Below are 114598 nucleotides of genomic sequence, written 5' to 3'. Positions count from 1 at the left end.
CGGAGCACGGCAGGGCGCAGGGACGCGGCTCGAGTCAGTCGTCCTCCACGCCGGCCGCGAGGGCCGCCCAGACGCCGCCGAGGCACGTGGTCACGGCGCCGATGACGACGACGATCTGTCCGTAGCCGACATCCATGCGGTTCCAGGCGTCCTCCGCCTCGATCCGTCCGCGCAGGGTGACGAGGTCGTGGACGGTGGTCGCCGCGACGGACAGCGCCGCGAGGGCACCGAGGACTCCCGGCCACGCCGGCGCGTGGACGACGAGGAACGTCACCCCGGCCGCCACGGCGACGAGCGCGAGAACGATCATCACCACCGCGGACGAGCTCTCGTCCGTCCCGTGGTGGATGAGGTCCGGCTGCAGCCCGCGCTCCATCGTGACCCACGGGAAGAAGAAGCCGACCACCGAGAGGACACCACCGCCCAGCAGCATCCACCCGTGGATCGGCAGCTCGTCGAGCCGGCGCCGGCGGACGCGGCGGCGCGGCGGGACCTCGACCGGCGGCGCCGAGAACTGGATCTGCGGCGCGCGCGGGACGTCCGCGGGACCGGTCCCATAGGTGCCGTGCAACCCGTAGCGCGGCGGGCGGCCGGCCTTCGAGCGACGCCTGGTGCCGCTGTGGCCCCAGTCCTTCCGCCCGCTCATCGGTCGCGCCGCGCGCCGCTCCGGGTCAGGCGTTCGTCTTCTTGACGAGCGCGATGATGCCGCCGACGAGCCCGACGACGCCGCCCGCGACGACCGCGTACAGCCCGAACCCGATGTCGATGAACTCCTGGGCGCCCTGCGCCTCGATCTCGTCGTTGACGTCGACGAGGTCGTAGAGGCCGATCCCGGCGACAGCCAGGGCGAGGACGAGCCCGACGATCGCCATCCATGCGGCGCCCTTCCGGATCCCGATGAGGACACCGCCGACCGCGGCGAGGACCGCCATCGGGAGGATGAGGAGACCGTCGTTGCCGTCCTCCATGCCGTTGATGCTGTCCGACTGCCCGAACACCGAGACCTCGAGCCAGGGCAGGAAGCAACCGATGGCGGCGATCACGGAGCCGATGACGAGGATCCAGCCGCCGACCGGCAGCGGGACGCGCCTGCCGACGGGCGCCCCGAAGCCCTGCGGGGAGCCGTAGGCCTGGGCGCCCTGGAAGCCCTGCTGGCCGGGCGCGCCGTACGGGGACTGACCGCCGTAGCCCGGCTGCGCCCCGTACCCCGGCTGCGAGCCGTAGCCGCCCTGCGCGCCGTACGGGTCCTGACCTCCGTAGGGGGACGGCGCGCCGTAACCCTGCTGCTCGCCCCATCCGCTCTGGCCGTAGGCGGGTGCCCCGCCCTGTTGGGGCTGGTTCCAGCCCTGACCCCCGTACTGCTGATCACTCATCGCGAGACCTCCGCTCCGTCGGTACGTGGCGCTCCGACGCATCGGCGTCGGGAGCGGGCCGCGTCCGGCGCAGCCACTCGGGCGAGCGTATCCGTCGCTCGTTCCGACGGCGCCCGCCCGGGTGGGGACCTCAGACGGTCGAGCGGGTCCGCCACCTGCGTACCGCTCGGACGACGCTCTCGATGACGCCGGCGCCGCGCCGGTCGTGCGGCTGCTCGTTGAACGGGGTGACCGGCTGGTTGTGCGCGCCGCGGGTGCGGTTGGCGAACGCCTTCCCGCGGGGGGCGAACGTGTGGTCGGACTGCGGGGTGTTCCAGCTCTCGCCGGACCAGTGCCCACCTGACCTCTGCGTCTCGGACATCTCCTCACCTCCGGACCGCCGCGCGCGGCCGACCACCACCGTGTGGTCCACGCGTCGCACGCGTGCGATTCGCCCGATCCTACCGCGCGGCGGCGCGGAACCGAAGGCCTCGCGCGGCATGTCGGGGCGAGCGTCACGCACCCCGGGGCGCGCCGTTCGCGGTCGAGCCGGAGGCCGAGGTCGTCAGGCCGAGGCTGGAAGGGGCAGCGCCGTCAGGCCTGGGCGCGCGGGGCGCGAGCCCGGCGCGGCTGGTCCACCTGGACGCCGGACGCCTTGAGGTCGGCGCGGAGGTTCTTCGGGAGGGAGAAGAGCACGTCCTCCGTGGCGGTCCGCACCTCCTCGACGGCGAGGAACCCGAGCTCCTGCAGCCGCAGCACCACGTTCCGCACGAGGATCTCCGGCACGGACGCCCCGGACGTCACGCCCACCGAGGTCGCGCCGTCGAACCAGGCCGGGTCGATCTCGTCGGCGGTGTCCACGCGGTAGGAGGAGCCGGCCCCGGCGTCGAGGGCGACCTCGACGAGGCGGACCGAGTTCGAGGAGTTCGCCGACCCGACGACGATGACCACGTCGGACTCCGGCGCCAGCTTCTTCACCGCGACCTGGCGGTTCTGCGTGGCGTAGCAGATGTCGTCGCTCGGCGGGTCCTGCAGCGCGGGGAACCGCTCGCGGAGCTTGTTCACGGTCTCCATCGTCTCGTCGACGCTCAGCGTGGTCTGGGAGAGCCAGATGACGCGCTCGGGGTCGCGGACCTCGACCTGGTCGACCTCGTGGGGGCCGTTGACGACCTGGATGTGCTCGGGCGCCTCGCCCTGGGTGCCCTCGACCTCCTCGTGGCCGTCGTGGCCGATGAGGAGGATGTCGAAGTCGTCGTTCGCGAACCGGACGGCCTCCTTGTGCACCTTGGTCACGAGCGGGCAGGTGGCATCGATCGTCGCGAGGTTGCGGGCCGCGGCCTGGGCGTGCACGGCCGGGGAGACGCCGTGCGCGGAGAACACGACGCGGGCGCCCTCGGGGACCTCGTCGGTCTCGGCGACGAAGATCGCGCCGCGGCGGGACAGGGTCTCGACGACGAACTTGTTGTGGACGATCTCCTTGCGCACGTACACCGGGGCGCCGTAGAGCTCGAGGGCCTTCTCGACGGCGTCGACGGCCCGGTCGACACCGGCGCAGTAGCCGCGGGGCGTGGCCAGGAGGATGCGCTTCCCCTCGGGCGAGTCGAAGGACTCGACCTGCTGCGGGAACGCCGACGCGCCGGCCAGGGACTGGATCGTGTCGGTGGAGGTCACGCCTCCAGGATAGGCGGCCGGTGCAAGCCCCGGCCGGGAGGAGGCTGGCCTCACACGGGGCCGGGTGGGGCCGTCAGCGGCCGAGGACCGCTCCCCGGGCGCGGCCGATCCCCCACACGAGGTACCCGCAGGCGAGCCACCCGCCGAGCAGGAACGCGACCGTCGAGACGAAGTCGGACGCCCCGGGATCGACGAACGGGTAGATCGCGTATCCCCAGCGGTCCGACTGCCACATGTAGAGCGCGAGGTAGGCGAACATCGGCAGCACCCACAGGACGGGCCAGTAGCCGGGGACCCGGTCCTGGTTGCGGCCCACCACGAGCCAGTCGAGGACCATCGCCACCGGCAGCACGAGGTGCACGACGAGCGAGAGCCGCTCGTCGAGGGCGCCCTCGAGGAGCGTGATGAACACGACCGAGGTCATCACCGAGTACGTCGTCACCATGCCCCGGAACCAGCCGTGCCGCCCCTCGAGCCGGTTCCGCGCGGGTCCGGGCCCCAGCACCCGCAGCACGGACAGCACCATGACGAGGGCGACGAGGATCGTGTTGACGGTGGTGAAGAACGTCAGCTGCGCGCCCACGCCTTCCCAGCCACCGGCCTCGTAGACGGGCACGAGCGTCTCGTACAGCGCCCAGATCGCGAGCGCCGCGACGGCGAGTCGCCAGAGCACCGAGAGCGTGACGACCGCCCCGTTCGCCGGCGGCAGACCGTTCCGGGTGCCCGCCGGCCGCGGGCCCGGGTAGGGAGCGGCCCCCGACGGCGGACGGCCCGGCGCGTAGGGAGCCCCGGGACCGTAGGGCGCGCCCTGGGCGCCAGGACCGGGACCACCCGGCCCGTACCCCGGGCCACCGGGTCCCGAGGGGCCGAACCCCGGCCCACCCGGGGGCGGGCCGGCCTGCCATCCCGGGCCGCCCTGTCCGCCGGGGCCCCAGCCCGTCGGGGCCGGCTCGGACAGGGCCGGGATCTCGGCGGTGGACACCTGCGCCCCGGGGTCCTGCGGGGTCGCGGCGGAGTCGAACGCACCACGTCCTGGAGTCGGGGCGGATCCGTCCGTGGGCACCCGGTAGGCCCCCTCCCCCTGGGCCTGCGTGGGCGGCAGGTCGCCGGTCGCCTGCGCGTCGACCGGCGCCAGCGGGGCGGTCGCGTCGGCCCCTGGCGCTCCGCCCGCACCGGACCGGCCTGCCGTGACGCCACCGGGACCACCCGGCGCGCCGTTCGTCGTCGTCGGACCGGCCGGTCCCGCCCCCGCCCCCGCCTGCCGCTCGGCCAGCGGTCGCCTCGACGCGCGCACCTGGGCGGCCATCGAGCCGGGGACGGCGACGGTCGGGTCGATCTCGTCGTCGTGGGGGTGAGTCATCGCGGGTCCTCGTCCGTCGTCGTGCAGGTGGTCCGACGTCGAGCGTAGGCAGGTCCGACCGAACCGGCAGCGCGCGGGGCGGACAGAGCGCCCCTGTCGGGCCGCGGTGCGACGATGGGCACATGGCAGACAACCTCCTCGCGCCCGACCCCGTCCGACTCCCCGAGGACGGCCCCGACGCCCCGGCCCGAGCCGCGCTCGACGCCGGCACCGACGCCCGCGAGGTCGCCGCCGCGCACCCCGCCTCGTCCCTCGCCTGGGCGACCCTGTCCCGCGCCGCGCTCGCGGACGACCCGGTCGCCGCCTACGCGTTCGCCCGGACCGGCTACCACCGCGGGCTCGACGCGCTGCGCAAGGGCGGGTGGCGCGGCCAGGGCCCGGTGCCCGCGTCGCACGTGCCGAACCACGGAGTCGTCCTCGCGGTCCTCGCCCTGCGCGAGGCGGCCCGCGCGATCGGCGAGACCCCCGAGGTCGAGCGGCTCTCCGCGCTCGCGGACGACTTCGACCCGGACGCCGAGGCGATCCTCGCCCGCGCGTGAGCGCCGAGAACGCCGGTGAGCGGGCGCCGCTGCCCGCCACCGCCGCCGCCACCACGCCCGAGGCGCCGTGGCCGGTCCGGCTGCTCTCGCAGAAGATCGCCGAGTACGTCGACCGCATGTCGGCGCTCTGGGTCGAGGGGCAGCTCGTCGAGGTCAACCGCCGGCCCGGCGCACGCACGGCGTTCCTCACGATGCGGGACACCGACGCCGAGATGTCGCTGCGGATCTCCATCGCGGCCCGCGCGCTGCCGGACGAGGTCGCGCCCGGCGCCCACGTGGTCGCGCACGCGAAGCCGAGCTTCTGGACGAAGAACGGCAGCTTCAACCTGTGGGCCGACGACCTGCGGGCGGTCGGCGTGGGCGGGCTGCTCGCCCGCATCGAGGCGCTGCGCAAGGTCCTCGCCGCCGAGGGCGTGTTCGACGACTCGCGCAAGCGTCCGCTGCCGTTCCTCCCCCGCGTCGTCGGGCTCGTCTGCGGACGCAACGCCAAGGCGAAGGACGACGTCCTGACGAACGCGCGGCTGCGGTGGCCGGCGGTCCGGTTCGAGGTCCGCGAGGTCGCCGTCCAGGGCGTCGACACGGTCCCTCAGGTCAGCGCCGCGCTCGCCGAGCTCGATGCCATGGACGAGGTCGACGTCCTCGTGGTGGCCCGGGGCGGCGGGTCCGTCGAGGACCTCTTCCCCTTCTCCAACGAGGCGCTCGTCCGCGCGGTCGCCGCGTGCCGCACGCCGGTCGTCTCCGCCATCGGCCACGAGGGCGACTCGCCGCTGCTCGACCTCGTGGCGGACGTGCGGGCCTCGACACCGACGGACGCCGCCCGGCGCGTGGTGCCCGACTTCGCCCGCGAGAGCGCCGGGGTGAACGACGCCCGCACGCGGGTGCGACGCGCCGTCCTCGCCCGCCTCGACCGCGCGGTCGCCGAGGTCGCGGCGCTGCGTGCCCGGCCGGTGCTCGCCCGCCCGGAGTCGATGCTCGAGGGGCCCACCGCCGAGGTCGCCGCGCTGCGGCACCGCGCCCGCGCCTCCCTCGACGGGCGGCTCTCCGCGGCGTCCGCCGAGCTCGCCCGGGCCCACGGGGGCCTGCTCGCACTCTCACCGGCGGCCACGCTCGCGCGCGGGTACGCCGTGCTGCGGCGGCGCGACGGCCAGGTGGTGCGGGACCAGGCCGAGGTGGCCACCGGCGACCGGCTCGAGGCGATCCTCCACGCGGGCCGCCTCGGGGTCGAGGTCGTCGCCACCCGCGAGGTGTAGTTGACTGACGGCGTGAACGTGAGGATGCAGCACCCCGACTCCCTCGACCCGCAGCGCCGGGCCCGGACCGCCTCCGACCCCGGCTCCCCCGCCGAAGAGACCCGCGGTGACGCCGCGGATGCGGGAGCGGGGGCGTCCGACGCGTCGGCATCCGGCGACGCGCCCGACCCCGCCGAGGGGGTCGCCGACCTGTCCTACGAGCAGGCACGCGACGAGCTCGTCGGTGTGGTCCGTCGCCTCGAGTCCGGTGAGCTCCCGCTGGAGGAGGCCCTCGCGCTGTGGCAGCGCGGCGAGGCCCTCGCGGACCGCTGCCAGTCCTGGCTCGACGGCGCCCGCCGGGCACTGGACGAGGCGCGCAGCGAGGCCGAGCCCTCGGGCGAGGAGGACGGCGCCGCCGGGTCGGGGGCGACCGCGTGAGCGCCGGACCCACGCCCGCCGAGGCGTGGGCGCGCCTGCGCGAGGGCAACCACCGGTTCGTCGCCGACACGATGGAGCACCCCGACCAGTCCGCCGCCCGGCGGACGCAGGTCTCGGTCGACCAGAAGCCGTTCGCCGTCGTGCTCGGGTGCTCGGACTCCCGGGTCGCCGCCGAGCTGGTGTTCGACCAGGGGCTCGGCGACCTGTTCGTCGTGCGCACGGCGGGCCACGTCCTCGACACGACCGTCATCGGGTCGATCGAGTACGGGATCGACATCCTCGGGATCCCCCTCGTGGTGGTCCTCGGGCACGACTCGTGCGGCGCCGTCGGGGCCGCCGTGCAGGCGCTGTCGACCGGCCGGATGCCCACGGGCTTCGTCCGCACGATCGTCGACCGCGTCATCCCCTCGCTCGTCACGCGTGCCGTCCTGCCCGGTGAGGACGACACCGACGCCGGTCGGGAAGCGACGCCGGCCGAGGACGTGGCTCTCACGCTCCCGCCGACCGACCAGCTGCGTCGCCAGCACGTCCGCGCGACCGTCGAGATGCTCGTCGACTACTCGGCCCACGTGCGCCGGGCCGTCGAGGCCGGCGAGACCGCCGTCGTCGGCGTGGAGTACACGCTGGCCGAGGGGACGGCGCTGCTCGTCGACGCCGTCGGGGACGTCGGGGAGACGCCGCTGACGGCGCCCGCCCCCACCCCCTGACCGTCGAGACTGCGGTTCGTCGTCGTCGGACGCAGGTCGCCCCGGCCCCTGAGCGGGACCGGGGCGACGTGCGCGGTTCCGGCTCTCAGACCTCGTAGGTCTCCAGCAGGTCGGTGACCAGGGCGGACACGGCCGACCGCTCGGAGCGCGTGAGCGTGACGTGGGCGAAGAGCTCGCGGCCCTTGAGCGCCTCGACCACCGAGGCGACGCCGTCGTGACGGCCGACCCGGAGGTTGTCGCGCTGCGCGACGTCGTGGGTGAGGACGACCCGCGAGTTCTGACCGATCCGGGACAGGACCGTCAGCAGCACGTTCCGCTCGAGGGACTGGGCCTCGTCGACGATGACGAACGCGTCGTGCAGCGAGCGCCCGCGGATGTGGGTGAGCGGCAGGACCTCGAGGAGGTTGCGGCCCATCACCTCCTCGACCACCTGCGAGTCGACGACGGCGCCGAGCGTGTCGAAGACCGCGTCCGCCCACGGGTTCATCTTCTCGGCCTCGGTGCCGGGCAGGTAGCCGAGCTCCTGGCCGCCCACGGCGTACAGCGGGCGGAACACGAGGATCCGCTTGTGCTCGCGCCGCTCGAGGACCGCCTCGAGGCCCGCGCACAGGGCGAGCGCCGACTTGCCGGTGCCCGCCCGGCCGCCGAGGGAGACGATCCCGACGTCGGGGTTGACGAGGTGGTCGATCGCCACGCGCTGCTCGGCGGAGCGCCCCCGCATCCCGAAGATCTCGCGGTCGCCGCGCACGAGCGTCAGGCGCCCGCCCGCGGAGGTCCGTGCGAGGGCCGAGCCGCGCGGCGAGTGAAGGACGATCCCGGTGTTGACGGGCTGGTCGGGCAGGTCCCCGGGGGTGGCGAGGTCCCCGACCTCGAGCGACTCGTCGCTCCACAGCTGGGCCATCTCGGACTCGGTGACGTCCGCCGTCGCCATGCCCGTGTAACCCGTGTCGACGACCTGGCCGGCGCGGTACTCCTCGGCGTCGAGCCCGACCGCCGAGGCCTTGACGCGCATCGGCAGGTCCTTGGTCACGACCGTCACCGCATTGCCCTCGGCCGCGAGGTTCGCCGCGACGGCGAGGATCCGGGTGTCGTTGTCCCCGAGGCGCAGCCCCGAGGGGAGGACCTGGTCGCTGGAGTGGTTGAGCTCGACCCGCAGCGTGCCGCCGTCCGTGCCGACGGGCACCGGCCGGTCGAGGTGACCGTGCTTGACGCGCAGGCTGTCGAGCAGGCGCAGCGCGGCGCGGGCGAAGTAGCCCAGCTCGCTGTGGTGCCGCTTGGCCTCGAGCTCGGTGACCACGACGACCGGCAGGACGACGTCGTGCTCCGCGAACTTCGTCATCGCCCGCGGGTCGGAGAGCAGCACCGAGGTGTCGAGGACGTAGGTGCGCAGCGCGGTGCCCTGCGGCTCCGGGACGCCGAGCTCGGCGGCGACCTCGCTCCCCGTGGTGGTGACGGGCTCGGACGCGGTGTGCTGGGCGGCAGTGGTGCTCACGTCGTGCTCCCTCCGGCGCTGGTGCGCGGGTCAGGACCCTCGGCCCGGCACTCGACGCGCCGGCCTCGGACTCGGGGCGGGCGGACGGCCCACGGGGGCCGGCCGGCCCCCGTCACGCGCAACGTGTGCGCCATGGGCGACCTCCCGGAGGACGGCGAGCGTGCCGTCCGTCGGTATCGAAACTACGCCGCGCCCGACAGCGTGGGCGTGAGGCTCGCGGGCGCGGCGAGCAGGTTCGTCAACTGTTCACGTGACCGACACGCGGGTGTCACGGAGATCACCGTCCGACGACGACGAACGGCGCGCGGTCAGCGGCCGAGGCGGCGTTCCCGGTGGGAGAAGTCGCGCAGCGCCCGCAGGAGGTCGACGCGGCGGAAGTCGGGCCAGTAGGCCTCGCAGAAGTACAGCTCGGAGTGCACGGACTGCCACAGGAGGAACCCGCCGAGCCGCTGCTCGCCCGAGGTGCGGATGAGCAGGTCCGGGTCGGGCTGGCCGGAGGTGTAGAGGTGGCCGTCGATGTCCGCGACCGTCAGCGAGTCGGCGACCTCCTCGAGCGACCGCCCCTCGGCTGCGCGCTCGCGCAGGAGCGCCCGCACGGCGTCCGCGATCTCCTCGCGCCCCCCGTAGCCGACGGCGATGTTGACGACCAGGGCGTCACCGGTCGGCGAGGCGGCGGCGCGCAGCCGGTCGGCGATGTCGGGCGGCAGCAGGTCGAGCGAGCCCACGAGCCGGACGTTCCACCGGGCGGTCGCGGCGATCGATGCGACCGAGCCCACGATGATCTCGAGCAGGTCGGCGATCTCGTCCGGGTCGCGGCGCAGGTTGTCCGTGGACAGCATCCACAGCGTGACGACCTCGACGCCGACCTCCTCGCACCACGCGAGCAGCTCGTGGACCTTGTCGGCCCCGCGTCGGTGACCGTCCGCGGTCTGCGCACCGACCGAGCGCGCCCACCGCCGGTTGCCGTCGAGCATGACCCCGACGTGCTTCGGCATCCGCGTCCGGTCGATCTCGGCCAGCAGGCGCCGCTCGTACAGCGAGTACAGCACGTCGCTCGAGCGCACCGTCCACCTCCGTCCGATCGTCGCCGGGTGCGACCATCCCCGCAGCGTAGCGACCATGGCCGGGGCGTCCGCGCACCGCCCGGCCTGGATCGTCGTCGAGCATCGGGGGCGGCGTACCGCGCGAACCTACACAGGTGTAGGTTGTTGGTCATGAACGCCGCTCCCGGGACGCCCGCGCCCGTCGCCCCGGACGACCACGTCGAGCCGGGTGCCCCGGCCGACGCCGCGCACACCGGGACCCCGGCCGACGCCGCGGGTACCGCGCTCCCCGGGGCGCACTCCGTCGCCCCCGGGGCCCACGAGGCCAAGCCGCTCGCCCGCGGCTGGATCCACCTCGTCACGGCGCCGATCGCGCTCGTCGTCGGCCTGGCCCTGGTGGTCACCGCACCGACGCTCACCGCCCGCGTGACGTGCGCGGTCTTCGCGCTCACCGCGGTCCAGCTGTTCGCCACCTCGGCGATCTACCACCGCGGGACGTGGCGGCCACGCCTGGCCACCCTGCTGCGGCGCCTCGACCACACGAACATCTTCCTGCTCATCGCGGGCACGTACACGCCGCTCGCCGCCATCCTCCTCCCGCCACGGACGGCCACGATCCTGCTCTCCGTGGTCTGGAGCGGCGCGCTGCTCGGCACGCTCAGCCGCATGTTCTGGCTCTCGGCCCCGCGGTGGGTCTACACGCCGGTCTACGTGGCGCTCGGCTGGGTGGCCGTGTGGTTCATGCCCGACTTCTGGCACACGGGCGGCCCCGCGGTCGTCTGGCTCCTCGCCGCCGGCGGGCTGGCGTACACGCTCGGCGCCGTGGCCTACGCGCTCAAGCGTCCGAACCCCGCACCGCGGGTCTTCGGCTTCCACGAGATCTTCCACGTCGGCACGGTGCTGGGGTGGGGCTGCCACGCCGGCGCCGTCGCGGTCGCCTGCCTCGCGGCGGCCTGACAGCCCCGGTCCCCCGGCTCCTCGGCGGGCCGGCCCCGTCTGGGCCCCGGCCCGATCGGTCGCGTCCGGACCCCGCCCGACGGCGCACCCCACCTGGGCGTCCGCGTCGCAGTCCTACTAGGGTCGAGGCCCCACCGCGACAAGGAGCTGACCGTGGCCGACGACCTCACCTGGACCGCCTCGCCCGCCGACCTGCTGAGGCCGGGGCCCGACTTCGACCTCGCCACGTTCGACCGCGGGGGCACCCCGGGGTTCGACGGCGACAAGGACGACGGCAAGGCCCTGACCGCCGAGCGCGGCCTGCTGCTCTCCGAGCTGCAGGAGCGGCTGTTCGCCGAGGGACGGTCGGGCGGCGAGCGCTCCGTCCTGCTGGTGCTCCAGGGGCTCGACACCGCGGGCAAGGGCGGGATCGTCCGGCACGTCATGGGCATGGTCGACCCCCAGGGCATCGACCTGCACTCGTTCGGCGTCCCCACCGAGGAGGAGAAGAGGCACAACTACCTGTGGCGCATCCGCCGGGCCCTCCCGCGGCCGGGACGCATCGGGGTCTTCGACCGGTCGCACTACGAGGACGTGCTCGTGGCCCGGGTCGACGAGCTCGTCGAGGAGGAGGTCTGGCGCAAGCGCTACGCCGAGATCAACCGGTTCGAGCGCACGGTCGCCTCGCGGGGCACGACGATCGTCAAGGTCGCACTCATGGTCTCCAAGCAGGAGCAGGGGCTGCGACTGCTCGAGCGCCTCGACCGGCCGGACAAGCACTGGAAGTTCAACCCGAACGACGTCACCACCCGAAAGAAGTGGGACGACTACCAGGAGGCCTACGCGGACGTCTTCGCGCGGACGAACACCGACGTCGCACCGTGGCACGTCATCCCCGCGGACAAGAAGTGGTACGCGCGGCTCGCGGTGACGGAGCTCGTCACCCAGGCGCTCATCGACATGAACCCGCGCTGGCCCCGGCCCCGCTGGCGGGTGGCGACGCAGACGGCCGCCCTCCTGCGGACGATGGATCCCGACAACGTCCCCACCGACGAGGAGCGCGAGGAGACGGTCGAGGAGACCCTCGCCGACGAGCGCGAGTTCGCCGAGGCCCTCGCCGAGGTCGCCGCCTCGTCGGCCGACCCGCAGGACGCCGCCGACGAGCAGGACGCGAAGGACACGAAGAAGGACGACAAGAAGGACAAGGACAAGGACAAGAAGAGCAAGAAGGACAAGAAGAAGGACGACGACGACAAGCCGTCCGAGAAGAAGAAGGACAAGAAGAAGGACGGCAAGAAAAAGAAGAAGAAGGACGACTGAGGCGCCTCCGCCGCGCTCTCGGCAGAAACCGCGCCGGTTGCCGTTCCCTCACCCGCACTCTCGACCACGAGCACGCCCCCTGCCGTTCCCTCACCCGCACTCTCGACCACGAGGACGGGGACGGGGACGACGACGCCGGGCGATTTGTGACGGACCCCACCGGATTCCGCGTCCCGATCGTGTGACCTCCGCCTGTCTCTGCCGCGACGAGCCGGTTTGACCTACCCACCACCTCCCGGACGGGGGACCATGGGTCCAGGTGCTCGACCGACGCACCGCCGCCCCCCTTGGAGGACACCGTGTTCGCTGCCGACATCCCGCCCGCCGACCTCGTGGTCGACCAGTCCGAGATCGTGATCGTCGAGCACTCCGGTGCCGCCCGCTCCGCCGGTGACGACGGCGTGACCGTCCTCGTCGAGCCGGAGACCGACCCCGCCGCCCTCCCGCTCGAGGGCGCGGACAGCGACGCGACGGCGAGCCCCGACTCGGGCAAGGGCAAGCCCGGCAAGATCATCTGGCGCCCCTACCCCTGATCGGCCCGGCAGCCGGCGGGGGCGACGACGCCCCCGCCGGAACGCCACCCGCGCGCCCGGCGACGACCCGTTACTCGGCCTCCGTCGACCGCGGAGCGTCCTGCTCGGCCTCAGTCACCCCCGCGCCGCCGTCCGCCTCGGACCGCTCCTTGGCCTCCTGAGCCGCACGCACCCGCGCGTTCTGGTCGACCCGGCGCATCTGCCTCACGACGAGGAACCCGAGCGCCACGACCACGGCCGCGAGCGCGAAGAACGCGAAGAACCCCTCGATCCCCGGCGAGACGTCCCACGGCTGCAGCTCGCCGGTCGGTGTCTCGGCCCCCGCCGACCACGGGCCCGCGAGCCCGCCGGCCACGACCGCCCCGGGCGTCACCGCGCGGTCCGGTCGGACCCGTGCCCGGTGCCCATGGCGTCGGAGTCGGTTCCCGCCCCCGCGAGGTCGGCCCCGAGGACCGTGACCGGCGACCCGTCGGCGAGCCCCTCGGGCACCACGCCGGCGAACAGGTCGTCCTCCACCGCGTCGGAGACCGGGACGCGGGAGAGCACGAGCTCGAACTCCTCGACCGGCCACACCTGCGCCTCGAGGTCGCGCGGGACCGAGAAGAAGAACCCGTCGGGGTCGATCTGGGTGGCGTGCGCGCGCAGCGCGGCATCGCGTGCCGCGAAGTGCTCGGCCACGTGCACGGCGGCCGTCGCGGGACGACGCTCCACCCCGGCGTCCTCGTCCCGCCTCTCCCGGCGCTCGATCCACTCGGCGAACGGGGACTCCGCGCCACGCTCGAGCAGAGCCTCGTGGACGGCGCGGATGCGGCCCCCGGAGAAGGAGACGTCGTAGTAGACCTTCTGCACCGCCCACGCGGGGCCGGCCTCGGGGAACTGCTCGGGGTCCGCGGCGGCGTCGAACGCGAGCATCGAGATCTCGTGCACGCGCACGTGGTCGGGGTGCGGGTACCCGCCGTTCTCGTCGTAGGTGGTCATCACGTGCGGACGGAACTCGCGGATCTGCGCCACGAGTGCGCCGACGACCACCTCGTCGGGCTCGAGCGCGAAGCACCCCTCGGGGAGCGGCGGCAGCGGGTCGCCCTCGGGGAGCCCGGAGTCGACGAACCCGAGCCACGCGTGCTCGATGCCGAGGGCCTCCGCGGACGCCGCCATCTCCTTCCTGCGCAGCTCGACCATGTTGGCCTCGACCTCGGGGTCGCCCTGCAGTCGAGGGTTGAGCACCGAGCCCCGCTCGCCGCCGGTCGCGGTGACGACCCGCACCCGGTGCCCGTCCGCCGCATACCGCGCCATCGTCGCCGCGCCCTTGCTGGCCTCGTCGTCGGGGTGGGCGTGCACTGCCATCAGCCGGAGCGTGCGGGTCGTCACGGTGGTACTCCTCGTCAGGTTCGGACCGCGGCGCGCGGCTCGGACGGCGGGGGCGCCGTCGGGGACAATGGTCCAACACCCGGGCCTCGGCACGCGAACGGCCCCCGGGTGGTGGACCCACGGAGGAAGCGTAGGCATGACGAGCGGCACGACGGCGAACGGGACCGACGAGGGCCCGGGCGCGGGCCCCGGGCCCGCCTCCGCGGACCCGCAGCCAGGAGCTGCGGCAGGCCCGGGCATCGACCCCGACCTCGTGCGCCGGCGCTACGGCCGCGGCCGCCCGACCGGCAACCGCCGCGCGCAGTGGCTGGTCCCCCTGCTCGGTGCGTTCGTGCTCGTCGCCGGCGCCACAGTCCTCGCCTGGCAGATGTCGAGGGAGCCGTCGGTCTCGGTCGAGCACGTGGGGTACACGGTCGAGGGGCCGGACGAGGTCGAGGTGCGGTTCGTCGTCGTCGCCGACCCGGGCACGGAGGTCGTGTGCACGCTGCGCGCGGTCAACCGCGACTTCACCGAGGTCGGGGTCCGCGAGGTACGCCTCGGCCCCGTGACCGAGCGGCGGACGGCGGCCGTCGAACCGGTCCTCACCTCCGAGCGCGCGGCGTCCGGGCACGCCGAGTCCTGCCGGGTCGCCTGACGTCCGAGAGCGGCCCGAACCCTTCCGAATCGGCGTCATGGTGCTAGGATGGCCGTTTCATGCACCGCCCGGACCCGCCTGGGGCCCGGGCGGTTTCCGTCCGCCGCCGGGCGGCGGACACCATCACTCGACGTAAGGAGCCGTGATGTCCCAGCAGACCGGGACCACCTGGCTGACCCAGGATGCCTACGACCGTCTCACCGCCGAGCTCGAGGAGCTGTCGGGGCCCGGTCGTCAGGAGATCGCCGAGCGGATCGAGCAGGCCCGCTCGGAAGGTGACCTCAAGGAGAACGGCGGCTACCACGCGGCGCGCGAGGAGCAGGGCAAGCAGGAGGCCCGCATCCAGCAGCTGACCGCGCTCCTGCGCGTCGCCCAGGTCGGCGAGCCCCCCGCGGACGACGGCGTCGTCGAGCCCGGGATGGTCATCACCGCCTCGATCGCCGGCAAGAAGCGCACGTTCCTGCTCGGTTCGCGCGAGGCCGCCGAGGGCCTCGACATCGAGGTCTTCTCGGAGTCCTCCCCGCTCGGCCAGGCCGTCCTCGGCCGCAGCGCCGGCGAGTCGACCTCCTACGAGGCACCCAACGGCGCGACCATCACGGTCGAGCTCGAGACGGTCAAGCCCTTCACGGTCTGACGCTGACGGGCCTCAGGTCCGCGACGCCCGAGGGCCCCGCTCGCCGATGCGCGAGCGGGGCCCTCGCGCGTCGGAGGCCCGGGCGTCACGGAGAGTCGTCGAGGACCCGGATCCCGTCCGCCGTGAGCGCCGCGCGGACCTCGTCGCCGTGCTCGGGCCCCTTGGTCTCGATCTCGACCGCGATCTCGACCTCGTCGACCGCGAGGCCGCCGGCGGTGCGCGAGTGCTCGACCGAGGCGACGTTGGCACCGAGCTCGCCGAGCCGGGCGAGCACGCCGGCCAGGGAGCCGGGGGCGTCGCTCACCCGCACGCGCAAGGACAGGAACCGGCCGGCCGAGGCGAGGCCGTGCCGGACCACGCGCAGCAGCAGCAGCGGGTCGACGTTGCCGCCGGAGAGCACCACCACCGTCGGACCGTCGGCGAAGTCGCCCGGGGAGGCGGAGACCGCCGCGAGCCCCGCCGCACCGGAGGGCTCGACCACGAGCTTGGCGCGCTCGACGAGGTGGAGGAGCGCCTGCGAGAGCTGCTCCTCCCCCACCGTCCGCACGTCGTCGACGAGCGCGCGCACGATCTCGAAGGGCACGGTGCCGGGCGTCCCGACGGCGATGCCGTCCGCCATCGTGCGCACCTCGTCCAGCGGCACGGGCCGCCCCTGCGCGAGGGAGGCTGGCCACGCCGCCGCGGACGCCGCCTGCACCCCGACCACCCGCACCCCGGGCCGGACCGCGTGGGCCGCTGCGGCGATCCCGGCGAGCAGCCCGCCGCCGCCCGTGGGGACGACGATCGTCGCGACGTCGGGGACCTGCTCGAGGATCTCGAGTCCCACGCTCGCGGCGCCCGCCACGATGTCGGCGTGGTCGTAGGGGTGGATGAGCGTGCGTCCCGAGGCCGCGCAGTCCGCCTCCGCCTCGGCGAGGCAGTCCATGAGGTGACGCCCGGTGAGGACAACCTCGGCCCCGTACCCGCGGGTGGCCGCGACCTTGGGCAGCGCCGCGTCGTCCGGCATGTAGATCCGGGCCGGGACGCCGAGCTCGCGCGCGGCGAGCGCCACGCCCTGGGCGTGGTTGCCGGCCGAGGCGGCGATGACGCCGTGCGCGCGCTCCTCGTCCGAGAGCCGGCCGAGTCGGACCGCGGCCCCCCGGATCTTGAACGAGCCCGTGCGCTGGAGGTGCTCGGCCTTGAGCCACAGCGGCGCCCCGGTGCGCTCGGCCATCGAGCGGAAGGACAGCACGGGCGTCTCGTGCGCGACCGGTCGGACGATCTCGCGCGCCGCGTCGAGCTCGGCGCGGGTGGGCAGGTGGTCTCCGGTCGGCGTGGTCACGTCAGCGTGCTCCCCCGGGTCGGTCGGACGGGTCACGCCCCACGGTAGGGGCGTCGGGGCGGGCCACGTGCTCCTCGGCGAAGACGTCCGCGAAGGGCTCCTCGTCGGGCTCGTCCGCCGTCGGGGCGTACTCGAGGACCGTCGGCGGCGGACCCCCGGTGCGGTGCAGGTCCTTGGCGAGGTGCGGCTGCGGGTCGCGTCCCGCGAGGTAGAGGCCGACCGAGTTGACGACCGCGACGACCGGGACCGCGAACAGCGCCCCGACCAGGCCGGCCACGGCGGTGCCGCCGGCCACCGCGAGCAGCACGGCGATCGGGTGCAGCTGGACGGCGCGCGACTGGATCATCGGCTGCAGCACGTGGCTCTCGATGAACTGGACGAACAGCACGGCCCCGAGCATGGCGAGCGCGATGTAGATGCCCGAGTCGACGACCGCGACGAGCACGGCGACCGTGCCGGAGATCAGCGCACCGATGATGGGGATGAAGGCGCCGAGGAACACGAGGATGGCGATCGGCAGGGCGAGCGGGACGCCGAGGAGCGCCGCGGCCAGGCCGATCCCGACGGCGTCGACGAAGGCCACGACGATCTGCCCGCGCGTGTAGCCGCTGACCGTGTACCAGGCCCGGATCCCGGCCTCGTGGATCGTGGGTCGGGCACGCGCCGGCGTCAGCCGCACGACCCAGCCCCACAGGGAGCGGCCGTCGGACAGGAAGAAGAACGTGCAGAAGATGGCGATGAAGAAGCCGGCAAAGATCTCGGCGACCGAGGACGTCACGGTGAGGACGCCGGTGGCCAGGGTCTCCGAGTTCTGCGAGATCGCCTGGGTGCCCTGCTCCATCGCCGTGTCGATGTCCGCCTGGTCGAGCCCGAGCGGACCGGTGCCGAGCCACGAGACGAGCTGGTCGATCCCCAGCAGCGCCTGGTCGGCGAGCCGCTGGAAGCCGGACGCGATCGACTGCCCCGCGAGGACGAGGAGCCCGGCGACGACCGCGACGAGCACGACGAGCGAGGCGAGCGCCGCGATCGCCCGGGGGAAGCGCGCGCGCCGGCGGAGGAAGCTCGCGAGCGGGGCGAGCAGGACGGACAGCAGCATCGCGACCATGAGCGAGACGACGATGGTGCGCAGCTGGACGAGCAGCCAGCCGATGATCGCGGCGGCCAGCGTGATGACGACGATCCGCCACGACCACGAGGCGATCGCCCGCATCGTCCACGGCACCGTGCGGTCGGGGGCGGCGCGCAGCTCGTCGTCCGCGCCGGCCGCCCCGGCGTCGACGTCGCCCGGCACGAGGCCCGCCCCCGTCCGGCTGAGCAGCCGCCCCTCCTCCGCCCGGAGCGACTCCCCCGGTCGGGCCGTCTCCCCCGGCCCGTCGTCGGGCTCCCTGCGCGCCGGACGCGCCGCGGCGGCGACCGCCGCGGTGGCCCGGCGCGTGGTCGATCCCAGCGCGGAACGGATGGAGCGTCGGAGGCGGGCCATGGCGTCCTTCGGGGTCGACGGGCGGTCTCCCAGCGTAGTTCGGGAACAGGCGGACGGCCGAGTACGTTGACGGGAGCAGACGCGAGGCGCGGGCCGTGCGTGATCGCGCCCGGGATGCCGCCGGCGCCGCGCGCAGTGCCACCGCGCACCGTCCCACCGCGCCCCCGGGCGCCCGACGAAGGGAGCAGCCCATGAGCCTGTTCGCCCGCCCCGTCCGCCCCACCTCGGCCGAGACCGCGCTGCCGGGCCGGTCCACGCCCGCGTACGCCCCGCCGGAGCGCAACATCGTCCTCGACGCCCCGCTGCTCGGCCCGTGGCCCGAGGGCACCCAGGAGCTCTACGTCGGCATGGGCTGCTTCTGGGGTGTCGAGCGGATCTTCTGGCGCATCCCCGGTGTGGTCGGCACTGCCGCCGGCTACACGGGCGGCTACACGCCCCACCCCACGTACGAGGAGGTGTGCACCGCCATGACCGGGCACGCCGAGGCAGTCCTCGTGGCCTACGACCCCGCGGTCGTCACCCCGGACGAGCTCTTCAAGGCGTTCTGGGAGAACCACGACCCGACGACGAAGGACCGTCAGGGCAACGACGTCGGCTCGCAGTACCGCTCGGCGATCTGGTGGACCACCGAGGAGCAGCGCGACGCCGCCGAGCGCACGCGCGCCACGTTCCAGGCCGCGATCGACGAGGTCGGCGGCGGCGCCATCACCACCGAGATCGACGCGTTCGGCGACCAGCCGTTCTACGCCGCCGAGGACTACCACCAGCAGTACCTGGAGAAGAACCCGCGCGGCTACTGCAACCACGGCCCCAACGGGCTGACCTGCCACGTGGCCTGACGAAGGCCCGGCGACGACCGCGGCCGCCCACCTGCCGGCGGGCGGCCGCTGCGCGTCGGGGAGGGCTCCGGCCCGTCAGATCCCGTCGACGATCGCGTTGAGGGTCGCGGACGGGCGCATGACCGCGGAGGCCTTGGCGTCGTCGGGCCGGTAGTAGCCGCCGATGTCGGCGGGGCTGCCCTGGACGGCGATGAGCTCGGCGTCGATGGCCTCGATCTGCTCGCCCAGCTGCGCGGCCACGGGGCGGAAGCGCTCGGCGAGCGCGGCGTCCTCGGTCTGCGCGGCGAGCTCGGCCGCCCAGTAGGTGGCGAGCCACGCGTGGGAGCCGCGGTTGTCGATCTGGCCAAGGCGACGGGCCGGCGAGCGGCCCTCGGTCAGCAGCTTCTCCGTGGCGCGGTCGAGCGCGTCGCCGAGCACCCGGGCGCCGGCGTTGCCGTCGACGTCCGCGAGGTGCCGCAGCGACTCGGCGAGCGCGAGGAACTCACCCAGGGAGTCCCAGCGCAGGTAGTTCTCGCCGACGAGCTGCTGGACGTGCTTCGGGGCGGAGCCGCCGGCGCCGGTCTCGAACAGGCCGCCGCCGTTCATCAGGGGCACGACCGACAGCATCTTCGCGCTCGTGCCGAGCTCGAGGATCGGGAAGAGGTCGGTGTTGTAGTCGCGCAGGACGTTGCCGGTCACGGAGATCGTGTCCTCGCCGCGGCGGATGCGCTCGACCGAGTACCGGGTGGCCGAGACCGGGTCCATGATCTCGATCGTCAGGCCCTCGGTGTCGTGGTCCTTCAGGTAGGTGCGGACCAGCTCGATGAGATTGCGGTCGTGGGCGCGGGCCTCGTCGAGCCAGAACACGGCGGGGACGCCGGTCGCGCGGGCGCGGGTGACGGCCAGCCTGACCCAGTCCCGGATCGGGGCGTCCTTGGTCTGGCAGGCGCGCCAGATGTCGCCGGCCTCGACGTCGTGGGACATGTGGACGGTGCCGCTGGAGTCGACGACCTCGACCGTCCCGGGCGCGGAGATCTCGAAGGTCTTGTCGTGGCTGCCGTACTCCTCGGCCTTCTGGGCCATGAGGCCGACGTTGGGGACGGTGCCCATCGTGGCCGGGTCGAACGCGCCGTTGGCGCGGCAGTCCTCGATGACGGCCTGGTAGACGCCGGCGTAGGAGGAGTCGGGGATGACCGCGAGGGTGTCGTGCTCCTCGCCGTCCGGGCCCCACATGTGGCCGGACGTGCGGATCATCGCGGGCATCGAGGCGTCGACGATGACGTCGGACGGCACGTGGAGGTTGGTGATCCCCTTGTCGGAGTCGACCATGGCGAGCTCGGGGCCGGCGGCGATCGCAGCGTCGAGCGCGGAGCGGATCTCGGCCCCGTTCGGGAGGGCGTCGACGCCGGCGAGGATCGCGCCGAGGCCGTCGTTGGCACTGAGTCCGGCGGCCGCGAGGTCGTCGCCGAAGCGGTCGAACACGTCGGCGAAGAAGGCGCGGACCACGTGGCCGAACACGATCGGGTCGGAGACCTTCATCATCGTGGCCTTGAGGTGGACCGAGAAGAGGACGCCGTCGGCCGTGGCGCGCGCGACCTGCTCGGCGAGGAACAGGTCGAGCGCCGCGGCGGACATGAACGAGGAGTCGACGACCTCGCCGGCCTGGACCGGGACGCGCTCCTTGAGGACGGTCGCAGTTCCGTCGGCGGCCACGTGCCGGATCTGCCACACGTCCTCGGCGGGCGCGACGACGGACTGCTCGTTGTGCCGGAAGTCGCCGGCGCCCATCGTGGCGACGTTCGTGCGCGAGTCGGCGGACCACTCGCCCATGCGGTGCGGGTGCGCCTTCGCGTAGTTCTTCACGGCGACGGGCGCGCGGCGGTCGGAGTTGCCCTCGCGGAGCACCGGGTTGACGGCCGAGCCCTTGACGGCGTCGTAGCGGGCGCGGACGTCGGCGGCCTCGGGCGTGTCCGCGTTCTCCGGGTAGTCGGGGAGGTCGACGCCCTGCTCGCGCAGCTCGGCGATCGCGGCGCGCAGCTGCGGCAGGGAGGCCGAGATGTTGGGCAGCTTGATGATGTTGGCCTCGGGCCGGCGCGCCAGCTCGCCGAGCTCGGCGAGGGAGTCGGAGACGACCTGGTCGGCAGGGAGCCGGTCGCTGAAGGCGGCGAGGATGCGGCCGGCGAGCGAGATGTCCCGGGACTCGACCTCGATGCCCGCGGCGCCCGCGTAGGCCTCGACGATCGGCTTGAAGGAGTAGGTCGCCAGCCGGGGCGCCTCGTCGGTGAGCGTGAAGATGATCGTGGACATCGTCGTGCAGCCTCTTCCTCGGGGGCCGGGGATGGTTCGACGTCGAGATTATCCGATCGAGGAGCCCGACGACGCCGTGGCGGGGCCACGGACCGCCTCGCTCAGCGGGTGCCCAGGTGGCGGGCGAGGTACCGGCCGGTGAGCCCGGCGGGGTCGGCGGCGACCTCGTCCGGGGTGCCGGTGGCGACGATCCGCCCGCCGTCCTCTCCCCCGCCGGGCCCCAGGTCGACGACGTGGTCGGCGTTGGCGATCACGTCGAGGTCGTGCTCGATGACGACGACGGTCGCCCCGCGGTCGAGGAGCCGCTGGAGGACGTCGAGAAGCACGCGGACGTCGAGCGGGTGGAGGCCGACGCTCGGCTCGTCGAGGACGAACAGGGTGCCCTCCTGGCGGCGGGTGAGCTCGGCGGAGAGCTTGAGCCGTTGTGCCTCCCCGCCGGACAGCGCCGGGGTGTCCTCGCCGAGGGTGAGGTAGCCGAGCCCGAGGTCGACGAGGGTGCGCAGCCGGCGCGCGACCGGGCGGACGTCACCGACGACGTCGAGGGCCTGGGCGGCCGTCAGCCCCAGCAGCTCGGGCAGGGAGATCGTGCCGCCGCCGGGCACGGGGCGGCGGACCTCGTCGGCGTCGGGGGCGAACCGGGTGCCGCGGCAGTCCGGGCAGGGGACGTCGACGTCGGGCAGGAACTGGACGTCGAGCGTGACCTGGCCGGTGCCGTCGCACCGCGGGCAGCGCAGGGACCCGGTGTTGTGGGAGAGGTCGGCGGCGGTGAGCCCCCGGTCCGCGGCGTCGGGCTCCTGCGCGAACGTGCGGCGCAGCTCGTCCATCACGCCGGAGTAGGTGGCGACGGTCGAGCGGACGTTGATCCCGATCGGGGTGGCGTCGACGAGCTGGACGCGCTCGATGCCCGCCGGGTCGAGGTCGCGCACGTGCGACGGGAGCCGCTCGCCGGCGGCGGCCGCGGCGAGCGCGGGGACGAGGCCCTCGAGGACGAGGGTCGTCTTGCCCGAGCCGGACGGCCCGGTGACGGCGGTGAGCCGGCCGCGCGGGACGTCGACGGTCAGCGGGTGGACGGTGTGGATCGCGTCGGTGGCGAGGTGGACGGCGCCGTGGGCGAACACGTCCCCCGCGGCTGCGCGCTCGCGCACGACGACGGGTTCGCTGCCGTCGAGGAAGCCGCCGAGGCGGGACGCCGGGTGCGCGACGACGTCGGCGACGCTTCCTGAGACGACGACGCGGCCGCCGTCGGGGCCGGAGCCCGGGCCGATCTCGACGAGGTGGTCCGTCTCCCGGAGCACCGCCACGTCGTGGTCGACGACGACGACCGAGTTCCCGTCCGCGAGAAGGTCGCGGACGACACCGAGCAGCCCGTCGACGTTCGCCGGGTGCAGCCCGATCGACGGCTCGTCGAGGACGTAGAGCACGCCGGTCGTCCGGTTGCGCACCGCGCGGGCGAGCTGGGCGCGCTGCCGCTCGCCGGTCGAGAGCGTCGAGCCGGCGCGGTCGAGGGAGAGGTAGCCGAGGCCGAGGTCGATGAGCCGGGAACCCATCCGGTCCAGCGTCTCGGCGAGGCCGTCCGCCATCGGGCGCATCTCCGCCGGGAGGTCGGCGCCGACGGTCCGCGCCCACGCGAGGACGTCGTCGAGCGTGCGCGCGGTGACGTCGGCGAGGCTGCTCCCGCCGATGCGGGGCGCGTGGGCCGCGTCCGAGAGGCGGGTCCCGCCGCACGCGCGGAACTCCCCCTCGGAGAGGAACTTCGACACCCGGGCCAGGCGCTTCTCGTCGCCGGCCCGGTCGAGCTCCTTGGTCACCGTGAGGCGCGCGTTGCGGAAGGTGAAGTCGAGCTCGTGCAGGCCGTTGCGGGTGGAGACCGTGATGTGGCGCTTCTCCTCGGGGCCGGACAGGACGATCGCCCGTTCGTCGTCGGTGAGGTCGCGGTAGGGGACGTCGGTGCGCACGCCCATCTCGCGCACGATGTCCGGCTGGACGTTGAAGTTGAAGGTCCGCCACGGCACGACGGCGCCCTCGTCGATCGTCAGCGACGGGTCGGGCACGAGGGTGTCGTCGTCGACGTCCCGGACGACGCCGGTGCCGGAGCAGGTGGGGCACGCGCCGGCCGCGTTGAAGGCGAGGTCCTCGGCGCCCGGCGGGTCGAACACCTCGCCGCACTCCGGGCACGTGAGGGGGACCTCGGCGGCGACGTCGAGGGTCGGCGGGTGGGTGTGGCCGTTCGGGCAGCGGTGCGCGGCGAGGCGGGAGAACATCAGGCGCAGCACGCTGAGCAGCTCGGTCGTCGTCCCGAACGTCGACCGGATGCCCGGGACGCCGGGGCGCTGACGCAGGGCGAGGGCCGCGGGCACGTGCTCGACGGAGTCGACCGCCGCCCGCGGCGCCTGGGCGAGCCGGCGGCGGGTGAAGGTGGACAGCGCTTCGAGGTACCGGCGCGACCCCTCGGCGTAGAGCACGCCCATCGCGAGCGAGGACTTGCCCGAGCCGGAGACGCCGGCGATGCCGACGAGGCGGCGCAGCGGCAGGTCGACGTCGATGCCGCGCAGGTTGTGGACGGCGGCGCCGAGGACGCGGATCGTCGTCGGCTGGTCGTCGGGATCCGTCACCCCCCGATCGTGCCAGCCACGCCCGGAGTCCGTGGACCGCGACGGCGGTCGCCCGCCCGCGAGGCGCGGACGACGGCGCCCGGCCGGTCCGCTCCGGCCGGCCGGGCGCCGTCGTCGGGCATGCCGCGGGTCAGCCGGCGACGACGGGGTGGTGGACCTCCGTCACCTGCTCGTCCTCGGGGGTGCTCGAGGGGTCGGAGTAGTAGGTGTTGAAGACCTTGCCCACGAGTCCGTCCGCCGCGGGCTCGGCGAAGGTGAGGCCGTCGGTGGTCACGCGGTCGCCGATGAGGGCGTGCGCGTCGCTGATCTGGTCGTACGGGCCCACGACGCGCGCGACCACGACCTCCTGGGCGGGCACGTCGACGACCTCCAGCGGGGCCTCGGCGGTGGTGCCCGGTGCCACGGGGAGGTAGACCGACTCGTCCGGGTCCCGCTCGACGTACGTCGGGTCGTGCTCGAACACGCCGCCCGGCCCGGTCGGCCGGATCCCCTGGCGTTCGAGCTCGGGCATCATCCGCCCCCACAGCTGCCCCTCGTCCGAGTACGTGGGGATGGTGCCGCGCAGAGCCACCACCGTCATGGGTACCGTGGTCCGTCGGTCGATCTCGATGCTCATGTCCTGTCCTCTCACCTGGTCGATCATGCGGTCGATGGCCCTCACCCGAGCGGCGGCGTCGCGGCGCTCCTGCTCGACGACGACGCGCTGCGCGCGCAGGGCGTCGGCGAGGGCGGGGGTGCCGCGGGCGGCGAGCAGGGCCGGCATGGCCGCGACGGAGAACCCGACGTCGCGCAGGCGCCGCACGTCGGCGGCGTCGGCGAGCTGCTCGGGCGCGTACCAGCGGCGGCCGCCGTCGTCGATGTGGTCCGGCACGAGCACGCCGTGCTGGTGATAGTGCCGGAGCATGCGGACGCTGAGGCGGCAGCGCTGGGAGAACTGCCCGATGGCGAGGGGTCGGTCGTCGGCCATGCGCACGAGTCTGGCCCCTGCCACGGTGTGAGGAGCAAGCCCCTGCACCGACGGCGCGAGGTCCGCACGTCGCGGCGTCGACGCGCCTCTCACAGGGTGGAGAGCGCTCCCCCGCTCCGACGGGTCCGCGGGGTCGGCGTCCTCCTACCGTGTCGGCATGGAGTCCTTCCTCGAGACCCTTGCCCCCCGTCTCCGGGCCGTTCTGGCCCAGGTCTTCCGCGAGCTGTTCGCCGGCCGCGACCCGGGGACCGTGCCGGCGGCGGCGGTCGTGCACTCCGCGGGTCGCTCGTGGGTCCCCGCGCTGGCCCCGGCGGACGCGGGCGGTGCGGTCGGCCCGGCTGCGGACACCTCGACGACCGGGTCCGACGACGGGGCACGGGCCCGGTGGTGGGCCCCGGGTTGGCCCACGACCGAGGTCGCGGCGTCGGCCGGGCTCCGCGCGCTCGAGATCGAGATCGGGCACTGGGCGGGCACGCACGTCTCCGAGGCCGAGCGCGAGGAGTGGGAGTTCCAGCTGTTCGCCGCCCTCGGTTCCGCCCTGGGCTCTCCCGAGGTGCGCGCCGAGCTGGGCCCCGAGCCCGTCCTCCTCGTGGCCGACCGCGGCGCGAACCCGCACCTGAGCGTCGTCAGCCTCCAGCTCCTCAACGAGAACCACCCGCACCCCGAGCGCGTGGCCGAGGCGAAGGCGTTCTGGGCCAGCGACCCGGAGCCGCTGCCGGAGGAGGCCACGCAGGCGCCGAGCGACGCGGAGCCGGACCCGGCAGCCACCACGGGGGACAGCGCCGCGGCAGGCGTCGCTGCAGGCGCAGCGGGTACCGGCGCCACCGCTGCGGACGGCAGCGAGCTGGGGCGGACCGGCGAGGACGCGGGAGCCCAGGCGAGCACGCCCTCGCTGGTCGACCAGGACGTCGTCGTCATGCACCAGGTGACGTCGTTCCTGTCCAACGACTTCGACATCCTCGACGAGCACGACCGGGCGGTCGGCCGCGTCCTCACCACCGGCTCGGGCTTCTGGGGAGGCAGCCGCACGTTCGAGGTGGCCGACGCCGACGGCACCGTCCTCATGCACGTGGAGGACACGCGCGACTGGGGCCGGGACCGGTACGTCCTCACGGACGGCGCCGGTTCCGCGCTGGCACACGTCGTCCAGCGCAGCGCATTCTTCGCGACCAAGGTCGAGATCGAGGTGACCGACGGCGGGCTGCTCGAGCTGCACGGCAGCTTCTGGGACTTCGACTTCGAGGTCGTCGACGGCGGCACGCGCGTCGCCCGCGTGTCCCGGTCGTCGGCCGGCTTCCTCTCGGGCAAGGATCGCTACGTGGTCGAGCTCGAGGACCGGGCCGGCCCGCGGGAGCGCCTGGCGGTCATCGGGGCGACGATCGCGCTCGACCTCATCCGGGGCAAGAGGAACTGACGACCGGCAGGCGGCACGGGTCCGTCCGCGAGCGCCGCGGGTCTGCCGCACGCATCACAGCCGCGCCCTCACCCGGCGGGGCTAGCGTGGATGGGTGCTCGACATCCTGGCGGGGACGCCGCTGCTGACGGTCTTCCTCGTCGTCGCACTCGGCACCGCCCTCGGCGCGATCCCCTTCGGCCCGCTCCGGTTCGGGGCGGCCGGGGCGCTGTTCGTCGGGCTGGCGCTCGGCGCGCTCGACCCACGGCTCGGCGAGGGGCTCGCGCTCGCGCAGTCCATCGGGCTCACCCTGTTCGTCTACACGATCGGCGTCGCCGCCGGCCCGTCGTTCTTCCGCGACCTCCGGCGCCAGGCGCCACTCATGGGTGGCGCCACCGTCCTCGTCGTCGTGTTCGGGCTGCTCGCCGTGGTGGCCGGGACCGCGCTCGACCTCGGGCCCGGCATCACCGGCGGGCTCTTCTCGGGCTCCCTGACGGCCACGCCGGCGATGGCCGCCGCGAGCGACGCGCTCGGCGGATCGACGGACCCGGCCGTCGGCTACGCGATCAGCTACCCGATCGCGGTCGTCGTCACGCTCCTCGTCCTCTCCCGCGTGGCCCGCACCGACCTCCCGGCGCGCCGCGACCCGGCTCCCCTGTCCGCGGCCGGCCTGCTCACGCTGACCGTCGACGTCACCCGTCCCCGGCCGATCGCCGACATCCCCGGCATCGCCTTCCTCCCCGGCGAACCGGCGGGCGTGCGCGTCTCCTACCTCCTGCGGGACGGCGCGGTCACGGTCGCCGACCCCGACGACGCCCTGCGCACCGGGGACCGCGTCCTCCTCGTCGGCGTGCCCGACGCCGTCCGCACCGCCGCGGACGCGCTCGGGACCGCCGCACCCATCGATCTCGCGGACGACCACTCCGTGGTGACCTACCGGCGGTTCGTCCTGTCCGACCATGCGGTCGCCGGGGCCACGGTGGCCGACCTGAGGATCCCCGCGCGGTTCGGTGGCGTCATCACCCGCGTGCGCCGCGGGGACCGCGACCTCCTCGCCCAGCACGACATGACGCTCCAGCTCGGCGACCGCATCCGCGTCGTGTTCCCCCGCGAGCGGCTCGGTGACCTGCGCCGCATGTTCGGCGACTCCGAGCGCCGCGTCACCGAGGTCGACTTCCTCCCGTTCGGCCTGGGCATCGCGATCGGTGTCGCCGTCGGCCTCGTCGCGATCCCGCTCGGCGGCGGCGCGAGCCTCGCGCTCGGCAGCGCGGCGGGGCCCCTCGTCGTCGGGCTCGTGCTCGGCAGGCTCGGGCGCACCGGGCCGCTCGTGTGGACGATGCCGCTGGCCGCCAACCTGACGATCCGGCAGTTCGGGCTCATGTTCTTCCTCGCCACCGTCGGCCTCGCGAGCGGGCAGGCGTTCGGCTCGACCGCGTTCACCGCCACCGGGCTCGCCGTGGCGCTCTCATCGGTCGTCCTCCTGCTCGTCGTCCTCGCGCTGTTCGCGCTGCTCGGCCGTCTCGCCGGCCTGTCCACGGCGCGTACGGCCGGCGCCATGGCCGGCTTCATCGGTCAGCCGGTGCTGCTCGGGCACGTGACGTCCATCGTCGACGACGACCGGGCCGAGTCCGGCTACTCCGCCCTGTTCGCCCTCGCCGTGGTCGTCAAGATCGTCGTGGTGCAGGGCGTCGTCGCGCTGTGATCCCTGGCGGGCTCGGCGCTGCGGACCGGGGCGACGCCCGGCTCACCGGAGGACCGTGAGCGGTCCCTCCTCCGGCGTCGGGACCTCGAGATGGTCGTAGTACCGCTCGGCGAGGGCCGGGTCGAGGGCGAAGTCGTCCGCATGCGCCGCCGCCCGGGCACGGAGGCGGGCGAGGCAGACGTCCTTCGGCGTGCCCAGGTAGATCGTCTCGGGCACGATCCCGGTCGCGCTCAGGAGCGCCCGGTAGTCGTCCCGCATCGCGCGTGACCAGAAGGAGAGGTCGACGACCACGTCGCGACCCGCGCGGACGAGATCGAGCAGCCGGGCCCTGAGCTCGTCCTCGATCTCGTCCCGCACACGCGGGTCGAGCGGCATCGTCCGCTCGCCTCGCGCCCATGCCTCGACGTCGATCGAGAGCCGCACCATCCCGCCCGCCTCCAGCTCGCGGGCAACGGTCGACTTGCCGGAACCGGCGGGGCCGCACATGAGGACGACGCGAGGCATGGCGCGCAGGCTACGGACCTCCGGGCCCTCGCGGCACGGGGATTCCGGTGGCGCAGCGCCCGGGCCGCGCGGGAGGCTGGCCGCGTGCCCGACCCGATCTTCGACGACGCCCGCCTTGCCCCGATCTACGACCCGTTCGACCCCGACCGCTCCGACCTCGACGCCTACGTCGACCTCGTCGCCGAGGCGGGCGCGGCCCGGGTGCTCGACCTGGGCTGCGGGACGGGGACGCTCGCGATCCGCCTCGCCGCGGCCGGGACCGAGGTCGTCGGCATCGACCCCGCCGCCGCCTCCGTGGACGTGGCCCGCGGAAAGCCCGGGGCCGACGCCGTGCGCTGGGTGGTCGGCACCGCCGCGGACGCACCGGCCGGGTGGGCGGACCTCGCGGTGATGACGGCGAACGTCGCCCAGGTCTTCCTCACCGACGAGGACTGGTCGGCGACGCTGCGGCACCTGCGGCGCTCGCTCGCGCCGGGCGGCCTGCTCGCGTTCGAGACGCGCCGCCCGGAGGCCCGGGCGTGGGAGGACTGGGGACGGCGGTACGCGCCCGAGACGATCGACGTGCCCGGCACCGGCGAGGTCACCCAGGAGTACACGCTCCTCGCCGTCGACCTGCCGCTGGTGAGCTTCCGGTTCACCCACACCTTCCACTCCGACGGCGCGGTCGTCGTCTCCGACTCGACACTGCGGTTCCGCGACCGGGCCGAGGTGACGGCGGACCTGCTCGCGGCCGGGTTCGCCGTGGAGGAGGTGCGGGATGCGCCGGACCGCCCGGGCCGCGAGCACGTGTTCCTCGCGCGGCGCCGGCCGTGGACGGTCCGCCCGGCGGGCGCCGACGACGAGACCCACCTGTGGCGCGGCCTCGCCCGTGCAACGGCCTGGCGGGGCGGCGAGGAGCGCCCGGTCGAGGTACTGCGGGCCGACGGCGACGTGGCGCGCTACGTCGAGGGCTGGACGCCGGACCAGGGCGGCGTCGTCGCGGTCGGTGGCGACGGCGAGGTGCTCGGCGTCGCCTGGCTCCGCCTCCTGCCCGCCGACGGGCCCGGGTACGGGTTCGTCGCCGAGGACGTCCCGGAGCTGTCGATCGGGGTGGCGCCGTCCGCGCGGGGCGCCGGCGTCGGCTCAGCGCTGCTCGCCGTGCTGCTCGAGCGGGCCCGCCGGGACGGCCGACGCGCGGTGAGCCTGAGCGTCGAGCGGGACAACGTGGGCGCCCGGCGGCTCTACGACCGCGCCGGCTTCGTGCGGGTCGGCGCGGTCGGCGGCGCGGACACCCTGCTGTGCGAGCTGTGAGCGCCCCGTGAGCGCGCGGTACGCGGTGGTGGTCCGCACCGGTCTCGACGCGGATCGGGCCCTCGCGCGGGTGCTCGACCCGGCGCTGCACGCCGAGGTCGTGCCGCTGACGACGCTGCGTGGCCGCGCTCGGCGTGGACCGCTGCTGCGGGGCGAGAGGTTCACCATGCGCACCGCACTCGGACCGCTGTACATGGACGACCACATGGTCGTCGACCGGTTGCGCACCGACGAGGCGGTCGGCGCCGGTGCAGGGGCGGAACGTCCGGGAGGCTCGGTCGCGTCGACCGGGGGGCCGACGCGCGACCGGGGAGGCTCGGGCGGCGCCGTGCGGTTCGTCAAGACCGGGCGCGTGCTGCGCGGCGTCGTCCTCGCCCGGGTCGCGCCGGCCGCCGGCGGCGCCGTCGTGCGGTGGGACGCGGAGCTCGCCGTGGCCGGGGTGCCGCGCGTGCTGGACCCGGCCCTCGCCGTCGTCGCGCGTCTTGCCTACGGAGCCGCGCTGCGCCGCATCCTTCGCCCCGGGGCGGCGCCTGTCACCAGCCGGTCAGAACGAGGACAGCAGGTCCGCCGGCAGGACCGGTGACAGCGCGGTCCACGCCCACCACGTGCACAGCGCCGCGACGAGCACGAACGTCCCGGTCCACAGCCAGGACGGCACGCGGGTGAGGTCGGCCAGCTGGGCGGGGTCGTCGCCGCGCCGGCCGGTCGTCGCCACCACGGCGATGTGCCGCCACGCGCCGAGCAGGAGGAACACGCCGGCCGCGAGCGTGAGGATCGCCGCGCCGTCGGGGCCGCCGAACCACCAGACGCCGCCGACGACGGCCGCCGCCCCGAGCACCGCGGCCACGGTGTGCAGCGAACGGGAGAAGGCGAGCGAGACGAGGAGGACGAGCAGGGCAGCGAGCAGCGCGATCCCCGCCCAGCCCCGCAGGCCGACGTTGACGAGGGCGGCGCCGAGCAACGCCGGCGCGGGGTAGCCCGCCCAGGTGGTGGCGACCCGGCCGAACCCGCGCCGCGGGCCCACGGTGACGGCGTGGCCCGACATGTCCGAGCTGACGACGAAGCCGGTGAACCGGCGCCCCACGAGGATCCCGACCCCGGCGTGCCCGAGCTCGTGGGCGATCGTCACGGCCGGACGGACGAGACGCCACAGCACCGGCACGAGGACGACGGCGAGCGCCGCGCCGAGCGCGACGAGCGCCCACGTGCCCACCTCGGGGGTATCGGTGGGCCGGGTGCGCTCCCACACGGCCGGCCAGATCTGATCGACGTCCACGGCCCCATCGTCGCAAGGACGAGGGGGCCGTGGAGGTCGGGTCCCGGGGTCGGGCTACCTGCCGCTGCCGCGCAGCCGGGCGACGAGCGCGAGGCCGCCGACGATCCCGGCGAGCGCCCGCAGCGCGGAGGCGACGACGGTGCCCCACGGGAGGTCGTCGTAGACCACGAGGTCGTTGGGCACGATCGTCACGACGCCGAGGTAGGTGCCCCACGCCGCGAGCGCGCCGGTCCCGGCGAACGCGAGCACGACGGCGACGCGCCGGGCGCCGTCGGTCCGCAGCGCCCACAGCGCGCCGGCGGCGACGCTCCCGATCCCGAGGTCGATGACCCGCTGGACCAGACCGGCGTCAGTGACGAGGAGGTGGACGACGCTCGCGCCCAGCACGGCGGTCGCGGCGGTCGCGAGCCACGCGCGGGCGCCGCCGGTGACGGGCGGGAGCGTGCGCCGGCCCCACCGCGTCCAGGTGTAGACGGCGAACGCGCCGAGGAGGCCGATGCCGAGGCCCGCGAACCCGGCGTAGACCATGCCGAACACCCAGCCCTCGATCGGCGGGAGCTCCGTGGTCGGCTCGGGCGGGTCGACGATCCCCGCCACGAGCAGGACCGGCATGGAGACGAGGATCTGCCCGAGCAGGCCGGCACCGATCCACAGCGGCGGGAGCGTGAGCCACGCGGGCGCCCGGATCCCCCTGCGCGTGATGAGCACGACGGCGAGGACGAGGGCGACGACGTCGAGCCCGGCGGTCGCGACGTTGAGGGCGATCATGCCGGGGCTGTCCCCGAACCCCGCCTCGGCGAGCCCGATGTCGGACCCGGCGAGCCAGGCGACCTTGAGGGCGAGGTACGGCAGCGTCATGAGGATGGCGAACGCCGCGAGGCCGCGCCGGACCGGGCCGACCGGCGGGAGCTCGTCGGTCGGCCGCCGGTCGGTCGGGTCGCCGGTGGTCGGGGCGCCGGTGGTCGGGGCGCGGTCGGGCGGGAGCCCGCCGGGTGGGAGCCCGCCGGGTGGGCGGTCGGGAGTCAGCACGGCGGGGCGCGGGCGGGTCTCGTCGTCGTGCGTGGTCGTGGTGGGTGTGTCGGTGGTGTGCATGCCCCGACGCTCCCGCCGGCCGCCTGCCCGTCACCACCCCCTGCCGGGTGGACGCGCTCCCTCGCGCGAGGGATCCCGGGCGCAGCGCGTGCTGCCACGATGGGCGGGTGGCCGGCCGCTGGATCCGAGGGCTGCTTCACCTCCTGGTGGGCGGCGCGTGCGGTGCGCTCGTCGCGTGGCTCGGGTACGGCTTCACGGTGACGATCGTGTCCACCGACGGTCCGGCGCAGGTCGCCGTCGCCGCGCTGGTCGCGGTATCGGCGGCCGTCGTCGTGACCCTGCTGCTGGCTCCGCCGGTCCGGGCCGCCGAGGTCGCGCTCGCCCGCGCGCTGCTCGCGACCGACCTGCCCGAGCCGCTCGACACGACCTCCCTCGAGGCACGCGGGCGGGGGTTGCTGTGGGCCGGCGTCGTCCTGCTCCTCGGCAGCGTCTCGCTCGGCACGATCCTGTGGGCGGTCCCGCAGGGCGTGGTCCTCGTCGTCGCCGCGTTCGCCCCGGTCACGCGCGAGACGGCGGTGCCGTTCCAGATCGCCGACGCGCACCCGGTCGTGCTCGTCGGGCTCGGTGTGGCACTCCTGGCCGGCGGGATCGCGCTGCAGCCGCTCCTCGTCCGGCTGCTCGAGCGGCTCGCCCCGCGCGTGCTCGGGCCGACGCCCGCCGACCGGCTCGCGCACGCCGACGCCGAGCGGACGCGCCTGCGGGCGGCGAACGCACTCGCCCGGGAGCTGCACGACTCGATCGGGCACTCGCTCACGGCGATCGGCGTCCAGGCCGAGGCCGGCGCGCGCGTGGCCGCGCGGGACCCGGAGCTGGCCCGCGAGTCGCTCGGCCGGATCACCGGGCTCGCGCAGCGCGCGGTCGCCGAGCTCGACGACGTGCTGGGCATGCTCCGGCAGGGGGACGAGGCAGGGCGGACGGCGACGCAACCCGAGCGGAACGGCCTGCCCGACGTGCTCGCGCTCCTCGGGGACCTCGCCCCGGGCGGGACGGAAGGGGTCGAGGTCGGCGTACGCCCCGGCGAGGTCGACGACGAGACGGCGGCCGTCGCCTACCGCGTGGTCCAGGAGGCGCTGACCAACGCGCAGCGCCACGGGGTGGACGGTCCGACGGGGAGCGTCTCGGTGACGGACGGCCTGCTTCAGATCGTCATCGCGAACCGGATGCGGGTGGAGGACCACCCGGGGCAGGGTCGCCCGGAGCAGAGCCGGCGGAGCCGGGGGCGGCGGAGCCCGGGACGTCACGGACTGCTCGGCATGCGCGAACGGGTCGAGGCGCTGGGCGGCTCGCTCGTCGTCGGCCTCGCGCCCCCCTCCGGGGGCGAGCCGATCTGGCAGGTCCGTGCGACGCTCCCGGCGCGGGTGGAGGAGGAGCCATGACGGCGGTGCTGGTCGTCGACGACGACGCGATGGTGCGGTCAGGGTTCGCGGCGATCCTCGCCGCCGAGGGGTTCGACGTCGTCGGGGAGGCCGAGGACGGGGCGGGGGCCGTCGAGGCCACGCGGCGACTCTCGCCGGACGTCGTCGTCATGGACGTGCGGATGCCGGGGATCGACGGGATCGAGGCCACCCGGCGGCTGCTGCGGCTCACCGACCCGCCGCGCATCCTCGTGGTCACCACCTTCGAGCACGACAGCTACGTCCTCGACGCGCTCGAGTCCGGCGCCCACGGGTTCCTGCTCAAGCGGGCGGGCGCCGACCAGCTCGTCCACGCCGTGCGCACGGTGGCGGCGGCCGAGGGGCTGCTGTTCCCGGCGTCGATCCGCGAGCTCGTGCGCGCGACGTCTCCGCCGGGACCCGCCCTCCCCGCGCTCTCGGCACGTGAGGAGGACGTCCTGAGGCTGCTCGCCCGGGGGCACAACAACGCGGAGATCGGGGCCGAGCTGTTCCTCGGCGTCGAGACCGTGAAGACGCACGTCGCGTCGCTGCTCGCCAAGCTCGGGGTGCGGGATCGGACGCAGGCGGTGGTGCGGGCGTTCACCTCGGGGTTCGTCGACCAGGGATGACGGGGTCAGGCAGGTCGTCGTCGGGCATGTCGTCGTCGGGCATGTCGTCGTCGGGCAGGCTGCCCCGACCGGGACCGACGCGGCTCCTGCCGACGGGCCCGCCTCCCGTAGCGTGGTCGCACCGGCCGCCCTGCGCGGCACCCCAGACGAAAGGATGTTCATGTCCGAGCAGCTGCCCACCGCCACCGGCTCCTTCGGCGAGAGCCCCACGCTCACGTTCCCGACCCCGACCGCGCCCGAGGGCCTCCAGGTCGAGGTCCTCTCCCCCGGCGACGGCGAGGTCGTCGAGGCCGGCGACACGATCGTCGTCAACTACCACGGGCAGGTGTGGGGCGGCGGCGTGTTCGACAGCTCCTACCCGCGCGGCGAGACGATCTCGTTCCCCATCGGCATGGGCGTCGTCATCGGCGGCTGGGACGAGGGGCTGCCGGGCAAGACCGTCGGCTCCCGGGTCCTGCTCTCGATCCCGCCGGAGCACGGCTACGGCGAGCGCGGCGTCCCGCAGGCCGGCATCGGCGGCGGGGACACGCTCGTGTTCGTCATCGACATCGTGGGCGTCGAGCGGCACTGATCCCGGGCGGCACTCATCTCGGTCGGCACTGATCCCGGGCGGCACTCATCTCGGTCGGCGCCGTCCGCGGGTGGTGCTCGATCGGGTGGCGGCGTCGTCGTCGGATGTGAAGCGCATTCTCGGCACCGCTGAGCCGCACGCTCGACCAGCAGGGACGCGCGCACGTTCGTCGAGATTGCGGTTGGGGCCCCAACCGCAATCTCGACGACGACGAACCGCAATCTCGACGTCCACCAACCGCAATCTCGACGACGACGAACCGCAATCTCGACGAACGGACGAACGACGGCGGCCGGTCACCGTGGGGTGACCGGCCGCCGTCGTCAGCGGGTGCCTCGGATCAGTCGTTGCCGCGCAGGATCGCGAGGATGCGCAGGATCTCGACGTAGAGCCAGATGAGCGTGACCGCGAGGCCGAACGCCGCCGCCCACGCGTACTTGCGGGGCAGGCCGGCGTTGACCCCGCGCTCGATCCCGTCGAAGTCGTGCAGGAGGCTGAACACCGCGAGGAGCACGGCGAACGCGCCGACGAGGATCCCGAGCGGGATGCCCATGATCTCGACGCCGGAGCGCATGCCCCACGGGTCGTCGGAGAAGCCGAAGATCATCATGCCGAAGTTGACGAGCGAGAACAGCCCGTAGCCCAGCATGCCGATGAGCATGAAGCGCGTGAGCTTCGGCGTCACGCGCACGGCGCGCGACGTGTACAGCAGGAGGGTCACGGTGGCGACGGCGAAGGTCGCGAGGACCGCCTGGATGACGATGCCCGGGAACTGGCCCTCGAGGACCATCGAGAACGCCCCGAGGAACAGGCCCTCGAGCGCGGCGTAGGCGAGGATCAGCGCCGGGCTGGGGCTGCGCCGGACCGCGTTGACGATCCCGAGGACGAGACCGCCGATGGCGCCGACGATCATCGGGAGGAACGCGTTCTCGATCGGGGTGAGGAACGCGGTCGCGAGGCCGACGAGGATGACGGTGCCGAGGACGAGGCCGGACTTGACGATGACGTCGTCGAAGGTGAGGCGGCCCGTGTCGGCCGGCGCGGCGGCCGCGCCCGAGTACTGCTGCTCGAACCCGCCCATCGGCATCGAGCCGGGCTGGGTCTGCTGGCCGAAGCCGGCCTGGCCCTGCTGCGCGTAGCCGGGCTGGCCGTAGCCCTGCGGGGCGGTGGCGGTCGATGCGGCCGCGCGGCTGCGCTGCCTCGGATCGTCGGAGAACACGCTCCGGTTGAAGTATGGGTTGCTCAAGGGATCCTCCTACCCGCTGAGGCACGGGGGGCGTGATGGGTGTCGCGACCGACGACGTCCGCCGACGGCGTGTCTCCACCCCAGACTATCCGGTGATCCGCCGGACGACAGGTCCCGTGCGGGGCGTTCACCCCAGGGCGTAGAGGAATATCCACCCACGGGGCACGACCGCCACGTACTAGGTTGGCCTGCGTACCGCGTCCGCGCCGGGCGCGGTGGACCACACCCGCCGGGGAGCGACACATGATCGAGGCCCAGGGCCTGACGAAACGCTACGGACCGACACTCGCCGTCGACCGGGTGGACTTTCAGATCCACCCCGGCACGGTGACCGGCTTCCTCGGGCCCAACGGCTCGGGCAAGTCGACGACGATGCGCATGATCATGGGCCTCGACCGCCCCACGGCCGGGTCCGTGACGATCGACGGCAAGCGGTACCAGGACCTGCGGGCGCCGCTGCACGAGGTCGGCGCGCTCCTCGAGGCCAAGGCCGTCCATCCCGGCCGCAGCGCCCGCTCCCACCTGCGAGGCCTGGCCGCCACGCACGGGATCGGCCGGCGGCGCGTCGACGAGGTCATCGAGCTCACCGGTATCAGCAAGGTCGCCAAGAAGCGGGTCGGCGGCTTCTCGCTCGGCATGGGGCAGCGGCTCGGGATCGCCGCCGCCATGCTCGGCGACCCCAAGGTGCTCATCCTCGACGAGCCGGTCAACGGCCTGGACCCCGAGGGCGTCCAGTGGGTCCGCACGCTCGTGCGCCGCCTCGCCGACGAGGGCCGGACCGTCTTCATCTCCTCCCACCTCATGAGCGAGATGAGCATGACCGCCGACCAGCTGCTCGTCATCGGCAAGGGGCGCATCATCACCGGCGGCCCGGTCAAGGACGTCATCGACGCCTCGGTGCGTCCCGTCGTCGTCGTCCGCACCCCGCACGTCGACCAGCTCCTCGCCGCGCTCCCGCCGCAGGCCGTCGCCCGGCGGGCCGAGGACGGGTCGCTCGAGGTCGAGGACCTCTCCGCCCCCGAGATCGGCGCCGCCGCCCACCACGCCGGTGTCGAGCTCCACGAGCTCAGCCCGCGCAGCGCGAGCCTCGAGCAGGCCTTCATGACCCTCACGCACGACTCGGTCGAGTACCGCGCCGGCAACGACTCAGGCAGCGAGGTCACCCGATGAGCACCGCAGTCGCACCGCCCGCCGCCCGCGGCCGCGTCACCTGGCTCGGCACCCTGCGGTCCGAGTTCATCAAGTTCTTCTCGCTGCGTTCGACCTGGTGGGTGCTCGGGATCGGCGTCCTGCTCTACGTGGCGTTCCAGTGGGCCACCGTCTGGGGCATCACCGACTCGGTCGACCAGTCGGGCTTCCCCGGCCTCGGCGACATCAACGGCGTCTACCTCCTCGTCCTCGTGGCCGGCATGCTCGCCACCACCTCGGCGATACTCGGGGTGCTGACGATGACGTCGGAGTACTCGACGGGGATGATCCGCGCGACCCTAGCGGCCCAGCCGAGCCGGATCGTGGTCCTGCTCGCCAAGACCGTCCTCATCGTCATCGCGATCGCCGTGCAGACGCTCGTCGCCTTCCTCGCGACCTGGGCGGTGGGCAACCCCTACCTCAGCGACGTCATGGACTCCGTCAGCCTCACGGACGGCGACACGTGGCGCGTGGTCGGCCTGTTCGTCCTCTACACCGTGACGTGCGGGGTGCTCGGCGTCGGCTTCGGCGCGATCTTCCGCTCGACGGCGGCCGGCATCTCCGCCGTGCTCGTCCTGCTCATGCTCGTCCCGATCATCCTCGAGTTCCTCCCCTGGGAGTGGGTCTCGACGGTCCGCGACCTCCTGCCCTCCAACGTGGCGGCGGACTACCTCGCCCCGGAGACCGGCATGCTCGGGATGGAGAAGGCCTACTCCGACACGGTCGGCGCGCTCGTGTCGACCGCGTGGGCGGCCGTCCCGCTCGCCGTCGGCGGGGTCCTCATGGTCCGCCGCGACGCCTGACGGCACTACCGGTGGCGGTCGAGGAGGTCACGGCGCCCGGGGAGCGGCCAGGCTCCCCGGGGGCGACCTCCGCGCACCCGCGGCCAGACGGGGACGGCGCCTCGCGTTCCGGGGCCAGGACGGGGGCTGCCGGGAGGGGGACGGCCGGGACGGGAACGGCCGACGACGACGCCCTCGGGGCGGAGGGGTGGGCCGACCGGGGGACCGACCCGCTCCTGACCGGGGCACTCGGCCGACTCCTCGCCCGCTACCCGGGCGCCCTCGACCTCGTCCTCGCCACGGCGTACGTGGTCGTCATGCTGGGGCTCGCGATCGTCGGCGCCCTCAGCCGGTACACGCCGGTCGCGGTCGTGGGCATCGCCGAGACCCTCGCGCTCGGGGCCGTCATCCTCCTGCGGCGTCGCGCCCCGCTCGTCCTCCTGGGCGTCGCCCTCACGGTGCCCGTCCTCGCCCGCATCGCCGACTCCGGGCTCGAGCCCGACCCTCCGGTCGTCACCATCTGGTCCTACGACCCGACGACACCGTTGCCGGTGTTCGACATCCTCGTCACCCCGCGGATCTCCCCTGTCGAGATCGTCGCCGTCGCCGTGCTCGTCCTCACCATCGCCCTCGAGCGGCCCGGGCGCACGACGGTCGTCGCCTCGGTGTCCGCCGTCGTCGTCGCCGTCTGCGCGTACCTCGTCTTCGGCGGCGAGGGGACGCGCATGCTCGACGGCGCCGAGGCCGCCGGTGTCATCGCGGTGGCCGCGCTCGTCGGCTCGAACCTGCGCGAGCGACGCCGCCGGGTCGCCCAGCTCGGCGACCGCGCACGGCGCCTCGCACTCGAGCGGGACCAGCGCGAGCAGCTCGCGGTGAGCTCCGAGCGCACCCGGATCGCCCGCGAGATGCACGACGTGCTCGCCCACTCCCTGTCCGTCATGGTCACCCTCGCCGACGGCGCCGTGCGCATCATGGACCGCGACCCCGCCCGCGCCCGCTCCGCGCTCGAGCGACTCGCCGGCACGGGGCGCGAGGCGCTCGGCGACACACGCCGGATGGTGGGGATGCTGCGGGACGACACGCGCGCTGCCCCCGTCGTCGGGGCCGGTTCCCGCCTTCCCGGCGTGAGCGCGCCCCTCGCGCCGCAGCCGGTGGTCGGCGAGCTCGACTCCCTCGTCGAGTCCTTCCGCGGCGCCGGGCTGCCCGTCTCCCTCGAGGTCACCGGCCTGCCGCTGCCGGACGACACGACGCTCAGCCTCACCGTCTACCGGATCGTCCAGGAGTGCCTGACGAACGTGCTGCGGTACGCCCCGGGCTCCCCCGCCATCACGGTGACGATCGCGCGCACCGCGGGCCAGGTGACGATCACCGTGGAGAACGTCGCCGGGGGCGAGCCCACGGTGCCGGGCGGATCGGGGCGGGGTCTCATCGGCATCCGCGAGCGGGTGGCCGTGTTCGACGGCAGCGTGACCGCCGGCCCGACGGATACTGGGTGGCGGGTGGAGGCGCGCCTGCGAGTGGGCGCCGGGACGATGGAGGCACGGACATGACCGACCGGCACGAGTCGAGCGACCAGGGCGTGATCACCGTGCTCCTCGCGGACGACCAGGCGCTCCTGCGGATGGGCTTCCGCATGGTCCTCGACGCGGAGGACGACATCGAGGTGGTCGGCGAGGCCGGGGACGGCCGCACCGCGGTCGCCCAGGCCGCCGCGCTGCGCCCCGACGTCATCCTCATGGACGTGCGCATGCCCGAGCTCAACGGCATCGACGCGACGACCCGCATCGTGCGCTCCCACCCGGGCGCGCGGATCCTCATCCTCACGACCTTCGACTTCGACGAGTACGCGTTCGCCGGCCTGCGCGCCGGTGCCTCCGGCTTCCTGCTCAAGGACACGCCGCCCGCCGACCTCGTCGAGGCCATTCGGCGCGTGGCGAGCGGCGACGCCGTCATCACGCCGCGCATCACCCGCCGGATGCTCGACATGTTCGGCCCTCGACTGCCCGCGACGGGACGGGAGCAGACCCCCGCCGAGCGCGACCCGCGGATCGGCAGCCTCACGTCGCGGGAGCTCGAGGTCTTCACCCTCGTGGCCCAGGGGCTCTCGAACGCCGAGATCGCCGGGGAGCTCGTCGTCTCCGAGACCACGGTCAAGACGCACGTGGGGGCCGTGCTGGGCAAGCTCGCGCTGCGCGACCGCGTCCAGGCAGTGGTGCTCGCCTACGAGACGGGCGTGGTGCAGCCGGCCTGAGTGGCGGCGGGCGGTGCGGACGTCATCCGGGCCTGACTGGTGTGGCCGGCCCGAGTGGCGCGGGCGGTGCGAGCGTCATCCGGGCCTCACTGGTGTGGCCGGCCCGAGTGGCGCGGGCGGTGCGAGTCGCGGCTGAGCTCCGCACCTCCGCCGACTGCTCGGCACCCCACCGAGGGGTTGAAGAGTTGCCGAGGAGTCGGATCGCCGCCGAAGAGTCGGTCAACGCACCGAAACGACAGGCGGCGGAGGTCCACTCGACACGTCCACCGACTCCTCGACACATTCACCCGCTGTTCGACACGCCCACCGACTGTTCGACACGTCCGCTGCGCAAGCGGTCGGCCCGCCGAGGGGTTGAAGAGCCGCCGAGGATTCGGATCACCGCCGAACAGTCGGTCAACGCACCGAAACGACAGGCGGCGGGGGTCCACTCGACACGTCCACCGACTGTTCGACACGTCCGCTGAGCAAGCGGTCGGCCCGCCGAGGGGCAGTAGAGATGCCGAGGAGTCGGATCACCACCGAAGAGTCGGTCAACGCACCGAAACGACAGGCGGCGGGGGTCCACTCGACACGCCCACCGACTCATCGGCACGCCCACCGACTGTTCGACACGCCCACCGACTGTTCGACACGTCCACCGACTGTTCGACGCCCCCTCGGCGCCGCGGGTCCCGATCGCCGGACCACCCGGCAGCCACCGCAGCCCACAGGCGCCCCCCGGCCCCCGCTGTCCACAGGGCCAGCGCGGTACCACCGCCCGGCCGGCGCCCGTCGACCAGTCTCGAGCTCATGACGAACGCCGCACGGGTCCCACGGCCGCCGACGCCCCGGCTGCTCCTCGGCGACCGCCGCCGCTGCTCGGACCCGTTGGCCGGCGACCCCGCGCACGAGACCGTCAGGGTCCGGCGCGGCGCCGTCGCCGTGGTGCGGCGTGACCTCTCCGGTCCCGCTCGACGGCGGGAGGTCTACCGGGCGAGGTGCGTCGCGGTGCAACGACAGGCCCGGTCGAGGCGTGCCCTGACTCTCGAGTCGGCGGCGGCGCTCCACGGGCTGCACCTGTGGGGCTTCCCGACGAGCGTGCCCGTTCTCTACCCGGCGCGCGGGAGTGCGGTGTCTGCCGCGGACGTCGAGATTCACAGATTCTCGGTCCGGCCCGACGACGTCGAGTCCATCGACGGCATCCTCGTCACGACGCTCGAACGCACGGCGATCGACCTGGCTCGTCTGCGCGACCCGGAGTCCGCGATCCTTCCCCTCGACCACGTGTTCGCGAAGCTCTGCCGCGCCGATCGACGGGAACGGGAGCGGGTCGACCGGGACGCGGCCCAGCTCCGCGCGCGTCTGATCGATCGGCTCCGGACGGAGTTCCGCGGCGCTCGCGGCGTCCGTCGCGCCATCCAGCTGATCGGCTGGGCCTCACCGTGGTCGGAGTCGGCGTGGGAGTCCCGGCTCCGCTGGATCGTGCTCACCTGGGGCGTGCGGGACGCGGTTCAGCAGTGCCGGATCGAGACCGAGCACCACCGCTGGTGGGTCGACCTCGCGATCCGGTTCGGGACCTCCGACGACGGGCGTCCGCTCTGGCTCGTCGTCGAGTTCGACGGGCGGACCAAGTACGGCACCGATCCCACGACCACGTCGGACGCGTTGTTGAAGGAGCGCCGACGGTACCACGATCTCGAGCGGGCCGGGCACAAGGTTCTCCACCTCACCGCCGCGGAGGCCACCGATCCGGCCGTCGCCGTCCGCCGGATTCTCGATCGCCTGCCGGACGGCACCCACCTGGCCCTCGACCCCGTCGTCGAGCTCATGAACCCTGCGCCGAAGCCCAGCCGGCAGGCCAGGTAGGCGCGACCCGCACAGCAGGCGCGACCGGCCCGGCAGGCGCGGCCCGCACTGCAGGCGCGACCGGCCAAGCAAGCGCGGCCCGCACAGCAGGCGCGACCGGCCCGGCAGTCGCGACCGGCCCGGCGGGCGAGGTCGGCCCGGCAGTCGCGACCGGTCCGGCGGCGGACACGGCTGAGTCGGCAGGCGCCGCGCCGCGTCCTCATGTGCCCCCAGCGGGACTCGAACCCGCACTGGGCCGGGTTTAAGCCGGCTGCCTCTGCCGATTGGGCTATGGGGGCGCCCGCTCTCGCGAGGCAAGGGTCCATCGTGCCGTACCCGGGCACGATCCGAACCGACGACGACGCCGTCACCACCGCCGACACCACCGGCACCATCACGGCAACACCCTGAAACCGCGCGGGAGTCCACCGAGGCGTGGATACACTGCCGCCGATGCCAGTCACCGTCGACCTCGTGCCCGACGCCGCCGTCGCCGCGTCGGTCTGCACGCTGCCCGTGCACGTGGGCACCAACGGTCAGGTGTCATCCTGGGGCGCACCGCTGGCGGGATTCCCGCCGACCCGATGAGTGCGGCCGGCCCATCCGCGCGAGCGAGACCGTGCGGGTGCGGCCAGTGACAGACCAGTCCCCCATCACCTCCTAGGCGGCACCGTTGCTCACCCTTGCACTTCTGGCCACGCTCCTCGCGTGCGTGGCCGCGATCCCGCTCGGGCGCGTCCTCGGACGCGGCGCCGGCCTCCCACTGGCCCTGCCACTGCTGATCGGCGCAGGGCTGCTGGTCACGGCCTACGACGGGGTCGACGAGCCGGTCGACGAGGTGTGGTCGTGGATGCCCACGCTGGGCGTCGACCTGGCGCTGAGGCTGGATGGCCTCGCCCTGGTGTTCGCCCTGCTCGTGCTCGTCATCGGCGGCGCGATCCTCGTCTACGCCAGCCGGTATCTCGGCCGCGGGACGCAGTCGCGGTTCTACCTCCTCATGACGCTCTTCGCCGCGGCGATGACGCTCCTCGTGCTCTCCGACGACCTCGTCGTCATGTTCGTCGCATGGGAGATCACGACCCTGTGCTCGTTCTTCCTCATCTCACGGTCCGGCCCCCACGCCCACGAGCCCGCGGTCCGCACCCTCCTCGTCACCGTCGCCGGGGGCCTGAGCCTGCTCGCCGCCGTCACGACGATGATCGCCACCACGGGTACGAGCAGGTTGAGCGAGGTGCTCCGCGACCCGGTGTGGACGCAGGACGGCACCTTCACCACGACGGTCGCCGTGCTCCTCGCCGTCGCCGCCTTCACGAAGTCCGCCCAGTTCCCGTTCCAGGCGTGGCTGCCCGACTCGATGGTCGCCATCACGCCGGTGTCCGCGTATCTCCACGCCGCCGCGATGGTCAAGGCCGGCATCTACCTGCTCCTGCGGTTCTCGCCCGTGCTGTCCGGCGTGCCGATCTGGTCGTGGCTGCTCATCTTCTCCGGCCTCGTCACGGCGCTCATCGGCGCGGCCGGAGCGATGCGCCGACACGACCTCAAGGAGCTGCTCGCCTACTCGACGATCAGCCAGCTGGGACTGCTCGTCGCCGCGATCGGCGTGGGGACCGAGGCCGCCCTCACCGCCGCCGTCGTCCACACGATCGCGCACGCCCTGTTCAAGGCCACGCTGTTCATGCTCGTCGGCGTCATCGACCACGAGGCCGGGACCCGGGACCTGCGCGAGCTCGCCCGGATGCGCATCCGTATGCCGGTGACGACGGGCGCCACAGCCCTCGCCGCCGCCTCCATGGCGGGCGTACCGCTCCTCCTCGGCTTCGTCTCCAAGGAGTCCCTGCTCGACGCGTTCCTGGGCGCCCCGGGACCCGGGTGGGTACCGGTCGTCATCACGCTGGCGGCCGCCGCGACGTCGGTGCTCACGTTCGCCTACTCGGCCCGATTCGTGCTGGGCGCCGCCGGTCGCGGCACCGGTCGGCCCGAGATCGACCACCCGTCGACGACACGCCCGACGACGACAAGCCCGACACGCCCGACGACGACAGACCCGTCGAGCGCACCGGCGGCGTCGCTGCGTTCCTCCCCCACCGAGGTCCACGACGGCGATCCCGTGTTCCTCGCGCCCCCCGTCCTCGGCGCGCTCGCCACGCTCGTGCTCGGCCTCGCGCCGTTCCTGCTGGACACGCTGGCCTCCGCCGGCGCGAGCGGCTCGACCGGCGCGGGGCTCGACGTCCACCTCGCCCTGTGGCACGGCCTCACCCCGGCGCTGGGGGTGTCCGCCGGCATCATCTCCCTCGGCGTCGTCCTCGTCCTCACCCGCGCCCGGGTCGACCGCCTCCTCGAACCGCTCGCGTTCCCGTTCTCGGGGCTCGACGTCGTCGACGCCCTGCGCCGCGGCACGATCTCGTTCGGTGGCAGCATCGGCCGTCTCACCTCACCGATGAGCCCGCGCCGTCACCTCGCAATCCCGGCGGCGTCCCTCGCACTGATCGCGGGCTGGATGCTCCTGCGGACGGACGAGCTGCCGGCGCAGGTGGGCGACCCGACCCGACCGCTGGACTGGGTGCTCGTCGCGCTGGTCGCCGCCGGAGTCGTCGCGGCCGTGCGGGCGCGGTCGCGGATCTCCGCCGTCGTCGTCACCGGTCTCGCGGGCTTCACCATCAGCCTGTGGTTCGTCGTCCTCGGCGCCGCGGACGTCGCCCTGACCCAGCTCCTCGTCGAGATCCTCACCGTCTGCGTGATGGTCCTGCTCCTGCGCAGGCTCCCCGAGAACTTCCGTAGGTCCCCGCTCCGCAAGCGGGTCCCGGCCGCCGTCGTCGCGGCCGCGGCCGGCCTCGCCACGTTCGCCGGGGTGTTCGTGCTCACGGGCCGCCGCGAACCGTCGTCGGCGAGCACCTACTACCTCACCGAGGGCGAGTCGATCACCGGCGGTGCCAACATCGTCAACACGATCCTCGTCGACTTCCGTGCCCTCGACACTCTCGGTGAGCTGACGGTGCTGGGCGTCGCGGGTCTCGTGGTCGCCGTCGTCGTGCGGTCGCGCCGCCTCACACCCAGCCGCCCGTCCCCGATCGACCCGCGTTCCCCCATCGCCGACCCCCGCGAGAACACCGTGTTCGTCCGGACCGTGGCGCGAGTCGTCGGTCCGCTGGCCGTGATCCTGTCGGCCGTCCTGCTCCTGCGCGGGCACCATGAGCCCGGCGGCGGCTTCATCGCAGCGCTCGTCGGCGGCAGCGGCTTCGCGCTGCTGTACCTCGCCGCCCCGGCGGACAGCAAGGCCCCGATCCGTTGGCCCTACCTCCTGCTCACGGGCCTCGGCATCATGGTCGGTGCCGGGTCCGGGCTCGCGGGCTACCTCGACGGCTCGTTCCTCGCCCCGTTGTCGACCGACATCCTCGGGTACCACCTCATGTCGTCGCTCGTCTTCGACATCGGCGTCTACCTCGCCGTCCTCGGCCTCGTCCTCGCCTCGTTCAACCTCCTCGGCCGGCCGACGACGCAGACCGGGCCCGGCACGCCGACGGCACAGACCGGCCCGACCGACGCGGCGCCCCGGCGCGAGCACGCCATCCCCACCGACACGGAGGAGGCACGATGACCGTCGCCCTCACCGCCGCGATCCTCGTGGCCGGCGCCGTCTACCTCATGATGCAGCGCGAGATGCTGCGGGTCGTCCTGGGCTTCGTCCTGCTCGGCCACGCCGCGAACCTCGTCCTCATCGCGGCGGGCGGCACGTCCCGTCGGGGCCTGCCGTTCGGCACGCCCGACGACCCGTCCTCGACTGCCGACCCGCTCCCCCAGGCATTCGTGCTCACCGCGATCGTCATCGCCTTCTCGATCACGGTCGTCATGCTCGTCCTTGCCGTGGCCGGGGGTCAGGACGACGACACCGCCGACGGCTCCATGGAGGACGACGACGGGGCCGGTCCCGAGCGGCTCGGCCCGTCCGACTCCGACGGGGACTGGAGCGAGCCCGCCGACGCCCCGGCCTCGCACCGGGACGCCGACCCACGCAGCACCCGCGCACGACCGGCCGAGGACCCGGCGGTGAGCTCGTGAACGCCGCCGTACTTCCGCTGTTCGTCGCCGTCCCGCTCCTGGTCGGTGGCCTTCTCGTCGTCGTCGGGGATCGTCCGCGGGTGCAGGCGGTCACGTCCTTCGCGGTGCTCGCGGCGTCGCTCGCCGGCGGGGTCGCGCTCGTGGCCCACTTCCGCGACGGCGGGGCGATCGCTCATGACGTCGGCATGTGGGAGACGGGGATCGCGATCCCGTTCGTCGCCGACATGTTCTCCGCCCTCATGCTCGTCGTCACCGGCATCCTCACCCTGACCTGCACCGCGTTCGCCCACGCATCCGGACGCGCGGCCTCGCGCTACTTCGGCCCGCTGGTCCTCGTGCTCACCGCGGGCGTCAACGGCATCCTGCTCACCGGCGACATCTTCAACATGTTCGTCTTCATCGAGGTCATGGTGGTGCCGGCGTACGGCCTCTACGTGCTCGCGCGCCCCGCCTCCGCCACCCTCGGTCAGATCGCCGGCGCGCGACTGTTCGTCACCGTCAACATGCTGACGTCGACGCTCTTCGTCTCCGGCGTCGGGCTCGTCTACGGCGTGGCCGGCACGGTCAACCTCGCCGAGCTCCAGGGGGCCGCCGCGGAGGACCCGTTCGTGGCGGCCGCGGGCGCTGTGTGCCTGTTCGCACTCAGCATCAAGGCGGCCGTCGTCCCCGTGCACGGCTGGCTCGCCAAGGCCTACCCGGGCACCTCACCGGCCGTGACCGCGCTGTTCTCCGGTCTCAACACGAAGGTCGCGATCTACGCGATCTACCGGATCTACGCCGTCCTCTTCGACGGCGACTCGCGGTACCTGTGGATCGGCGTGGTCGCGTTCGCCGCCACGATGGTCATCGGCGTGCTCGGCGCGGTCGGCGAGACGACGACCCGCTCGATCCTCGCGTTCCACATGGTCAGCCAGATCGGTTACATCCTCCTCGGGGTCGCCTTGTTCACGCTCGCCGGGCTCACCGCGGGGATCTTCTACCTGCTGCACCACATGATCGTGAAGGCGTCGCTCTTCCTGTCGACCGGGGCGATCGAGGTCCGCTACGGGACCGGGAGGGTCGGCGCGCTGAGCGGCATCGCCAGACGCGAACCCGTGCTGGCGGTCGCGTTCTTCGTCGCCGCACTCTCCCTCGCGGGCATCCCTCCCTTCTCCGGCTTCGTGGCCAAGCTCTCGCTGATCACCGCCTCGATCGGGGCCGGTGAGATCGGCGCCGTCGTCGTCATGCTCGCCGTCAGCCTCGTCACCCTGCTGTCGATGCTGAAGATCTGGTCCGGGATGTTCTGGGACCGGAAGGCCGGGTCCGCGGCCTCGGGCGCTGCGACCCAGCAGGACGCGGACGCAGCCCCCTTCGCCGAGGAGGGTGACTCCGTGCCGCCGGCCTCCGCCGGTGCTCGCCCGGCGACGAACGACCAGGCGCCCCGCACGACGACGAACGACGCGGCCGCCACCGCGACGGTGACGGCCGCCCGGACGGCGACCGACCCCACGACCGACCCCACGGACGACACCGCGACCGCCGCGGAGAGTCCAGTCCCCGAGGACGGAGGCAGGCGGGTCGGCGCCGCGCTCGCCGCCCCGGCGGTGGCCCTCGCGGCCGTCACGGTCGCGCTCGGCCTCGGCGGCGAGCTCCTCCTCGGGCTCTCGGAGACCGCCGCCCAGGGTCTTCTCGACACGTCCACGTACGTCGAGGCGGTGCTGGGTCGATGAGCTGGTTGACGTGGCCGTTCCGCATCGCGTGGTTCGCCCTCTGGTACGCGTGGCAGCTGCTGATCTCCAACGTGGCCGTGCTCAAGGACAACCTCACGCCGGGACAGGACTCGACGCCGGGCATCGCCCGGCTCGTCACCCGGTGCCGCACCGACCTGGAGGTCACCCTGCTCGCCGCCCTCATCACGCTGACCCCGGGCACGCTGACGATCGGGAACGAACGATCCGGACCCGACGGCAGCCGCGTCCTGTACGTGCACGGCCTCTACTGCGCGGACGCCGAGGAGCTGCGCGCCGAGCTGCGGGACATGGAGTCCCACCTCCTGCACGCGTTGCGACGGACGGGGGTGGCCTCGTGACCGGCGTCGTCGTCGCGATCGTCATCGTCGGCGTGACCTCCGTGGTCGCCACCTACCGGATGTTCGTCGGCCCGACGGACGCGGACCGCGCCGTCGGCGCCGACCTGCTGTCCTTCGGGGTCATCGGACTGATCGCCCTTGCCGGCGTGCTCACCTCCATGGTCTTCGCCTTCGACCTCCTGCTCGTCGTCGCGCTCGTGGCCTTCCTCAGCGCGATCTCGCTCGGGCGCGCGGTGACGAGGGGGCGGCGATGACGGAGGTGATGGCAGTGGTCGGCAACGTCGTGGTGGTGCTCGGCGCGCTCGTGTTCGCGACCGCCGCGCTGGGACTCGTGCGCTTCCCCGACGTGTACATGCGGATCTCGGGCGTCGGGACCGCCGGAGGCTTCGGCATCATCCTCGTCGTCGTCGGATGCCTCCTCATCATGCCCTCGTGGCGCAACCTCGGCCTCGCGCTCCTCGTCATCGGCATCCACCTCGCGACCTCGTCGGTCGGCACGATGGTCGTGGCCCGCGCGGCCTACCTCACCGGCGTCCCGCTTCGTCGGAGGAGCTTCGACGACCTGGCCGACGAGACCGAGCGCCGTGCCGTGCGGGGCGACACGGCCGCGCCCGACGACGACGAACGCGCCGCCGACCACCGCGACTAGCCCGTCAGGCGAGCGAGAGCGCGATGCCGTCGAGGATGTCGTGCTCGGAGGTGACGACGCCGGCCGTCCCCGCCCCGCCCGTCCGCTCGGACACGTGGCGCACGACCTCGCTCCACACGAGCGCGCCGCCGCCGATGACGTCGATCCGGCCGGGGTGCATGAACGGCATCGCCTCGCGCTGCGCGCGGGAGGCGGCGAGCAGCTCGTCGCAGGCGGCGAGGACGGCCGCCTCGGTGAGGACCGAGCCGTTGATGGCGGCCGGGTCGTAGGCGGGCAGGCCGAGCGCGTGCGCGGTGACGGTCGTGACGGACCCGGCCACGCCGATGAGCGTGCGGACGCCGCCCAGCGGGAGGTCGGCGTCCTCGAGCAGCCGCCGCACGTCGGCGCGCGCCGCGGCCTCCTGCTCGGCGCTCGGCGGATCGGCGACGAGGTGCCGCTCGGTGAGGCGGACGCACCCGACGTCGAGCGAGACGGCCGCGTCCGGGGTCGCGGACCGCGGGTCCCCGACGACGAGCTCGGTGCTCCCGCCGCCGATGTCGACGACGACCACCGGCCCCGGCGTCCCCTCGGCCAGGACGGAGGCGGCACCGGCGAACGAGAGCGCCGCCTCGGCCTCCCCCGTGACGACCTCGGGCTCGACGCCGAGGATCTCGCGGATGCCGTCGACGAAGACCTGCCGGTTCTCGGCGTCGCGGGTCGCGGACGTGGCAACGAATCGGATCCGCTCCGCACCGTGCTGCTCGCACAGCTGCGCGTACTCGCGGGCCGCGGCGAAGGTCCGCTCGAGCGCGTCCTCCGCGAGGCGGCCGGTGCGGTCGACGCCCTGGCCCAGGCGGACCACCCGCATCTCGCGCACGACATCGTCCAGCGCCGCGCCGCCCGCCCCGGGCACGTCGGCGACGAGGAGTCGGATGGAGTTGGTCCCGCAGTCGATGGCTGCCGCTCGAGTCACCGGGTCATGCTGTCACGCGCCGGGGACAACCCGCTCAGCAGGTGCAGGTCTCGGGACTCCACATCCCGCGCGCGGCCAGGACGTCGAGCGTCTCGTCGCCGAACGGGTTGATCCCGCGCCCGACGGCGAGGGTGTGCGCGAGCAGGGCGTGCAGGCACTTGACGCGCTCGGGCATGCCACCCGCCGAGATGCCGGCGATCTCCTCGACCTCGCCGAGCTCGGCGCGCCGGGCGAGGTAGTCCTCGTGAGCGGCGGCGTAGGCGGACCTCAGGTCGTCGTCGGCGGCGAGTCTGGACTGCATGTCCGCCATGAGGTGCTCGGCCTCGAGCGTGGAGACGGCGCGCGTGGCGGGCGGGCAGGTGAGGTAGAAGCTCGTGGGGAACGGCGTGCCGTCCTCGAGGCGGGGTGCCGTCCGGACCACGGTGGGGCGGCCGTGCCGGCAGCGCGCGGCGATCGCGATCACGCCGCGCGGGACGCGTCCGAGCTGGTCCTGCAGCGCGTCGAGGTCGGCCTGGGCGACGGGGCTCTCGCTCATCAGTCCGGCACCGTCTCGCCCGACGGGATCTCCTGGTCGCTCGGCACCTCGGGTGGCAGCTCGGGCTCGGGGACGTCCTGCCCCTCCTCGCCCTCGGTCGCGTCGGCGCCCGGGATCGCGCCCGCCTCCTCGACCGACTCCTGGAGGTTGAGGTACCAGGGGCGCGAGGCGGCGATCGCCTCCTCGCGGGCGGCCTCCTCGACCTCCTCGACCGGTCGGCCGCCGGTCACGGCCTCCGGGTCGACGACGACGAACGGCGTCTGCCCCGGCATCGTGTAACCGAGCCGCTCGCGCGCCTGGGACTGGACGTACTCCGGGTCGTCCCACAGGGCGAGCTCGTCGGTGAGGCGCTGCTCCTCCTCCTCCGCGGCCGCGAGCGCGTCCTCGGCGGTGCGCAGCTGCTCGGCCTGGAGGAGGGCGTGGCGGGCCGTCGGCGCGATGATCGCGAAGGCCACGAGGAGCGTGAGGACGAGCGCGAGGGCCCGCAGGGAGAGGATCGGCCGGTCGCCGTCGGACGTGGCGATCGCGAGGCGACGGTTGCCGCGCGAGCCCCCGCCGGACCCGGGCGACGGCGGTGTGCTGGAACCGCGCGAGCCGCCGGCCCTCGTCCGGCCGGCGTCCCCGTCCCGGCCACGGCCGGTGGTGGTCGGCCTGCTCGCCCGGTCCGCGGAGGGGCGGGTGCGGCCCGTGGGGCGCGACCGTGCGCCGCGGGCGGCGGACGAGCGGGGTGCCCCGGGCTTGCGGGGGGCGGCGGGCGGACGACTCACCGCGTCATCGTCCCTCACGGGTCCGGCAGGGGCGGGGACCGGCGTGGCGCGAGTCGCGCCACACCCTCACCGAGACTGCGGTTGGTGCCCGCCGAGACTGCGGTTGGTGCCCGTCGAGATTGCGGTTGGTGCCCGCCGAGATTGCGGTTGGTGCCCGCCGAGATTGCGGTCGGGAACGGCGTCCCGGCCGAGAGTGCGGCGGGGAACGAGCCTCGGTCGAGAGTGCGGTCCGGAGACGTCGAGAGTGCGGGTGGAGCCAGGCCCCACCCGCACTCTCGACCACCGGGGGCGAGGGAGCTCAGCCCCCCACCCGCACTCTCGACAGCTGACAACCGGAGACTGTCCGGCTCCTAACCGCAATCTCGACGAAACGGGGAGGGTCAGGCCTGGTGACGCGGGAAGGCGCTGCGGCCGGCGTACTCGGCCGCCTCGTCCAGCTCCTCCTCGATGCGCAGCAGCTGGTTGTACTTCGCCACGCGCTCGCCGCGCGCCGGGGCGCCGGTCTTGATCTGGCCGGAGTTCACGGCCACCGACAGGTCGGCGATCGTCACGTCCTCGGTCTCGCCCGAGCGGTGCGAGACCATCGCGGTGAAGCCGGAGCGCTGCGCGAGCGCGACGGCGTCGAGGGTCTCGGTGAGCGAGCCGATCTGGTTGACCTTGACGAGCAGCGAGTTGGCCGCCTTCTCGGCGATGCCGCGGGCGAGCCGCTCGGGGTTGGTGACGAACAGGTCGTCGCCGACGATCTGCACCTTGTCCCCCACGGCGCCGACGAGCCGGCTCCACGCGCCCCACTCGTCCTCGCTCAGCGGGTCCTCGATGGAGACCAGCGGGTAGTCGGCCACGAGCTGCTGGTAGTACGCCACCATCTCGTCGCTCGAGGTCGACTTCCCCTCGAACTGGTAGGCGCCGTCGGAGAAGAACTCCGTCGAGGCCACGTCAAGGGCGAGCGCGATGTCCGTGCCGGCCGAGAGGCCCGTGCTCGAGATCGCCTCGAGGATGAGGTCGAGCGCCTCGCGGTTGGAGCCGAGGTTGGGGGCGAACCCGCCCTCGTCGCCCAGGCCGGTGGCCAGGCCGCGCTGCTTGAGCACGGACTTCAGCGCGTGGTAGACCTCGGCGCCCTGACGCAGCGCCTCGGCGAAGCTCGTCGCACCGATCGGCGCGATCATGAACTCCTGGATGTCCACGTTCGAGTCGGCGTGCGAGCCGCCGTTGAGGATGTTCATCATCGGCACCGGCAGCAGGTGCGCGTTGGGGCCGCCGAGGTAGCGGTACAGCGGCAGTCCGGCGGACTCGGCGGCGGCCTTGGCCACGGCGAGCGAGACGCCGAGGATCGCGTTGGCGCCGACCTTGCCCTTGTTGGCCGAGCCGTCGAGGTCGAGGAGCGTCTGGTCGATGAAGCGCTGCTCGGACGCCTCGAGGCCGAGGATCTCGGGCGCGAGGATCTCGAGCACGTTGTCGCGTGCCTGCTGCACGCCCTTGCCGCCGTAGCGCTTGTCGCCGGCGTCACGGAGCTCGACGGCCTCGAACGCGCCGGTCGACGCGCCGGAGGGGACGGCCGCGCGGGCGACGACGCCGTCGTCCAGCCCGATCTCGACCTCGACGGTCGGGTTGCCCCGGGAGTCGAGGATCTCGCGTGCCGCTACTTCGAGGATGGTGGCCACAGGTTCTCCTTGTGTCGGGGATGCCCGGATGTTGTCGGGCTCCACGCTAGTCCCCACGAGCGGCCGGGGTCAGTGCTGTCCGGCCTTCCGGGAGTACGTGCAGCGCTCGGGGCGATGCCCCCACCCATGCACGACGACGAACATCGCACCTTCGCCGCGGCGCACCGCACACGGACCCGGCCGGCTCACGACCGACGAGCGGCCCGGTCAGGGAACGACCGGCATGCCCTCCCCGGCGGGCGCCGCCTGCAGCCACGGATGCGCCGGCTGCGCGTACTGGCCGCCCTCGACGGTCCCGTACCGGGGGTTGAGCTCGATGTCGACCTCGCTCATCGCCTCCGTGACCTGGGTGGACAGCGCCTGGTCCGACTGGAGCTGGCCGGCCAGCATGAGGGACTCGACGATCTCGAGGGTCTGCGGGAGGTAGTCGCCGTCGGGCGTGTAGCCGCTCTGCTCCGTCATCGTGGCGAGCTGGTCGCGCACGGCCTGGTCGCTCACGGTGAGTCCGTTCTCGCCCGCGACGCGGGTGATGGCGTCGGAGTACGCGTAGTTCATCACGGCGTCGACGGTGGTCAGCTCCTGGCCGAACACCCCGACGAGCTCTCCGGCGACGGACTGCGCCTCGCGCTCGGACATCTCCTCGCCGTCGATGACGGCCGCCGTGCCGGGGTTGGCCGAGCAGCCGGCGAGCAGGGCGCCCAGCGCGAGCGCGGGCACGATCGCCGATCGGATGGTGCGAGCCACAGTTCCTCCTGTCGTCCTCGCCCGCGGCACGGCCGTGAGCGCCACCATGCTAACCGCGTCGCCGACCCGGTCTGCGCGGTGCGGAGGTGGCCGCCAGCACGACGCCGATGCCGGCGAGCGCGAGCGTGGTCGCCGCGGCGACGCGGACGAGCCACGGCTGCATCCCGATGGGCAGCTCCGCGGCCTCGAGGATCTCGAACCCGCTGCCCGAGTCGGTCGCGGACGCGGTGGCACCGTCGAGCAGCCCACCGCTGCCGGCCTCGGCGGACGCGTCGGTGCGCGACCCGTCGGAGCCTGCCTCGCCGGAGCCGCTCTCCCCCGCACCCGGCTTGTCGGGCTCGCCCGGGGACGTCGACGACGACGCCGCGGCGGCCGTGGAGGTGTCGGTGACGTCCGGGGCGGCAGCGGCCGCCGGCCCGGCGGCCAGCCCCACCACGAGCACGGCCGCGGCGAGGGTCGACCGCAGGGCGGTGCGTCCGGCGTCGTGCACGGTCATGCCCCCGCCGCGCCCGAGCCTGCACCCGCGCCCGCGCCGGCCCATGCACCGGCCGGCGCCCCGACCGGCGTGCCGATGAGGGCGACGACCTCCTCGACCCACGCGAGCAGGTCGACGTCCGCGAGCGGTCGCCCGCCGACCTTCTGCGTGAGCGGCCACGGCACGAGCGCGGTGCGCACGGCCGGCTTGAGCATCGTCCCGCGGTGGACGCGGGTGAGGCGCAGCGACTGGGACTCGGCGAGCTCGACCGGGAAGAACCGCACGTTCTTGCCCTGCGCGGTGATCTCCTGGATGCCGGCCTCCCGGGCGTGGGCCCGCAGGCGCGCGACGGCGAACAGCCGCTCGACGCTCGGCGGGACCGGCCCGTACCGGTCGACGAGCTCGGCGCGCACGGAGTCGAGGGCCTCGTCGTCGTCGGCCGCGGCGATCTTTGCGTAGACCTCGAGGCGGAGGCGCTCGGTGTCGACGTACTCGGTGGGCACGTGGGCGTCGATCGGGAGCTCGACCCGGACGTCGACGCGCTCGGGCTCGACCTTCCCGTCGCGCCAGGCGGCCACGGCCTCGGAGATCATCCGGACGTACATGTCGAAGCCGACGCCCTCGATGTGCCCGGACTGGTCGGAGCCGAGCAGGTTGCCGGCTCCGCGGAGCTCGAGGTCCTTCATCGCCACCTGGATGCCGGCGCCGAGCTCGGTGTGGGAGGCGATGGTGGCGAGCCGGTCGTGCGCGGTCTCGGTCAGCGGCTTGTCCGGGTCGTAGAGGAAGTAACCGTAGGCCCGCTCGCGCCCGCGACCCACGCGCCCGCGCAGCTGGTGGAGCTGGGACAGGCCGAACGTGTCGGCACGCTCGACGATGAGGGTGTTCGCGTTGGCGATGTCGAGGCCCGTCTCGATGATCGTCGTGCACACGAGCACGTCGATCGAGCGCTCCCAGAAGTCCTGGATGACGGCCTCGAGCTGGTGCTCGTTCATCTGCCCGTGCGCCACGCCGATGCGCGCCTCGGGGACGAGCTCGGCGAGGTGCTGGGCGGTGGCGTTGATCGAGCGGACCTTGTTGTGGACGTAGAAGACCTGACCCTCGCGCAGGAGCTCGCGCCGGATCGCGGCGCCGACCTGCTTGTCCTCCTGCGCACCGACGTACGTGAGAATCGGGTGCCGCTCCTCCGGCGGCGTGGCCAGCGTGGACATCTCGCGGATCCCGGTCACCGCCATCTCGAGGGTGCGCGGTATCGGGGTCGCGGACATCGCGAGGACGTCGACGTTGGTCCGCAGCTGGGTGAGCGTCTCCTTGTGCTCGACGCCGAAGCGCTGCTCCTCGTCGATGACCACCAGCCCGAGCTCCTTGAACCGCACCTGACCCGTGAGCAGGGTGTGGGTGCCGATGACGACGTCGATCGACCCGGCGGCCAGCCCCTCGCGGACCTCCGTGGCCTCGGCCGGGCTCTGGAAGCGGGACAGGGCGGCGACCCGGACCGGGAAGCCGGCGTACCGCTCGGCGAACGTGTCGAGGTGCTGGTTGACGAGCAGCGTGGTGGGCACGAGGACGGCCACCTGCTTGCCGTCCTGGACGGCCTTGAACGCGGCCCGCACGGCGATCTCGGTCTTGCCGTAGCCGACGTCGCCCGAGATGAGGCGGTCCATCGGCATGGCCTTCTCCATGTCGGCCTTGACCTCGTCGATCGCGCTCAGCTGGTCGGGCGTCTCCGTGTAGGGGAAGGCGTCCTCGAGCTCGCGCTGCCACGGGGTGTCCGGGCCGAACGTGTGGCCGACCGTGGCCTGGCGCGCGGCGTAGAGGCGGACGAGCTCGCCGGCGATCTCGCGGACCGCCTTGCGCGCCTTCCGCTTGGCCGCCGCCCAGTCAGAGCCGCCCATCTTGTTGAGCGCGGGCGCCTCTCCCCCGACGTAGCGGGAGACCTGGTCGAGCGAGTCCGTGGGCGCGAACAGGCGGTCGCCCGGCTGGCCCCGCTTCGACGGCGCGTACTCGATGACGAGGTACTCGCGGGTGGTGGCGGTCTCGCCCCTGCCGACGGTGCGGGACACGAGCTCGACGAACCGGCCCACCCCGTGCTGGGAGTGGACGACGAGGTCGCCCGGCCGCAGGGACAGCGGGTCGACGGCGGTGCGGCGCCGGGCCGGCATCTTGCGCATCTCGCGCGTGGAGCTGCCCGGGCGGCCGGTGAGGTCGGACTCGGTGAGGACGGCCAGGCGCTGCCCGTCGACGACGAACCCCCGGTCCAGCCCCGGGTGCGTGATGGTGACCAGGCCGGGCTCGGGGGCCTCGGGCAGGTCGGTGACGAGGCGGGCCGGGACGTCGGCCTCCGCGAGCGAGTCCCGCAGGCGGCGGGCGGGCCCGGCTCCTTGGGTCGTGAGCAGGATGCGCCACTCGTCGTGGACGAGGGCGGCGAGGTCCTTGAGCGCGCCGTCGACGTCGCCGCGGTACCGGCGGGTCTCGCGCGCGGCGACGGTGCGGGGGTCGTCGTCGGGGCCCGACGCGGCCGCGATCGCGGCGCGGGCGGCGGACCCGCCGGGATCGGCGGCGTCGTCGGCCGGGGTGCCGGAGCCGTCGGGCGCGCCGCCCGACCCGGCGGAACCGGGAACGACGGTCGCGTCCTCGAGCCCCTCGTCGGTCGGCAGGGAGCTGACGCTCCACCAGCCCTGCCCCTTGGCCAGGGCGAGCGCGCGGGCCTCGGCGAGGTCGGCGAAGGCCGCGGCCCGCAGGTCGAGCGGGACCTCGGCCCCGGACGCGGCGGACGTCCACGCGGCGGCGAGGAACTCCTCGGTGGTCGCGGCCAGGTCGGCGGCCCGGCGGCGGATCCGCTCGGGGTCGACGAGGACCACGAGCGAGCGCTCCGGCAGCAGGTCGAGGAGGGGCTCGAGGCCGTCGGCGAGGACGGGGCTCAGGGCCTCCATGCCCTCGACGGCGACACCCTCGGAGATCCGCTCGAGCATCGGGGCGGCGGACGGCACGGTCGGGATGAGGGACCGCGCGCGCTCGCGCACGGCCGGGGTGAGCAGGAGCTCGCGGCACGGCGGCGCCCACAGGCCCTCCTCGGCGACCTCGAGGCTGCGCTGGTCGGCCACCGAGAAGCGGCGGATCTCCTCGACGTCGTCGCCGAAGAGCTCGAGGCGCAGCGGGTGCGGGTCGGTCGGCGGGAAGACGTCGACGATCCCGCCGCGCACGGCGTACTCGCCGCGGCGCTCGACCATGTCGGTGCGGGTGTAGGCGGCGGCCTCGAGGGCGCGGACGAGGTCGTCGAGGGCGATCGTGTCGCCGACCTGGACGCGGACGGGCTCGAGGTCCGCGAGGCCCGAGACGATCGGCTGGAGCAGCGCGCGCACGGGCACCGTGACGACGCGCGGGCGCGCGGTGCGCGCCTCCGGCCCGGGGTGGACGAGGCGGCGCAGCGTGGCCAGGCGGTGGGCCACGGTGTCCGAGCGCGGCGAGAGGCGCTCGTGCGGAAGGGTCTCCCACGCGGGGAACGTCGCGACCTCGTCGGCGGGGAGGAACTCGCGCACGCCGGTGGCGAGCTCGTCGGCGTCGCGGCCCGTGGCGGTGACGAGGACGATCGGGCGGTCGGTCGCGGCCAGCTCCGCGGCGAGCGCGGGGCGGACGCCGACGGGGGCGGTGGTCGCGCGGTGCGGCTCGAGGACGGGGGCCGAGGCGGCCGCGACGAGCGCGGCGATCGCCGGGTCCTCGCGCAGCAGGGGAAGCAGTCCGGTGAGGGACAACGGGTCCTCCGGTCGAGGAAGTGGGGAGCGGGAGGCAGTCTACGACCGGTGCGGGGCGGCGCGGGCAGCGGTCACCGGGCCGTGACGGCCGCGCCGGTCGGCCGCGCCGGACGATCCGTGACCGCCGGTACGGGCGTACCCGGGGCAGGCGACGGATGGGACGTGACGCGGCGGCCTGCCGGCGCCGGTCAGTCGGCCGTGTGCAGCCGCATCTGGGTGCGCTGCAGCCCCTCGGTGACGACGTCGGCCACCGTGTCGGCCGCGATCTCGAGCGTGACGCCGAGCTCGGTGCGCTCGGCGGCGGAGAAGTTCTGCAGGACGTAGTCGGCGGGGTCCATCCGGCCCGGCGGACGGCCGATGCCGACCCGCAGCCGCGCGTAGTCCTTGGTGCCGAGGGACCGGGTGATCGAGCGCAGCCCGTTGTGGCCGCCCTCGCCGCCGCCGATCTTCAGGCGCAGCGTGTCCGGGGCGAGGTCGAGCTCGTCGTGCACCACGAGGACCCGGCCCGGCTCGATCGAGTAGAACTGCGCGAGCGCAGCCACCGGCGGGCCGGAGAGGTTCATGTACGAGCCGGGGCGGGCGAGGATCACCCGAGGGCCGGGGACTCCGCCCGGACCGGTGCCGAGCCGCACGTCCGCGACGCTCGCGCGGGACTTGTGGGTGGTCAGCTCGGCGCCGCCCCGCTGCGCGAGGAGCTCGACGATCATCTGGCCCACGTTGTGCCGGTTGCCCGCGTAGCGCGGACCCGGGTTGCCGAGCCCGACGACGAGCCACAGGTCGCTGTCAGCCACGGGCGTTCACTCCTTGCGCGCGGGCGACGACGGCGAGGCCGCCCGCAGGGGTCGGTCCGCCCCGGCCCGCAGTGGGCCGGGGCGGGAAGGATCAGGCGTCGTCGTCGGAGGACTCGTCGTCGGAGGAGGACTCGTCCGAGGACTCGGCGGCCTCGCCCTCGGTCTCCTCGTCCTCGCCGCCCGGGGTCTCGAGGTCCTCCTCGGAGATGCGCGGGACCGTGACGAGGACGACCGAGGTCTCCGGGTCGGTGACGTACTCGGAGCCGGGGAGCGCCGGCAGGTCGGCGACGCGGACGACGGAGCCCTCCTCGAGGCCCTCGATGTCGACCTCGACGTACTCGGGGATCGCGGTCGCGTCGGCCGTGACCGTGACGGTCTGGCTCTCGACGGTGTGGATCGTGCCGGGGGCGGACTCGCCGACGGTGTGGACGGTGATGTCGACCTCGACCTTCTCGCCCTTGCGGACGAGGAGGAGGTCGACGTGCTCGATGGTGCGCTTGACGGCGTCGACCTGGACGTCCTTGGTCAGCGCGAGCTGCTCCGTGCCCTCGATGTCGAGCGTGAGGAGCGCGTTGGCGTTGCCGCGCAGCGCGAGGAAGGTCTCGTGGGCCGGCAGCGAGAGGTGCTGCGGGTCGGTGCCGTGGCCGTACAGGACGACGGGGATGCGGCCCTCGCGGCGGGTGCGGCGGGCAGCGCCCTTGCCGAACTCGGTGCGGACGTTCGCGGTGATGACGGTCTTGTCAGCCATGGGTGCTCCACTGGGTTCGTGACGGATCGGGGCGGCGGGCCTCGGCGCGGGACGGCGGACGGACGCGCTGGGCTCCGCCGCGTCGAATCACGGACGACCGGACCTGTGGCCCGGATGCGGGCACCTGCCCGTCCGTCGTCCCTCGCCGAGGCAACCCGGAGAGTCTAGCGGCTCCGTCCCTGCGCGACAGGGCCCGATCCTGCGGCCTGCGGCACACTGACGTCCATGGCGAGCGAACGCGTGACCGTGACCACCGATGCCGGGCCCATGCCCGCGGACCTCGTCCGCCCGACGACGACGAACGCGGACGGCGAGGGTGCCGGACCGCGCGGCGCGGGTGCGGGCCTCGTCGTCGTGCAGGAGATCTTCGGGGTGACCGGGTACGTGCTCGACCGCGCCGCCGACCTCGCGGCCCTCGGGTACACCGTGCTCGTCCCCCACCTGTTCTGGCGCACCGGCGACGAGGTGGTCGAGGGCGGGGACGAGGCGGCGCTCGGGCGCGCGATGGGGATCGCCGGCGCCACCGACTGGGAGGGGGCGGTGGCGGACACCCGGGCCGCGCTCGCCCACCTGCGCTCGGAGGTCGGCGGTCCGGCGGGGCTCCTCGGGTTCTGCTGGGGCGGCGGGGTCGCGTTCGACGCGGCATCGAGGGAGGGCGAGGGTGTGGCCGCCCTCGTCGCGTACTACGGCTCGGCGCTGCCGACCCTGCTCGACCGGGCTCCCGGCGTCACCGCTCCGTCCCTGCACCACTGGGGCACGGACGACGCGTTCATCCCCGCGGACCAGGTGGACCGGATCGAGGAGGCCGTGGCGCGCGACGGCGTCCGGCTCGTGCGGCACCCCGGCGCCGGGCACGCGTTCGACAACCCGCTGCCCGGGTTCCACCACGCGGAGGCGTCGGCGGCGGCGTGGGCGGGGACGACCGCGTGGCTGGCCGAGGAGCTGCCGGCGGGCTGATCGGTACCCGGCCCGGACAGTCCCTAGGAGCGGCCCTCGAACAGGGAGGTGACCGACCCGTCGTCGAAGACCTCGCGGATCGCGCGCGCGAGCAGCGGGGCGATCGGCAGGACCGTCAGCTGCGGGAAGTGCTTGGTGATCGGCAGGGTGTCGGTGACGACGATCTCGCGGGCGCCGCAGTCGGACAGCCGCTGCGTGGCCGGGTCGGAGAGCACGCCGTGGGTCGCCGCGACGATGACGTCCTTGGCCCCCTGCGCCTTGAGGACCTTGACGGCCTCGGCGATAGTGCCCCCGGTGTCGATGAGGTCGTCGACGAGCACGCAGGTGCGGCCCTCGATGTCACCGACCACGCGGTTGGCCACGGCCTGGTTGGGCCGGGTGATGTCGCGGGTCTTGTGGACGAACGCCAGCGGGACGCCGCCGAACTTCGCGGCCCACTGCTCGGCCACGCGGATGCGCCCGGCGTCGGGCGAGACCACGGCGACGTTCTCGAGGTCCACGCGCCCGCGGACGTAGTCCACGAGGATCGGCATGGCGAACAGGTGGTCGACCGGGCCGTCGAAGAAGCCCTGCGTCTGCGAGGCGTGCAGGTCGACGCTCATCAGGCGGTCGGCGCCGGCGGTCTTGAACAGGTCCGCCACGAGGCGCGCGGAGATCGGCTCGCGGCCCCGGTGCTTCTTGTCCTGGCGCGCGTAGGGGTAGAACGGCGCGACCACCGTGATGCGCTTGGCCGAGGCGCGCTTGAGCGTGTCGACCATGATCAGCTGCTCCATGAGCCACTGGTTGATCGGCGTGGTGTGGGACTGCAGGACGAACGCGTCCGTGCCGCGCACCGACTCGTCGAACCGGACGTAGATCTCGCCGTTGGCGAAGTCGTACGCGGTCGTCGGCAGCGGGTCGATCCCGAGCTCGCGGGCGACGTGGTCGGCGAGCTCCGGGTGCGCGCGGCCCCCGACGAACACGAGTCGCTTCTCGCCGCTGGCGTGGATGCCGGTCATCGGGTGCTCCCTTCACCGGGCGCCGCGGCGCCGTCGCTGTCCCGGCCCACGTCCGTGGTCGGGTCCTCCTCCGCGGCCGGCTCCGGGTCGGAGGCCGACGACGACGAGCTGCCGCCGGCACCTGCCCCCGAGCCGTTCGCGGCCGACGCCGCCTCCGCGGCCGCCGTGCCCGGCCGCTTCCTCTCGACCCAGCCCTCGACCACCTTCTGGCCGAAGTCGTTGAGCGCCAGCGCGCCCGCCGGGACGTCGTGGCGGACGATCGTGCCGGCGCCGGTGTACGCGCCGTCGCCGACCTGCACGGGCGCGACGAACATGTTGTCCGCCCCGGTCCGGGCGTGTGCGCCGATCGTCGACCGGTGCTTGTGGACGCCGTCGTAGTTGACGAACACCGACGCGGCGCCGATGTTCGTGCCCTCGCCGATGTCGGCGTCGCCCACGTAGCTGAGGTGCGGGACCTTGGCGCCGCGCCCGAGCGTGGAGTTCTTCAGCTCGACGAACGTGCCGACCTTGGCCTCGTCGCCGACCACGGTGCCGGGGCGCAGGTAGGCGAACGGGCCGACGCTCGCGCCGGCGCGGACCACGGCGAGCTCGGCGTGCGTGCGGACGACCTTCGCGCCCGGACCGACCTCGCAGTCGGTGAGCGTGGTCTCCGGACCGACGGTCGCGCCCTCGGCCACGACCGTCGTGCCGTGGAGCTGGGTGCCGGGCAGGATCGTCACGTCACGGGCGAGCTCGACGTCGACGTCGATCCACGTGGTGCCCGGGTCGACGATCGTCACGCCGGCACGCATCCACCGCGCGAGGAGCCGGTCGTTGAGGCGGGCGGCGGTCGCGGCGAGCTGGACGCGGTCGTTGATGCCCTCGACCGTCGACGGGTCGTCGACCTTGAGGGCCCGCACCGGCAGGCCCTTGCCGTGGGCGGCGGCGACGACGTCGGTGAGGTAGACCTCGCCCTGGTCGTTGTCCGAGCCGAGGCCGGCGAGCGCCTCCCGCAGGACGGCCGCCTCGAAGACGTAGGTCGAGGTGTTGATCTCGGTGATCGCCCGCTGCGCATCGGTCGCGTCCCGTTCCTCGACGACGCCGACCACCTGCTCGCCGTCGCGCAGGATCCGGCCGTAGCCGAACGGGTCGGGGACCTCGGCGGTGAGCACCGTGACCGCGTTGCCCGAGCCCGCGTGGGCCTCGAGGAGGGCGGCGAGCGTGTCGCCGTCGAGCAGGGGGGTGTCCCCCGCCATGACGAGGAGCGAGCCGTCGGCGGCCGCGGCGGCATCGAGGGCGTCCAGCGCGCACTGGACGGCGCGGCCGGTGCCGGGGATCTCGTCCTGGTCGACGAGCAGCGCGGCGGGGTCGGACTCGGTGACGAAGGCGGCGACGCGCTCACGCTCGTGGCGCACGACGACGGCGAGACGCTCCGGGTCGACCTGGCGGGCGGCCGTGAGCGCGTGGCCCAGCAGCGTGCGACCGCCGACGGCGTGGAGCACCTTCGGGGTGGCCGAGCGCATCCTGGTCCCCGCCCCGGCGGCGAGCACGACGACAGCAGCCGGACGGGTCTGGGTCACGCGGGTTCTCCTCGGGTGCGACTCTCCTGGGCGTCGGCGCGGCCTGGGCGCGCGACCCGGCCACTGTACCGCCGGGGCTCCGCCCCCAGGACTCGAACCCGGACCTCAAGGCACCAAAGGCCTGCGTGCTGCCGTTACACCAGGGCGGACCGCCGCCGGCCGCCGACGCGGGCGGTCGAGGCGCTGACCCATCCTGCCAAAGCCTGACCGTCCCGCGGACCGGGCGCCAGGCACAATGGCGGGCGTGGCGAGCGAGACGAGACGGCAGCGCACCCGGATGACGGCCGGGCAGCGGCGCGAGCAGCTCGTCGCCGTGGCCCGCACCCTGTTCGCCGAGAAGGGGTTCGACAGCACGTCGGTCGAGGAGATCGCGCAGCGCGCGAAGGTCTCGCGCCCGGTCGTCTACGAGCACTTCGGAGGCAAGGAGGGCATCTACGCGGTCGTCGTCGACCGGGAGGTCCAGCTGCTCGAGGGCGTGCTCATCGGCTCGATCCGTGTCGGCGGGCACCCCCGCACGATCGTCGAGCGCACCACCCTCGCGCTGCTCGACTACATCGAGGAGCACACCGACGGGTTCCGCATCCTCGTCCGCGACTCCCCCGTCGCCCAGGCCACCGGCACGTTCTCCTCCCTCATCGGGGACGTCGCCACGCACGTCGAGCATCTGCTCGCCGCCCAGTTCAAGGCGCGGGGCTTCGACACGAAAGCGGCGCCGCTGTACGCGCAGATGCTCGTCGGGCTCATCGCCCTGACCGGTCAGTGGTGGCTCGACAACCGCACGCCGGGCAAGCAGGACGTCGCCGCGCACGTGGTCAACCTCGCCTGGCACGGTCTCGAGGGGCTGCGCCGGGAGCCCCGGATCCACGCCACCGGCGACTGACACCGCCGGTGACTGACCGCCGGTCACCGGCGTGGCCACGGACCCCCGCGAGCGCGGACGAGCCTCACGGACGATTCATGACGGACGTCAGGCGGTCGCTCACGTCACAGCCCGTACGGTTGGCCCCGCACACAGCCGGCAGGGAGAGGCACCCCTCGACGTCGGCCAGAGCGGACGAAGGGGGACACGTGGGTGATCTCGAGCTCAACGGGCTCAGCAAGGCGTACGGCAACGTCCGGGCGCTGACCGACCTGTCGTTCACCGTGCGGGCCGGAGAGATCTTCGGCTTCGTCGGGTCGAACGGCGCGGGCAAGACCACCGCCATGCGGATCATCCTCGGCGTCCTCGCCGCGGACTCCGGCGAGGTCCGGCACGACGGCAGCGTCCTCGACCTCGACGCCCGGCGTCGTGTCGGTTACATGCCGGAGGAGCGCGGCCTCTACCCGAAGATGAAGGTCGGCGAGCAGCTCGTCTTCCTCGCCCGGCTGCACGGCATGTCGAAGCAGGAGGCGACCTCCGCGATGGAGAGGTGGACCGAGCGCCTCGGCGTGGCCCACCGGCGGGGCGACGACGTCGAGAAGCTCTCCCTGGGCAACCAGCAGCGCGTGCAGCTCGCCGCCGCCCTGGTCCACGAGCCCGAGGTGCTGGTCCTCGACGAGCCGTTCTCCGGCCTCGACCCCGTCGCGGTCGACGTGATGAGCGACGTCCTCAAGGAGCGCGCCGCCGCGGGCGTCCCCGTCATCTTCTCCTCGCACCAGCTCGACCTCGTCGAGCGCCTGTGCCACCGGGTCGGGATCATCGCCGCGGGCAAGATGGTCGCGCTCGGCACGATCGACGAGCTCCGCACGGTGGGCCAGCCGGTCTGGCGGGTCGTCGTCGACGCCGAGGGTCTGGACCTCGCCCCGATCGCCGGCTCGGTCCCCGGCGCCGTCGCCGAGAACATCGAGGTGGGGGCCGGCAAGTCCGCCGCGCAGGTCATGCTCCCCGAGGGATCGGCCGGCGCCGAGCAGGCACTGATCACCGAGGCGCTGCGCCACGGCCCCGTGGTCGAGTTCGGTCCGGTGCGCCCCGCGCTCGCCGACCTCTTCCGCGACGTCGTCTCCGACAGCTCCGCCGCGGAGAAGGACGGCAGCGCCGGGCGCGACGGGCACGAGGACGCAGGCTCGGGCAGGAAGAAGACGAAGGAGGCGCGTCGATGAGCGCGGTCGGTCTGGTCATCAAGCGGGAGCTCCGCACGCGGCTGCTCGCCAAGTCGTCGATCATCTCGATGATCGTCATGCTCGTCGTCATCCTCGCCGCGGGCGTCGGCTACAAGATCTGGGACTCGAGCCAGGGCGAGGACACGGGCACGGTCGTGGCCGTCGAGGAGTCCGCCGCGTCGCTGGTGCCCTACCTGCAGACGACGTCGAGCACGCAGGACGTGCCCCTCGACATCCAGGAGACCGCCGACGGCACCTTCGCCGAGGAGCTCGAGCGGGACGAGGACCCTGCCGAGATCGTCGTCTCGCGCGACGGCGACGCGCTGACCGTCCACGCCCGCACCGATCCCGACCAGCAGCTCCTCGGGACCATCGCCGGCGCGGCGCAGACCGAGGCGCTGAGCACCCAGATCACCGAGCTCGGCGGGGACCCCGCCGAGGTGCAAGGTGCGATCGCCTCGAGCACCCCGCAGGTGGAGATCCTCGAGGGCGCGGCCACCGGCTTCAACAGTCCCGACTTCGACGGGCAGGCCTACGCCGCAGGGATCGCGACGATCTCCCTCATGCTCTTCGCCATCCTCACGGCGGGCGCCACGGTGGCGACCGGCGTCGTCGAGGAGAAGACCTCCCGCGTGGTGGAGGTCCTCCTGGCGACGATCAAGCCCACCCAGCTGCTCACCGGCAAGGTGCTCGGCATCGGCCTGTACACGCTCGTCTACATGGTGGTGATCGTGGGCGGCATGATCGGCGCCCTGGCGATCGCCGGGCTCCTGCCGTCGCTGAGCATCCCGATCGGCACCGTGACGGTGTGGGCGTTCGTGTGGTTCCTCGTCGGGTTCGGCATCTGGACCGTGGTCTTCGGCGGCTTCGCCGCGCTGGTCTCGCGCCAGGAGGAGATCGGCTCCGTGACGACCCCGCTGATGTTCGCCCAGTTCGTCCCGTTCTACGTGGCCATGTACCTGGTCCCGAACCAGCCGGACTCGCTGCTCACGCAGATCCTCGGCTACATCCCGTTCCTCTCGCCGTTCATCATGCCGATGCGCCAGGGCTTCGGCGCCAGCACGGTCGAGGCGCTGATCGCCGTGGCGATCGCCGCGGCGACGATCCCGTTCCTCATCTGGATCGCCGGCCGCGTCTACCGTCGCGGCATCCTGCACACCGGTGGGCGTCTCAAGCTGAGCGAGGCCCTCAAGGGCTGACACCCCTCACGACGACGACGGCGGGGCGGCGGGCGCGGGAGCGCCTGTCCCCCGCCGTCGTCGTGCGCGTCCCCACCCCGTTCGTCGAGATTGCGGTTCGTCGTCGTCGAGATTGCGGTTGGGGCCCCAACCGCACTCTCGATGAACGGGTGCGCGCCCCCATCTGGTCGAGAGTGCGGTCCAGGGTGACGGTCCATCGAGCCTGCGGTTCGTCGTCGTCCGTGCGGACCGTCCGCTCATTCGCCGGAGGTGTCTCGACGTCGAGTAATCTCGATCCATGGCGGAACGAGGCACGGACGAGGTCGACCGCATCGTCGCGGCCTGGCGTCGCGAGCGCCCCGACCTCGACGTCGCGCCGCTCGAGGTCTTCTCCCGCGTCACCCGCCTCGCCCGGCACCTCGACCTCGCCCGGCGACGCGCGCTCGCCGGCCCCGCCCTCGAGATCTGGCAGTTCGACGTGCTCTCCGCCCTGCGCCGTGCCGGTGCCCCGTACCAGCTCACCCCGACCCGGCTCGTGGCCGAGACGCTCGTGTCCTCGGGGACGATGACCCACCGGATCGACAAGATGGTGGCCGCCGGGCTCGTCGAGCGCACCCAGGACGCGGCGGACAAGCGGGTGGTGCGCGTCCGGCTGACCGACGAGGGGCTCGAGCGCGTCGACCGCACGATGACCGCCCTCCTCGCCGCCGAGCGGGAGCTGCTCGCCGGGATCTCGCCGGACGAGGCGGCCGAGCTGGCCGACCAGCTGCGGTCGCTCACCGCCCAGTTCGAGCCGGACCCGCCCTCGGGCCGCTGACGCCCGTGCGGGGGGAGACCCCCACCCTCGACGCACGCACGGACGCCTGGCGCCGCCCGCGGGGACATCCCGACGCTTGCCCGGACCGCCGCCGCTCAGTTCCCCCGGCGCCCAGCGTTGCGCCCCACGCAAACGACTCTTGCCCGGCCCGCCCGCGCGCGGGCGACGCGCCGCCCCTAGCGTGGACCCCCACGGCGTCGTGGCACCCGGCCCCGCCGGAGCTGCCCCGTGGAGGAGAGCATGAGCACCTACCGGATCGCCGTCATCGCCGGCGACGGCATCGGCACCGAGGTCGTCCCCGAGGGCGTCAAGGTCCTCGAGGCGGCCGCGGAGCGCTTCGGCCTCTCGCTCGAGCTCGAGCACTTCGACTTCGCCAGCGCCGCGTACTACCAGGAGCACGGCCAGATGCTCCCGGACGACTGGTTCGCCACGCTCAAGGGTTTCGACGCGATCTTCTTCGGCGCCGTCGGCTGGCCCGAGGTCGTGCCGGACCACGTCTCGCTGTGGGGCTCGCTGCTGCAGTTCCGCCGGCACTTCGACCTGTACGTGTCGCTGCGCCCCGTCAAGCTCCTCAAGGGCATCCCCTCGCCGCTCGCGGGCCGCGCCCCCGGCGACGTCGACTATCTCGTGGTCCGGGAGAACACCGAGGGCGAGTACTCCTCGATCGGCGGGAAGATGTTCGAGGGCACGGACCGCGAGACGGTGGTCCAGGAGACCGTGATGACCCGCACCGGCATCGACCGGATCCTGCGCTACGCGTTCGAGCTCGCACAGCAGCGGAAGAAGCACCTCACGTCGGCCACCAAGTCGAACGGCATCTCGATCACCATGCCCTACTGGGACGAGCGGGTCGTCGAGATGTCGGCCGCCTACCCGGACGTCGACGTCGACAAGTTCCACATCGACATCCTCACCGCCCAGGCGGTCCTCCACCCGGACTGGTTCGACGTCATCGTCGCGTCGAACCTGTTCGGCGACATCCTCTCCGACCTCGGGCCCGCCACCACCGGGACGATCGGCATCGCGCCCAGCGCCAACATCAACCCCGAGCGCACCTTCCCCTCGCTCTTCGAGCCGGTCCACGGGTCGGCCCCGGACATCGCGGGCAAGGGCATCGCCAACCCGATCGGCCAGATCTGGTGCGCCGCGATGATGCTCGACCACCTCGGCGAGACCGAGGCGGGCGCGGCGGTCGTCGACGCGTTCGAGAGCGTCATCGCCGAGGCGAGCACGCTCACCCCGGACCTCGGCGGGACGGCCACGACGGCGGAGCTCGGCTCCGCGATCGCCGCTCGCGTCGCGCAGGGCTGACGAGGGCGGCGCCCGGGCGGCCCGTTCGTCCCGGGCGCCCGCGGCATCGCGGCGCCGCGATGCCGCGGGCGCTCCCGGCGCCGCCCCACTCAGGCCCCGAGGAACTCCCGGATCTCGCGCACGATCTCGTCCGGCGCCTCCTCCGGGAGGTAGTGGCCGCAGTCGACGGCGTGCCCGGACACCTCGTCGGCGATCCGTCCCCACAGGGCCAGCGGGTCGAACAGCCGCTCGATGACGCCGTGCCGCGCCCAGAGCACCCGCAGCGGCACCTCGATCCGCCGGCCGGCCGCCCGGTCGGCCCGGTCGTGCTCGAGGTCGATGCCGTTCGCGGCGCGGTAGTCGTGGGCCGCGCCGGCCGCGCGCTCGGCGCCGTCGAACCCGGCCACGTACTCGTCCAGCACCTCGGGAGGGAACGGGGCGAGCCCCGCGTGCCGCGCACCCATCACGCCCTCGACGTAGCCGCGCGGGTTCGCCCCGGCGAGCGCCTCGGGCATCGGCGCGGGCTGGATGAGGAAGAACCAGTGCCAGTAGGCGCTCGCGAACGCGCGGTCGGTCGCCTCGTACATGTCGAGCGTCGGGGCGACGTCGAGGAGCATCGCGGCGCTCACCCGGTCCGGATGGTCCCCGGCGAGACGCGCCGCCACCCGGGCCCCGCGGTCGTGGCCGACCACCGCGAACCGCTCGTGCCCGAGAGCCGCCATGAGCTCCACGGCGTCGCGCGCCATCGTGCGCTTGCTGTAGGCGGCGTGGTCGGGTCCCGGGGCGGGCCGGCCGGAGCGGCCGTAACCCCGCAGGTCGGGGAGCACGACGTCGAACTGCCGGGCCAGCTGCGGCGCCACGCGGTGCCACATGACGTGCGTCTCCGGGTGGCCGTGGAGCAGGAGCAGGGGTGGCCGGCCGGTGCTCGGCCCGAGACGGCCGCGGACCCGGACACCGTCGAGCTCGACGTCGAGAGGCTGGAAGTCGGGGAACACGTGCACGCTCCTTCGTCGTCGGGCCGTCGAGGTGTCCCTCTCCCCCGACAGGTGGTCCCACACCGAGGCTAGACTTGCCGCCCGCGGCACGGGAGGGCGCTCGCGACACATGCGGCTTGCGCCCCGAGCAAGGGAGCGACGCATGCCCTCGGAGATCGACGACCTCGAGCTCGTCCAGGTCGTCGCCGCGGCCGGGACCCTCACCGGGGCCGCCCGGCACTGGGGGATGTCGATCTCCGCCGTCAGCCGCAGGCTGCGCGCGCTCGAGCAGCGCCTCGGCACCACGCTCGCCCACCGCCGCGCGCGGGGGCTCGAGCTCACCCCCGAGGGCCGCCGGTACGCCGAGCGCGCCGCCGAGCTCCTCCAGGAGGTCCGCGACCTCGAGGACTCGCTGCGCCCGGGCCCGGACCGGATCGCGGGGCCGCTCCGCGTCGTCAGCACGGTGGGGCTCGGCCGCAGCCACGTCGCCCCGCTCCTGCGCGAGCTGCAGGCCGAGCACCCCGGCCTCGACGTCCGCCTCGAGCTCTCGAGCCTGCCGCTGGGCGCCTCGCTGCCGGGCTTCGACCTGGCGGTGCGCGTGGGCCGCGTCCCCGACTCCACGCTCGAGCTCCACCTGCTGCTGCCCAACCGGCGCATCGTCGTCGCCTCCCCCGCCTACCTCGAGCGGCACGGCACACCGAGGACCGTCGAGGACCTCGCGCACCACGAGTGCCTGGTGGTCCTCGAGGACGAGGGGTCCTCCACGTGGGAGCTGGAGGTCGGCGGCGCGCCGGTCGCCGTGCCCGTGGACGGCCACCTCACCTGCACGGACGGGACCGCCGTCACGCAGTGGTGCCTCGACGGAGCAGGGCTCGCGATGCGGTCGACGTGGGACGTCGGCCGGCACGTGCGCAGCGGGGCGCTCGTCCAGGTCCTCGCCGACGTCCCCACCCCGGACGCCCACGTGGTCGCCCTGCACGACGGCGGCGGGCGCGCCCCGGCCCGCGTCCACGCCGCGGTCGAGCACCTCCGCGCGGGACTCGCCCGCCGGTGCGACCCGGCGGCGGTACCCTGACGGACGAGCACCGAGGCAGGAGAGGCACCCGTGAGCACCCGCACCGAGCACGACGCGCGCACGGTCGCGCCCGGGACCCGCTCGCCCGCCTTCCCCACCGACTCCCGCGAGACCGCGGCGGACCGCTTCATGCGCCGCCTGCTGCGGGTCCGGCGCACCAACCGCAGTCTCGACGCGGGGGCGCACCGGCGGCTGCGGCTCTCGCTCGTCGTCTCGGCGGTGCGCTGCCTCGTCACCTACGTCCTCATCCCGGTGCTCGTCCCGCTGCTCAGCATCGCCGGCGTCCTCGCCGCGCCGGTCGGCATCGCCCTGTGCGCGGTGGCGGTCGTCAGCGGCATCTCGGCGCTCCGGCGGTTCTGGGCCACCGACCACAAGGGCCGCTGGATGTACACGGGCTTCATCGCCGTCGTGTTCGTCGTCCTCGCGGTCGGCCTCGTCGCCGACGTCTCGCACCTGGCGGGTGCCGCATGAGCGCCGGTCAGGACCCGCGCCGCACCCGCGAGGAGGTCGGGCACGGAGGCGCGGTCGACGACCCGACCGCGGACGAGCTCCTCGACCAGAGTTCCGACCTCGACGACGCCACCGAGGCTCCCGAGGACGCGACCGAGGAGGACCCCGACGAGGTCCCCGAGGTCAACGCCTGGCTGACCGTCGTCATGTTCGGCTTCTTCGTCGTCGCGACGGTCGCCTGCTACATCTGGCTCGACGGCTGGCACTGAGCCGGGCCCGCGGGCGCTGATCCGGGCGCCCGGCGCGCGGCCCGTGCACCCGGCCACGTGCTCCGCGCGCACCCACCACCCGGCGACCACCCGGACGCACGTGCCCGGTACTCGACCGCCTCCCGGATCGGCCCGCGGGCGCCCGAACACCGTTGTCCGGCGCCCGGGGCAGTCCTAGCGTGAGCGCACCCGCAGGACCCCTGTCCCCCAAGGAGCGTCGTGACGATGCCGCCCGCACCCCCCTCCCGGGACCCGGCATGACCACCCTCGCCGACCGGGACGCCCTCACCGACCCGGCCTCGCCGGACCTCCCCCTCACGAGCGTCGAGACGCGCGCCGGAGAGGCCGTCGTCGAGCCCGTCGTCACCGGCGCGCCGGAGGCCGGCGCCGCTGCTCCGCACGCCGAGGCGAAGCACGCCGTGGTGCAGCACGCCGTGGCACAGCTCGTCCCGGCCCCGCACGCACCGCCGACCCCCACGCCCGCTCCCCCGACGCCGCACCCGCACCCGCACGAGCGGGTGGACCTCGCGGGCATCGTCGTCGACCTCATGGGCGAGGCCGACGCCGTGTCGACGATCGTCCGGCGTGCGTCCCGCCCGGCGGGGATCGACCGCGACGACGACACCCCCGCGCTCCCGCCGCTCGCCGTCATCTCCGCGAACCTCGACCACATCGTCCAGTTCGGGTCCACCGGACGCTGGCGCCACCAGCTCGGCGACTCGCTGCACCCCACGAGCACCGACGTGGACGGCACCGCTCGCCCCCTCGAGTGGCTCACGCTCCTCGACGGCGCGCCGCTGGTGTCCCGGGCGAACCGCCTGACCGGGCGCGCCTGGCCACGCCTCGCCGGCAGCGACCTCGCCGACCCGCTGCTCGACGCCGCCGAGGCGGCCGGGGTCTCGGTCGGCTTCGTCGGCGGCTCCTACCTCGTCCAGCGCCTGCTCTCGCGACGGCTCGCACGGACGCGTCCGGGTCTCGTCGTCGCCGGCATGTGGTCCCCCGACCGTTCCGACCTCTCCGACGACGCCGCCTCCCTCCGGCTGGCCGCGGACATCGCGGAGTCGGGGGCACAGCTGCTCGTCGTCGGCCTCGGCAAGCCCCGCCAGGAGCTGTGGATGTCCCGCTTCGGCCCGGCCACCGGGGCGAACGTGCTGCTCGCCTTCGGCGCCGTGGTCGACTTCCTCGCCGACGCCGTGCAGCGTGCCCCGCGCCTCGCGAGCGACCACGGCCTCGAGTGGGCCTACCGCCTGGCGCGCGAGCCGCGCCGGCTCGCGACCCGGTACCTGGTCGACGACCCGCCGGGCCTCGTCCAGCTCCGGCGCGACAGCCGGGCGCTGCCCCCGACCGACCCGCCGGAGGCGGTGCAGTCGCCCCCGGTCCGCTCGACGAGCGCACCGGACGTGACACCGGCTGCCCCCCGCCCCGCCGGGTCGACCACGCCCGGACCTGCCGTCCCCGGGAGGGGCGGCACCTTCGTCCCGGCCGACGCGCCGGCCGAGGTCGCCGCCCTCGTGGTCACCTACGACAGCGCCGAGCACGTCGAGTCGCTGATCGACAGCCTCCGCACCGAGGCCGAGGACCTGCGCCTCCGGGTGGTCGTGGCCGACAACTCCTCCACCGACGGCACGCTCGAGCGGCTCGCGGCGCACCCGGACGTCGTCGTCGTACCCACCGGCGGCAACCTCGGGTACGCCGCCGGGATCAACGTCGCCGCGCGCGCGGCGGGCGACGCCGAGGCGCTGCTCGTCCTCAACCCGGACCTCGAGGTCCGGCCCGGGGCGGTCGCCGAGCTGCTGGCGGTCCTGCGCTCGGGCCACGCCGACCTCGTGGTCCCCCGGCTCGTCGACACGTACGGCGCCACGGCGATGTCGCTGTACCGGGAGCCCACGGCCGCGACCGTCCTCGGCGACGCGGTCCTCGGCAACCGGTGGCCCCGGCGGCCGGCGGCCCTCGGCGGCACCGACCTCGCCCCGGAGAGCTACCAGTTCGGCCACGAGATCGACTGGGCGACCGGGGCGGCGATCCTCGTGAGCGCGTCAGCGGCACGCACTATCGGCGAGTGGGACGAGCGGTTCTTCCTCTACTCCGAGGAGACCGACTACTTCCGCCGCGCACGCGACCTCGGGCTCGTCGCCCGGTACGAGCCGCGCGCCACGATGGTCCACGCCGGCGCGGGGTCCGGGACCTCCCCGCGCCTGCGGGCCCTCATGGCGGTCAACCTCGTGCGGTACGCGCGCAAGCACCACGGCGCGGGCGTCGCGCGGCGCTGGTGGGCGGGCACGCTGCTCTCCGAGGCGCTGCGGGCGCACCGGCCGGGTCGCCGTGGCGTGCTCGGGGTCGTGGCCGACGAGGCGCGGTGGGACACGCTGCCCGGGCCGGCAGCGGGACCGGCGTCGGGGGCGGTTCCCGTGACGGGGGCCGCCGCGGGTCCGGCGGCGGGACCGGTCGACGAGCCGGCGGTGCGTCCGGCGGGCGCCCCCGCCGAGCACCCGCGCGGCACCGTCGTCGTCCCGGCGCACGACGAGGCGGCGGTCGTGGGACGGACCCTTGCCGCCCTCGCGCCCGCGCTCGCCACCGGCCGGGTCGAGGTCGTCGTCGTGTGCAACGGGTGCACCGACGGGACCGCGGCCCGCGCCGCGGCCGTCGCCGGCGTCCGGGTGGTCGAGATCGACGTCGCGTCCAAGACCGCGGCGCTCAACGCGGGCGACCGGGCGGCCACGCACTGGCCGCGCGTGTACCTCGACGCCGACATCGAGCTCGCCCCGGCCACGCTGCGGCGGCTCCTCGAGACCCTCGCCGACGGCGCGCTCGTCGCCCGCCCGGCCTTCCGGTACGACACGGGCACGGCGCGCTGGCCGGTCACCGCGTACTACCGGGCGCGGCGCCGGCTGCCGAGCACGAGTGCCGCGATCTGGGGAGCCGGCGTGTTCGGGCTCAGCGAGGCGGGGCACGCCCGGATCGGATCCTTCCCGGACGTCACGGCGGACGACTACTTCGTGGACCAGGCCTTCGACGACGACGAGAAGGTCGTCGTCGCCGCTCCCCCGGTCCCCGTCCGCACGCCGCGGGACGTCGCCTCGCTGCTGCGGGTGCTCCGGCGCCAGCACCGGGGGCCGGCCGAGCAGCGTGGGCGGGCCGCGCGGCATCCACGTACCGCGGCGTCGCCGGGCGCGGCTCCGGCTGGTGCAGGGTCCGGCCGTTCGTCGTCGGGCAGGTCGTCGACTGGCCGTTCGTCGTCGTCGTCGGCGGGGTCGACGGCACGTGAGCTGCTCGCCTCGGTGCGCGGCCCGCGGACCCTCGTCGACGCCGCGGTCTACGCCGCGCTGGCGGCGGTCCCCCGACTGACCCGGCGGTCGCGGTCGGCGGACCCCGGGTGGGAACGGGACGAGAGCAGCCGGGTGCCCCGGGAACGAGGAGGAGCCCCTCATGCAGCTCAGTGACACGATCGCGACCCTGCTGCGGCGCTGGTACGTCCTGCTGCTCGGCCTCTGCCTCACCGCTGCCGGCGGGTGGTACGCCTACCGGTCGATCCCCACCACGTACGAGGCCACGGGCAGTCTCCTGCTCATGCCGTCCACCGACACCGTGGGCGCCGAGGGAAACCCGTACCTCTACCTCAACGGCATGATCGACGCCCGCGACGTCCTGCTGCGCCGGGCGGGATCGACCGAGAACTACACGTCCGTCGTGGCCGAGCACCCGGGGACCGCGTACACGCTCGGCTCCGACCCGACCACGCAGTCCCCGATCGTCACGGTGGCCGTGGAGGGCGCGACCCCCGAGGACGCCCTCGCCGTCATGCACGGGGCCCTGGAGAACGTCGAGGAGAACCTCGACGCCATGCAGGACGAGGTCGGGCTCCCCGACGGCCAACGGCTCGGTGCCTCGCCGCTGGTCCTCGCCGACTCCGCCACCGCGAGCCGGACCGCCGCCGCCCGCCTGGCCATCGTCGTCCTCGGCGCCGGCGGGCTGGGCACGCTCCTGGTCGCCGGTCTCGTCGACGGCGCACTGATGCGTCGCCGCGAACGCCGGTCGGCCGAGATCGAGCCGGCCGCGACCGATCGAGCCGTGGGAGACGGTCCACCGGTGGAGCCCCTGAACGCGGTGACGGACCCACAGGCCGCGGGGGCTGCGGAGACCGGGCCGGCTCACGACGGCACGACCGCTCCCGGGGAGGCGGCCGCCGACGTCCGGCCGGACGTCACGGAGGCAGCGACGGACGACGACGCAGCGGCGCGCGGCACGACCACCGAGGCGCAGGACGAGCCCGCGGACGACGCCGTTCCGCGCGAGACGGAGCTGGCCACCGCGTCCGCGGGCCCGCCGGACCGATGAGGAGCGGTGCGGCGAGTCTCGTCCGACGCCGCTGGTACGTGTACCTCGTGGCCCTGGTGGCACTCGGCGTCGTGGTGCTGTCGGCACCCGCTCCCCCGCGCGCCACCACGATCCGGGCGGAGCTCACCCTCAGCCCGCCGCCCGAGTTCTCGGCCGAGACGCCGTACGTCTTCTCCCTGGAGACGATGCTCGCCTTCACGGCCGCGGTCGACGAGGCGTACGACGCGCGCTACCCGTCGACCCAGCTCTCCACCCCGAACGCCTCCCTGTTCGGCAACCAGGTCCTCGACGGCGTCTCGGTCACCTCGTCCCGGTCCGGCACGCAGTGGCAGGAGTGGCAGGACCGGCCGTCGATGATCGTGACGGCGACGGGGCCGACGGAGGCCGCCGCCCTGGCCACCATCCGCACGACGATCGCCCAGGTGGCGGAGGTGACGACCGACATCCAGGTCGGCTCCGGCGTTCCCGCCGCCGCGCGGATCCGCCTGCTCTGGCAGGAGGACACGTTCACGATCGGTTCGATCGGCAGGACCGATTCCAGCGCGGTCAAAGGGGCGGCGGTCCTCGGTCTCGTCGCGCTCGGCGCCGCGACCGCCGTCGCCTCCGGGCTGGACCGGGCGGGGACGCAGCTGCGCAGGGACCGGTCCGAGACGTCCGTGGGGCGGACCGGATGACGCTCGCCGACCACGCCGTCGTCGTCCCGCCGGACGGCACCCCCGCCACGCGCCGCGTCCGGTTCGACGCGGTGACCTTCCTGACCGTCTACCTCGTGCTGCTGCTCGGGATCCCGTCCTACCTCGTCATCCCCGCGCTGGGCACGATGGGGCAGCTCTCCCTCCTGTGGGGACTGGCCGGCCTCGCGTGGTGGGCGTTCACGGCGGTCTCCCGCGGCGGGCGCGGACACCGCCGCACGTCTCCCGTCGGGGTCGCCCTCGCCGTGCTCCTCGCGGTGGTCGCGACCGCGTACGGCATGGGGGCCCTGCACGGGTTGCCGACGCACCTGGCGGCCGCGGCAGACAGCGGCCTGATCCGCGTGCTCAGCTGGTCCGGCGTGGCGCTCGTCGCGCTCGACGGGATCCGGACCAGGGCCCGGCTGCTCGCCCTCGTGCGCCGGGTCGCCTGGGCCGGCGCGCTGATGTCCGTCCTCGGGCTGGCCCAGTTCGTCACCGGGCAACCGCTGGTCACCTCGATCTCGCTCCCCGGGTTCGCAGTCGACGGCTCCTTCGCGGGAGTGATGGACCGCGGCGGATTCGTCCGCGCGGCCGGCACCGCGTCCCACCCGCTCGAGTACGGGACGCTGCTGTGCCTCACCCTCCCCCTCGCCCTCGCCCTGGGGATGAGCGAGCTGCGTCGTCCGTGGTTCGTCCGGTGGCTGCCGGCCGGGCTGATCGCGCTCGCCGTGGCGCTGTCGGTCTCCCGGTCGACCCTCATCGGGGTCGCGTTCGGGCTGCTCGTCCTCGCCCCCCGCGTCCCCCCGGCCTACCGGCTCCGGGGGGCACTGCTCGGTGTCCTCCTCGGCGCGGCCATGCTGGTCGCGGTCCCCGGGCTGGTCGGCACGATGCTCGGCCTGTTCACCGCCATCGGGTCCGACGCCAGCACGGTGTCCCGCACGGGCAGCAGCGACGTGGTCCTGGAGATCGTCGGCCGGCACTGGTGGCTGGGCCACGGGTACGGGACGTTCCAGCCGAACGAGCTGATCCTCGACAACCAGTTCCTGCTCATCCTCGTCGAGCTCGGTGTCCTCGGTCTCGCGGCGTTCGCCGCGGTCGTCCTCACGAGCATCGCCTGCGCGTGGCGTTCCGCCCCTCGTCCCCGGGTGGCCGGCCCCGGCGGCGCACCGGCGCCGGCCGTCTCGCACTCGCTGGCCACCGGACCTGCCCTGGCGGCCGGGATCGCCGCCGGATCGCTCACCCTCGCCTTCTTCGACGGGCTCTCGTTCCCCATCAGCGCGGGACTGCTCTTCCTCTCCTACGGGGCCGCCGGCGCGTCCTGGCGGATCGCGCGCACGGACCGCTCGGCGGCCGACGGGTAGCGCCCCGTCCCGGTCCGGACGCGGTCCTCCACCATCTCCGCGGTCATCCGCTGCGCCACGTCCCAGCCACGCGGCCGACGGGCGGCGATGCGCGCGGCGCGGTCGGCACGATCGGCCGGGTCCGACACCGCGACGGCTGCGGCCAGGGCGTCGGCGAGCGCCTCGGGACGTCCGGGCACCCAGGTGGCCTCCGGGTGCTCGAGGTCGAGCCGCGGTCCAGGATCGTCGTTGAGCACGGTGACGCTGCCGGCGGCCAGCATCTCGGCCGCCACGAGGGAGATGTTCGTGAACGACATCGCCAGGCCCGCGACCACCTCGTTGTACAACCGGTTGAGCTCCTGCGGCGGGAGCGAGCCGTGCTGGACCGCAGGGACCCGCCACCCCGGGATGCGGTCGCCGACCACATGGATCGGCTCGTCCGGGCACCGCTCGTGGAACAGCTCGAGGGTCCGTCGCGCGAGCAGGTAGCCGCGGCGGTCGACGTTCCGCTTGGCGTAGTAGACGACGCCGCGGCGCGTCTCCTGACGCCCGGGAAGCAGTCGGTAGGTCTCCACGTCGCACCCGAACGGGACGACGAGGTCGGGCTCGGCACCCGCCTCCCGGCGCATCGCCGCGGCGACCATCCCGCCGAGGGCGATGGTCTGCAGTCCCATCGTGTACGTCGCCTCGGCGAGGTCGTAGAGGTAGCCACGCGGGTAGAAGTAGGCCTCGTAGTCCTGGACGAAGTAGAAGGGGACCGCACCGCCGTGCAGCGACGCCACGACGTGGGCGGTCTGCCACGAGCTCGCCACCACGGCGTCGTACCGGTCCAGACCGTCCGCGACGCTCGCGACGCCCGCCGGGAGGCCCGGCCACCACCGGCGGATCGTCTCCTCGCGGCGCGCGACGTCGTCGTCGGTGGCGTCGTAGAGGACGAGCGTGCACCGGTGACCGCGCTCGGCCATGGCTCGGACCATGCGGAACAGGGTCGTGTGCCCTCCGGAGCCGGCGCCCGGAGGCGTGCAGACCCAGCCCACCTCGAGGCTCTCCTTCTGCCGGCCGGGGATCGGCGGCGGAGGAGGGCCGACGTGGACGTGCTCGTCCCGCAGGGGCAGCCGCGGCTCGTCCCAGGCCCGCGCGGCGCCGAGGCGCTCGACCCCACGGCGGGCGATCGTGCCCGCGGTGCCGCGCAGCCCGTCCCTGCGCAGGCTCGCTCGGACGTTCTCGGTCAGTCCCATGTCAGTACACCCCGTTCCGGTGCCAGCTGCGTTCGGTCCATGCGCGTCGCACGCGGTCACGGGCACGCCGGGCGGTCCCGGCGAGGACGTCCACCGGTCGGCGCCCGCGTGCCGCCCGGCGAGCGATCGCCCGCTTGCGTCGGAGGTTGGCGGAAGTCGGTGCGATCGCCATCCCGTCGAGCCGGAGGTAGGTCTCCGTCACCGCTCCGTGGACGTCGAGCTCGTGGGTCATCGTGTCGAGCACCTGCCGGTCGAGCGCAGCGTCGGCCGTTCGCCGGGCGGCGGCCGCCCACCCGAGTCCGCCGGCCGCGCCGTCGAACAGGGCGTGGAAGGCGAGCCGGCGCTCGGCGAGGTCGACGACGACGTCGACCTCGCGCGCGGAGAGGCTGAGGTCGTGGTCGCGGTGCCACGCCTGGTCCGCGCCGTGGACGTACCCGACGTCGCCGAACGCGGCGAGCCGCAGCCACATCTCCATGTCGTGCGTGTGGGCGAGCGGAAGCTGCCCGCCCACACGGGCGACGAGGTCGGACCGCATGACGACCTCGGCGGACGTGATGACGTTGTACCCGTCGGCGCACCGGTCCTGCACCCACTGGTGGCCGGGCCAGATCGTCCAGGCGGAGGCGGTGGTCCGCGCCGGGCGCCGCGGGCCGCCCTCGACGAAGTGGCTCGGGTGGCCGTAGACGAGTCCGACGGACGGGTGGGCGCGGACGAGTGCGACCGCACGGGCCAGGGAGCCGGGCGTCAGCAGGTCGTCGGCGTCGAGCCGGACGAGGAACTCGCCGGTGACGTGCTCGAGCCCGGCGTTGAACGCGGCGACCGGTCCCCGGTTCTCCGGCATGCGGACGACCCGGACCCGGTCGTCGGCTGCGGCCAACGTGTCGGCGACGGCCGCGCTGTCGTCGGTGGAGAGGTCGTCGACGACGACCACGTCGACGTCGACGCCGGGCTGCTCGAGCACGCTGGAGACCGACTCGACGAGGTAGCGCCCGTAGTTGAAGCACGGGACGACGACGGTGACGCTCGCGCGCTCCCCCGGCCCGACAGCCACCGGCACGGGGGGGACGCGCAGCCGTCGGCCGACCGGGTCACGTCCGGTGGCGCGGCGTTCCTGGGACAGGGTCATGCCGACTCCTTCGTGGGCGTGCGGACGGGGACGGGCGCGGGCACGGGTGTCGGGCCGGCGCCGTCCGTCGCGGGCTCCGCCGGTGCGTCGTCCGCGGTTCCGAGCACTCCGTCGGAGCCCAGCTCACGGGCTTGCGCGAGGCGCGCCAGGAACCAGCGGTGCAGGAGGGCGGCGTAGACGAGGGTGCCGAGCAGGCCACCGACCAGGAGCGCCGTCAGGTCGTTCTCGACGAACGCCGCCACGCCCCGCGCGGTCGCACCCGCCGGCACGGCAGCCAGAAGGGGCGGCCAGAGCGCCACCCGCGCGGCGGCGACGTCGGTCCCCGCCCGGGCCAGCACCCACCCGACGAGGCAGACGAGGAGGAGCGCGGCAGCAACCTGCGCGAGGGCCGCCCCGGTCCCACCGGCCGTGCGCGCACCGAGCACGAGCAGCGGAACGAGTGCGAGCATCCATCCCACCTGCAGCCACAGCACCCAGCCCGACCGGCCGCGCGCCAGCAGGTAGGCGGTCGCCAGGTCGACCGGCGTGCGCAACGCGCCGAACACGGCGAGCAGCGCCAGCAGCCCGACGGCGGGCGACCACCGTGCGCCGTAGAGCAGGCCGACGAGAGGCTCGGACAGGGTCGCCAGCATGAGCCCGGCGAGGACCGAGAGCGTCCACACCGGTGCCAGGGCGGTGGCGAAGGAGGTGTCGCGGCGCCCCTCGGCGAGCCGGGCGAACGCCGGCAGCGAGACCGACCGGACGATCTGGCCGAAGACGCTCATCGGCCAGTTCGCCACGTTGAACGCGAGGTAGTAGAAGCCGAGGACAGTCGTGCCGGCCAGGGTGGACAGCACGATCTTGTCGATGCCGAGCAGCGCCCAGGACAGGAGGTTCGCGGCGGCCAGCGGGACGCCGAAGGCGAGGATGTCGCGGACGAGGAGCCGGTCGAACCCGAGGTGCAGGCGCCGCCGGGTGAGGACGAACTGGAGGACGACCGCGGTGGCCTGGGCGACGACCCGGGCCACGGCGAGCGCCATCACGCCCCACCCGGCGAGGATGAGCACGACCGTCACGGTCGTGCCGACGACGAAGTCGGCGACGCCGACGAGGAAGACCCGCTTCTGCTGGAAGTCCCGCTGCAGCGCCGCGTTCGGGACCACACCCGCGCCGGCGACGACGAGGGTGAGGGACATGACCGCGAGCACCGGCCCGGCCTCCGGCGCACCCAGGATCTCGGCGACGGTCCCCGAGCCGATCACGAGTGCGAGCGTCAGCGCCGCCGACATGACGAGCGAGAGTGTGGCGACCGTGGGCGCGCGACGCTCGTGGTCCGGCGAGCGGACGAGGTCGGCGCTGAGCCCGAGGTCGGCGAGCGTCATGAGCACGGTCTGGACGGTGAGGACCACCGCGTAGACCCCGAACTCCCCCGGGCTGAGCATCCGGGCGAGGAACACGCCGACCCCGAGCGACCCGAGACGGAGCACGGTGCTGCTCACCGAGCTCCAGGCGAGCCCGTGACGGATCCCCGCACGCAGGTCGCGCGGCGCGCTCATGCCGCAGCCGTGGTCCGTGGGCCGCGGCGCGCGCCGGCCCGGTGGAGAAGGAAGCCGGACATCGCACCGGCGGAGCGCGCGAGGGAGGCCGCACGCCGCGCGGTGGTCAGCACGGGACGACCGCCGCGCGACCTGTCGTGGGCCTGCGCGTAGATGTCGAGCAGCACCGTGGCCGCCCGGTCGAGCCCGAACCGCTGCTCGACGAGCCGTCGGGACCACTCGCCGAGCCGGGTCCGCTCCGCGCGGTCGGTGAGCAGCTGCTCGAGGGGATCGCGCAGGGCGTACGGCCCTCCGTCGCCGTGGCCGAAGAAGCCCTCTCGAAGGAACTCCGGCATCGTGTCCGCGCGCACCGCCCGGACGTACCCGCCCGCCCCGAGCACGACGGCGGGCCGGGCGTGGGCCATCCCTCGCAGGATCGAGCTGCCCATCCCGAGGACGACGTCGCCGGCGGCGTAGGCGGCTCCGGGGTCCAGGAGAGTGCCTGGCATGCGGACGACGGGTCGCCCGTGCCGGTCGTTCACCTCGTCGGCGGCGATCCGGACCCGGGCGGCGTCGTCGCCGTCGCCCGCCACGAGGAGGGTGACCGGGAGCCGCTCCGCGAGCGTGCCCACCGCGGCGATCGCAGCGATCACCCCCGCGGACTTGTCGAGGTCCGTGGTCAGCCGGCCGACCACGCTCACCACCGGTCCGCCCTCGTCCAGGCCGAGGCTGCGACGCGCGGGCCCCGCCGGACGCGGGGTGTCGAGCGCGGTGTCGATCGGCGGCTCGAGGACGTGGCGGTGCGCGAAGCCCTCCCCCGCGGCCTCGGCGGCGAGTCGTTCGGTGCCGACGACGAGGTCGAGATGGCGCGGCAGGAAGCCGGGGACCTCCATCGACAGCACCGTCATGACGAGCGGGGTGTCGAGCCACCCGTGCGCCCCGAGGGAGGCACCCATCGACGGCGCCCACTCGTAGGCGTGCACGAGGTCCGCGCGCCACTCACGCACGAGTCGCATGAGCCCGAGGGCCCAGGGCAGCGAGAGCCGCAGCCCCGTGGCCGCAGGACGCCAGTCCAGTCCGGCGGCCCGCGCGCGCTCGACGAGCGGACCGGGCGGGGCGTAGACCACCACCTCGTGCCCGCGGTCGCGGACCGCGGCAGCGAGGTCGAGGGCGTTGATCTGGCTGCCGCCCATGCCCATGTCGTGCGGGCAGACGACGATCCTCATGTCGAGGTCGCCTCCCGGGGGCGGACGACGGTCGTCACCGCGGCACCTCGACGGCGGCCCGCAGGACCTCGGCCACCCGTTCCTGCTGGTCCGGCGTGATGTGCGGGAACATCGGCAGCGAGATCATGGTGCCCGCCGCGGTCTCGGTGACGGGGAACGACCCGTGCGCGTGCCCGAGGTCGGCGTAGGCACCCGTGAGGTGGACCGGCACCGGGTAGTGCACGCCCGCACCGATGCCGGCGACCCGGAGCCGGTCGAGGACCGCGTCCCGGTCCGCGACCCGCACCGGGTAGAGGTGCCACACGTGCTCGTTCCCCTCGGCGGCGAACGGGAGGCGCACGCCCTCGACGTCCCCCAGGAGCTCGGCGTACCGGGCGGCGGCGGCTCGGCGGGCCTCGTTCCAGGCGGCCAGTCGGCGGAGCTTGGCGGACAGCACCACGGCCTGCACGGCGTCGAGCCGGGAGTTCATGCCGATGACGTCGTGGTGGTACTTCGTGGCGCTCCCGTGGTTCCCGAGCCGTCGGACGTGGGCGGCGGCGTCGGCGTCGTCGGTGAGGACGGCTCCCGCGTCGCCGGCCGCCCCGAGGTTCTTGCCCGGGTAGAAGCTCGTGCCGGCCGCGGCACCGAGCGAGCCGGCTGGCCGTCCGTGCCGGGTGGCGCCCTGGGACTGGGCCGCGTCCTCGACGATCACCGCGCCCTCCCGCTCCGCGACCACAGCCAGCTGCTCGACGAACGCCGCCTGGCCGAACAGGTGGACCGGGACGATCGCCTGGGTCCGGTCGGTGACGGCGGCCTCGACCGCGCTCGGGTCGATGAGGAGGTGGTCGGGGTCGACGTCGACGAGCACGGGCACCGCGCCGATCCGGCTCACCGCCTCGGCGGTGGCGATGAAGGTGTTCGCCGGGAGGATGACCTCGCCGCCGGGCGAGACGCCGACGCCGCGCAGGGCGAGCTCGAGCGCGTCGGTCCCGCTGCCCACGCCGATGCAGTGACCGACCCCGACGGCGTCGGCGTAGGCCCGCTCGAACCGGTCGATCCAGGGGCCGCCGATGAACCCGGCCGTGGCGAGCACCTGCTCCAGGCCCTCGCGGACCTCGGCGTCGACCTCGAGCTGTTGGGCGACGAGGTCGAGGAAGGGGACGGGGGCGGCGTCGTCCAGGGGCGTGGGATCGGCGGCCGGCCCTGCCGGCGCGGCGAGCTGCGTGGTGGACATCAGGCGTACTCCTTCTCGAGCTGCGAGACGATCGATCGGACGAGGGCGTCGTCCGTGTCCGACGTCGACTGGATGTGGACGGCCCGGTGCTCCGGTCCGAAGCCCTCGACGAAGTCGTCGGCCTCCGCGGCGTCCATCGGGGTCGGGGACCAGTGGCTGTGGCACCGGGGCGTCCCCGACTCGTAGTCCCTGTCCTTCGGTCGACCGAAGTGGCGCACGTACGTGCCGTACAGGACGTCCTCGCTCAGGTGCAGGTGCCGCGCGAGCGCCACCGCCCACGGCCGACCGGTGACCTCCTCCACCCGGCCCAGGCCGGCGTCCACGAGCTCACGGTCGTAGGTGACGATCCCCGCCACGTGGTCCGGGTAGGCGTCGCGGTCCTGCCACGGCAGGCCCAGGAGCTCGTGGGCGACCTGGCACCACCGGTGGTGGCGGTGCATGCTGCGGGTGATGCCGCCGTCCTTGCTGTAGAAGTGCACGGACCCGTCGCGGACGAAGTCGGACACGTGGGTGCGCCGGACGAGGACGACGTCGGAGTCGACGAAGACGAGCGCGTCGGCGTCGACGTGGGCCGCCATGTTGAGCTTGATGAGCTGCTGCATCACCCACCCGCGGATCGGCTGCCAGGGCCTCCGCCGACTCACGCCCGCGCAGTTGAGCCGCCGGGACAGGAAGGGCACTCTCCGAGTGGCGGCCGCCAGCCGGTCGGTGGGGATGATGCCCTCGGGGACGACCTCCTGGTAGGACCAGACCGCGAGCCGCGGCGAGTCGATGCCCCGGTAGAGGTCGACGTCGATGCCCGGCACGGCCGCGTGGTGCACGACCGACTCGTCGGTGTGCCTGAGCACCGAGTCGTGGAGCCGCCGGAAGCTGTGGAAGTCCGGCCGGTAGGTCGGGGTGACGATGGCCATCGTCGAGGTGTCCCCGGTCGAGGGTCGGTGGGTGGTCATGGGAGTGCTCCTTCTCGGGCCCAGCGCTCGCGGGTGACCACGGAGCCGAGTCGTCGGTCGGCGTAGAAGCGGGCGCCGGCGGCCGCGGAGGTCGCCAGGGAGCGCACCGCCTCCGTCCGGGTCGTGCGTCCACCCACGGTGTCGAGGTAGATGTCGGCCAGCCGGTCGGCCGCCCGGTCGAGGTCGTGGTGCTCGGAGACGACGTTCCGGCCGAGCTCGCCGAGGCGGCCGCGGAGCGCCGGGTCGGCCGCGAGGCGGACGAGCGCGTCGCGCAGGTCGCGGGCGCCGGCACCACCGCGCCCGAACCACCCCTCGTGGCGGAGCTCGCGCACGGAGGTCCAGTCCGCGACCCGCCAGAAGCCCGCCTCGCCCTGGACGACGAGCGGTCGGGCGTGGGCCATCGCCCGGATCGCGGAGGACCCCATCCCGAGCACGACGTCGGAGGCGGCGTAGACCGGGTCGGGGTCGAGCCGGAGCCCGACCGTCCGTACGACGACCCGGCCGTGCCGCTCGTTGACCGCGGCGGCACGGGTCTCGACGGCCTGCCGCCCCTCACCGTCACCGGCGACCAGGAGGCTCACTCGCTCGGTCCCGGAGAGCCGGTCGACCACCCGGATGGCCTCGAGGACGCCCTGGAGCCGCTCGTGGTCCGTCGTGAGCATGGTGACCGTGCCGACGACGAGCTCGTCCGCGTCGATGCCCCACCGGGCGCGGGCGTCTGCCCGGAGCCGTTCCGCGCGGTCGCCCGCGCCCCCCGCGTCGCCCGTGTGCACGGCGGGCTCGAGGAGATGGACGGCGCCGCCGCGCACCGCCGCGCGCTCCGCGAGCGCGGGCGTCCCGACCACGAGAGGCACGTGCGCGGGCAGGAACCGCGGCGCCCCGGCGGCCAGGACTGTCATGAGCAGCGGCAACCGGCGGCCGGCGGAGAACGCCGCGCGCAGGGACGGCGCCCACTCGTAGGTGTGGACGAGGTCGACGTCCCACCCGCGGGCGACCCCGGCGAGGCCCCGCGACCAGGCGCGGGAGGAGATGTCCGACGGCGCGGGGACCCAGGGCAGGCCGGCGGCCTCGACGAGCTCGGCGAGCACGCCGGTCGGCGCGTAGAGCACGGGCTCGTGCCCGCGGCGACGCACGGCGTCGGCGAGCCCGACCGCCTGGAGCCGGCTGCCGGCCATGTCGAGCGCGGGGGTGCAGACGAGGATCCTCATGGCACGCGTATCCGTCCGTGGGAGGTGAGCAGGGGCAGCACCCCGACGGGGCGCGGGTGCGGCAGTGCGGGACCACCGGCGCGGTCGCGACGGAGCTCGGCGGCCGGCGCGCCGACCCAGGTCCGGCCGGGCGGCACGTCGCGCAGCACCACCGCGCCCATCCCGAGCGTGGCGTCGGCTCCGACGCGCACGTCCTGGCGGACGCTCGTCTGCATCCCGAGGTAGGCCCGCTCCCCGACGCGCACCCGACCGGCGAGCGTGACCCCGGCGGCGCACGTGACGCCGTCGGCGAGCTCGTCGTCGTGGGTGAGCACCGTGCGCGGCATGAGGACGACGTGCTCACCGACGGTGACGTCGCAGGTGAGGACGCAGCCCGCGAGCAGGATCGAGCCGGCGCCGACGGCGGAGCCGGCGCCGATGACGACCGAGGGGTGGACGTGCACGGCGTACCGCTCGGCACCCACGCCGAGGTCGGCCAACCGGGCGGCCAGCGCGATCCGCGCGGCCCCCTGCCCGGGGCAGAGCAGCAGCCGCTCCGACCGCTGCGCGGCCAGCGCGGCGGGTCCGAGGACCGGGACCCCCGACACGGTGGTCCCGGCGAGCGCCGGGTCGTCGTCGAGGATGCCGACCACCCGGTCCGTGCCGGCGTCCCGGACCGAGGCGAGCGTCTCCCGGGCGAGACCGCTCGCGGCGACGAGGAGGATGTCGGCCATCACCGGCTCCCGTCCAGCGGGCTCCGGCGCGAGGGCCGCTGCGGGGACCGGGACGCCAGGACGAGGCTGTCGACCACCCGCCCCAGCTCCTCGGCCGTCATCGCGTGGAACATCGGGAGGATGATCGTCGAGCGCGTGAGCCGCTCGGTCGCGGGCAGTGGGCCGAGCGTGCCGGTGTGCCCGGCGTAGGCCGGCTCGAGGTGGGCCGCCATGATGCCGCGGCGGGCGGAGATCCCGTCGGCCGCGAGCCAGGCCAGCAGGTCGTCGCGTCCCATCGGGAAGCCGGGGAGGACCTCGACCCAGAAGGACTGGAAGTTGGTCGTCCCCCAGGGCGGGTCGGCCACGCAGCGCAGGTCCGGGAGGCTGTCGAGCACGGTGCGGTAGTCGGCCGCGAGCGATCGGCGACGCCGGACCATCTCGGGCAGGCGACCGAGCTGGACGAGGCCGAGGGCAGCCTGCAGGTCGGTCATCCGGTAGTTGAAGCCGATCTCGGTGTAGGACTCCTTGGCGGCGAGCACCGCGGTGTGCCGGTCGGCCGCGGAGACGTCCATCGCGTGCTCGCGGAGGCGTCGTGCGCGCGCCGCCCACTCGGGGTGGCAGGTCGTGAGCATCCCGCCCTCGCCGGTGGTCAGCAGCTTGCGCGGGTGGAAGGACCACGTGGTGAGGTCCGCGCCGACCCCCACAGGCTCGCCGGCGTAGGTCGAGCCGGCGCCGCACGCCGCGTCCTCGATGAGGACGAGCGAGCGCCGGTCGCACAGCTCCCGCAGCGGGCCGAGGTCGACGGGGACACCGCCCTGGTCGACCACGATGACGGCGGTCGTCGCCGGGGTGAGGGCCGCCTCGACCGTGGCCGCGGTGACGTTGCCGGTGGTGGGGTCGACGTCGGCGAAGACGGGACGCGCCCCCACGTAGGTCGGCGCGTTCGCGGTGGCGATGAAGGACAGCGAGGGGACGACGACGTCGTCGCCCGGTCCGACGTCCGCGACTTTGAGGGCGAGGTGCAGGGCGGTCGTGCACGACGACGTCGCCACCCCGAAGGGGACCCCCTGCGCCTGGCTGAACGCCCGCTCGAAGTCGGCGGTGCGCGGGCCCTGCGCCACCCACCCGGAGGTGATGACATCGGCGACGGCCTCGATCTCCTCGGCCCCGAGCCACGGCCTCATCACGCTGATGCGGTCCATCGCGGCAGCCTCGATGCTCATCGCGAGGCCGCCTGCGCCGGTGCGAGAACGCGGCCGGCGGTCGTCCCGTCACGGAGGGCGGCGGGCACGGCCCGACCCCAGTTGGTCGTCGACGCCTCGGCGGCCAGCTCGTCCGCGGTCCTCCCGGACGCGCGGAACCACGAGACGAGCTCGGCGATCCCGTCGACGAGCTCCGTCCGCGGCGCCCATCCCGTGAGCATCTCCATCCGCGTGGCGTCGACCATCAGCCGGCCGACGTCGCCGGGGCGTGCCGGCAGCAGCTCCGGCGCGAGGTCGGGCCGCCCCACGGCGTCGGCGATCACCTCGCAGACCTCGCGCATGGCGAGCTCCCTGCCGGTCCCGAGGTTGACGGTCTCGCCGATGGCCGCGGGGCACTCGGCGAGCGCGACGAGCCCGGCGGCGGTGTCGCGCACGTGCATGAAGTCGCGGGTCTGCTCGCCCGTGCCGTAGAGCACGGGTGCGTGACCGGCGAGCATCCGCACGATCGTGCGCGGGATGATCTCCCCGCTGTCCCCCTCGTGGTGGCTGCGGGTGCCGTATGTGTTGAACGGTCGGGCGACGATCACGGGAAGGCCGTACGTCCGTCCCATCGCCCGCGCGTATGCCTCGCCGGCCAGCTTCGCTCCGCCGTAGACGGTCTCCGGCCAGGTCGGGTGTCGCTCGTCCATCGGCGCGTACTGGGCGGTGCCGAAGACCTCGCTGCTGCTCACGTGCAGCAGCAGGCGGACCCCGGCGTCGCGCGCCGCCAGCCCCACCGTCAACGAGCCGTCCGCGTTGACCGAGTGGTTCTCCTCGGGCGAGTGCAGGCTGTGGCGCACGCCCAGGCACGCGAGGTGCATGACCACGTCCGCGTCCTCGAGGACGGCGTCCATGACGGACCGGTCGCGGACGTCGCCGACGACGAGAGCCATCCGCGGGTCGTCGCTCCAGGTGGCCAGGTTCTCGCGCCGACCGTTGGTCAGGTCGTCCACCACGGTGACGGATCTCGGCCGCCGGTCGCGCAGCAGCGCGTCGACGACATGGCTGCCGATGAACCCCGCACCGCCGGTGACGACGACACGGGCACCGTCCAGCGTGGTCACCTCCGACATCACCGCACCCCTTCGAACGCGCGGGCGTCCCCCGCCCCCACGGCGACCGACCGGCCGAGGCCGACGTGCCGGCCCCTGCCGGCCAGGGAGTCGCTCGCGGCCTCGAGCACCTCGAGGACACGGAGGGCGGACCGTCCGTCGGTCGGGGGCACCGACCCGTCGCGGACGGAGGCCGCGAGCTGGCTGACCATGAGGCCGAGCGGCTCGAACTCGGACAGCGCGGGCGACCACGTGTCGCCCGTCCGGTAGGAGATCGTCACGTCCGTGCGCGAGGCGGTGTCGCCGAGGACCTCCTCCTGCCGCGCCAGGTCGACCCCGCGGTCGAAGATGCTCAGGCGCTGCTGCGGGTTGAGGTCGTCCCAGACGAGGGTGCGGCGGCTGCCACCGATGACCATCCGGCGGATCTTCGTCGGCGAGAGCCAGTTGACGTTGACGTGGACGTGGGCTCCCGAGCGCTGGGGCAGGGAGAGGTAGCCGACGCAGGCCTTGCCGGCGTCGAGCGGGTCCGCCCCCTCGGCCGCGACGCTGAGGGGGTCCAGGCCGCCGGGGAGCACGAAGTCGAGGATCGACAGGTCGTGCGGGGCGAGGTCCCAGAAGACGTCGACGTCGGGCTGGACGAGCCCGAGGTTGATCCGGGTGGAGTCCACGTAGAGGATCTCACCGAGCTCGCCCGCCTCGACGAGCTCCTTGATCCGTAGGACGGCGGGCGTGTAGCAGTACGTGTGGTCGGCCATGAGCACGGTCCCGGCGCGGTCGGCGGCCTCGACCATCTCGCGACCCCGCGCGGTCGTGTCCGCCAGCGGCTTCTCCACCACGACGTGCTTCCCGGCGGCGATCGCCGCCATGGCGATCGCGTGGTGGGTCCGCGCGGGGGTGGCGATCGCCACGGCGTCGACGTCGTCCCGGGCGAGCAGCTCGCCGACCGATCCGACGACGTCGGGCTGCCCCGTACGTCGGGCGAGCCGGCCGGCGCGCTCGAGGTCGGTGTCGCACACCGCCACGAGCTCCCACTCGGTGCTCATCGCGAAGTTGCGGGCGAGGTTCGGGCCCCAGTACCCGGCACCGATCACCGCCGCCCGCAGCGGGGGGTGCAGGGTGTCGTCGGGCTCGATGCTCATCAGTACGCTCCTTCGGGTCTGACCATGACCTTGAAGGTCCGCCACATGATCATGAGATCGCCTGTGACCGACCAGTTCTCGACGTAGTAGAGGTCGAGCCGGACGCTCTCCTCCCAGTCGAGGTTCGACCGCCCGCTGATCTGCCAGAGCCCCGTCAGGCCCGGCTTGATGTAGAGCCGCCGGCCGGTGTGGCCCTCGTACGCGGCCACCTCCTCGGGCAGCGGCGGCCGGGGACCCACGAGCGACATGTCGCCGCGCAGGACGTTCCAGAACTGCGGCAGCTCGTCGAGGGAGTGCCGGCGCAGCACGGCACCGAGCCTCGTCACCCGCGGGTCGTCCTTGAGCTTGAACAGCGGCCCGGCACCCTCGTTGCGTGCCGCGAGCGCCGCCCGGTCCGCCTCGGCGGTGGTGACCATCGTGCGGAACTTGTTCATCCGGAACGCCCGGCCGTGCCGGCCCGTGCGCGTCTGGGTGAAGAACGCGCCCCCGGGCGAGTCGCGCCGGACGAGGATCGCGATGACCGCGAACAGGGGCAGCATGAGCAGCAGCGCCGCGGTCGACCCCACGATGTCGAGGGCCCGCTTGACCACGTGGCGGCCGCCCTCGAACCGGGGCCGGTCGACGTGCATGAGCGGCAGTCCCTCGACGGGGCGCATCGTGATCCGGGGACCGGCGACGTCGAGGAGGCTCGAGACGAGCACGAGCTCGGTCCTGGTCGGCTCGAGCGCCCAGCCGAGCGTGCGGATCGCCCGGGTCCCGCCGGACAGGGGGCCGGCCACGATGACGGCGTCCGCCCCGAACTCGGTCACCGCCTGCGGCACGCGCTCGGTCCCGTAGTAGGTGGGCGGAGCCGTCGCCCCGGGCGGGGCGAGGGGCGCGGCCGGCTGCGGCGCGCCCGGGGTGGCCGGGTCCGCCGGCGGGCGGTCCGTGTCGAGGACGACGCCGACCACCCGGTAGCAGACGGCCGAGCGCCGGGCGATCTGCCGGGTCACGTAGGCGACGTCGGACTGCTCGCCGACCACGACGACGTCCGACAGGGCGGCGCCGCGCAGCCGCAGCGTGTGGAGCCAGGACCGCCACGACCACCGGCCGAGCAGGAGGGCGAGCAGGCCGACCGGGACGGTGAGGACGAGATGGGGGCGGACGGCCGCGAAGGCCACGGGGCCGAGCAGTACCGCGGCCGCGCAGGCCACCCCCGCCGTGGCCGCCGTCGCGTTGACCACCCGCTTGTACTCCTCGGCCCCGACCGCCATCCGCCGCGGGGAGCGCGTACGGAAGAGCTGGAGCGCGAGGAGCCACACGAGACCGAGCCCGACGCCGATCGCGACCTCCGCAGGTCCCTCGCCCCGGCGGGGCGAGGCCAGGGCACCGATCCCGACGACGAGGAGCAGGACCGCGAGGTCGGTGGCGAGGACGCGGTGGCGGTAGCTGGCGGACCAGTGGGTCGCGCGGCGGTCGGCACCCTGGCTCGGGGCGACCTCGGGGCGCAGGGGGCTCGGTGCGGCCGGCGCGGGGCTCGCGACGCCGACGTCGAGGCCGGTCGGAGGGGTGAGGAGGTCGACGGGTGCGCCGGCCCCGCCCGCGTCGGTGCGGGACAGGGTGCCGGTGCGCCGGTCGGTGGTGGCGTGGTCGGTCGTCGTCGACTGCTGAGGCACGAGGGGCTCCGGGGGGATGGCAGCTCCGGCGGTGTCGGGGGGACGTCTCCGGCGCTCCGGCGGCGGGTCCGCCGGCTCGGGAACGACACTAGGAACGTGCCCGTGGGGCGGCATCCGTGGCCGCTACTCGCTCACCGCCCGCTGCCACCTGCGCCGGCGGCCGCCTCGCGCACCGACCACCCGGACGGCACCTGGACCCACGTCCCCCGCGCGCACGACCACCCGGACGCGGCGGGCGCGTGCGGTCCCGGGACCGCACGCGACGAGCGCCCCCGGTCGCGGGACCGGGGGCGCTCGGGCGATGGGGACGGTCGGCTCGTGGCGACGGTCAGGCGACGGGGACGGTCAGCGCCAGACGTCGCGCAGCTCGGCGCGGTCGCTGATGCCGAGCTTGTTGAACACCCGGTAGAGGTGTCCCTCGACCGTACGGGGGGAGACGACGAGGATCCGGGCGATCTCCACGCTCCGGTGCCCCTCCAGTGCCAGGGCGACGATCTCCCGCTCCCTCGGGGTGAGGGCGCCGAGGTCGAGGGCCGCGCGCACGTAGCGGCCGGGTACCCCGCCGAGCGCACCGACCGCGTCCTGCAGGTGCCGCAGGGCCTCGCCGCGCCGCCGCAGGTCGTTCGCCCCGTGGTGCAGACGGACCACGCGCGCCCAGGTGTCGGCGGCGAGCGCCGGGTCGCCGTCGCCGCGACAGCGGTCGGCGACCTGTGCGAGGCGGACCGGGTCGTCGGCGATCGACGGGTCGTAGGCACGGGCGACCCGCTCGGCCCGTCTGCCGTCGAGCCTCGTGCTCGCCGCGTGGATGCCGGCGAGCAGCTCGGCATGGTCGCCGTCCGGGTCACGCACGGCGGCCGCGACCAGGAGGGCCTGCCAGAGCACGGCCGGGTGATCCGCGAGCCCCGGGGCCTCGGCGAGACGTCGCCAGAGCGGCGCCCGGTCCGGGTCGGGCGCGTCCGGGTCGTCGACGATCTCGGCGATCGTCAGGGCGAGCAGCCGCTGCTCGGTGGTGCCGTACCCGCCCTCGGTGCGCAGCCGGTCCGCGAGTCCGCCGGCGCGACCCGACGGTGCGCCGACGGGCAGCGGGGAGGCGGCGGCCTCGAGCGAGCGGACGAGCGGGGTGAGGTGGACCGGGTCCCAGCGGTCGAGGTCCGGGCCGGCGTCCCGGAGCAGCCGCAGCGCGAGCCGGGTCCGGCCGCGGGCGAGCTCGAGCGCGCCCCGCATCGCCTGGACCGTCCCCGCCCATGCGTGCCAGCGGTGGCTCGATCCGCCGTGCTGCTCGGCGAGCACCCGGTCCGCGCCGGCCAGGTCTCCCACCAGCAGGAGCGACTCCACCAGGTAGGCCGCGGCGTGACCGCCGACGCGCGCGCGGGTCCGCGGGTCGGCCGAGGCGAGGGCGTGGGCGCGCGTGGCCTCCTCGACCGCGTCGACGAGCCGCCCCGCCCGCGTGAGGAGACGTCGGCGCACCCAGTGCGCGACGCACCGGAGCGCCGGCGGGAGCGTCGGGTCGGTCGTGAGCCCGGCCGAGGTGTCGAGCAGGCGTGCCGCGTCGCCGGGGGCGTCGAGCCGGTCGATCGCCGACAGCCAGGTGGCGACGCGCACGGGCACCACGGGGGCCGGTCGCCCGCTCCGCAGCGCCCGGGCCTGGCACTCGAGCCAGACCTCGGCGAGCGCGGCGACGGGGGTCGGGGCGCCGCCGCTGCAGACGCGGTCCATGGCGAGAGCGACCAGCGCCTCGACCAGCAGGTCGGTGTCGGCGGTGGTGTCGACGAGCCGGGTGAGGTCGGCGCCTCCGGAGTCCGACCGCGTCGCGGCGAGCATGACCTCGGCGCGCAGCGCCACGATCCGCTCGCACGAGGAGTCCTCGCTCCGGGCCGCGAGGAACCATGCGGCGGCCAGGTCGCGCGCGGCCAGGTGCTCGTACCCGGCGGCCACCCGGTCCACATCGGCCACGGGGAGCCCGTTGTCCAGCGCCCACGCCACGCTCCGGGCGGGCAGGCCCCGCAGGGCGCGGCCGTCGGCGTGACTCCCGGCGGCTCCCCAGCGGGCGAGGAGCTCGGCGCCGCGACCGGGCGGGGTGATCGTGCGGAGCACCTCGCTGTAGAGCTCGGCCGACAGCTCGACCGTCCCGCCCTCGGCGGGCCGCGTGACGTGCGTGTCGGCGAGGTCCTCCACCTGGTCGCCCACGTGCGCGCGCAGCTCCGCCGCCGGCATCCTGCCGGCCAGCGCCAGCATGGTCACCACCGTCTGCTGCTGCTCGGTGAGCTCGGACTGCATGCCCTCGACGACCTCGACGAGGCGTTCGTCGACCGCCGGCGCCGGGCGCAGCAGGGTCCACAGGTCCGCGCCGGGGCCGCCTCGGTGCTCGTCCTCCGCGCGCACGATCTGCCCCTGGCTCGCGGCCGAGGCCATGTAGGCGACGACGAGGCCGGGCATGCCTCCCGTCATCCCGACGACTGTCCCGACGGCGCCGTCCGTGGGACGGCCGCCGGCGAGCGAGGCGCACAGGTCACGCGTCTGGTCGTGCCCCATGGGCGGCATCGTCACGGTGGCGAGGAGTCCGGTGTCGACCAGGGCGCCCAGGCCCGACTCCCCCCGCAGTCCCACGCTGGTGGCGACCAGGAGCGCCTCACGGTTCTGGGCGAGCAGCGCGAGGACGAACGCGCTGGCCGCGTCGAGGAACTGGCAGTCCTCCACCACGATGACGGGGCGCGAGCCGGCGCCGGCCGCCCCGCGCCCGGTCAGCCCGTCCAGGCGTGCCTGCACGGCCGCCAGCACGTCGACCGGGCCACGGACGGCATCGAGGTCCGTGAGGAACGGGGCGAGCGCCCCGTAGGGGACGTCGACGAGGGCGGGCCCGCACTGCAGGGTGAGGGAGGCCGGCCCCACCCCGTCGGCCAGGAGCGCCCCGACGAGCGAGGTCGTGCCGGACCCGGGGCCGCCGACGACGACGACCCCCGCGCGGTCGACGTCCGCGAGCCGGTCGTGCAGGGCGGCCAGCTCGGCACCCCACAGCGGGACGGCGGTGACCGTCATGCCGGGTCCCCGGCCGTGCGCAGCGCGGGCGACTCGGCGGCGAGCCGGCTCAGCCCCCACCGCCCGCGGACCTGCAGCTTGGCGTACACCTGGTTGAGGTGTCCCTCGACCGTGCGGACGGAGATGCTGTGCCGGCGGGCGATCGACGCGTTCGAGAGCCCGTCGACCACCATCCCGGCGATCTCCCGCTCACGCGGCGTCAGCGCCTGCAGCCAGCCCGGGGTGTCGTCCGCCGCCTGCGGGGCGGCGGGCACCTGGATCCGTGCCACCGCCCCGGCGAGCCGGCGCGCGTTCGCCGCCGGGAGGCTCGCGATCATCGACGCCGGGCCGCTGTAGCGCCAGGCCAGGTACCCGGCCTCGGCCATCTCCGTCAGGGCGGCCGCCGACCGCACGTGGTCGTCGTCGAGCACGGCGTCCCCGAGCGCTTCGCAGGCGCGCGAGACGACCGCCTGCGTCCGTGCGGCCACCGCCCTGAGCCGGTCGGCGACCCCGCGGTCGCCGACCAGGGCCGCGGACAGCAGCGCGTGCATCTCGACGAGGTGGTGGCCCGCCGCGGCCGCACGGTCGGCCAGCACCGCGAGGCGGGCAGGGGCGCCGGCATCGGCGCGGTCGGGATCGGGCGTCACCGCACCGATGACGGCCGTCAACCAGCCCAGCCGGCCCCACTGGGTCGGACCGTCCGCGGCCCGGCGCACCCGCTGCTCCGTCCACCGCGGCACCGACGTCTCGTCGAGACGTCCGGTCCCCGACCGGCACGACTCGACGATCGTCAGAGCCACCTCCTCGGCATGGTCGTTCCCCATCGCCCGCGCCTGCTCCACCAGCTCCAGGGCAGCCTCCTCCGCACGGTCGGGCAGGCCGACGAGCAGGTCGACGGCGGCGAGCACCAGCTCGGCGTCGAGCACCGCCTGCGGGTTGCCGTGCCGGGCGACCACGAGCCCCTGGGCCATCGCCCGGGCGAGCTCGAGGTCCCCGCACCGCACGGTGGTCTCGAGCATGGACACCGCGATCGCCGCGCGGTCGTAGGGCCCGATCACGCTGTCGAGCACGCCCCGCGCGCGGAACGTGGACAGCGTGGAGTCGAGGCCGGCCACGAGCGAGCGCGCGGCGTCCTGGTCGTCACCGAGCGCGAGGAGCTCCGCGCAGGTCGCCTCGGCGCGCAGCCGCACGGTCTCGCGGTTGCGCCCCGCCGGGCGCGGGTCGAGCCGGCTGCCCTCCTGGGTCGCGCGCGTCTCGGCGAGCAGGCGCTCGCTGCGCGGCCGGTCGCCCACGAGCGCGGCGATCGTCGCGGACAGCACGATGAGGCACGGGTCCCCCGCACGTGCGGCGGCCGTCACCAGCGAGTCGGCCCCGCCGACGTCGCCGGCCGCGAGGAGTGCCCGGGCGCTCATCCACACCAGGTGGCCCCGCACATCCGCCGCCGCACCTGGCGGGGGTGCGTCGTCGTGCTCCTCGGGACCGTGCGGTGCGAGGTCGGGGTCCGCGGGACCTGGTCGCGGGTCGTCGAGTGCGGGGACGGTCGCGAGCACGGCGAGCGCGCCCCCGACGTCGACCGAGGCGAGGAGGTCCTGCGCACGGTTCAGCGTGCGGGCGAGTCCGTCGCGCGCCGTCGCTTCCTGCTCGAGGGCCTGTCTCCGCTCGGGCTCGAGCCCGGCGAGGACTCGGTCGCGCCACATCGGCTCGACCTGCGCCAGCGTGCCCGACGGCGTGCGTCGCATCGTGACGATGCCCTGGGCCTGGAGGGCGTCCAGCTCGCGTCCGGAGTCGTCGTGGACGAGCCCGCCCACCTCGACGCAGCCGCGCACCGCCAGCGCCTCGAGGAGGGCGCGGCGGTCGGCGGGGAGGCGGCGCAGCACGACGTCCTCGCCCGGGATGCCCCGGCCGCTCTGCAGCGGGCCGTCGACGAGGACCCACCGGCCGTCCGACCGGCGCAGCTTCCCGGAGGCGACGCAGTCGTCGGCGATGCTGCGGAGCCTGCCGAGGTGCCCGCCGCCGTACCGCCACAGCACCGTGGCGGCCACGCGGGAGACGGGCCCGCCGAGATGGTCGACGAGGAGGGCACGGGTCCCGCTCGGCGTGAGCGGACGGACGCCGACCCGCGCGAGGTTGCCGGCCCGTGCGAGGGCGGCAAGATCGGCCGGCACGTCGGTCGTGCGGTCGCACTGCACGACGAGGACGACCCGCCGCTGGTGGGCCAGCTGGGCGAGCACGGTGATCGATCCCTGGTCCATCTGCCGCGGACGGCTGAGGAAGACCACGGCCGGTTCCTGCCCCTCGGGCGCGAGGAAGTCGCCGAGGACCTTCGCCATCCGGAACCAGGTCGGCGCGGGACCGACGTCCGAGCGGGCCTGAAGGATCGAGAGCGCGCCGTACGGGAGATCGGCGACGAACTCGCTGCCGTGGAGGTGGTAGACCGGGCGTTCGGCCCGGAGCCGGTCGACGGCCTCCTGGGTCACCGCTCGACGGTCCTCGGGCGTCCCGACGAGCAGGGCGCCAACGTGGTCGACGGTGACCGCGCGCAACAGCTCCTCGACCGCGGAGTTCGGGTCGTCGCTCCAGATTCCGTCCGCGTCCGGGTTCAGCCAGGAAAATGCAGCGCGCATGATTCATTCACCCGTCCGGCACCATCTCTGAATACGCCCATTCCTGCAAATGGGCACGAAGGAAGGTGTGACGCCACAATGAATGGCCGTGCCATGGCGATGTGCTCCTTTGAAACATTCCGAGGGGACGCACGATCGTCGGCCGGGGGAAGCCGCGACCGGTGGCCTCGGCGTACCCGGCCGGCGTGGGGCCGGCCGGTCCCACGCCGTCCGACTGCGACGACACCACCCTCCGACAGGCCGGACTCGCGCGGTGTGCCGCGGATCAGCGCGAGCTGCGGCTCGATCCTCGCCGCCGCCGCTCGCGACGGTGAGCCCGACGGGCGGGCGCCGTGGGCACCACGGTCGTCTCGCGGGTCGAGGCCGCCCGGGCGCGGACGGAACTTCCTCACCGACACGTTCGCTCTGATCTGCGGGCCGCTCCGGCTTGACGGAGATGCCTTTTTGTAGGAAACCCCCGCACCGACGACCTGTCAACAACCACCTGATGGTCCGGACGTTTGCGCCGCGTCCGAAAGCCGGAATCGGTCACGCACGGTCCCGGGAAATGAGGGGTGTCGAGAAATGCCGGGTGGCGACGTCGGACAATTGTCGAGTCGATGTCCAGACGGTGTCCAGACGCCGCCCGCCACCGGGTGCCGGGACCCAACGGACGAGCCGATCTCACGGCGTGAGGGCCGATCGGCCCGTCGGCTCGCGGTTCGCGCCGGTCAGGAGGCCCGAACCGGCCGGGTCCACCGAGGTCAGGCGGGACGGGCCGGCAGCGTCGCTCGGCCCCACATCGACAACATTGTCATGGAGTGAGGTTCTGGTCAGCGAGTTCCGACATGTCTCCGCATCACAGATTGCGCGTGTCGCGCGGACGCCGGCGGCCGAGGGGACGCGTTCAGCACCCCCTCGGCCGCCTGCCGGTCAGGGCGCGCGCCGCAGGCCCAGGGTGTCGGCGCCGTCGCCGTCCCAGTCGCCGACGAGCACCTCGTCGCCGGACCGGCCGTAGTGCACGAGGACGTCCTCGTTCCCGCCGGACAGGCTGTTCTTCACGAAGTAGGCGTTGCCCCGGCGCACGGCGAACGTGTCGGTGCCGTCACCGTCCCAGTCGCCGGCGAGCGTGACGTCACCACTGCGCCCGTACTCGAACGTCCGGTCGGCGTCACCCCCGTCCAGGGTGTCGGCCACGAAGTACGCGTTCCCGCGACGCACGGCGAAGGTGTCCGTGGCGTCGCCGTCCCAGTCACCGACGAGGACCTCGTCGCCCGAACGGCCGTACCGCAGCTCGTGGTCGGCGTTCCCACCGCCCAGCGAGTTGGCCACGAAGTACGCGTTCCCGCGACGCACGGCGAGCGTGTCGGCGCCGTCGCCGTCCCAGTCACCGACCAGCACGACGTCGCTCTCTCGCCCGTAGGACAGGACGCGGTCGGCGCTCCCGCCGCGCGGTGCGTTGGAGACGAGATAGATGTTGCCGCGGCGGACGGCGATCGAGTCCGTGCCGTCGCCGTCCCAGTCGCCGATGAGCACGTCGTCGGAGTAGCGGCCGTACCGGAAGGCGTGGTGCGTGGTGCCCTCCCAGTCGTTGCTGAGGAAGAACCCGTGGTCCTGGTGGGCCGGCGGCTCGGGCTCCGGCTCCGGCTCGGGGTCCGGCTCCTGCGCGGCCGCCCGGATCTGCGCGTGGATGACCTCGGCGATGTCGGTGTTCTCGAGGTAGTCCCCGCGCACCGGGTCGGTCGAGTCGGCGACCGCCGCGAACTCCTCGGCGGCAGCGCCGCGGGCGAAGAACGGCACGATCTGGTGCGTGTGATAGTGCGGGGTCTCCTCGTTCTCGTTCTCCTTGAGGTCGGTGAAGTCGGTGAACTCCGCCGCGGGCAGCTCGCCCGCCGTCCCGGTCAGGGGCTGGAACTCCCCCGTGATCTCGATGCCGTCCTCGCCGAGGGTGCCGCCGCCCCAGAGGTTCCCCGTCTCGTGGTCGGAGGTGACGATGACCGTGGTCTCCTCCCAGCTGGACTCCGAGTCGACCCACTCGACGACCGCGTCGACCGTGGCGTTGAAGTCGAGCATGTTCTCGATCGTGCGCCCGAGCTCGCCGGCGTGGCCGGCGCCGTCGACGTTCGCCTGCTCGATCATGGCGAAGAAGCCGTCGTCGCTCGCGTTCGACAGGACGTTGAGGCTCGCCGCCGCAAGCTCCGGGAGGCGAGCGACGTTCTCCGCGACGGGCGCGGCGTTCGGGATCTCCCGGTCGCCGGAGCGGTCATGGGTGAGGGCACCGGCCGTCTGGGCCACGCCGAGGACCTGGTCCGGGGTGTCACCGGTCGCGAGCGCCTGGAAGTCTGCGCGCTCGTCGACCAGGGTCCAGCCCGCGAGCCCCGTGCTCGTGTCGCCGGCCGCGATCGCCTCCCAGTCCTCGCGCGGGATGTTGTGGTAGCTCGGCGTCTGGGCCTCGCCGTCGCTCGAGTACGCGGGGTGGCCGCCGCCCATGACCACGTCGAGGTCCTCGTGGCGCAGGAGCTGGTCGATGATGAGGTCCTCGTCGCCGTCGTCGGCGTGGACGGCGAACCCGGCCGAGGTGTCGCCCCAGAACTGACCGCTGGTGACCACGCCTGTCGCGAGGCCGTGCTCGCTCGCGATGTCGACCATGTCCGTGAGCGGCTCCTCGTCACGGTCCCAGCCGAGATACCCGCCGCGCGTGCGCACGCCCGTGGACAGGGCGGTCGCCGCGGCTCCGGAGTCCGTGACGTTGAGCCAGGAGCCGTCGAGCTGGTCGCGGGTGGCGTTCTGCGGGTGCCCCCACGCGTCGATCGTCGAGTACTCGGGGCTGAAGACGTAGCCGGTGTCCACCGAGAGCTGCGTCTCGAACTCCTGGTAGACCTCCGACGTCACGCTGTCCGAGCCGTGGGCCGCGAGATAGGGGTTGTCGGCCTGGTCCTGGTAGGCCGCGGTGCCGTGCTCGTAGAGGCTGGCCGCGTCGATGTGGTTGTACCCCATGCCGTCGGCGATGAGCAGGATGACGTTCGTGCGGTCGTCCTCGACGTCGTCGGCGACCGCCGCCGAGGGGGCGAGAGTGGCGAGCAGGGCAGCCGTGACGGCGACCGCCGGGAGTCGCCCGGGGCGTGGGAAGAGCATGGGGGTGTCCTCGCGTCGTGGATGGGTACGGGTCCGCCCACGACATCACGGGGATATGAACATTCGATTGCTCGCGCACGACCGTCACGTGGTCGACCGGTGAACCCGTGCCGGTCGAAGACACCAGTCGTCGCGTCAGCCCTCGAGCTCCTCGGCGGTGAGCAGCCACTCCTCCTCGAGGGCGTCCGACTCCGCCCGCAGCTGGTCGGACTGCGCGGCGAGCGAGGTGATCCGACCGACGTCCTGCTGCTCGGCGGCCTCGGCCATCTGCGCGTCGAGCCGCTCGATCTGGCCGCTCAGCTTCGTCATCCGGCGCTCGATCCGCCCGAGGTTCTTCCGCGCCTCGCGCTCGCGCGCAGCATCGGTCGCGCCCGCCGGACGGCCCGCGCCACCGGCCACGGCTCCCCCGGCAGCCCCTCCCGGGGCGAGGTTCGTGCCGGACCCGCCCTCCGCCGTCGGGCGCTGCCCCGCGGCCTGGACCCGTCCTTCCCCGGAGGACGCGCGCTGGCCGCGCCGCAGGGCGAGGTACTCCTCCACGCCGCCCGGCAGGTCGCGGATCGCGCCGCCGATGACGGCCACCTGGTGATCGGTGACGCGTTCAAGCAGGTAGCGGTCGTGACTGACGACGATCAGCGTGCCGGGCCACGAGTCGAGCAGGTCCTCGACCGCGGCAAGGGTGTCGGTGTCGAGGTCGTTCGTGGGCTCGTCGAGCAGCAGCACGTTCGGCCCGGCCACGAGCAGGCGCAGCAGCTGGAGCCGACGCCGCTCACCGCCCGAGAGCTCCGAGACCCGCGTCCACTGTCGCTCGCGGGCGAACCCGAGGCGCTCGATGAGCTGGCTCGCGCTGAGGTCGGCCCCGCCCATCGAGACGTGCTCGGCGACGTCGGCGACCGCCTCGACCACGCGCATCCGAGGGATCTCGTCGAGCTCACCGGTGTCCTGCGTGAGGACGGCGAGGTCGACCGTCTTCCCGCGCCTGACCCGCCCCGACGTCGGTTCCTGCAGCCCGGCGAGGAGGCGCAGCGCGGTCGACTTGCCCGCGCCGTTCGCCCCGACGATGCCGACGCGCTCGCCGGGCGCGAGTCGCCACGTGACGTCGTCGAGGATCGGGGGCGGCACGTCGTACTGCACGGTGACGCCCTCGAGGTCGAGGACGTCCTTGCCGAGCCGGGCGCCCGCGGCGTCGGTCAGGGCGAGGGAGTCGCGCGGCGGCGGCTCGTCGGCGATGAGGGCGGCCGCGGCGTCGAGCCGGAACTTCGGCTTGGAGGTCCGGGCGGGCGCACCCCGGCGCAGCCAGGCGAGCTCCTTGCGCAGGAGGTTGTTGCGCTTCTGCGCCGCCACCGCCGCGCTGCGCTCGCGCTCGGCCCGCGCGAGCACGTAGGCCGCGTACCCGCCGTCGTAGACCTCGACGTGGCCGGGTACCGGGGAGCGGCCGCCGGCGCCGTCGTGGCCGGGCACGACGTCCCAGACGCGCGTGCACACGGCGTCGAGGAACCAACGGTCGTGCGTGACGACGAGGAGTGCGCCGCGGCCCGAGGCGAAGCGCTCCTGCAGGTGGGCGGCGAGGAAGGCGACACCCTCGACGTCGAGGTGGTTGGTGGGCTCGTCGAGGACGAGCACCTCGGCGGGGGCGGCGAGGACGGACGCGAGGGCCACGCGGCGACGCTGGCCGCCGGAGAGCGTGTCGACGTCGACGTCGAGGGAGAGCTCGGAGATCAGGCCCTCGTGGAGCTCGCGGACCGCGCGGTCGCCGGCCCACTCGTGCTCGGCGAGCCCGCCGTGCACGGCGTCGAGGACGCTCGCCCCGGGCGGCAGGGTGTCCTTCTGGTCGAGCACGGCGATCCGGGTGCCCGACGGCGAGGTGACGCGCCCGCCGTCGAGCGGACGCCGGCCCGCGAGCGCGCCGAGCAGGCTCGACTTGCCGGCGCCGTTGCGGCCGAGGACGCCGATCCGCATGCCGTCGTCGACCCCGAGCCCGACGCCGTCGAGCAGCACGCGCGGGCCCGCCATGAGGCGCAGCCCTTCCGCGCCGAGCAGGTGCGCCATCAGGCCGCTCCCCCGGGGTGTGTCGCAGCGCCCGGTGCCGCGGGGCCCGGTGCCGCGTCGACGACGTGGGCGCCGCGCGCGGGCGCCGTCGTCGTGAGGACCCGGTCGGCCACCTCGGCCGCCCGGACGACGGCGGCGATCGACTCCGCGTGCGCGGCGTCGAGCGCGAGGGCGGCGACCGTGGGGCCGGATCCGGACAGCACGGCGCCGAGCGCACCGGCTCGCTCGAACGCCGCGAGGACGTCCCCGAGCTCGGGGCGCAGCTCGAGGGCCGGCTCGGTGAGGTCGTTGAGCAGGAGGCGGCCGAGCGCCGCCGGGTCGCCCTCGACGAGTGCGTCGCCGAGCGCGGCCTCGTGGGCGCCGGGGTGGAGACCGCCGGCCTCCGCGTCGTCGGAGTGCGTGTGGGCGTCCGGCGCGGCCGGCTCGTGCAGCATGCTCGGCGCCGACGGCGGCCCCCCGCGCGGGTACCCGTGCAGCGCGTCGTAGGCGTTGAACACGGCCGGGGTCGACAGGCCGGTCGCCTGCGTGGCGAGCACCCAGTGCCACGCCCCGGTGTCCGGCAGCACGACGAGGCGCTCCCCCCGCCCCGTCCCCAGCGCCGTGCCGCCGAGCAGCGGGAACGACACGTCGGAGCCGAGGTTGGCCGCGAGGGCGTGCAGGTCGAAGGCGCCGAGCGCGGTGCCCCACAGCGCGTCGCAGGCCATGAGCGCCGCCGCGGCGTCGGCGCTGCCGCCGGCCATCCCGCTCGCGGCCGGCACGTTCTTGTGGATCGTCAGCTCGACGCCCGCGTCCACGCCGGTCGCCGCCCGCAGCGCCTCGGCGGCCCGCGCCGCGAGGTTCGAGGCGCCGAGCGGCACGCCGTCCACGTGCTGCGCGAGCCGGACCGTCGTGCTGCCGCGAGGCGCCGGGGCCGCCGTCACGTGCTCGCCGAGGTCGAGCGCCTGGAAGACCGTGACGAGCGGGTGGAAGCCGTCGGCGCGCGGCGGGCCCACCCGCAGCGAGAGGTTGACCTTGCCCGGGGCGCGGACGGTGACCGGGCCCGGCAGCGCGCTCTCGGGCGCGGACATCTCGCTCATGCGTCCTCCTCGGTGACGGTCTCCCCCGTGGCGGCCGATGCACCCGGGCGAGCCTCCGCCGTCGGGGAGTCCCCGGTGGCGGACGTGACGTCGGGTGCCCCCGATGCACCCGGGCGAGGCTCCGGCGTCGGGGACGTTCCGGCGGCATCGGCGCGGGCGGCCGCGACCGCGGCGAGCTCGACGATCGTCAGGGTCTCCCCGCGCGCCGACGGATCCACGCCCGCCGCCCGCAGCGCCTCCTCGGCCGCGGCGGGCGAACCGGCCCATCCGGCCAGGGCCGAGCGCAGGGTCTTGCGCCGCTGCGCGAACGCCGCGTCGACGACGGCGAACACCTCGCGGCGATCCGCTCCTGCCACGGGCTCGGGCCGCCGGGTGAGCCGCACGAGCGCCGAGTCGACGTTCGGCACCGGCCAGAACACCTGCCGGCCGATCGTCCCGGCGCGCTCCGCCCTCGTCCACCAGGCGGCCTTGGCCGACGGAACGCCGTACGTGCGCGACCCGGGCGGGGCCGCGAGCCGGTCGGCCACCTCCGCCTGCACCATGACGAGGACCTCCGTCACCGTCGGCAGGTGCTCGAGCGCGGTGAGCAGGACGGGCACCGCCACGTTGTACGGGAGGTTGGCGACGAGCCTGGTCGGCGCCGCGCCCGGCAGCAGGTCCGGCTCCGCCAGGCGCATCGCGTCGGCGAGGACCACCTCGAACCGGTCCGCGGCGCCCGGTGCGCGCTCGGCGACGGTGGCGGGCAGCGCGGCGGCGAGGACCGGGTCGATCTCGACGGCGACGACGTCCGCCCCCGCCTCGAGCAGCGCGAGCGTGAGGGAGCCGAGGCCGGGCCCGATCTCGAGGACGCGGTCGCCCGGCTGCACGCCGGCGGCCCGCACGATGCGGCGCACGGTGCCGGCGTCGTGCACGAAGTTCTGGCCGAGGGTCTTGGTGGGGCGCACGCCGAGCCGCTCGGCCAGGGCGCGGACGTCCGAGGCGCCCAGCAGCGCGACGTCGGACGGCTCGTTCACAAGGGGACAGCCTACGTGCGTCGGGCAGGGGCGCCTGCCGGACGCAGAAGCGCCGAGCCGCACCCCGGTGGGATGCGGCTCGGCGCTCGGTCTGCGGGTCGGGCGATCAGGCTCCGAACCGGTCGGGCGCTCAGACCCGGGTCGCTCAGTACCAGCCGACGCTCTGCGAGTGGCCCCACGCACCGCACGGGGTGCCGTAGCGGCCGGCGATGTAGTCCAGGCCCCAGGCGATCTGCGTGGCGGGGTTGGTCCGCCAGTCGGCGCCGTGGCTGGCCATCTTCGAGCCCGGCAGCGACTGCGGGATGCCGTAGGCGCCGGACGACGGGTTCATCGCGGTGTGGTTCCAGCCCGACTCGCGCTCCCAGAGGGAGTTGAGGCAGGAGAACTGGTCGCCGCCCCAGCCGCGCGAGGCCATCATGCTCTGCGCGATCGAGCGGGGGTCGCCGCCGGTGTACGCGGGGGCGGGCTCCTCGGCCGCGGGGGCCTCGGCCTCGGCCGGCGCCTCCGCCGCGGGGGCCTCCTCGGCCGGCTCCGCCTGGACGGGCTCCGGCTCGCGCTCGCGGGTGCCCACGAGGACGACCTCGTCGACCCGCTCGTCGACCGTGACGCTGGCGACGAGCTCGCGCGCGTCCTCCTCACCCTCGGCCGAGATCACGCGGTAGGTGTTGACGACGCGGCCGTCGACGCCCTCGGTCTGCACCTGGGTCTCGCCGACGTAGAGCTCGTCGGTCTCCTGCTCCGTGGTGCCGTGCTCGTCGACGACCTCCTCGGTGACCGAGTCGGTGGTCACGCGGACGATCTCGACGTCGGTGACCGGGCCGGCCAGCGGGGCGGACACGCGGTCGTCGGCGCCGATCTGGATGCCGGCCTCGTGCAGCGCCTCGTCGAGGATCTGCGCGGTGGTCGTGAAGGTGAGGGTCTCGCCGTCGACGGTCACGGTGTAGGTGGTGGACGCCTCCTCGGCGGCGTCGAGGGCGATGCGCTGGGCGGTCGAGCGACCGGCGGCGTCGACACGCTCGACCGGCTCGACGAGTGCGGCGCCCGCGGCGGAGCCGGTGCCCGGGTCCGCTCCGAGGCCGGCGTTCGCGGCCATCACGCCTCCGGCGCCGAGCAGCGCGACGCCTGCCAGCACGGTCGCCATGACCCCGCGCTGGTGCCGGCGGAACCGGTCGGCGCGGTTGGTGGACGTGGCTGTGTCGGTCACGGGGGGTCGATCCATTCGTTCAGGGGCCGGGGGCGTGACCGAACGTAACCGTTCTGTGATCTGACAACAAGGTCGTCACGGTGCTCTGAGGTCAAGGTCACGACGACGGCGCGCACCTCCCGGTGCGACGTGGCCCACAACGCGTGGTAGAGCGGGGATCGACGACGACGAACGGCTCGTGACGGCGACCCTGTCCGCGCGGGCCCGCGACCAGGGGACGTGACCTCGCCGTGACCGGGCCGAGGCCCTCCCCCGACACGCGAGACGGCGCGGGTCGGCGGCGGATTCCCGGCCGGACTGAGCCCCCCGACGTGCAGGACGCAGCACGTCAGGCCACGGATCCCCAGAACCCGCCGTAGACCTCACGGGTCGTCGCGGTCAGCCGCTCGCACAGCTCGGCGAGGTCGAGGCCGCGCAGCTCCGCCAGCGCCCGCACCGTCCGCGGGAGCACGTAGCTCGCGTTGGGCCGCCCGCGGAACGGGACGGGCGTGAGGTAGGGCGAGTCGGTCTCGACGAGGAGCTGCCCGAGCGGCACGAGCGAGATCGCCTCGCGCAGCGCATCGTTGCTCCTGAACGTCACGGGCCCGGCGACGGACACGTACCAGCCGTTCTCGGCGCACTGCCGGGCGAGCCGCTCGTCCCCGGAGAAGCAGTGGAAGACCGTGCGCTCCGGGGCGCCGTCGCGCAGGAGGATCTCGGCGACCTCCTCGTGGGCCTCGCGGTCGTGGATCTGGACGGGCTTGCCGAGCTCGCGGGCGAGCGCGAGGTGGTCGCGGAAGGCGGCGACCTGCGCGTCGTGCCCCCGCCCGGCGGCCGTGCGGTAGAAGTCGAGCCCCGTCTCCCCCACGGCGACCACGCGGTCGTCCGTCGCCAGCTCCGCCACCCGGTCGAAGGCCTGCGCGGGGGTGAGCTCGTGGTGGTCCCGGACGTCGGGCTCGAGGCCGTCGGGCGCCACGTCGAAGGCGCGGGCGTGCAGCGCCGACTCGTTGGGGTGGATCGCGACGGCGGCGGCGATCGCGGCGTGCTCGTGGGCGAGCGCGACGGTTCCGGCGAGGCTCGGGACGTCGCAGGCCACGCTGAGCAGCCCGAGCACCCCGACCTCCGCCGCGCGCGCGAGCTGGTCGTCGGTCGTCAGGGGGTCGGCGCCGCCGGGCAGCCCGGCATCGTCGGGGTCGAGCGGTGAACCGTCGGCCGCCAGCAGCGGCAGGTGCGTGTGGTTGTCGACCACGCCCGCCGGCAGCGGGTCGCCCGCCGGCGGGAAGCCCCGTTCCTTCTTCTTCCCGTTCTCCCCGCTCACGAGGCGGAACCGGCCGGACCGGCCGCCTCCGTGGAACCCGAGGCCGCCGCGGCCCCGTCCACGCCGAGGCGGTCGAGCTCGTCGGCCACCACGGCGTCGTCGAGCTTGGTGAAGATCGGCGACGGCTTGCCCACCGGCGCACCGACCCGCACGGGCCGGGTCGCCCACGGCGTGGGGCTCGAGTAGTCCCCGGTGATGATCGGGTAGCTGCGGTCGTTCTCGAGGTCGTCGACCTCCTCGAGGCGCGGCATCGGCTGGATGTCCCCGGTGCCGCCGATCGCCGCGTCGACGGCGTTGCTCGAGTGCGGGAGGAACGGCGAGAGCATGACGTTGAGGTCGGACACGGCCTGGGCGAGCGTGTGCAGCACGGTGAGCAGGCGCGGGCGCTGCTCCTCGCTCTTGAGCCGGAACGGCTCGGTCACCGTGACGTAGGTGTTGGCCAGGCCCACGAGCCGCATGGCCTCGGCGATCGCCGCGCGCTGCCGATGGGCGCCGACGAGCGCGCCGACGGTCTCGAACCCGGCGGCGATCTCGGCGGCCAGGGCGCGCTCGACGTCGGTCACCTCGGACTCGACGGGGGCGGGCACCTCGCCGACGTTCTTGGCGATCATCGACGCCGTGCGGTTGACGAGGTTGCCCCAGCCGGCCACGAGCTCGCCGTTGGTGCGCCGGACGAACTCGGCCCACGTGAAGTCGACGTCGTGGGCCTCGGGCCCGGCGGAGGCGACGAAGTAGCGGAAGGCGTCGACCTGGTACCGCTCGAGCATGTCGCGCACGTAGATGACGACCCGCTTGGAGCTGGAGAGCTTGCGGCCCTCCATCGTGAGGAACTCCGAGCTGACGACCTCGGTGGGCAGGTTGAGCTCGCCGAGGCGGCCGGCGCTCCCGCCCTTGGCGCCCTTCCCGGAGTAGGCGAGCAGCTCGGCCGGCCAGATCTGGGAGTGGAAGGTGATGTTGTCCTTGCCCATGAAGTAGTAGGACAGCGCCTCGGCGTCGTTCCACCAGGCGCGCCATGCCTCGGGGTCGCCGCTGCGGCGGGCCCACTCGACCGAGGCGGACAGGTAGCCGATGACGGCGTCGAACCACACGTAGAGCTTCTTCGTGGGGTTCTCGCGCCACCCGTCCAGCGGCACGGCGATGCCCCAGTCGATGTCCCGGGTCATCGCGCGCGGCCGGATGTCCTTGAGGATGTTCTGGCTGAACCGGATGACGTTGGGGCGCCACGTGCCGGCGGCCTCTCGCTCGTCGAGCCAGCGGCCGAGCTCCTCGGCGAGCGCGGGCAGGTCGAGGAAGAAGTGCTGGGTCTCGACGAACTTCGGCGTCTCGCCGTTGATCCGCGAGACCGGGTCGATGAGGTCGGCCGGGTCGAGCTGGTTGCCGCACGTGTCGCACTGGTCGCCGCGCGCGCCGCCCGCCCCGCAGATCGGGCACGTGCCCTCGATGTAGCGGTCGGGCAGGGTGCGTCCCGTCGACGGCGACACCGCGCCGTGCGTGGTCTGCTCGATGAAGTACCCGTTGGCGTGGACCCCCTCGAACATCTCCTGCACCACGCTGTGGTGGTTGCCCGCCGTCGTGCGCGTGTAGAGGTCGTAGGTCAGGCCGAGGGCGACCAGGTCCTCCGCGATGAGGCGGTGGTTCCTGTCGGCGAGCTCCTGGGCGGACACGCCGGCCTCGTCGGCGGCGATGAGGATCGGCGTGCCGTGCTCGTCGGAGCCGGAGACCATGAGGACGTCGTGACCCGCCATCCGGGCGTACCTGCTGAACACGTCAGAGGGGACGCCGAAGCCGGCGACGTGGCCGATGTGCCGGGGGCCGTTGGCGTAGGGCCACGCCACGGCGGACAGGATGTGGGTCATGCGCTCCAGGGTAGTTGCGCGGCGACGTGCGGGAGGTCTCACCTGCCCATGTGTCATTGCGGCGACTCGGTGGCAGGATGGCGCGGCATCGAGTTCACCCGAACACGATCAGTCGAACGGAGCACATGCCATGAAGGGCGACCGCAGGCGCCGCACCAGGCGCGCACTGCTGGTGGTCGATGTCCAGCCCACGTTCTGCGAGGGAGGTGCACTGGCGGTCGAGGGCGGCAACGAGATCGCGCGACGCGTGGCCGAGTTCGCCCGGACCCACCGCGACGCCTACGACGTCGTGGTCACCACCCAGGACTGGCACGTGGACCCCGGGGACCACTTCTCTCAGACACCCGACTTCGTGGACTCGTGGCCGCCGCACGGCGTCGCCGGCACGGACGAGGCCGAGCTGCACCCCGCGCTCGACGACCTCGCCCCGGAGGTCTCCCTGAAGAAGGGCGCCTACGAGGCCGCCTACTCGGGCTTCGACGGCGTGGACGCGGAAGGGCGCACGCTCGCCGAGATCCTCGAGTCGCGGTGCATCGAGAGCGTCGACGTCGTCGGCCTGGCCGAGTCCCACTGCGTGAAGGCCACGGCCCTGGACGCACGACGACTCGGGCTCCCCGTCCGGGTCCTCACCGACCTCACCGCGCCGGTCTCGCGCGAGCTCGGGGAGATGGCCCGCGAGCTGCTCACGGCCCGCGGGGTCGAGCTCGTGGAGTCCGGGCTGCCCGTGGGCGTCCGCGGCTGACGCTGCTGCCCGAGACCCCGCGCGCTCTCCCGAAGGACCACTCTTTCGTCGAACACACGGGTTGTGTCAGCCCGCGCGCGCATTCCTCGTCGAACACACGGGTTGTGTTACAAGAAAAACAAAAAGGGGGGTGTTCTTTTTGAAAAACCCCTGGCCTCTATCTGCAAAACACAGGGGTGCGTCAAAGAAAAAACGGGTGGGGTTTTTGTTCTCGTGACACAACCCGTGGCCTCGATGCGCGAGAGGGGTGGAAGCGTGAGCAATGATCGGAACCTGTGGATGGCTCTCGACGAGGTGGCGTGAAGCGGGCGCACCTCCCGGGCAAGATCTGAAGCCCATGGAAGTTCTGATCAGGGTCGGCGTTGACGCGCCGGCTCGGGAAGGTGCGCCCATGCTCAAGGTAGTCCAGGAGAGCAGCGAGACCAACGACGAGCAGGCCGTGGCGGCCGGCGGGTCGCTGCTCGATGAGATCGTGCGCGACGGCGCTCGGCAGATGCTGGCCGCGGCGCTGCGCGCCGAGGTCGCCGCCTACATCGAGGACCACGCATACGAGGTCGACGAGAACGGGCACCGCCTCGTGGTCCGCAACGGCTTCCACGCCCCGCGTCAGGTGGCCACCGCGGCCGGCGCGGTGCCGGTCCGCCAGCCGCGGGTCAACGACAAGCGCGTCGACGAGGACGGCGTCCGGCGGCGGTTCGCCTCGGCGATCCTGCCCGCCTGGGCGCGGAAGTCGCCGCAGGTGGCCGAGGTGCTGCCGCTGATCTACCTGCACGGCCTGTCGTCCTCGGACGTCGGCCCGGCACTGGAGCAGCTCCTCGGCACCAGCGCGGGCCTGTCCGCGGCGACGATCACCCTGCTGACCAAGGACTGGCAGGACGAGGCCGCCGCGCTCAACGACCGCTCCCTGGCCGACACGGACGACGTCTACCTGTGAGTGGACGGCATCCACCTCAAGGTCCACCTCGACCAGGACAAGGTGTGCCTCCTGGTGATGATCGGCGTGAGGGCCGACGGCACCAAGGAGCTCGTCGCGCTCGATGACGGACACCGCGAGTCCACCGAGTCCTGGGCCGACCTGCTGCGCGACTGCAAGCGCCGCGGCATGCGTGCCCCGGTGCTCGCCGTCGGCGACGGCGCGCTCGGGTTCTGGGCCGCGGTCCGCGAGGTCTTCCCCACCACCCGCGAGCAGCGACCACACGAAGTGCACGACAACTACCAGTTGCTTTCAACCGCCGCCTAACAATAGCTCGGCCCCTGTCCGAGAAACCCCGAGCAGATCACTCTGAGGTGGCGGGCCTCCGCGGCCGCGAGCAGGCCCTTGCACGGCTTCTATCTGCCGCAGCGGGCTCTGGGGTGCCCTTCGCAGCTCTCGCGCCTGACTGCTGACCCGCGACGGGGAGGGCGCCCGGCGAACGCCAGCCGTCGGATCGGCTGAAGTCAGTAGCGCGATGTCCTAGGGAGTACGTCGAGCTCCCAGTCGGTGGTGACGGTGCGGACGGCGGCGCCACGCACGGCTTCAGGTGGTTGCTCGAGTCGGACGTGGATGCGTCTCGGTCGCCGTTCTCAACCCGTGGCAGGGTGCGCTACCCACGAAGGTGACGGCGCCCGTGGTCACGCCTCGGCGAGGACGTCGTCGACGAGACCTCGGAGGATGGTCGGGTCGAACTGGCCGACGATGCGGGCGGCGATGCGGCCCTCGCGGTCGAGGACGACGGTCGTCGGCATGGCGGCCAGCGGGACGACACCCTCGAAGGCGGCGACGGCCCGAGCGCCCTCGTCGTGGATCGACGGATAGGGGATATCGAACGTGTTCTCGAACGCCTGAGCGGTGGCGGTGTCGTCGCGGGGGTTGACGCCGAGCATGGCGATGTCGCCGTCGTAGTCCACGGCCATCTGCGCGAGGTCGGGGGCCTCGACGCGGCACGGCGGGCAGGCGGCGTACCAGAAGTTGACGACGACCGGTTGCCCGCGCAGTTCCGCCAGGTTGATCTCGGTCTCGTCGTAGGTCGTGCCCGTCAGTTCCACCGACTCACCGCGCTCGGTAGCTTCCCAGGTGGTGAACGAGCCGTCGCCGGACTGATAGCCGGCGCCGACGGCTCCCGCGTCGGCCGAGGTCCCGGCCGGCGCGCATGCCGAGAGTGTGGCCGCCAGACCGAGTGCGGCGAGCGCTGCGGAGACGGCCCTCACGACGCGTCCCCTGCGGACTGCGGCTGGTTCCCCTGCCGGCGACGGTAGATGAAGACAGCGATCACGGCGACGACCAGGATGGCGATCGGTATGAGGATCATGACGGCGACGGGCCATCCTGATGATGGAGTGGTGGTCTCCGCGGCATCGGCATCGGCATCGGCATCGGCACCGGCGTCAGGGCTGGCCTCGGTGGCCGGCGTCGTCGGCCCTACGGTGGCGTCTGCGGTTGAAGCCTCGCTTGGTGCGTCATCAGGAACGGTGACCTGCGGGTCAGCGTCCGGCCCGCTGGAGGCCACTGTGAAGCTGTACCCGTCTTCGGTGCGGTGTCCGTCGGAGGAAACCACCGACCACAGTACCTCGTACGTCCCGTTCTCCAGGGCGGGGGGGAGGTCGAGGACGACTGATCGGCCCTGGACTGTCGGTTCGCCTTCGACGACGACCTCGCCGTCGGAGTCGGTGACGAGGATGGCCGCCGGGAGGTCGAGAACCTCGGCGCTGTAGGTCAGGACGATCTCGGTAGGTGCGGCGTCCAGCACAGCGTCCTCACCAGGCTCGGCGTCGATGATGGTGTCGTGGGCGGCTGCGCTCGTGGCCGACGAAACGATCATCGCGCCGAGGAAGGCCACAACAAGTGCCAGCAAGGACACGAGGGCGATGAGGCGGGCCCACACACGTCGCAGACGGTGGCTGGAAACGAACATGGGGGCACCATATGACACCGCGGACGCTAGCTGTCAGCCCACAGGTGTCGCTCGAGAGCCACGGCGGCCAGCGTCGAGCGGAGCTACGCAAGAGCGCTGATGTCCACGGCGTCCTGCCCCTGGAGCCAGGCGATCGGGTCGGTGGTGCTCAGCTCGTCATCGGTGTGGATCTCGAAGTGCAGGTGCGGTCCGCTGGACCTGCCGTTGGATCCGACGCCGGCGATGACTTCACCGGCGCTCACGACTTGGCCTTCCTGCACGTACAGGTCGTCGGCGTACATGTGGTTGTACCAGCTGTAGAACCTCTGCCCCTCGACCTCGTGGGCGATGACGATGATCATGCTGGACCGCCCATCCCGGCCCGGTCCCACGTAGTCCACAACACCGTCGGCGACGGCGTAGATCGGTGCGCCCATCGGCGCGGCCAGGTCGACACCCTCGTGAAACGTCGGCGCACCGGTGAACGGGTCGGCGCGTCCTCCGTAGACGGAGGAGACTCGGAAGGAACTCTGCGCCAAAGGCAGTACTACCGTCGGCGGCGGTTCTGCGGGCGCGGTGGCCCGCTCCTCGGCGGCCACCTCGGGACCGTGCGTCGCCGCCTCCGGGGTCTCGCCGTTGACCGGGTCTCGCTCATCTGACCTCGCCGCCTGTTCCTCAGTGCGCGCGGGTGGTGGCACGTCGGCGACGACCTTGTCCGGCGTCTGGGTCGGGATGAGGGACGCGAGCTCCTCAGGGCCGGCGAGGTCTGGACTGGTGGGCGGCGTGAACTGCGGCGTCTCGTCTGAGTGGGCGTGTGCGGGATCGACGCAGATAGTGCCCAGCATCGGCGCCACGACTGTCACGGCTGTCAGGACTGCGATGGCTGAGTACCGCATCGCTCCGCGCCGGTGACCTCGCCGGGACGGCGAGCGTCGCCGTGCACGCGGTGGCGCCGGCTCGGTCCGCATGTCACGTCGTGACACCGGACGGTCGTTCGCCTCCCGATGAACTGGTTCATGTTGACCGAGGGCCTGGGTCGAGCGCGTCTTGCGTGAGACCCGCTCCGGGCGAGGTGTCGCGGCGGCGGATCCCGGGCTCGAAGAGAGGTCGGCGGTGGCCCGCCTGCTTCCCTTATCAGTGGCGCGATGCCTGGGGCGCTTGCGGTCGCCCGCACGTAGTTCGCGGCGAGTCACCGACGGCGTCGACGACGGCGAGAATGCATCCGAAATCAAACAGTCTCCAAGCAGCAGTTCACACAGGTACGCTCACCGGCTCTCGCGGGATCACCGGAAGGAGTGTAACGGAAAGGTCACGGCACATGGTGTGGCATGCACCGCATCGCCCATGGGGCTGTGCCTGCTCATGCCCCCGCAGACGGAGCTCGGACGTTGCGCTCGGGCGCAAGGGGCGCGCGCATCCAGACAACGATGAGTGCCAGAGCCAGGACAAGCATTCCGGCCTCTCCGATACCCCACAGCACCAGCCCGCCGGTCCGCTGGTCGGCCAGGGCATCAACCCCCCAGCTCAGTCCGAGCTGGCCGAAGTGGTCGGCAGCCAGCAGTGCGGTGCTGGAGACAAGGCCCGCGCCGGCGACCGCGTAGAACACCATCGCGGCGATCGCTGCGGCCAGGCGAAGCGCGAGGGGCGCACGACGCCTGCGGCTGGCCAGGAGGGCATGAACCAGGACGGAGCCAGCCGCGACGATGTACACGATGGACAGCGCGTGCCAGACGGGGCTGTCCAGGGCGCCCGCAAACAGCGGCGAGGAGTAGAAGACCACGAGGAACGCGCCAACGTGGAGAGTGGCGACGACGGGGTGCGTGAGAAGCGCCACGACCCGTGAGTCTCTCACGGACCCCATCCACTCTCGCGGTCCACGAGAACCGTCGGCACGCGGCGGTAGTGCCTTCAGGGCCAGGGCGAGGGGCGCTCCGAGAACGAGCAGTATCGGCACCACCACGAGGAGGACCATCTGGTGAGCCATGTGGGCGCTGAATGAGACGCTCCCGTAGACCGCGACGCCGCCGTTGGTGGCCCAGAAGAAGAGGAGCACTCCTGCCACCCAGCTGGTCGTACGAGCTGCCGACCAGGACGCCCCCCCGCGATGAAGCCGCCATACCCAGGAGAGGTAGGCCGCCAGTGCGGCGAGGGCCACGAAGGCGGTCAGCGGATCCGGGCGCCACTGTGCGAGATAGGCCCATGCTGTCGGGGCCGGGGGTTCAGGGTATCCGGTCAGCAGGTAGACCAGGCTGGCATCGACAGGTGGCTCCTGTGGTTCTGGTGGCGCGGAGGATCCGAGGGCCACCGCCACGCCGATCACCGCGCCCATGATGAGGACCTCGACCCCGGCCAACCGCCAGAACGCCCACCCGGCCCCCCCGCTCGGGGCGCGCGCCTGCCGGATCGCCGGGATGG

At 74.0% G+C, this 114598-nt stretch carries 98 protein-coding genes, 2 tRNA genes and 1 pseudogene (1 of these 101 running past the window's edge); 44 read left to right on the top strand and 57 right to left on the bottom strand.

Annotated elements, in window-relative coordinates; all coding sequences use genetic code 11:
* Positions 1–34: 34 nt before the first annotated feature.
* The 5 genes from ACPYO6_RS10520 to ACPYO6_RS10500 all read right to left on the bottom strand — a co-directional run bounded on the left by ACPYO6_RS10520 (position 35) and on the right by ACPYO6_RS10500 (position 4383).
* Positions 35–646, bottom strand: coding sequence for a hypothetical protein (locus ACPYO6_RS10520; RefSeq protein ID WP_425714810.1), 612 nt, complete (start codon positions 644–646; stop codon positions 35–37).
* Between the two features lie 25 nt (positions 647–671).
* The gene (locus tag ACPYO6_RS10515) at positions 672–1373 is read right to left on the bottom strand and encodes a hypothetical protein (RefSeq protein WP_425714809.1); all 702 of its coding nucleotides are present in this window, start codon (positions 1371–1373) and stop codon (positions 672–674) included.
* Positions 1374–1503: 130 nt separating this feature from the next.
* Positions 1504–1734, bottom strand: a complete 231-nt coding sequence (locus ACPYO6_RS10510; RefSeq protein ID WP_425714808.1) for a hypothetical protein — start codon at positions 1732–1734, stop codon at positions 1504–1506.
* Between the two features lie 212 nt (positions 1735–1946).
* On the bottom strand, positions 1947–2996 hold the full coding sequence (locus tag ACPYO6_RS10505) for a 4-hydroxy-3-methylbut-2-enyl diphosphate reductase (RefSeq protein WP_425714853.1): 1050 nt from the start codon (positions 2994–2996) through the stop codon (positions 1947–1949).
* Positions 2997–3096: 100 nt separating this feature from the next.
* Positions 3097–4383 (bottom strand): hypothetical protein, encoded by a 1287-nt coding sequence (locus ACPYO6_RS10500; RefSeq protein ID WP_425714807.1) that lies wholly within the window; start codon positions 4381–4383, stop codon positions 3097–3099.
* A gap of 122 nt (positions 4384–4505) precedes the next feature.
* On the opposite strand from ACPYO6_RS10500, the gene ACPYO6_RS10495 reads away from it, so the two are divergent.
* The 4 genes from ACPYO6_RS10495 (at position 4506) to ACPYO6_RS10480 (ending at position 7296) form a co-directional block, all read left to right on the top strand.
* Positions 4506–4922, top strand: coding sequence for a DUF3151 domain-containing protein (locus ACPYO6_RS10495; protein ID WP_425714806.1), 417 nt, complete (start codon positions 4506–4508; stop codon positions 4920–4922).
* Positions 4919–6172, top strand: a complete 1254-nt coding sequence (gene xseA / locus ACPYO6_RS10490) for an exodeoxyribonuclease VII large subunit (RefSeq protein ID WP_425714805.1) — start codon at positions 4919–4921, stop codon at positions 6170–6172. Before ACPYO6_RS10495 ends, xseA begins: the two co-directional genes overlap by 4 nt.
* Before the next feature lie 189 nt (positions 6173–6361).
* Positions 6362–6589, top strand: a complete 228-nt coding sequence (locus tag ACPYO6_RS10485; protein ID WP_425714852.1) for an exodeoxyribonuclease VII small subunit — start codon at positions 6362–6364, stop codon at positions 6587–6589.
* Positions 6586–7296: a carbonic anhydrase gene (locus ACPYO6_RS10480; RefSeq protein ID WP_425714804.1), complete on the top strand. Its 711-nt coding sequence runs from the start codon at positions 6586–6588 to the stop codon at positions 7294–7296. Before ACPYO6_RS10485 ends, ACPYO6_RS10480 begins: the two co-directional genes overlap by 4 nt.
* An 85-nt stretch (positions 7297–7381) precedes the next feature.
* Here ACPYO6_RS10480 and ACPYO6_RS10475 read toward each other — a convergent pair whose 3' ends face one another.
* The gene (locus tag ACPYO6_RS10475) at positions 7382–8635 is read right to left on the bottom strand and encodes a PhoH family protein (RefSeq protein WP_425714851.1); all 1254 of its coding nucleotides are present in this window, start codon (positions 8633–8635) and stop codon (positions 7382–7384) included.
* A 461-nt stretch (positions 8636–9096) separates the two neighbouring features.
* Positions 9097–9852, bottom strand: a complete 756-nt coding sequence (locus ACPYO6_RS10470) for an isoprenyl transferase (protein ID WP_425714803.1) — start codon at positions 9850–9852, stop codon at positions 9097–9099.
* 150 nt (positions 9853–10002) lie between these two features.
* Between ACPYO6_RS10470 and trhA the strand changes: the two genes are divergently transcribed.
* From trhA to ACPYO6_RS10455, 3 genes are all read left to right on the top strand, one after another.
* Positions 10003–10788 (top strand): PAQR family membrane homeostasis protein TrhA, encoded by a 786-nt coding sequence (gene trhA / locus ACPYO6_RS10465; protein ID WP_425714802.1) that lies wholly within the window; start codon positions 10003–10005, stop codon positions 10786–10788.
* Between the two features lie 153 nt (positions 10789–10941).
* On the top strand, positions 10942–12087 hold the full coding sequence (locus tag ACPYO6_RS10460; protein ID WP_425714801.1) for a PPK2 family polyphosphate kinase: 1146 nt from the start codon (positions 10942–10944) through the stop codon (positions 12085–12087).
* A gap of 299 nt (positions 12088–12386) precedes the next feature.
* On the top strand, positions 12387–12620 hold the full coding sequence (locus ACPYO6_RS10455) for a hypothetical protein (RefSeq protein ID WP_425714800.1): 234 nt from the start codon (positions 12387–12389) through the stop codon (positions 12618–12620).
* 70 nt (positions 12621–12690) lie between these two features.
* Here ACPYO6_RS10455 and ACPYO6_RS10450 read toward each other — a convergent pair whose 3' ends face one another.
* Positions 12691–12993 carry a hypothetical protein gene (locus tag ACPYO6_RS10450; RefSeq protein ID WP_425714799.1) on the bottom strand — a complete coding sequence of 101 codons (303 nt, stop codon included), beginning with the start codon at positions 12991–12993 and terminating at the stop codon, positions 12691–12693.
* Positions 12990–13964 (bottom strand): mycothiol conjugate amidase Mca, encoded by a 975-nt coding sequence (gene mca / locus ACPYO6_RS10445; protein WP_425714798.1) that lies wholly within the window; start codon positions 13962–13964, stop codon positions 12990–12992. Before mca ends, ACPYO6_RS10450 begins: the two co-directional genes overlap by 4 nt.
* A 160-nt stretch (positions 13965–14124) precedes the next feature.
* Between mca and ACPYO6_RS10440 the strand changes: the two genes are divergently transcribed.
* Positions 14125–14622, top strand: coding sequence for a DUF4307 domain-containing protein (locus ACPYO6_RS10440; protein ID WP_425714797.1), 498 nt, complete (start codon positions 14125–14127; stop codon positions 14620–14622).
* Between the two features lie 145 nt (positions 14623–14767).
* A complete protein-coding gene (greA, locus tag ACPYO6_RS10435; RefSeq protein ID WP_425714796.1) occupies positions 14768–15256 on the top strand; it encodes a transcription elongation factor GreA in 489 nt (162 codons plus the stop codon).
* A gap of 85 nt (positions 15257–15341) precedes the next feature.
* On the opposite strand, the gene ilvA is transcribed toward greA, so the two are convergent.
* Both ilvA and ACPYO6_RS10425 read right to left on the bottom strand, forming a co-directional pair.
* The gene (gene ilvA / locus ACPYO6_RS10430) at positions 15342–16577 is read right to left on the bottom strand and encodes a threonine ammonia-lyase (RefSeq protein WP_425714795.1); all 1236 of its coding nucleotides are present in this window, start codon (positions 16575–16577) and stop codon (positions 15342–15344) included.
* A gap of 1 nt (position 16578) precedes the next feature.
* Complete coding sequence (locus tag ACPYO6_RS10425) at positions 16579–18057, bottom strand: AI-2E family transporter (protein ID WP_425714794.1); 1479 nt, start codon at positions 18055–18057, stop codon at positions 16579–16581.
* Positions 18058–18248: 191 nt separating this feature from the next.
* Here ACPYO6_RS10425 and msrA point away from each other — a divergent pair, with 191 nt between their 5' ends.
* Entirely contained in the window at positions 18249–18896 is a 648-nt protein-coding gene (gene msrA / locus ACPYO6_RS10420; RefSeq protein ID WP_425714793.1) for a peptide-methionine (S)-S-oxide reductase MsrA, read from the top strand.
* 75 nt (positions 18897–18971) lie between these two features.
* Here the strand turns inward: msrA and ACPYO6_RS10415 are convergent, their stop codons facing one another.
* The 3 genes from ACPYO6_RS10415 to ACPYO6_RS10405 form a co-directional block, all read right to left on the bottom strand.
* Positions 18972–21182 (bottom strand): NADP-dependent isocitrate dehydrogenase, encoded by a 2211-nt coding sequence (locus ACPYO6_RS10415; protein ID WP_425714792.1) that lies wholly within the window; start codon positions 21180–21182, stop codon positions 18972–18974.
* A gap of 101 nt (positions 21183–21283) precedes the next feature.
* Positions 21284–23794, bottom strand: a complete 2511-nt coding sequence (locus ACPYO6_RS10410) for an excinuclease ABC subunit UvrA (protein WP_425714791.1) — start codon at positions 23792–23794, stop codon at positions 21284–21286.
* A 130-nt stretch (positions 23795–23924) separates the two neighbouring features.
* Positions 23925–24761, bottom strand: a complete 837-nt coding sequence (locus ACPYO6_RS10405) for a MerR family transcriptional regulator (protein ID WP_425714790.1) — start codon at positions 24759–24761, stop codon at positions 23925–23927.
* 157 nt (positions 24762–24918) lie between these two features.
* On the opposite strand from ACPYO6_RS10405, the gene ACPYO6_RS10400 reads away from it, so the two are divergent.
* Together ACPYO6_RS10400 and ACPYO6_RS10395 are read left to right on the top strand one after the other, a co-directional pair.
* Positions 24919–26175 carry an LURP-one-related/scramblase family protein gene (locus ACPYO6_RS10400; RefSeq protein ID WP_425714789.1) on the top strand — a complete coding sequence of 419 codons (1257 nt, stop codon included), beginning with the start codon at positions 24919–24921 and terminating at the stop codon, positions 26173–26175.
* A gap of 94 nt (positions 26176–26269) precedes the next feature.
* Complete coding sequence (locus ACPYO6_RS10395) at positions 26270–27856, top strand: aspartate:alanine exchanger family transporter (RefSeq protein WP_425714788.1); 1587 nt, start codon at positions 26270–26272, stop codon at positions 27854–27856.
* A gap of 42 nt (positions 27857–27898) precedes the next feature.
* Here the strand turns inward: ACPYO6_RS10395 and ACPYO6_RS10390 are convergent, their stop codons facing one another.
* Entirely contained in the window at positions 27899–28360 is a 462-nt protein-coding gene (locus ACPYO6_RS10390) for an AAA family ATPase (RefSeq protein ID WP_425714787.1), read from the bottom strand.
* Between the two features lie 84 nt (positions 28361–28444).
* Here ACPYO6_RS10390 and ACPYO6_RS10385 point away from each other — a divergent pair, with 84 nt between their 5' ends.
* Both ACPYO6_RS10385 and ACPYO6_RS10380 read left to right on the top strand, forming a co-directional pair.
* Positions 28445–29650 carry a GNAT family N-acetyltransferase gene (locus tag ACPYO6_RS10385; protein ID WP_425714786.1) on the top strand — a complete coding sequence of 402 codons (1206 nt, stop codon included), beginning with the start codon at positions 28445–28447 and terminating at the stop codon, positions 29648–29650.
* A 7-nt stretch (positions 29651–29657) separates the two neighbouring features.
* Positions 29658–30233, top strand: a complete 576-nt coding sequence (locus ACPYO6_RS10380; RefSeq protein WP_425714785.1) for a hypothetical protein — start codon at positions 29658–29660, stop codon at positions 30231–30233.
* Here ACPYO6_RS10380 and ACPYO6_RS10375 read toward each other — a convergent pair.
* Positions 30195–30926 (bottom strand): M50 family metallopeptidase, encoded by a 732-nt coding sequence (locus ACPYO6_RS10375; RefSeq protein ID WP_425714784.1) that lies wholly within the window; start codon positions 30924–30926, stop codon positions 30195–30197. The two genes, ACPYO6_RS10380 and ACPYO6_RS10375, sit on opposite strands and share 39 nt — an antisense overlap.
* 54 nt (positions 30927–30980) lie before the next feature.
* The gene (locus ACPYO6_RS10370; protein ID WP_425714783.1) at positions 30981–32018 is read right to left on the bottom strand and encodes a hypothetical protein; all 1038 of its coding nucleotides are present in this window, start codon (positions 32016–32018) and stop codon (positions 30981–30983) included.
* 107 nt (positions 32019–32125) lie between these two features.
* Here ACPYO6_RS10370 and ACPYO6_RS10365 point away from each other — a divergent pair, with 107 nt between their 5' ends.
* The 3 genes from ACPYO6_RS10365 (at position 32126) to ACPYO6_RS10355 (ending at position 34591) form a co-directional block, all read left to right on the top strand.
* Entirely contained in the window at positions 32126–33394 is a 1269-nt protein-coding gene (locus tag ACPYO6_RS10365; RefSeq protein ID WP_425714782.1) for a sensor histidine kinase, read from the top strand.
* Entirely contained in the window at positions 33391–34020 is a 630-nt protein-coding gene (locus tag ACPYO6_RS10360) for a response regulator transcription factor (protein ID WP_425714781.1), read from the top strand. Before ACPYO6_RS10365 ends, ACPYO6_RS10360 begins: the two co-directional genes overlap by 4 nt.
* Positions 34021–34180: 160 nt before the next feature.
* On the top strand, positions 34181–34591 hold the full coding sequence (locus ACPYO6_RS10355) for an FKBP-type peptidyl-prolyl cis-trans isomerase (protein ID WP_425714780.1): 411 nt from the start codon (positions 34181–34183) through the stop codon (positions 34589–34591).
* A gap of 340 nt (positions 34592–34931) precedes the next feature.
* On the opposite strand, the gene ACPYO6_RS10350 is transcribed toward ACPYO6_RS10355, so the two are convergent.
* Entirely contained in the window at positions 34932–35837 is a 906-nt protein-coding gene (locus ACPYO6_RS10350; protein ID WP_425714779.1) for a Bax inhibitor-1/YccA family protein, read from the bottom strand.
* Between the two features lie 243 nt (positions 35838–36080).
* On the opposite strand from ACPYO6_RS10350, the gene ACPYO6_RS10345 reads away from it, so the two are divergent.
* From ACPYO6_RS10345 to ACPYO6_RS10325, 5 genes are all read left to right on the top strand, one after another.
* On the top strand, positions 36081–37007 hold the full coding sequence (locus ACPYO6_RS10345; RefSeq protein WP_425714778.1) for an ABC transporter ATP-binding protein: 927 nt from the start codon (positions 36081–36083) through the stop codon (positions 37005–37007).
* Entirely contained in the window at positions 37004–37828 is an 825-nt protein-coding gene (locus tag ACPYO6_RS10340; RefSeq protein WP_425714777.1) for an ABC transporter permease, read from the top strand. The genes ACPYO6_RS10345 and ACPYO6_RS10340 overlap by 4 nt, the downstream gene beginning before the upstream one ends.
* An 11-nt stretch (positions 37829–37839) precedes the next feature.
* Positions 37840–39357 carry a sensor histidine kinase gene (locus ACPYO6_RS10335; protein WP_425714776.1) on the top strand — a complete coding sequence of 506 codons (1518 nt, stop codon included), beginning with the start codon at positions 37840–37842 and terminating at the stop codon, positions 39355–39357.
* Positions 39354–40058, top strand: a complete 705-nt coding sequence (locus ACPYO6_RS10330; RefSeq protein ID WP_425714775.1) for a response regulator — start codon at positions 39354–39356, stop codon at positions 40056–40058. Before ACPYO6_RS10335 ends, ACPYO6_RS10330 begins: the two co-directional genes overlap by 4 nt.
* 792 nt (positions 40059–40850) lie before the next feature.
* The gene (locus ACPYO6_RS10325; RefSeq protein WP_425714774.1) at positions 40851–41906 is read left to right on the top strand and encodes a hypothetical protein; all 1056 of its coding nucleotides are present in this window, start codon (positions 40851–40853) and stop codon (positions 41904–41906) included.
* A 204-nt stretch (positions 41907–42110) separates the two neighbouring features.
* On the opposite strand, the gene ACPYO6_RS10320 is transcribed toward ACPYO6_RS10325, so the two are convergent.
* Positions 42111–42184 (bottom strand) — tRNA-Leu (locus tag ACPYO6_RS10320).
* 154 nt (positions 42185–42338) lie between these two features.
* Between ACPYO6_RS10320 and ACPYO6_RS10315 the strand changes: the two genes are divergently transcribed.
* From ACPYO6_RS10315 to ACPYO6_RS10285, 7 genes are all read left to right on the top strand, one after another.
* Positions 42339–42473: a hypothetical protein gene (locus tag ACPYO6_RS10315; RefSeq protein WP_425714773.1), complete on the top strand. Its 135-nt coding sequence runs from the start codon at positions 42339–42341 to the stop codon at positions 42471–42473.
* 85 nt (positions 42474–42558) lie between these two features.
* A complete protein-coding gene (locus tag ACPYO6_RS10310; protein ID WP_425714772.1) occupies positions 42559–45480 on the top strand; it encodes a DUF4040 family protein in 2922 nt (973 codons plus the stop codon).
* Positions 45477–45941 (top strand): cation:proton antiporter subunit C, encoded by a 465-nt coding sequence (locus tag ACPYO6_RS10305; RefSeq protein WP_425714771.1) that lies wholly within the window; start codon positions 45477–45479, stop codon positions 45939–45941. Before ACPYO6_RS10310 ends, ACPYO6_RS10305 begins: the two co-directional genes overlap by 4 nt.
* Positions 45938–47650, top strand: a complete 1713-nt coding sequence (locus tag ACPYO6_RS10300) for a monovalent cation/H+ antiporter subunit D family protein (protein WP_425714770.1) — start codon at positions 45938–45940, stop codon at positions 47648–47650. The genes ACPYO6_RS10305 and ACPYO6_RS10300 overlap by 4 nt, the downstream gene beginning before the upstream one ends.
* Complete coding sequence (locus ACPYO6_RS10295; RefSeq protein WP_425714769.1) at positions 47647–48009, top strand: Na+/H+ antiporter subunit E; 363 nt, start codon at positions 47647–47649, stop codon at positions 48007–48009. The genes ACPYO6_RS10300 and ACPYO6_RS10295 overlap by 4 nt, the downstream gene beginning before the upstream one ends.
* Entirely contained in the window at positions 48006–48263 is a 258-nt protein-coding gene (locus ACPYO6_RS10290; RefSeq protein ID WP_425714768.1) for a monovalent cation/H+ antiporter complex subunit F, read from the top strand. Before ACPYO6_RS10295 ends, ACPYO6_RS10290 begins: the two co-directional genes overlap by 4 nt.
* A complete protein-coding gene (locus tag ACPYO6_RS10285; RefSeq protein ID WP_425714767.1) occupies positions 48260–48658 on the top strand; it encodes a cation:proton antiporter in 399 nt (132 codons plus the stop codon). The genes ACPYO6_RS10290 and ACPYO6_RS10285 overlap by 4 nt, the downstream gene beginning before the upstream one ends.
* 4 nt (positions 48659–48662) lie before the next feature.
* Here the strand turns inward: ACPYO6_RS10285 and ACPYO6_RS10280 are convergent, their stop codons facing one another.
* From ACPYO6_RS10280 to ACPYO6_RS10240, 9 genes are all read right to left on the bottom strand, one after another.
* Positions 48663–49610, bottom strand: coding sequence for an exopolyphosphatase (locus ACPYO6_RS10280; protein WP_425714766.1), 948 nt, complete (start codon positions 49608–49610; stop codon positions 48663–48665).
* 34 nt (positions 49611–49644) lie between these two features.
* On the bottom strand, positions 49645–50145 hold the full coding sequence (locus tag ACPYO6_RS10275) for a DUF501 domain-containing protein (protein ID WP_425714765.1): 501 nt from the start codon (positions 50143–50145) through the stop codon (positions 49645–49647).
* Entirely contained in the window at positions 50145–50912 is a 768-nt protein-coding gene (locus ACPYO6_RS10270) for an FtsB family cell division protein (protein WP_425714764.1), read from the bottom strand. The genes ACPYO6_RS10275 and ACPYO6_RS10270 overlap by 1 nt, the downstream gene beginning before the upstream one ends.
* A gap of 380 nt (positions 50913–51292) precedes the next feature.
* The gene (gene eno / locus ACPYO6_RS10265) at positions 51293–52573 is read right to left on the bottom strand and encodes a phosphopyruvate hydratase (protein ID WP_425714763.1); all 1281 of its coding nucleotides are present in this window, start codon (positions 52571–52573) and stop codon (positions 51293–51295) included.
* Positions 52574–52780: 207 nt separating this feature from the next.
* Positions 52781–53317 (bottom strand): hypothetical protein, encoded by a 537-nt coding sequence (locus ACPYO6_RS10260; protein ID WP_425714762.1) that lies wholly within the window; start codon positions 53315–53317, stop codon positions 52781–52783.
* Positions 53318–53366: 49 nt separating this feature from the next.
* Entirely contained in the window at positions 53367–53813 is a 447-nt protein-coding gene (locus ACPYO6_RS10255; RefSeq protein ID WP_425714761.1) for a hypothetical protein, read from the bottom strand.
* Positions 53810–57541, bottom strand: a complete 3732-nt coding sequence (gene mfd, locus ACPYO6_RS10250) for a transcription-repair coupling factor (protein WP_425714760.1) — start codon at positions 57539–57541, stop codon at positions 53810–53812. Before mfd ends, ACPYO6_RS10255 begins: the two co-directional genes overlap by 4 nt.
* 188 nt (positions 57542–57729) lie before the next feature.
* On the bottom strand, positions 57730–58332 hold the full coding sequence (gene pth, locus ACPYO6_RS10245; RefSeq protein WP_425714759.1) for an aminoacyl-tRNA hydrolase: 603 nt from the start codon (positions 58330–58332) through the stop codon (positions 57730–57732).
* A 91-nt stretch (positions 58333–58423) separates the two neighbouring features.
* Positions 58424–59080 carry a 50S ribosomal protein L25/general stress protein Ctc gene (locus tag ACPYO6_RS10240; protein WP_425714758.1) on the bottom strand — a complete coding sequence of 219 codons (657 nt, stop codon included), beginning with the start codon at positions 59078–59080 and terminating at the stop codon, positions 58424–58426.
* A gap of 225 nt (positions 59081–59305) precedes the next feature.
* Between ACPYO6_RS10240 and ACPYO6_RS10235 the strand changes: the two genes are divergently transcribed.
* Positions 59306–60037 (top strand): dienelactone hydrolase family protein, encoded by a 732-nt coding sequence (locus tag ACPYO6_RS10235; protein ID WP_425714757.1) that lies wholly within the window; start codon positions 59306–59308, stop codon positions 60035–60037.
* A gap of 23 nt (positions 60038–60060) precedes the next feature.
* On the opposite strand, the gene ACPYO6_RS10230 is transcribed toward ACPYO6_RS10235, so the two are convergent.
* From ACPYO6_RS10230 to ACPYO6_RS10220, 3 genes are all read right to left on the bottom strand, one after another.
* Positions 60061–61035, bottom strand: a complete 975-nt coding sequence (locus ACPYO6_RS10230) for a ribose-phosphate diphosphokinase (protein ID WP_425714756.1) — start codon at positions 61033–61035, stop codon at positions 60061–60063.
* Positions 61032–62594: a bifunctional UDP-N-acetylglucosamine diphosphorylase/glucosamine-1-phosphate N-acetyltransferase GlmU gene (gene glmU, locus ACPYO6_RS10225; RefSeq protein WP_425714755.1), complete on the bottom strand. Its 1563-nt coding sequence runs from the start codon at positions 62592–62594 to the stop codon at positions 61032–61034. Before glmU ends, ACPYO6_RS10230 begins: the two co-directional genes overlap by 4 nt.
* A 77-nt stretch (positions 62595–62671) precedes the next feature.
* A tRNA-Gln gene (locus ACPYO6_RS10220) sits at positions 62672–62743 on the bottom strand.
* Positions 62744–62871: 128 nt separating this feature from the next.
* Here ACPYO6_RS10220 and ACPYO6_RS10215 point away from each other — a divergent pair.
* The 5 genes from ACPYO6_RS10215 to ACPYO6_RS10195 all read left to right on the top strand — a co-directional run bounded on the left by ACPYO6_RS10215 (position 62872) and on the right by ACPYO6_RS10195 (position 67979).
* Positions 62872–63474, top strand: a complete 603-nt coding sequence (locus ACPYO6_RS10215) for a TetR/AcrR family transcriptional regulator (RefSeq protein WP_425714850.1) — start codon at positions 62872–62874, stop codon at positions 63472–63474.
* A gap of 188 nt (positions 63475–63662) precedes the next feature.
* Positions 63663–64673, top strand: coding sequence for an ABC transporter ATP-binding protein (locus ACPYO6_RS10210; RefSeq protein WP_425709356.1), 1011 nt, complete (start codon positions 63663–63665; stop codon positions 64671–64673).
* Positions 64670–65872 carry an ABC transporter permease gene (locus ACPYO6_RS10205; RefSeq protein WP_425714754.1) on the top strand — a complete coding sequence of 401 codons (1203 nt, stop codon included), beginning with the start codon at positions 64670–64672 and terminating at the stop codon, positions 65870–65872. The genes ACPYO6_RS10210 and ACPYO6_RS10205 overlap by 4 nt, the downstream gene beginning before the upstream one ends.
* A 277-nt stretch (positions 65873–66149) precedes the next feature.
* Positions 66150–66668 (top strand): MarR family winged helix-turn-helix transcriptional regulator, encoded by a 519-nt coding sequence (locus ACPYO6_RS10200; RefSeq protein ID WP_425714752.1) that lies wholly within the window; start codon positions 66150–66152, stop codon positions 66666–66668.
* 240 nt (positions 66669–66908) lie between these two features.
* Positions 66909–67979, top strand: coding sequence for a tartrate dehydrogenase (locus tag ACPYO6_RS10195; RefSeq protein ID WP_425714751.1), 1071 nt, complete (start codon positions 66909–66911; stop codon positions 67977–67979).
* Positions 67980–68068: 89 nt separating this feature from the next.
* Here ACPYO6_RS10195 and ACPYO6_RS10190 read toward each other — a convergent pair whose 3' ends face one another.
* The gene (locus ACPYO6_RS10190) at positions 68069–68953 is read right to left on the bottom strand and encodes an alpha/beta fold hydrolase (protein WP_425714750.1); all 885 of its coding nucleotides are present in this window, start codon (positions 68951–68953) and stop codon (positions 68069–68071) included.
* Between the two features lie 142 nt (positions 68954–69095).
* Between ACPYO6_RS10190 and ACPYO6_RS10185 the strand changes: the two genes are divergently transcribed.
* The 7 genes from ACPYO6_RS10185 to ACPYO6_RS10155 all read left to right on the top strand — a co-directional run bounded on the left by ACPYO6_RS10185 (position 69096) and on the right by ACPYO6_RS10155 (position 77093).
* Positions 69096–70007 (top strand): LysR substrate-binding domain-containing protein, encoded by a 912-nt coding sequence (locus ACPYO6_RS10185; RefSeq protein ID WP_425714749.1) that lies wholly within the window; start codon positions 69096–69098, stop codon positions 70005–70007.
* A gap of 30 nt (positions 70008–70037) precedes the next feature.
* On the top strand, positions 70038–70478 hold the full coding sequence (locus tag ACPYO6_RS10180; RefSeq protein ID WP_425714748.1) for a hypothetical protein: 441 nt from the start codon (positions 70038–70040) through the stop codon (positions 70476–70478).
* On the top strand, positions 70475–70726 hold the full coding sequence (locus tag ACPYO6_RS10175; protein ID WP_425714747.1) for a hypothetical protein: 252 nt from the start codon (positions 70475–70477) through the stop codon (positions 70724–70726). The genes ACPYO6_RS10180 and ACPYO6_RS10175 overlap by 4 nt, the downstream gene beginning before the upstream one ends.
* A 257-nt stretch (positions 70727–70983) precedes the next feature.
* Positions 70984–74166, top strand: coding sequence for a WecB/TagA/CpsF family glycosyltransferase (locus ACPYO6_RS10170; protein ID WP_425714746.1), 3183 nt, complete (start codon positions 70984–70986; stop codon positions 74164–74166).
* Positions 74153–75061 carry a hypothetical protein gene (locus ACPYO6_RS10165; RefSeq protein WP_425714745.1) on the top strand — a complete coding sequence of 303 codons (909 nt, stop codon included), beginning with the start codon at positions 74153–74155 and terminating at the stop codon, positions 75059–75061. The genes ACPYO6_RS10170 and ACPYO6_RS10165 overlap by 14 nt, the downstream gene beginning before the upstream one ends.
* A 47-nt stretch (positions 75062–75108) precedes the next feature.
* Positions 75109–75735, top strand: coding sequence for a hypothetical protein (locus ACPYO6_RS10160; protein WP_425714744.1), 627 nt, complete (start codon positions 75109–75111; stop codon positions 75733–75735).
* Positions 75732–77093: an O-antigen ligase family protein gene (locus tag ACPYO6_RS10155; protein ID WP_425714743.1), complete on the top strand. Its 1362-nt coding sequence runs from the start codon at positions 75732–75734 to the stop codon at positions 77091–77093. The genes ACPYO6_RS10160 and ACPYO6_RS10155 overlap by 4 nt, the downstream gene beginning before the upstream one ends.
* On the opposite strand, the gene ACPYO6_RS10150 is transcribed toward ACPYO6_RS10155, so the two are convergent.
* From ACPYO6_RS10150 to metG, 21 genes are all read right to left on the bottom strand, one after another.
* Positions 77030–78310: a glycosyltransferase family 1 protein gene (locus ACPYO6_RS10150; RefSeq protein ID WP_425714742.1), complete on the bottom strand. Its 1281-nt coding sequence runs from the start codon at positions 78308–78310 to the stop codon at positions 77030–77032. The two genes, ACPYO6_RS10155 and ACPYO6_RS10150, sit on opposite strands and share 64 nt — an antisense overlap.
* A 1-nt stretch (position 78311) precedes the next feature.
* Positions 78312–79436, bottom strand: a complete 1125-nt coding sequence (locus ACPYO6_RS10145; protein ID WP_425714740.1) for a glycosyltransferase family 2 protein — start codon at positions 79434–79436, stop codon at positions 78312–78314.
* Entirely contained in the window at positions 79433–80971 is a 1539-nt protein-coding gene (locus ACPYO6_RS10140; RefSeq protein ID WP_425714739.1) for an oligosaccharide flippase family protein, read from the bottom strand. The genes ACPYO6_RS10145 and ACPYO6_RS10140 overlap by 4 nt, the downstream gene beginning before the upstream one ends.
* Entirely contained in the window at positions 80968–82176 is a 1209-nt protein-coding gene (locus ACPYO6_RS10135) for a glycosyltransferase (protein WP_425714738.1), read from the bottom strand. Before ACPYO6_RS10135 ends, ACPYO6_RS10140 begins: the two co-directional genes overlap by 4 nt.
* 34 nt (positions 82177–82210) lie before the next feature.
* Positions 82211–83389 (bottom strand): DegT/DnrJ/EryC1/StrS family aminotransferase, encoded by a 1179-nt coding sequence (locus ACPYO6_RS10130; RefSeq protein WP_425714737.1) that lies wholly within the window; start codon positions 83387–83389, stop codon positions 82211–82213.
* Positions 83389–84339, bottom strand: coding sequence for a DUF6492 family protein (locus ACPYO6_RS10125; RefSeq protein WP_425714736.1), 951 nt, complete (start codon positions 84337–84339; stop codon positions 83389–83391). The genes ACPYO6_RS10130 and ACPYO6_RS10125 overlap by 1 nt, the downstream gene beginning before the upstream one ends.
* Entirely contained in the window at positions 84336–85547 is a 1212-nt protein-coding gene (locus ACPYO6_RS10120; RefSeq protein WP_425714735.1) for a glycosyltransferase family 4 protein, read from the bottom strand. Before ACPYO6_RS10120 ends, ACPYO6_RS10125 begins: the two co-directional genes overlap by 4 nt.
* Positions 85544–86260, bottom strand: a complete 717-nt coding sequence (locus tag ACPYO6_RS10115; RefSeq protein WP_425714734.1) for a NeuD/PglB/VioB family sugar acetyltransferase — start codon at positions 86258–86260, stop codon at positions 85544–85546. The genes ACPYO6_RS10120 and ACPYO6_RS10115 overlap by 4 nt, the downstream gene beginning before the upstream one ends.
* On the bottom strand, positions 86260–87462 hold the full coding sequence (locus tag ACPYO6_RS10110) for a DegT/DnrJ/EryC1/StrS family aminotransferase (RefSeq protein WP_425714733.1): 1203 nt from the start codon (positions 87460–87462) through the stop codon (positions 86260–86262). Before ACPYO6_RS10110 ends, ACPYO6_RS10115 begins: the two co-directional genes overlap by 1 nt.
* Positions 87459–88553, bottom strand: coding sequence for a dTDP-glucose 4,6-dehydratase (locus ACPYO6_RS10105; RefSeq protein ID WP_425714732.1), 1095 nt, complete (start codon positions 88551–88553; stop codon positions 87459–87461). Before ACPYO6_RS10105 ends, ACPYO6_RS10110 begins: the two co-directional genes overlap by 4 nt.
* Positions 88553–89671, bottom strand: coding sequence for a Gfo/Idh/MocA family protein (locus tag ACPYO6_RS10100; RefSeq protein ID WP_425714731.1), 1119 nt, complete (start codon positions 89669–89671; stop codon positions 88553–88555). The genes ACPYO6_RS10105 and ACPYO6_RS10100 overlap by 1 nt, the downstream gene beginning before the upstream one ends.
* Entirely contained in the window at positions 89671–91326 is a 1656-nt protein-coding gene (locus ACPYO6_RS10095) for a sugar transferase (protein ID WP_425714730.1), read from the bottom strand. The genes ACPYO6_RS10100 and ACPYO6_RS10095 overlap by 1 nt, the downstream gene beginning before the upstream one ends.
* A 345-nt stretch (positions 91327–91671) precedes the next feature.
* Complete coding sequence (locus ACPYO6_RS10090) at positions 91672–94362, bottom strand: LuxR C-terminal-related transcriptional regulator (RefSeq protein WP_425714729.1); 2691 nt, start codon at positions 94360–94362, stop codon at positions 91672–91674.
* Positions 94359–96965, bottom strand: coding sequence for a LuxR C-terminal-related transcriptional regulator (locus ACPYO6_RS10085; protein WP_425714728.1), 2607 nt, complete (start codon positions 96963–96965; stop codon positions 94359–94361). Before ACPYO6_RS10085 ends, ACPYO6_RS10090 begins: the two co-directional genes overlap by 4 nt.
* A gap of 912 nt (positions 96966–97877) precedes the next feature.
* Positions 97878–100079 (bottom strand): alkaline phosphatase, encoded by a 2202-nt coding sequence (locus tag ACPYO6_RS10080; RefSeq protein ID WP_425714726.1) that lies wholly within the window; start codon positions 100077–100079, stop codon positions 97878–97880.
* A 135-nt stretch (positions 100080–100214) separates the two neighbouring features.
* Positions 100215–102125, bottom strand: a complete 1911-nt coding sequence (locus ACPYO6_RS10075; RefSeq protein WP_425714725.1) for an ABC-F family ATP-binding cassette domain-containing protein — start codon at positions 102123–102125, stop codon at positions 100215–100217.
* Complete coding sequence (locus tag ACPYO6_RS10070) at positions 102125–103201, bottom strand: 4-(cytidine 5'-diphospho)-2-C-methyl-D-erythritol kinase (RefSeq protein ID WP_425714724.1); 1077 nt, start codon at positions 103199–103201, stop codon at positions 102125–102127. The genes ACPYO6_RS10075 and ACPYO6_RS10070 overlap by 1 nt, the downstream gene beginning before the upstream one ends.
* Positions 103198–104214 (bottom strand): 16S rRNA (adenine(1518)-N(6)/adenine(1519)-N(6))-dimethyltransferase RsmA, encoded by a 1017-nt coding sequence (gene rsmA, locus ACPYO6_RS10065; RefSeq protein WP_425714723.1) that lies wholly within the window; start codon positions 104212–104214, stop codon positions 103198–103200. Before rsmA ends, ACPYO6_RS10070 begins: the two co-directional genes overlap by 4 nt.
* A 145-nt stretch (positions 104215–104359) precedes the next feature.
* Positions 104360–105418 carry a G5 domain-containing protein gene (locus tag ACPYO6_RS10060; RefSeq protein WP_425714722.1) on the bottom strand — a complete coding sequence of 353 codons (1059 nt, stop codon included), beginning with the start codon at positions 105416–105418 and terminating at the stop codon, positions 104360–104362.
* A 328-nt stretch (positions 105419–105746) separates the two neighbouring features.
* Positions 105747–106715, bottom strand: coding sequence for a TatD family hydrolase (locus tag ACPYO6_RS10055; RefSeq protein WP_425714721.1), 969 nt, complete (start codon positions 106713–106715; stop codon positions 105747–105749).
* Positions 106712–108571, bottom strand: coding sequence for a methionine--tRNA ligase (gene metG, locus ACPYO6_RS10050; protein WP_425714720.1), 1860 nt, complete (start codon positions 108569–108571; stop codon positions 106712–106714). Before metG ends, ACPYO6_RS10055 begins: the two co-directional genes overlap by 4 nt.
* Positions 108572–108701: 130 nt before the next feature.
* On the opposite strand from metG, the gene ACPYO6_RS10045 reads away from it, so the two are divergent.
* Together ACPYO6_RS10045 and ACPYO6_RS10040 are read left to right on the top strand one after the other, a co-directional pair.
* Positions 108702–109313: an isochorismatase family protein gene (locus tag ACPYO6_RS10045; RefSeq protein WP_425714719.1), complete on the top strand. Its 612-nt coding sequence runs from the start codon at positions 108702–108704 to the stop codon at positions 109311–109313.
* Between the two features lie 391 nt (positions 109314–109704).
* Positions 109705–110505: pseudogene (locus ACPYO6_RS10040) on the top strand (IS256 family transposase); the annotation flags it as partial.
* 419 nt (positions 110506–110924) lie between these two features.
* On the opposite strand, the gene ACPYO6_RS10035 reads toward ACPYO6_RS10040, so the two are convergent.
* From ACPYO6_RS10035 to ACPYO6_RS10020, 4 genes are all read right to left on the bottom strand, one after another.
* Positions 110925–111500, bottom strand: a complete 576-nt coding sequence (locus ACPYO6_RS10035) for a TlpA family protein disulfide reductase (RefSeq protein WP_425714718.1) — start codon at positions 111498–111500, stop codon at positions 110925–110927.
* Complete coding sequence (locus ACPYO6_RS10030) at positions 111497–112150, bottom strand: copper resistance CopC family protein (RefSeq protein ID WP_425714717.1); 654 nt, start codon at positions 112148–112150, stop codon at positions 111497–111499. The genes ACPYO6_RS10035 and ACPYO6_RS10030 overlap by 4 nt, the downstream gene beginning before the upstream one ends.
* Before the next feature lie 137 nt (positions 112151–112287).
* Entirely contained in the window at positions 112288–113079 is a 792-nt protein-coding gene (locus ACPYO6_RS10025; RefSeq protein WP_425714715.1) for a M23 family metallopeptidase, read from the bottom strand.
* A 464-nt stretch (positions 113080–113543) separates the two neighbouring features.
* Positions 113544–114598: the 3' portion of a cytochrome c oxidase assembly protein gene (locus tag ACPYO6_RS10020; RefSeq protein ID WP_425714714.1), read on the bottom strand. 919 nt of this gene lie beyond the right edge of the window; the window shows 1055 of its 1974 coding nt (coding positions 920–1974); its start codon lies off the right edge, out of view; it ends in the stop codon at positions 113544–113546.

The organism is Georgenia sp. Z1344, from assembly GCF_049856295.1.
Lineage (GTDB): Bacteria > Actinomycetota > Actinomycetes > Actinomycetales > Actinomycetaceae > JB111.
This window is presented reverse-complemented; position numbering and strand designations above follow the sequence as displayed.

Coding starts and splice junctions, on each gene's coding strand:
- ACPYO6_RS10200 (WP_425714752.1), top strand. CDS start 66,150: ATGGCGGAACGAGGCACGGACGAGGTCGACCGCATCGTCGCGGCCTGG.
- msrA (WP_425714793.1), top strand. CDS start 18,249: ATGAGCCTGTTCGCCCGCCCCGTCCGCCCCACCTCGGCCGAGACCGCG.
- ACPYO6_RS10185 (WP_425714749.1), top strand. CDS start 69,096: ATGCCCTCGGAGATCGACGACCTCGAGCTCGTCCAGGTCGTCGCCGCG.
- ACPYO6_RS10285 (WP_425714767.1), top strand. CDS start 48,260: ATGACGGAGGTGATGGCAGTGGTCGGCAACGTCGTGGTGGTGCTCGGC.
- ACPYO6_RS10120 (WP_425714735.1), bottom strand. CDS start 85,547: ATGAGGATCCTCGTCTGCACCCCCGCGCTCGACATGGCCGGCAGCCGG.
- ACPYO6_RS10500 (WP_425714807.1), bottom strand. CDS start 4,383: ATGACTCACCCCCACGACGACGAGATCGACCCGACCGTCGCCGTCCCC.
- trhA (WP_425714802.1), top strand. CDS start 10,003: ATGAACGCCGCTCCCGGGACGCCCGCGCCCGTCGCCCCGGACGACCAC.
- ACPYO6_RS10295 (WP_425714769.1), top strand. CDS start 47,647: ATGAGCTGGTTGACGTGGCCGTTCCGCATCGCGTGGTTCGCCCTCTGG.
- ACPYO6_RS10345 (WP_425714778.1), top strand. CDS start 36,081: ATGATCGAGGCCCAGGGCCTGACGAAACGCTACGGACCGACACTCGCC.
- ACPYO6_RS10340 (WP_425714777.1), top strand. CDS start 37,004: ATGAGCACCGCAGTCGCACCGCCCGCCGCCCGCGGCCGCGTCACCTGG.
- ACPYO6_RS10145 (WP_425714740.1), bottom strand. CDS start 79,436: ATGACCCTGTCCCAGGAACGCCGCGCCACCGGACGTGACCCGGTCGGC.
- ACPYO6_RS10110 (WP_425714733.1), bottom strand. CDS start 87,462: ATGAGCATCGAGGCTGCCGCGATGGACCGCATCAGCGTGATGAGGCCG.
- ACPYO6_RS10045 (WP_425714719.1), top strand. CDS start 108,702: ATGAAGGGCGACCGCAGGCGCCGCACCAGGCGCGCACTGCTGGTGGTC.
- ACPYO6_RS10165 (WP_425714745.1), top strand. CDS start 74,153: ATGCAGCTCAGTGACACGATCGCGACCCTGCTGCGGCGCTGGTACGTC.
- ACPYO6_RS10090 (WP_425714729.1), bottom strand. CDS start 94,362: ATGACGGTCACCGCCGTCCCGCTGTGGGGTGCCGAGCTGGCCGCCCTG.
- ACPYO6_RS10475 (WP_425714851.1), bottom strand. CDS start 8,635: ATGACGAAGTTCGCGGAGCACGACGTCGTCCTGCCGGTCGTCGTGGTC.
- ACPYO6_RS10135 (WP_425714738.1), bottom strand. CDS start 82,176: ATGAGGATCGTCGTCTGCCCGCACGACATGGGCATGGGCGGCAGCCAG.
- ACPYO6_RS10390 (WP_425714787.1), bottom strand. CDS start 28,360: ATGCCTCGCGTCGTCCTCATGTGCGGCCCCGCCGGTTCCGGCAAGTCG.
- ACPYO6_RS10195 (WP_425714751.1), top strand. CDS start 66,909: ATGAGCACCTACCGGATCGCCGTCATCGCCGGCGACGGCATCGGCACC.
- ACPYO6_RS10360 (WP_425714781.1), top strand. CDS start 33,391: ATGACGGCGGTGCTGGTCGTCGACGACGACGCGATGGTGCGGTCAGGG.
- ACPYO6_RS10370 (WP_425714783.1), bottom strand. CDS start 32,018: ATGCACACCACCGACACACCCACCACGACCACGCACGACGACGAGACC.
- ACPYO6_RS10150 (WP_425714742.1), bottom strand. CDS start 78,310: ATGGGACTGACCGAGAACGTCCGAGCGAGCCTGCGCAGGGACGGGCTG.
- ACPYO6_RS10230 (WP_425714756.1), bottom strand. CDS start 61,035: ATGACCGGCATCCACGCCAGCGGCGAGAAGCGACTCGTGTTCGTCGGG.
- ACPYO6_RS10170 (WP_425714746.1), top strand. CDS start 70,984: ATGACCACCCTCGCCGACCGGGACGCCCTCACCGACCCGGCCTCGCCG.
- ACPYO6_RS10330 (WP_425714775.1), top strand. CDS start 39,354: ATGACCGACCGGCACGAGTCGAGCGACCAGGGCGTGATCACCGTGCTC.
- ACPYO6_RS10510 (WP_425714808.1), bottom strand. CDS start 1,734: ATGTCCGAGACGCAGAGGTCAGGTGGGCACTGGTCCGGCGAGAGCTGG.
- ACPYO6_RS10115 (WP_425714734.1), bottom strand. CDS start 86,260: ATGGCCGACATCCTCCTCGTCGCCGCGAGCGGTCTCGCCCGGGAGACG.
- ACPYO6_RS10215 (WP_425714850.1), top strand. CDS start 62,872: ATGACGGCCGGGCAGCGGCGCGAGCAGCTCGTCGCCGTGGCCCGCACC.
- ACPYO6_RS10080 (WP_425714726.1), bottom strand. CDS start 100,079: ATGCTCTTCCCACGCCCCGGGCGACTCCCGGCGGTCGCCGTCACGGCT.
- ACPYO6_RS10515 (WP_425714809.1), bottom strand. CDS start 1,373: ATGAGTGATCAGCAGTACGGGGGTCAGGGCTGGAACCAGCCCCAACAG.
- ACPYO6_RS10405 (WP_425714790.1), bottom strand. CDS start 24,761: ATGGCCGACGACCGACCCCTCGCCATCGGGCAGTTCTCCCAGCGCTGC.
- ACPYO6_RS10085 (WP_425714728.1), bottom strand. CDS start 96,965: ATGCGCGCTGCATTTTCCTGGCTGAACCCGGACGCGGACGGAATCTGG.
- ACPYO6_RS10240 (WP_425714758.1), bottom strand. CDS start 59,080: ATGGCTGACAAGACCGTCATCACCGCGAACGTCCGCACCGAGTTCGGC.
- mca (WP_425714798.1), bottom strand. CDS start 13,964: ATGGCAGTGCACGCCCACCCCGACGACGAGGCCAGCAAGGGCGCGGCG.
- ACPYO6_RS10425 (WP_425714794.1), bottom strand. CDS start 18,057: ATGGCCCGCCTCCGACGCTCCATCCGTTCCGCGCTGGGATCGACCACG.
- ACPYO6_RS10175 (WP_425714747.1), top strand. CDS start 70,475: ATGAGCGCCGGTCAGGACCCGCGCCGCACCCGCGAGGAGGTCGGGCAC.
- ACPYO6_RS10140 (WP_425714739.1), bottom strand. CDS start 80,971: ATGAGCGCGCCGCGCGACCTGCGTGCGGGGATCCGTCACGGGCTCGCC.
- ACPYO6_RS10205 (WP_425714754.1), top strand. CDS start 64,670: ATGAGCGCGGTCGGTCTGGTCATCAAGCGGGAGCTCCGCACGCGGCTG.
- metG (WP_425714720.1), bottom strand. CDS start 108,571: ATGACCCACATCCTGTCCGCCGTGGCGTGGCCCTACGCCAACGGCCCC.
- ACPYO6_RS10275 (WP_425714765.1), bottom strand. CDS start 50,145: ATGAGCGAGAGCCCCGTCGCCCAGGCCGACCTCGACGCGCTGCAGGAC.
- ACPYO6_RS10130 (WP_425714737.1), bottom strand. CDS start 83,389: ATGTCCACCACGCAGCTCGCCGCGCCGGCAGGGCCGGCCGCCGATCCC.
- ACPYO6_RS10305 (WP_425714771.1), top strand. CDS start 45,477: ATGACCGTCGCCCTCACCGCCGCGATCCTCGTGGCCGGCGCCGTCTAC.
- ACPYO6_RS10355 (WP_425714780.1), top strand. CDS start 34,181: ATGTCCGAGCAGCTGCCCACCGCCACCGGCTCCTTCGGCGAGAGCCCC.
- ACPYO6_RS10520 (WP_425714810.1), bottom strand. CDS start 646: ATGAGCGGGCGGAAGGACTGGGGCCACAGCGGCACCAGGCGTCGCTCG.
- ACPYO6_RS10325 (WP_425714774.1), top strand. CDS start 40,851: ATGACGAACGCCGCACGGGTCCCACGGCCGCCGACGCCCCGGCTGCTC.
- ACPYO6_RS10415 (WP_425714792.1), bottom strand. CDS start 21,182: ATGTCCACGATCATCTTCACGCTCACCGACGAGGCGCCCCGGCTGGCG.
- ACPYO6_RS10105 (WP_425714732.1), bottom strand. CDS start 88,553: ATGTCGGAGGTGACCACGCTGGACGGTGCCCGTGTCGTCGTCACCGGC.
- ACPYO6_RS10495 (WP_425714806.1), top strand. CDS start 4,506: ATGGCAGACAACCTCCTCGCGCCCGACCCCGTCCGACTCCCCGAGGAC.
- ACPYO6_RS10400 (WP_425714789.1), top strand. CDS start 24,919: ATGGAGTCCTTCCTCGAGACCCTTGCCCCCCGTCTCCGGGCCGTTCTG.
- ACPYO6_RS10100 (WP_425714731.1), bottom strand. CDS start 89,671: ATGAGCATCGAGCCCGACGACACCCTGCACCCCCCGCTGCGGGCGGCG.
- ACPYO6_RS10025 (WP_425714715.1), bottom strand. CDS start 113,079: ATGCGGTACTCAGCCATCGCAGTCCTGACAGCCGTGACAGTCGTGGCG.
- greA (WP_425714796.1), top strand. CDS start 14,768: ATGTCCCAGCAGACCGGGACCACCTGGCTGACCCAGGATGCCTACGAC.
- ACPYO6_RS10315 (WP_425714773.1), top strand. CDS start 42,339: ATGCCAGTCACCGTCGACCTCGTGCCCGACGCCGCCGTCGCCGCGTCG.
- ACPYO6_RS10070 (WP_425714724.1), bottom strand. CDS start 103,201: ATGAGCGAGATGTCCGCGCCCGAGAGCGCGCTGCCGGGCCCGGTCACC.
- ACPYO6_RS10440 (WP_425714797.1), top strand. CDS start 14,125: ATGACGAGCGGCACGACGGCGAACGGGACCGACGAGGGCCCGGGCGCG.
- ACPYO6_RS10075 (WP_425714725.1), bottom strand. CDS start 102,125: ATGGCGCACCTGCTCGGCGCGGAAGGGCTGCGCCTCATGGCGGGCCCG.
- ACPYO6_RS10155 (WP_425714743.1), top strand. CDS start 75,732: ATGACGCTCGCCGACCACGCCGTCGTCGTCCCGCCGGACGGCACCCCC.
- ACPYO6_RS10125 (WP_425714736.1), bottom strand. CDS start 84,339: ATGACCACCCACCGACCCTCGACCGGGGACACCTCGACGATGGCCATC.
- ACPYO6_RS10255 (WP_425714761.1), bottom strand. CDS start 53,813: ATGACCGTGCACGACGCCGGACGCACCGCCCTGCGGTCGACCCTCGCC.
- ACPYO6_RS10235 (WP_425714757.1), top strand. CDS start 59,306: ATGGCGAGCGAACGCGTGACCGTGACCACCGATGCCGGGCCCATGCCC.